The sequence below is a fragment of the Paenibacillus sp. alder61 genome (assembly GCF_020179875.1).
Lineage (GTDB): Bacteria > Bacillota > Bacilli > Paenibacillales > Paenibacillaceae > Fontibacillus > Fontibacillus faecis.
Genome location: NZ_JAIUDG010000009.1, coordinates 1 through 115,343 on the forward strand (window position 1 = coordinate 1; position 115,343 = coordinate 115,343).

The 115,343-nt window shown below is 54.9% G+C and carries 89 protein-coding genes, 10 tRNA genes and 2 rRNA genes (1 of these 101 running past the window's edge); 83 read left to right on the forward strand and 18 right to left on the reverse strand.

All coding sequences use genetic code 11. The annotated features are described in order from the left end of the window. From LBW89_RS10850 to yajC, 20 genes are all read left to right on the forward strand, one after another. Positions 1 to 125: ribosomal RNA gene (locus LBW89_RS10850) — 23S ribosomal RNA — on the forward strand; the annotation flags it as partial. Positions 126 to 310: 185 nt separating this feature from the next. After that, positions 311 to 427: ribosomal RNA gene (gene rrf / locus LBW89_RS10855) — 5S ribosomal RNA — on the forward strand. Positions 428 to 437: 10 nt separating this feature from the next. Next, a tRNA-Asn gene (locus tag LBW89_RS10860) sits at positions 438 to 513 on the forward strand. A gap of 6 nt (positions 514 to 519) precedes the next feature. Further along, positions 520 to 594, forward strand: a tRNA-Glu gene (locus tag LBW89_RS10865). Between the two features lie 31 nt (positions 595 to 625). Further along, positions 626 to 701 (forward strand) — tRNA-Val (locus LBW89_RS10870). Between the two features lie 16 nt (positions 702 to 717). Next, a tRNA-Met gene (locus LBW89_RS10875) sits at positions 718 to 791 on the forward strand. Positions 792 to 822: 31 nt separating this feature from the next. After that, positions 823 to 899 (forward strand) — tRNA-Asp (locus LBW89_RS10880). 26 nt (positions 900 to 925) lie between these two features. Beyond that, positions 926 to 1,001: transfer RNA gene (locus LBW89_RS10885), tRNA-Lys, on the forward strand. An 18-nt stretch (positions 1,002 to 1,019) separates the two neighbouring features. Next, positions 1,020 to 1,094, forward strand: a tRNA-Gly gene (locus LBW89_RS10890). A 6-nt stretch (positions 1,095 to 1,100) separates the two neighbouring features. Continuing rightward, positions 1,101 to 1,177, forward strand: a tRNA-Arg gene (locus LBW89_RS10895). 12 nt (positions 1,178 to 1,189) lie between these two features. Next, a tRNA-Leu gene (locus LBW89_RS10900) sits at positions 1,190 to 1,269 on the forward strand. Positions 1,270 to 1,274: 5 nt separating this feature from the next. After that, positions 1,275 to 1,348 (forward strand) — tRNA-Pro (locus LBW89_RS10905). A gap of 722 nt (positions 1,349 to 2,070) precedes the next feature. After that, positions 2,071 to 2,757: a BofC C-terminal domain-containing protein gene (locus LBW89_RS27705; RefSeq protein ID WP_225039179.1), complete on the forward strand. Its 687-nt coding sequence runs from the start codon at positions 2,071 to 2,073 to the stop codon at positions 2,755 to 2,757. Between the two features lie 241 nt (positions 2,758 to 2,998). Then, positions 2,999 to 3,502, forward strand: coding sequence for a crossover junction endodeoxyribonuclease RuvC (ruvC, locus tag LBW89_RS10915; protein ID WP_148451251.1), 504 nt, complete (start codon positions 2,999 to 3,001; stop codon positions 3,500 to 3,502). Further along, positions 3,499 to 4,116 (forward strand): Holliday junction branch migration protein RuvA, encoded by a 618-nt coding sequence (gene ruvA, locus LBW89_RS10920; protein ID WP_148451252.1) that lies wholly within the window; start codon positions 3,499 to 3,501, stop codon positions 4,114 to 4,116. Before ruvC ends, ruvA begins: the two co-directional genes overlap by 4 nt. A 30-nt stretch (positions 4,117 to 4,146) precedes the next feature. After that, complete coding sequence (ruvB, locus tag LBW89_RS10925) at positions 4,147 to 5,154, forward strand: Holliday junction branch migration DNA helicase RuvB (protein WP_148451253.1); 1,008 nt, start codon at positions 4,147 to 4,149, stop codon at positions 5,152 to 5,154. A gap of 64 nt (positions 5,155 to 5,218) precedes the next feature. Further along, positions 5,219 to 7,315, forward strand: coding sequence for a SpoIID/LytB domain-containing protein (locus LBW89_RS10930; protein WP_148451254.1), 2,097 nt, complete (start codon positions 5,219 to 5,221; stop codon positions 7,313 to 7,315). A 7-nt stretch (positions 7,316 to 7,322) separates the two neighbouring features. Continuing rightward, complete coding sequence (gene queA / locus LBW89_RS10935) at positions 7,323 to 8,354, forward strand: tRNA preQ1(34) S-adenosylmethionine ribosyltransferase-isomerase QueA (protein ID WP_148451255.1); 1,032 nt, start codon at positions 7,323 to 7,325, stop codon at positions 8,352 to 8,354. 23 nt (positions 8,355 to 8,377) lie between these two features. Next, positions 8,378 to 9,517, forward strand: a complete 1,140-nt coding sequence (tgt, locus tag LBW89_RS10940) for a tRNA guanosine(34) transglycosylase Tgt (protein ID WP_148451256.1) — start codon at positions 8,378 to 8,380, stop codon at positions 9,515 to 9,517. Between the two features lie 36 nt (positions 9,518 to 9,553). Then, the gene (yajC, locus tag LBW89_RS10945) at positions 9,554 to 9,871 is read left to right on the forward strand and encodes a preprotein translocase subunit YajC (protein WP_148451257.1); all 318 of its coding nucleotides are present in this window, start codon (positions 9,554 to 9,556) and stop codon (positions 9,869 to 9,871) included. Between the two features lie 63 nt (positions 9,872 to 9,934). Here yajC and LBW89_RS10950 read toward each other — a convergent pair whose 3' ends face one another. Continuing rightward, positions 9,935 to 10,747, reverse strand: coding sequence for a phosphatase PAP2 family protein (locus tag LBW89_RS10950; RefSeq protein WP_148451258.1), 813 nt, complete (start codon positions 10,745 to 10,747; stop codon positions 9,935 to 9,937). A 77-nt stretch (positions 10,748 to 10,824) separates the two neighbouring features. Then, positions 10,825 to 11,217 (reverse strand): TIGR04086 family membrane protein, encoded by a 393-nt coding sequence (locus LBW89_RS10955; RefSeq protein WP_148451259.1) that lies wholly within the window; start codon positions 11,215 to 11,217, stop codon positions 10,825 to 10,827. Between the two features lie 168 nt (positions 11,218 to 11,385). Here LBW89_RS10955 and LBW89_RS10960 point away from each other — a divergent pair, with 168 nt between their 5' ends. After that, entirely contained in the window at positions 11,386 to 12,120 is a 735-nt protein-coding gene (locus LBW89_RS10960) for a DUF421 domain-containing protein (protein ID WP_148451260.1), read from the forward strand. Between the two features lie 5 nt (positions 12,121 to 12,125). Here the strand turns inward: LBW89_RS10960 and spoVB are convergent, their stop codons facing one another. Then, positions 12,126 to 13,724: a stage V sporulation protein B gene (gene spoVB / locus LBW89_RS10965; RefSeq protein ID WP_148451261.1), complete on the reverse strand. Its 1,599-nt coding sequence runs from the start codon at positions 13,722 to 13,724 to the stop codon at positions 12,126 to 12,128. A 175-nt stretch (positions 13,725 to 13,899) separates the two neighbouring features. Between spoVB and LBW89_RS10970 the strand changes: the two genes are divergently transcribed. From LBW89_RS10970 to LBW89_RS10995, 6 genes are all read left to right on the forward strand, one after another. After that, a complete protein-coding gene (locus tag LBW89_RS10970; RefSeq protein WP_148451262.1) occupies positions 13,900 to 14,154 on the forward strand; it encodes a post-transcriptional regulator in 255 nt (84 codons plus the stop codon). A gap of 130 nt (positions 14,155 to 14,284) precedes the next feature. Next, positions 14,285 to 15,538, forward strand: coding sequence for a protein translocase subunit SecD (gene secD / locus LBW89_RS10975; RefSeq protein WP_148451263.1), 1,254 nt, complete (start codon positions 14,285 to 14,287; stop codon positions 15,536 to 15,538). Further along, the gene (secF, locus tag LBW89_RS10980; protein ID WP_148451264.1) at positions 15,528 to 16,418 is read left to right on the forward strand and encodes a protein translocase subunit SecF; all 891 of its coding nucleotides are present in this window, start codon (positions 15,528 to 15,530) and stop codon (positions 16,416 to 16,418) included. The genes secD and secF overlap by 11 nt, the downstream gene beginning before the upstream one ends. Positions 16,419 to 16,515: 97 nt before the next feature. Beyond that, positions 16,516 to 17,472: a cation diffusion facilitator family transporter gene (locus tag LBW89_RS10985; protein WP_148451265.1), complete on the forward strand. Its 957-nt coding sequence runs from the start codon at positions 16,516 to 16,518 to the stop codon at positions 17,470 to 17,472. Positions 17,473 to 17,502: 30 nt separating this feature from the next. Next, positions 17,503 to 19,908, forward strand: coding sequence for a single-stranded-DNA-specific exonuclease RecJ (gene recJ, locus LBW89_RS10990; protein WP_225039180.1), 2,406 nt, complete (start codon positions 17,503 to 17,505; stop codon positions 19,906 to 19,908). 47 nt (positions 19,909 to 19,955) lie between these two features. Next, a complete protein-coding gene (locus tag LBW89_RS10995) occupies positions 19,956 to 20,474 on the forward strand; it encodes an adenine phosphoribosyltransferase (RefSeq protein ID WP_148451267.1) in 519 nt (172 codons plus the stop codon). 120 nt (positions 20,475 to 20,594) lie between these two features. On the opposite strand, the gene uraA is transcribed toward LBW89_RS10995, so the two are convergent. Next, complete coding sequence (gene uraA / locus LBW89_RS11000; RefSeq protein WP_148451268.1) at positions 20,595 to 21,890, reverse strand: uracil permease; 1,296 nt, start codon at positions 21,888 to 21,890, stop codon at positions 20,595 to 20,597. A 301-nt stretch (positions 21,891 to 22,191) separates the two neighbouring features. Here uraA and LBW89_RS11005 point away from each other — a divergent pair, with 301 nt between their 5' ends. From LBW89_RS11005 to LBW89_RS11050, 10 genes are all read left to right on the forward strand, one after another. Beyond that, positions 22,192 to 24,366 carry a RelA/SpoT family protein gene (locus LBW89_RS11005; RefSeq protein WP_148451269.1) on the forward strand — a complete coding sequence of 725 codons (2,175 nt, stop codon included), beginning with the start codon at positions 22,192 to 22,194 and terminating at the stop codon, positions 24,364 to 24,366. Between the two features lie 40 nt (positions 24,367 to 24,406). Further along, a complete protein-coding gene (gene dtd, locus LBW89_RS11010) occupies positions 24,407 to 24,865 on the forward strand; it encodes a D-aminoacyl-tRNA deacylase (protein ID WP_148451270.1) in 459 nt (152 codons plus the stop codon). A gap of 85 nt (positions 24,866 to 24,950) precedes the next feature. Beyond that, on the forward strand, positions 24,951 to 25,115 hold the full coding sequence (locus LBW89_RS11015) for a hypothetical protein (RefSeq protein WP_170287061.1): 165 nt from the start codon (positions 24,951 to 24,953) through the stop codon (positions 25,113 to 25,115). A 168-nt stretch (positions 25,116 to 25,283) separates the two neighbouring features. Further along, complete coding sequence (locus LBW89_RS11020) at positions 25,284 to 25,790, forward strand: type 1 glutamine amidotransferase domain-containing protein (protein WP_148451271.1); 507 nt, start codon at positions 25,284 to 25,286, stop codon at positions 25,788 to 25,790. Between the two features lie 78 nt (positions 25,791 to 25,868). Further along, positions 25,869 to 26,330 (forward strand): hypothetical protein, encoded by a 462-nt coding sequence (locus LBW89_RS11025; protein ID WP_148451272.1) that lies wholly within the window; start codon positions 25,869 to 25,871, stop codon positions 26,328 to 26,330. Positions 26,331 to 26,948: 618 nt separating this feature from the next. After that, positions 26,949 to 28,196: a histidine--tRNA ligase gene (gene hisS / locus LBW89_RS11030; protein WP_148451273.1), complete on the forward strand. Its 1,248-nt coding sequence runs from the start codon at positions 26,949 to 26,951 to the stop codon at positions 28,194 to 28,196. Positions 28,197 to 28,276: 80 nt separating this feature from the next. Further along, a complete protein-coding gene (aspS, locus tag LBW89_RS11035) occupies positions 28,277 to 30,055 on the forward strand; it encodes an aspartate--tRNA ligase (protein WP_148451274.1) in 1,779 nt (592 codons plus the stop codon). Between the two features lie 47 nt (positions 30,056 to 30,102). Beyond that, a complete protein-coding gene (locus LBW89_RS11040; protein WP_148451275.1) occupies positions 30,103 to 30,855 on the forward strand; it encodes a ThiF family adenylyltransferase in 753 nt (250 codons plus the stop codon). After that, positions 30,852 to 31,517, forward strand: coding sequence for a YdeI/OmpD-associated family protein (locus LBW89_RS11045; RefSeq protein WP_148451276.1), 666 nt, complete (start codon positions 30,852 to 30,854; stop codon positions 31,515 to 31,517). The genes LBW89_RS11040 and LBW89_RS11045 overlap by 4 nt, the downstream gene beginning before the upstream one ends. Before the next feature lie 903 nt (positions 31,518 to 32,420). Further along, complete coding sequence (locus tag LBW89_RS11050) at positions 32,421 to 34,562, forward strand: HelD family protein (RefSeq protein ID WP_225039181.1); 2,142 nt, start codon at positions 32,421 to 32,423, stop codon at positions 34,560 to 34,562. 56 nt (positions 34,563 to 34,618) lie between these two features. On the opposite strand, the gene LBW89_RS11055 is transcribed toward LBW89_RS11050, so the two are convergent. Together LBW89_RS11055 and LBW89_RS11060 are read right to left on the reverse strand one after the other, a co-directional pair. Further along, complete coding sequence (locus LBW89_RS11055) at positions 34,619 to 35,344, reverse strand: HNH endonuclease (protein ID WP_225039182.1); 726 nt, start codon at positions 35,342 to 35,344, stop codon at positions 34,619 to 34,621. Positions 35,345 to 35,484: 140 nt separating this feature from the next. After that, positions 35,485 to 35,784, reverse strand: a complete 300-nt coding sequence (locus LBW89_RS11060) for a CD3324 family protein (RefSeq protein ID WP_148451279.1) — start codon at positions 35,782 to 35,784, stop codon at positions 35,485 to 35,487. 386 nt (positions 35,785 to 36,170) lie between these two features. Here LBW89_RS11060 and LBW89_RS11065 point away from each other — a divergent pair, with 386 nt between their 5' ends. Continuing rightward, complete coding sequence (locus LBW89_RS11065) at positions 36,171 to 37,481, forward strand: replication-associated recombination protein A (RefSeq protein WP_148451280.1); 1,311 nt, start codon at positions 36,171 to 36,173, stop codon at positions 37,479 to 37,481. A 106-nt stretch (positions 37,482 to 37,587) separates the two neighbouring features. Here LBW89_RS11065 and mnmA read toward each other — a convergent pair whose 3' ends face one another. Further along, the gene (gene mnmA, locus LBW89_RS11070; RefSeq protein WP_213508784.1) at positions 37,588 to 38,721 is read right to left on the reverse strand and encodes a tRNA 2-thiouridine(34) synthase MnmA; all 1,134 of its coding nucleotides are present in this window, start codon (positions 38,719 to 38,721) and stop codon (positions 37,588 to 37,590) included. A gap of 292 nt (positions 38,722 to 39,013) precedes the next feature. Between mnmA and cymR the strand changes: the two genes are divergently transcribed. After that, positions 39,014 to 39,433 (forward strand): cysteine metabolism transcriptional regulator CymR, encoded by a 420-nt coding sequence (gene cymR / locus LBW89_RS11075; protein ID WP_148451282.1) that lies wholly within the window; start codon positions 39,014 to 39,016, stop codon positions 39,431 to 39,433. A gap of 726 nt (positions 39,434 to 40,159) precedes the next feature. Here cymR and LBW89_RS11080 read toward each other — a convergent pair. Then, the gene (locus LBW89_RS11080) at positions 40,160 to 40,471 is read right to left on the reverse strand and encodes an SHOCT domain-containing protein (protein ID WP_225039183.1); all 312 of its coding nucleotides are present in this window, start codon (positions 40,469 to 40,471) and stop codon (positions 40,160 to 40,162) included. Between LBW89_RS11080 and LBW89_RS11085 the strand changes: the two genes are divergently transcribed. The 20 genes from LBW89_RS11085 to LBW89_RS11180 all read left to right on the forward strand — a co-directional run bounded on the left by LBW89_RS11085 (position 40,410) and on the right by LBW89_RS11180 (position 64,097). After that, positions 40,410 to 41,291 carry a glycosyltransferase family 2 protein gene (locus LBW89_RS11085; protein ID WP_318249353.1) on the forward strand — a complete coding sequence of 294 codons (882 nt, stop codon included), beginning with the start codon at positions 40,410 to 40,412 and terminating at the stop codon, positions 41,289 to 41,291. The two genes, LBW89_RS11080 and LBW89_RS11085, sit on opposite strands and share 62 nt — an antisense overlap. Before the next feature lie 167 nt (positions 41,292 to 41,458). After that, positions 41,459 to 42,610 (forward strand): cysteine desulfurase family protein, encoded by a 1,152-nt coding sequence (locus LBW89_RS11090; protein ID WP_148451285.1) that lies wholly within the window; start codon positions 41,459 to 41,461, stop codon positions 42,608 to 42,610. A gap of 88 nt (positions 42,611 to 42,698) precedes the next feature. Further along, positions 42,699 to 43,220: a PRC-barrel domain-containing protein gene (locus LBW89_RS11095; protein WP_148451286.1), complete on the forward strand. Its 522-nt coding sequence runs from the start codon at positions 42,699 to 42,701 to the stop codon at positions 43,218 to 43,220. Between the two features lie 14 nt (positions 43,221 to 43,234). After that, the gene (locus tag LBW89_RS11100) at positions 43,235 to 43,441 is read left to right on the forward strand and encodes a hypothetical protein (RefSeq protein WP_148452582.1); all 207 of its coding nucleotides are present in this window, start codon (positions 43,235 to 43,237) and stop codon (positions 43,439 to 43,441) included. A 243-nt stretch (positions 43,442 to 43,684) separates the two neighbouring features. After that, complete coding sequence (locus LBW89_RS11105) at positions 43,685 to 45,121, forward strand: PTS mannitol transporter subunit IICB (RefSeq protein ID WP_148452584.1); 1,437 nt, start codon at positions 43,685 to 43,687, stop codon at positions 45,119 to 45,121. A gap of 89 nt (positions 45,122 to 45,210) precedes the next feature. Beyond that, entirely contained in the window at positions 45,211 to 47,298 is a 2,088-nt protein-coding gene (locus LBW89_RS11110) for a BglG family transcription antiterminator (protein ID WP_318249354.1), read from the forward strand. A 27-nt stretch (positions 47,299 to 47,325) separates the two neighbouring features. Next, complete coding sequence (locus LBW89_RS11115) at positions 47,326 to 47,760, forward strand: PTS sugar transporter subunit IIA (protein ID WP_225039186.1); 435 nt, start codon at positions 47,326 to 47,328, stop codon at positions 47,758 to 47,760. Next, entirely contained in the window at positions 47,760 to 48,917 is a 1,158-nt protein-coding gene (locus LBW89_RS11120) for a mannitol-1-phosphate 5-dehydrogenase (protein WP_225039203.1), read from the forward strand. The genes LBW89_RS11115 and LBW89_RS11120 overlap by 1 nt, the downstream gene beginning before the upstream one ends. 156 nt (positions 48,918 to 49,073) lie before the next feature. Then, complete coding sequence (locus tag LBW89_RS11125; protein WP_148451289.1) at positions 49,074 to 50,141, forward strand: AI-2E family transporter; 1,068 nt, start codon at positions 49,074 to 49,076, stop codon at positions 50,139 to 50,141. A 431-nt stretch (positions 50,142 to 50,572) separates the two neighbouring features. After that, on the forward strand, positions 50,573 to 53,197 hold the full coding sequence (alaS, locus tag LBW89_RS11130; RefSeq protein WP_225039187.1) for an alanine--tRNA ligase: 2,625 nt from the start codon (positions 50,573 to 50,575) through the stop codon (positions 53,195 to 53,197). 133 nt (positions 53,198 to 53,330) lie between these two features. Further along, positions 53,331 to 53,591, forward strand: a complete 261-nt coding sequence (locus LBW89_RS11135; RefSeq protein WP_148451291.1) for an IreB family regulatory phosphoprotein — start codon at positions 53,331 to 53,333, stop codon at positions 53,589 to 53,591. Between the two features lie 8 nt (positions 53,592 to 53,599). Further along, positions 53,600 to 54,016 (forward strand): Holliday junction resolvase RuvX, encoded by a 417-nt coding sequence (gene ruvX, locus LBW89_RS11140; protein WP_148451292.1) that lies wholly within the window; start codon positions 53,600 to 53,602, stop codon positions 54,014 to 54,016. 12 nt (positions 54,017 to 54,028) lie between these two features. Continuing rightward, complete coding sequence (locus LBW89_RS11145) at positions 54,029 to 54,346, forward strand: DUF1292 domain-containing protein (protein WP_148451293.1); 318 nt, start codon at positions 54,029 to 54,031, stop codon at positions 54,344 to 54,346. After that, the gene (locus tag LBW89_RS11150) at positions 54,333 to 54,641 is read left to right on the forward strand and encodes a DUF1292 domain-containing protein (protein ID WP_263639130.1); all 309 of its coding nucleotides are present in this window, start codon (positions 54,333 to 54,335) and stop codon (positions 54,639 to 54,641) included. Before LBW89_RS11145 ends, LBW89_RS11150 begins: the two co-directional genes overlap by 14 nt. Before the next feature lie 132 nt (positions 54,642 to 54,773). After that, entirely contained in the window at positions 54,774 to 55,802 is a 1,029-nt protein-coding gene (gene mltG / locus LBW89_RS11155) for an endolytic transglycosylase MltG (protein ID WP_225039204.1), read from the forward strand. A gap of 15 nt (positions 55,803 to 55,817) precedes the next feature. After that, entirely contained in the window at positions 55,818 to 56,750 is a 933-nt protein-coding gene (locus LBW89_RS11160) for a peptidase U32 family protein (RefSeq protein WP_225039188.1), read from the forward strand. Positions 56,751 to 56,798: 48 nt separating this feature from the next. Then, positions 56,799 to 58,133 (forward strand): peptidase U32 family protein, encoded by a 1,335-nt coding sequence (locus LBW89_RS11165; RefSeq protein ID WP_225039189.1) that lies wholly within the window; start codon positions 56,799 to 56,801, stop codon positions 58,131 to 58,133. Between the two features lie 276 nt (positions 58,134 to 58,409). Next, a complete protein-coding gene (locus LBW89_RS11170) occupies positions 58,410 to 60,572 on the forward strand; it encodes a methyl-accepting chemotaxis protein (RefSeq protein WP_225039190.1) in 2,163 nt (720 codons plus the stop codon). 171 nt (positions 60,573 to 60,743) lie between these two features. Beyond that, on the forward strand, positions 60,744 to 62,582 hold the full coding sequence (locus LBW89_RS11175; RefSeq protein ID WP_225039191.1) for a peptidoglycan D,D-transpeptidase FtsI family protein: 1,839 nt from the start codon (positions 60,744 to 60,746) through the stop codon (positions 62,580 to 62,582). Positions 62,583 to 62,669: 87 nt separating this feature from the next. Beyond that, complete coding sequence (locus tag LBW89_RS11180) at positions 62,670 to 64,097, forward strand: polysaccharide deacetylase family protein (RefSeq protein WP_225039192.1); 1,428 nt, start codon at positions 62,670 to 62,672, stop codon at positions 64,095 to 64,097. Positions 64,098 to 64,189: 92 nt separating this feature from the next. Here LBW89_RS11180 and ilvD read toward each other — a convergent pair whose 3' ends face one another. The 3 genes from ilvD to LBW89_RS11195 form a co-directional block, all read right to left on the reverse strand. Next, entirely contained in the window at positions 64,190 to 65,875 is a 1,686-nt protein-coding gene (gene ilvD, locus LBW89_RS11185) for a dihydroxy-acid dehydratase (protein WP_148451300.1), read from the reverse strand. 178 nt (positions 65,876 to 66,053) lie between these two features. Then, on the reverse strand, positions 66,054 to 66,314 hold the full coding sequence (locus LBW89_RS11190) for a KGG domain-containing protein (protein ID WP_148451301.1): 261 nt from the start codon (positions 66,312 to 66,314) through the stop codon (positions 66,054 to 66,056). Between the two features lie 145 nt (positions 66,315 to 66,459). Beyond that, the gene (locus tag LBW89_RS11195; protein WP_225039193.1) at positions 66,460 to 67,515 is read right to left on the reverse strand and encodes an acyltransferase family protein; all 1,056 of its coding nucleotides are present in this window, start codon (positions 67,513 to 67,515) and stop codon (positions 66,460 to 66,462) included. Between the two features lie 307 nt (positions 67,516 to 67,822). On the opposite strand from LBW89_RS11195, the gene LBW89_RS11200 reads away from it, so the two are divergent. The 3 genes from LBW89_RS11200 to mgrA all read left to right on the forward strand — a co-directional run bounded on the left by LBW89_RS11200 (position 67,823) and on the right by mgrA (position 71,477). Further along, the gene (locus LBW89_RS11200; RefSeq protein WP_148451302.1) at positions 67,823 to 68,587 is read left to right on the forward strand and encodes an HAD family hydrolase; all 765 of its coding nucleotides are present in this window, start codon (positions 67,823 to 67,825) and stop codon (positions 68,585 to 68,587) included. 88 nt (positions 68,588 to 68,675) lie between these two features. Further along, positions 68,676 to 69,434, forward strand: coding sequence for an NAD-dependent protein deacylase (locus LBW89_RS11205; protein WP_148451303.1), 759 nt, complete (start codon positions 68,676 to 68,678; stop codon positions 69,432 to 69,434). A 1,038-nt stretch (positions 69,435 to 70,472) separates the two neighbouring features. After that, entirely contained in the window at positions 70,473 to 71,477 is a 1,005-nt protein-coding gene (gene mgrA / locus LBW89_RS11210) for an L-glyceraldehyde 3-phosphate reductase (RefSeq protein WP_148451304.1), read from the forward strand. 164 nt (positions 71,478 to 71,641) lie between these two features. Here mgrA and LBW89_RS11215 read toward each other — a convergent pair whose 3' ends face one another. After that, positions 71,642 to 72,523: an AraC family transcriptional regulator gene (locus LBW89_RS11215; RefSeq protein WP_148451305.1), complete on the reverse strand. Its 882-nt coding sequence runs from the start codon at positions 72,521 to 72,523 to the stop codon at positions 71,642 to 71,644. A 129-nt stretch (positions 72,524 to 72,652) separates the two neighbouring features. On the opposite strand from LBW89_RS11215, the gene LBW89_RS11220 reads away from it, so the two are divergent. The 12 genes from LBW89_RS11220 (at position 72,653) to LBW89_RS11275 (ending at position 88,463) form a co-directional block, all read left to right on the forward strand. Next, positions 72,653 to 73,831 (forward strand): galactokinase, encoded by a 1,179-nt coding sequence (locus tag LBW89_RS11220; protein WP_148451306.1) that lies wholly within the window; start codon positions 72,653 to 72,655, stop codon positions 73,829 to 73,831. Position 73,832: 1 nt separating this feature from the next. After that, the gene (galE, locus tag LBW89_RS11225) at positions 73,833 to 74,822 is read left to right on the forward strand and encodes a UDP-glucose 4-epimerase GalE (RefSeq protein WP_148451307.1); all 990 of its coding nucleotides are present in this window, start codon (positions 73,833 to 73,835) and stop codon (positions 74,820 to 74,822) included. A gap of 28 nt (positions 74,823 to 74,850) precedes the next feature. Then, positions 74,851 to 76,413 carry a UDP-glucose--hexose-1-phosphate uridylyltransferase gene (locus tag LBW89_RS11230; protein WP_148452590.1) on the forward strand — a complete coding sequence of 521 codons (1,563 nt, stop codon included), beginning with the start codon at positions 74,851 to 74,853 and terminating at the stop codon, positions 76,411 to 76,413. Between the two features lie 126 nt (positions 76,414 to 76,539). Beyond that, on the forward strand, positions 76,540 to 77,652 hold the full coding sequence (locus tag LBW89_RS11235) for a mechanosensitive ion channel family protein (RefSeq protein WP_225039194.1): 1,113 nt from the start codon (positions 76,540 to 76,542) through the stop codon (positions 77,650 to 77,652). Positions 77,653 to 77,738: 86 nt separating this feature from the next. Continuing rightward, on the forward strand, positions 77,739 to 78,902 hold the full coding sequence (locus tag LBW89_RS11240) for an iron-containing alcohol dehydrogenase (protein WP_148451308.1): 1,164 nt from the start codon (positions 77,739 to 77,741) through the stop codon (positions 78,900 to 78,902). A gap of 149 nt (positions 78,903 to 79,051) precedes the next feature. Beyond that, complete coding sequence (locus LBW89_RS11245) at positions 79,052 to 79,612, forward strand: protease (RefSeq protein WP_148451309.1); 561 nt, start codon at positions 79,052 to 79,054, stop codon at positions 79,610 to 79,612. Next, a complete protein-coding gene (locus tag LBW89_RS11250) occupies positions 79,605 to 81,164 on the forward strand; it encodes a flotillin family protein (RefSeq protein ID WP_148452594.1) in 1,560 nt (519 codons plus the stop codon). Before LBW89_RS11245 ends, LBW89_RS11250 begins: the two co-directional genes overlap by 8 nt. A gap of 326 nt (positions 81,165 to 81,490) precedes the next feature. Next, positions 81,491 to 82,336, forward strand: a complete 846-nt coding sequence (gene glcT, locus LBW89_RS11255; protein WP_148451310.1) for a glucose PTS transporter transcription antiterminator GlcT — start codon at positions 81,491 to 81,493, stop codon at positions 82,334 to 82,336. Between the two features lie 232 nt (positions 82,337 to 82,568). Beyond that, the gene (gene ptsG / locus LBW89_RS11260; RefSeq protein ID WP_148451311.1) at positions 82,569 to 84,647 is read left to right on the forward strand and encodes a glucose-specific PTS transporter subunit IIBC; all 2,079 of its coding nucleotides are present in this window, start codon (positions 82,569 to 82,571) and stop codon (positions 84,645 to 84,647) included. A gap of 90 nt (positions 84,648 to 84,737) precedes the next feature. Next, positions 84,738 to 85,013 (forward strand): HPr family phosphocarrier protein, encoded by a 276-nt coding sequence (locus LBW89_RS11265; protein ID WP_148451312.1) that lies wholly within the window; start codon positions 84,738 to 84,740, stop codon positions 85,011 to 85,013. Next, entirely contained in the window at positions 85,006 to 86,718 is a 1,713-nt protein-coding gene (gene ptsP, locus LBW89_RS11270) for a phosphoenolpyruvate--protein phosphotransferase (protein ID WP_148451313.1), read from the forward strand. Before LBW89_RS11265 ends, ptsP begins: the two co-directional genes overlap by 8 nt. A gap of 197 nt (positions 86,719 to 86,915) precedes the next feature. Beyond that, a complete protein-coding gene (locus LBW89_RS11275) occupies positions 86,916 to 88,463 on the forward strand; it encodes a Ppx/GppA phosphatase family protein (RefSeq protein WP_148451314.1) in 1,548 nt (515 codons plus the stop codon). Here LBW89_RS11275 and ppk1 read toward each other — a convergent pair. Then, positions 88,423 to 90,534 carry a polyphosphate kinase 1 gene (ppk1, locus tag LBW89_RS11280; RefSeq protein ID WP_148451315.1) on the reverse strand — a complete coding sequence of 704 codons (2,112 nt, stop codon included), beginning with the start codon at positions 90,532 to 90,534 and terminating at the stop codon, positions 88,423 to 88,425. The two genes, LBW89_RS11275 and ppk1, sit on opposite strands and share 41 nt — an antisense overlap. Positions 90,535 to 91,102: 568 nt before the next feature. On the opposite strand from ppk1, the gene LBW89_RS11285 reads away from it, so the two are divergent. The 3 genes from LBW89_RS11285 to LBW89_RS11295 all read left to right on the forward strand — a co-directional run bounded on the left by LBW89_RS11285 (position 91,103) and on the right by LBW89_RS11295 (position 93,112). Next, complete coding sequence (locus LBW89_RS11285) at positions 91,103 to 91,723, forward strand: 50S ribosomal protein L25 (RefSeq protein WP_148451316.1); 621 nt, start codon at positions 91,103 to 91,105, stop codon at positions 91,721 to 91,723. A gap of 220 nt (positions 91,724 to 91,943) precedes the next feature. Next, a complete protein-coding gene (locus LBW89_RS11290) occupies positions 91,944 to 92,660 on the forward strand; it encodes a DsbA family protein (protein WP_148451317.1) in 717 nt (238 codons plus the stop codon). Positions 92,661 to 92,677: 17 nt separating this feature from the next. Then, on the forward strand, positions 92,678 to 93,112 hold the full coding sequence (locus tag LBW89_RS11295) for a disulfide oxidoreductase (protein ID WP_148451318.1): 435 nt from the start codon (positions 92,678 to 92,680) through the stop codon (positions 93,110 to 93,112). 65 nt (positions 93,113 to 93,177) lie between these two features. Here LBW89_RS11295 and LBW89_RS11300 read toward each other — a convergent pair whose 3' ends face one another. The 3 genes from LBW89_RS11300 to LBW89_RS11310 are packed head-to-tail and all read right to left on the reverse strand — an operon-like array spanning position 93,178 to position 97,669. Then, complete coding sequence (locus LBW89_RS11300; RefSeq protein WP_148451319.1) at positions 93,178 to 93,825, reverse strand: DUF1266 domain-containing protein; 648 nt, start codon at positions 93,823 to 93,825, stop codon at positions 93,178 to 93,180. Then, positions 93,816 to 95,969 (reverse strand): J domain-containing protein, encoded by a 2,154-nt coding sequence (locus tag LBW89_RS11305; protein ID WP_148451320.1) that lies wholly within the window; start codon positions 95,967 to 95,969, stop codon positions 93,816 to 93,818. Before LBW89_RS11305 ends, LBW89_RS11300 begins: the two co-directional genes overlap by 10 nt. Continuing rightward, positions 95,969 to 97,669 carry a molecular chaperone HscC gene (locus LBW89_RS11310; RefSeq protein ID WP_148451321.1) on the reverse strand — a complete coding sequence of 567 codons (1,701 nt, stop codon included), beginning with the start codon at positions 97,667 to 97,669 and terminating at the stop codon, positions 95,969 to 95,971. The genes LBW89_RS11305 and LBW89_RS11310 overlap by 1 nt, the downstream gene beginning before the upstream one ends. Before the next feature lie 182 nt (positions 97,670 to 97,851). On the opposite strand from LBW89_RS11310, the gene LBW89_RS11315 reads away from it, so the two are divergent. Next, positions 97,852 to 98,754, forward strand: coding sequence for a hypothetical protein (locus tag LBW89_RS11315; protein WP_148451322.1), 903 nt, complete (start codon positions 97,852 to 97,854; stop codon positions 98,752 to 98,754). An 87-nt stretch (positions 98,755 to 98,841) separates the two neighbouring features. Continuing rightward, entirely contained in the window at positions 98,842 to 99,408 is a 567-nt protein-coding gene (locus tag LBW89_RS11320) for a spore coat protein (protein WP_148451323.1), read from the forward strand. 61 nt (positions 99,409 to 99,469) lie between these two features. Here the strand turns inward: LBW89_RS11320 and LBW89_RS11325 are convergent, their stop codons facing one another. Continuing rightward, the gene (locus LBW89_RS11325; protein ID WP_148451324.1) at positions 99,470 to 100,348 is read right to left on the reverse strand and encodes a helix-turn-helix transcriptional regulator; all 879 of its coding nucleotides are present in this window, start codon (positions 100,346 to 100,348) and stop codon (positions 99,470 to 99,472) included. A 132-nt stretch (positions 100,349 to 100,480) separates the two neighbouring features. Between LBW89_RS11325 and LBW89_RS11330 the strand changes: the two genes are divergently transcribed. Next, positions 100,481 to 102,454, forward strand: coding sequence for a glycoside hydrolase family 127 protein (locus tag LBW89_RS11330; RefSeq protein ID WP_148451325.1), 1,974 nt, complete (start codon positions 100,481 to 100,483; stop codon positions 102,452 to 102,454). A gap of 527 nt (positions 102,455 to 102,981) precedes the next feature. On the opposite strand, the gene LBW89_RS11335 is transcribed toward LBW89_RS11330, so the two are convergent. After that, entirely contained in the window at positions 102,982 to 104,256 is a 1,275-nt protein-coding gene (locus LBW89_RS11335) for an MFS transporter (protein ID WP_148451326.1), read from the reverse strand. A 297-nt stretch (positions 104,257 to 104,553) separates the two neighbouring features. Between LBW89_RS11335 and LBW89_RS11340 the strand changes: the two genes are divergently transcribed. From LBW89_RS11340 to LBW89_RS11350, 3 genes are all read left to right on the forward strand, one after another. Further along, positions 104,554 to 112,077, forward strand: coding sequence for a WIAG-tail domain (locus LBW89_RS11340; protein ID WP_148451327.1), 7,524 nt, complete (start codon positions 104,554 to 104,556; stop codon positions 112,075 to 112,077). A gap of 274 nt (positions 112,078 to 112,351) precedes the next feature. Beyond that, positions 112,352 to 114,811, forward strand: a complete 2,460-nt coding sequence (locus tag LBW89_RS27710) for a transglutaminase-like domain-containing protein (RefSeq protein WP_148451328.1) — start codon at positions 112,352 to 112,354, stop codon at positions 114,809 to 114,811. 85 nt (positions 114,812 to 114,896) lie between these two features. Next, positions 114,897 to 115,343: the 5' portion of a 3'-5' exoribonuclease YhaM family protein gene (locus tag LBW89_RS11350; protein ID WP_148451329.1), read on the forward strand. Its footprint extends 516 nt past the window's final position; 447 of the gene's 963 nt are visible here — the first part of the coding sequence; the start codon lies at positions 114,897 to 114,899; its stop codon lies off the right edge, out of view.

The following is a 115,343-nucleotide window of genomic DNA, read 5'->3' on the forward strand; positions in this document are numbered from 1 at the left end:
CCCCCCTCAAGATGAGATTTCCCAACTAGTAAGACCCCTTGAAGACGACGAGGTTGATAGGCCTGAGGTGGAAGTGCAGCAATGTATGGAGCTGACAGGTACTAATCGGTCGAGGGCTTATCCAAAAACAACTCCAAAAAGTGGCGTCAGGCTGAACAAGCCGATCCGAGCACTTGCGGAGACTAAAACGCAGATTCGTTTCGTATCCAGTTTTCAGGTGATCAAACATCTGAATGAAGCTGCAAGTCCTTTCTAAAGGCTGATATTTTCTCGCAGCGATTTCGAGGAGCGGATGCTCCGAAAAATCATGTTTGGTGGCGATGGCGGAGGGGTTCCACGCGTACCCATCCCGAACACGACCGTTAAGCCCTCCAGCGCCGATGGTACTTGGACCGAAGGGTCCTGGGAGAGTAGGACGCCGCCAAGCGAACTTTTATTCCCTGATAGCTCAGTTGGTAGAGCACTCGACTGTTAATCGAGTTGTCACAGGTTCGAGTCCTGTTCGGGGAGCCATTTTATGGCCCGTTGGTCAAGGGGTTAAGACACCTCCCTTTCACGGAGGTAACAGGGGTTCGAATCCCCTACGGGTCACCATTTCTTTACCTTATTTGTATCCCAGTAGCACGGAGGCTTAGCTCAGCTGGGAGAGCATCTGCCTTACAAGCAGAGGGTCGGGGGTTCGATCCCCTCAGCCTCCACCATAATTTCTTTGACTGACGCGGGGTGGAGCAGCCCGGTAGCTCGTCGGGCTCATAACCCGAAGGCCGCAGGTTCAAATCCTGCCCCCGCAATTATCCCTTCATTGGGATGCCTAACTAGTGTGGAGCCGTGGTGTAGAGGCCTAACATGCCTGCCTGTCACGCAGGAGACCGCGGGTTCGAATCCCGTCGGCTCCGCCATTTACATCTTTAGATTTCGCTTATGCGAGCCATTAGCTCAGTTGGTAGAGCACCTGACTTTTAATCAGGGTGTCGAAGGTTCGAGTCCTTCATGGCTCACCAGTTTTATTTTTTATCTTTGCGGACGTGGCTCAGCGGTAGAGCATCGCCTTGCCAAGGCGAGGGTCGCGGGTTCGATTCCCGTCGTCCGCTCCATAATACGCGCCCTTAGCTCAGCTGGATAGAGCGTTTGACTACGAATCAAAAGGTCAGGAGTTCGAATCTCTTAGGGCGCGCCATTTTCTTTATAAGCCGGTGTGGCGGAATTGGCAGACGCGCGCGACTCAAAATCGTGAGGGAAACCGTGGGGGTTCGAGTCCCTTCACCGGCATATATCGGGACGTAGCTCAGCTTGGTAGAGCACCTGGTTTGGGACCAGGGGGTCGCATGTTCGAATCGTGTCGTCCCGATTCAAAAACAGTCATCTTCCGGATGGCTGTTTTTTTATTTGGGGCTTTAGCCGGTTGAGCTCGCGAAGCGTGCGCAGCAAAAACCACTTGCTATGCGGGTGATGTAGTGATCTTTACAGTAAAAAAAACGCCTGATGGGTTCGTGATATTAGGAGTGTTCAATGTTCAAGCTACTGTGTATAACGAAAGGAAGAGGTGGTTTAATGGCCAATGGAAGTGATATGTCACATCCAAAGAGGCGCCTAGTGTGCTTCCAAGCTTCCGACTCCAAAAAGATGCAAATCTGCAGGTATTTAAGCCGATCCTCGAGGGGAAAACGAAAAAAGATGCAAATCTGCAGGAATGTCTAGCGAGTTTAGAGAAACGAGCCGGTTTCGTCGAAAATTCCTGCAGATTTGCAGGAATTTTGAAATTTTTGGCCCCAAACAAGAAAAAAACCTGCACATATGCAGGAATTCTATATTATCGAGGTTGTCTGAAGGGGTACCAGTAATAATCGCACCCCTTCAGGGGTAGTCAAAAGCTGCAGCGGTATAGTAGCTTGAACGTAGTGAAAGCAAGCGCCTTTAGACGCGAGCCGGTAATAAGGCTTATAGCCTTAGAGCAAACCACCCGTTCACACGGGGGGGATTGCAAATATCGAGCCGAGTGACGGAAGTCGGTATATTTCAAGAATCACGAGGTCAAAATATACAATAAAACTCCGATAGAAGGGGATCCTCGTGAATAAATTTCATCCTGTAAAGTGGCTAGAGAAACGTTGGAGAGCCTGGAGGCGTACGATTCTTACCTTCTGTGCTTGCGGTATCGTTGCCTTTATGGCATGGCTCGGCTTGCCGCTTTCCGAACAGATGGAGCGCTTGATGACGGAAGAGCCGCTGGCCTTGGAAACCTTCGGCAGCTGGTATGCCCCGGACGGTGGGCAAGATACCGAACGCTGGCTCGAAGATTTAAGGGGAACGAAGCAACTCCGGATTGTTCATTTGAACCAAAATTACACCTGCGGACAAGAAAGCTCGGTTCTGGGGTTGATGCGGCCCGAGGAGATCGAGACGCTGGCCAAACAGCACCCGGAATGGAGCGGACGTTTGGCCCCCGGCGGCGACGTATGGTTTGACGAACAAGTGCAAGGCATGTCGGATATATGCGAACGCGACGGTTATGTAGGTATTGATAAGAAAGGATACCTTAGCCTTTTTGAAGGACCACCGAAAGAAGAAAAAGTCATCCGAACCTTTTTTCAGTTGGACGTGGAGACCATGGAAAGCGCCCTGCCTACCGAAGTCTTGGAGCAGTTACAAAACGGAATTCGCATCCGGGATATCGAGGAGTACAACAGCGTTTTATCCACCTTTAGCGACTATGCGGTGGAAGCATCCGAAGGAGCCATGAAGCCAGCCGGTGATTAGGGTAAGGACGCAGCCGATTGCGGTTAAAGTAGTAAAGAATTCAGGGACGTTGCGAAGCAGCGTCTCTTTTTTGTTGTACGAGTCCCCTTTGAATTTATATAAAGTTTTTCCTCAACCCCTTCAAACTTTTGTTATAATGAAGTGAATACATATGTTCGCTTTACCGGACATATCCCCGAGGGACTTGTCTTACACAATCCATCGGAGATTCGAATCGAGCAGGTTAGGGAGAGATTGGATTTTGCGCATATTGGGAATTGACCCCGGAATCGCGATTGTCGGTTTCGGTTTTATCGATAAGCAGGGAAGCAAGCTGGTGCCCGTCCAGTACGGCTGCATCCAGACAGAGGCCCATACGCCGGAGGAAGAGCGGCTGCTGCATGTGTATGAGGGCATGGTACAGCTGATCGACAAGTACAAGCCCGATGCGGTCGCTTTAGAGAAGCTGTTTTTTAATCGGAATGTAACTACGGCGATGTCGGTTGGACAAGCTCGGGGCGTGATGGTACTGGCGGCGGTGCAAAAAGGTTTGCCGGTTTCGGAATACACTCCGATGCAAGTTAAACAGGCGATCGTCGGATACGGAAAGGCGGAGAAGCGCCAGGTTCAGGAGATGACGAGAATGTTCCTGAAGCTCCAGGCCATTCCAAAACCGGATGACGTAGCCGATGCGCTTGCCGTGGCTATCTGCCATGCCCATTCCAGCACGCTAAATTCCAAGATAAATGAGGTATTGCGGTCATGATTGATTTTTTACGGGGCCAGGTTGCCCATCTTGAAAGTGAATATATCGTACTCGATGTACAAGGAATCGGTTACCGGGTCTTCTGTCCGAATCCGTATGCCTTTGCCGCCAAAAATCAAGAGATCATCACCGTTTACACGCATCATCACGTCCGTGAGGACGCCATCCTGCTGTTTGGCTTCCCGTCCAGGGAAGAACAACGCTTATTCCGTAAGCTTATTGAAGTGTCGGGGATCGGTCCCAAAGTGGCTTTGGGGATTTTAAGCGGAGGAAATCCGGATACCGTGGTTGCGGCGATTCATCAAGAGAATATTTCGTTTTTGACGAAGCTTCCGGGCATCGGCAAGAAGACGGCTCAGCGGATGATCTTGGACCTCAAGGACAAGCTGGAAGGCATGGGTGGTACCGCCTCGCTGTTTGACCCGGTACCGGCCGCCGTCGTGTCTGTGGAGGGGGTTCCGGGGTGGCCGGAAGCCCGGGAAGGATTAAAGGCGCTGGGATATACCGACGCCGAGCTGGATCGCGTGTGGAATACGTTAAAAGATCAGGTGCATGTGGATGAAGCTGTCGATTCGGTAATGAAAAAGGCCCTCAAGCTGCTGTACGCGGGTTGATCATAGGCTGAAGGAAAGAGGTGCTGACAGATGGAAGACCGAATCATTTCGGCGAATCTGATGATGGAAGACCAAGCCGTGGAGCTGAGCCTTCGCCCTCGCTATTTGGCGGAATATATCGGGCAGGAACGGATCAAGGAAAATCTGAAAATTTATATCGAAGCGGCCAAGATGCGCAAGGAAGCTTTGGATCATGTGCTTCTTTACGGACCGCCGGGATTGGGGAAAACGACGCTCGCGAATATTATCGCCAATGAACTGGGGGTCAATCTGCGGACGACTTCGGGACCGGCGATCGAGCGCCCTGGTGATCTGGCCGCCTTGCTGACGAATTTGCAGGAAGGCGATGTTCTTTTTATCGATGAAATCCACCGCCTGCATCGAACCGTCGAGGAAGTGCTCTATCCGGCTATGGAGGACTTTGCGCTGGATATTATGATCGGCAAGGGGCCAAGCGCGCGCTCTGTCCGACTGGACCTGCCGCCATTTACCCTGGTAGGCGCAACAACCCGCGCCGGACTGTTGTCCGCGCCGCTACGCGACCGGTTTGGCGTAGTGAGCCGCCTGGAGTTCTATACCCGGGATGAACTCAGCTTTATTGTGTCCCGGGGCGCCGACATCCTGGGGATCCCGATCCTGGGGAATGCCTCCGACGAAATTGCGCTCCGCTCGCGGGGAACGCCGCGGATTGCCAACCGTCTGCTGAAGCGGGTAAGGGATTACGCGCAAGTCCGCGGCGACGGCATGATTACGCCGGAAATTGCCAAAGAAGCGCTGGAAATGCTGCAGGTGGATCCGATGGGACTGGATCTCATCGACCATAAGATGCTTCGAGCCATGATCATGAGCTTCCGCGGCGGACCGGTCGGCCTGGATACGATCGCGGCGACCATCGGCGAAGAGAGCCAAACGATTGAGGATGTGTACGAACCGTATCTGCTGCAGATCGGTTATTTGCAGCGGACACCGCGCGGCCGGATGGTCACGCCGGCGGCTTATGCCCACTTGGGCCTGCCTTTGCCGGAACCGCCCAAATAAGGGGGGCTTCCCAGTTCAATCTTCGCAATGGGACAGCAACAGCAACTTGGAGGAGGAGTGCGACATGATGAACAAAACGCCGGGAACGTCCCGGAGACCTTGGGGAAAAGGTCTGTTAGCCGGGCTTTTGCTGGCCGGAGCTCTTCACCTTCCCGCTTCCGCGGATAGCGGGACAGGCGCGAATGTGAGGGTCGCTATGTTCTTGGACTTCGGGGGCACATACAAGTCGGTCGTCCCGGCGGTGACTTTGAAAGCGGAATCCGCTTGGGGAGCCGGGCCGGGGACGGCAGGCGACAACTGGATACAGCTGTCTGCCGGAGAATCCGCCCGCTTCAGCGTTTCCGGATATAAGGTAAAGGTCATGGAGAGCACGGACTGGAATGCGATTGCGGCTGCGATAAAAAAACTGCAAGGAACCGCCGATAAGCCGGTCGCAATACTACAGAAGCAAAGCGGAGGCAACCGCTATCTGATATACACCGGCCCTTACGCAAGCGCGGCGGAAGCCCAGAAAGCCGCGGACCGTACCGCATCTGCCCTTTCCGCCTCGCTCAAAGGCCAAAAGCCTTCCGTGCGCGGCGTTCATTATGCTTCCGCAGGCAATTTCGCCAGCAAGGCGGAAGCGGAAGCGGTGCGCGCTTCCCTGGAGGTGCCGAACGCGGAAGCGTTTGTGGTTCTTACCGGGCCACAGCAATACAGCGTCTGGGCAGGGGGCGCGGCGAACGAGGCCGATCTGGCGGAGTTGAAAGGACAACTGGCCCAGACGGCGCCCCAGCTTTCCTGGACGACGGCAAACACGAGCCAGCCCGCTCTGCTTGTCCATAGCGACGTTACGCTGAACCTGGCGGCGCCCTCGCCGATGGAGCATTTTGAACTTAGCGGAACCGATGCGGCTCTGCGGGTTTGGGATGCGGAGGATTCCTTGATCCAAGTCGTGGAACGATCCAACCGCAAGTACCGCGGTGACTTTGAAATTAGCCGGTACAACGGCCAATTGGCCCTGGTCAACGAAGTCCCGCTTGAGCAATATTTGTACTCCGTCGTGGCCGCCGAGGTTCCTACTTCCTGGCCCAAGGAATCCCTGAAGGCGCAGGCGGTGGCCGCCCGGAGTTACGCGATGTACAACGCCTCCAGCAACCGTTTTAAAGTTGCCGGTTTGGTCGACACGACCTTAAGCCAGGTGTATAACGGAGCGGAAAAGGAAGCGGATAGCGTAAAACAGGCGGTGGACAGCACGGCTGGCGAAGTCCTTATGGCGAACGGCAAAGTGATCGAGGGGATTTTCTCCTCCAACAGCGGCGGGGCCACAGCGGATTCTTCGGAAGTCTGGAACAGCATTGACCCGGTTTTCTCCTATGTGCAGAGCAAGGAGGATCAGGCGGCGCAGGCCGGTTTGAAATCCTGGTACTATGTCATTTTGCCGAACGGAAAGACAGGCTATGTCCGGGAAGACCAGGTTGAATTGACGGGAGCCTCGACGGCGGCCGGACTAAAAAAGCTGACCGCGAAGACCAATTCGGTGATGGTCAGACCGCTGCCGTTGGTTCAATCGGGAGTGGATGCCGTCGCCGCAATCAATGCCGGCGACCAGGCGATCGTGCTGGACAAACAGGTCGAATCCAACGCCTATGCCTGGATTCGGGGCCCCTTCAACTCGGAGCAATTGGAGAAAGCGTTGAAAGGGAAGACGAGCACGCCGGTACCTTCGCCCATCACCAGTCTTGAGGTCACTCAAAGAGGGCCGTCCGGCCGCGCCATCGAGGTCAAAGCCAACGGCCAAGTTATTGACGTCAAATATCCCGATGCTTTACGGTCGGCGTTGAACGGCCTGCCGAGCACCCTGTTTGATATTGTGCCTACCGGGCGTTATACTGTACAAGGTGCGGATGGCGTTGCCGCCAGCAAAGCGGTTTCGGACGGCACTCAAATCTTAGCCGCTTCCGGCTCCAAAAACTTGTCCGGAGGGAACCTCGTTGTGATGGACGGCAAAGGTGCGGCCCGCGTGGTGGATGAGTCCCGGTCGTTCTTGTTTATCGGCAAAGGAAATGGCCACGGACTTGGATTATCCCAATGGGGGGCCAAAGGAATGGCCGATGCAGGGTATGATTATCGGAAAATCTTGCAACACTACTATCAAAATGCGACTATTGTCAAGGAATGAAGCCAATATGAATGTAGATCTGTACGATTTTGAATTACTGGAAGAATTGATTGCCCAGACACCGCTGGCGGAACGTACCGCCTCCCGGCTGCTGGCTTTGAATAAACGCGACGGAAGCATCAGGCATCACTCCGCTTTCTCGGAGATCTTGGAATATTTACAGCCGGGCGATACCCTGGTCCTGAATGACACCCGTGTCATTCCCGCCCGGTTATTCGGGGTCAAGGAGGATACCGGGGCCAAAGCGGAGGTTCTCCTGCTGAAAAATCTGGGAGAAGATCGTTGGGAAGCCTTGGTCAAACCCGGGAAAAAGCTGAGAACCGGAGCGGTCATTCGGTTCGGCGAAGAATTGCAGGCGACGATCGAACAAGAAGGCGAGATGGGCGGTCGCGTGCTGCGTTTTTCTTACCAGGGGATCTTTAACGAAATTCTCGACCGCTTGGGGCAGATGCCGCTCCCGCCTTATATCAAGGAGAAGCTGGATGATCGGGAAAGATATCAGACGGTTTACTCGAAGCATGAAGGTTCGGCGGCGGCCCCGACGGCAGGGCTTCATTTTACGGAGGAACTGCTGGATGAGATTCGGAATAAAGGGGTCGATATTGCTTTTGTGACGCTGCATGTCGGCCTGGGAACATTTCGGCCGATGTCGGTCGACCGTGTCGAAGAGCATGTGATGCATGAGGAGTATTACGTTTTACCCCAAGAAACCGCGGATCTCTTGAACGCGACGAAGGCGAGAGGCGGCCGGATCATCGCTGTCGGAACGACTTCCGCACGGACGCTGGAAACGGTGGCGCAGAAATGCGGGGGCGGTCCGGTGGTCGAAAGCAGCGGTTGGACCGGAATCTTTATTTATCCGGGTTATTCATTTGGACTGGTTGATGCGCTGATTACAAATTTTCATCTTCCAAAGTCCACGCTGGTTATGCTGGTCAGCGCCTTAGCGGGCCGGGAGACGATTTTGCGGGCTTACCGGGAAGCGGTTGAGCACAGATATCGGTTCTTCAGTTTTGGAGACGCGATGTTTATTTACTAATGCTACAAGAGGATGGATGATAAATGGCAGCAGCGATTACTTATGAGCATATTAAAACCTGCAAGCAATCGGGAGCGAGGCTTGGGCGTGTGCATACCCCCCACGGCAGTTTCGATACCCCCGTCTTTATGCCTGTCGGAACGCAGGCCACCGTCAAGACGATGAGCCCGGAAGAGCTTAAGGAGATGGATGCGCGAATTATTTTAAGCAACACGTATCACTTGTTCCTTCGTCCCGGGCATGAAATCATTCGTGAAGCGGGCGGGCTGCATAAATTCATGAACTGGGATCGCGCCATCCTGACGGACAGTGGCGGATTTCAGGTGTTTTCCCTGAGTGAAATGCGCAAAATTACGGAGGAAGGCGTTCATTTTCGTTCGCACCTTAATGGAGACAAATTGTTTCTTTCCCCCGAGGTAGCCATGGAAATCCAGAACGCGCTGGGTTCCGATATTATGATGGCCTTCGATGAATGCCCGCCCTATCCGGCGGACTACGAGTATGTGAAGAAATCCCTGGAGCGGACAAGCCGCTGGGCCGAACGCTGCCTGAAGAGCCATGCCCGTCCGCATGACCAAGGGCTGTTTGCCATTGTTCAGGGCGGCATGCATGAAGACTTGCGCAAGCAAAGCGCCAAGGATTTGACTTCCCTTGATTTTCCGGGGTATGCTATTGGTGGACTGAGTGTGGGTGAACCGAAGCATCTGATGTACGAAGTGTTGGATTATACGGTACCTTTGCTGCCGACGGACAAGCCCCGTTACTTGATGGGGGTCGGATCTCCGGATGCGCTGATTGAAGGTGCGATTCGGGGCGTCGATATGTTTGACTGCGTATTGCCGACACGGATTGCCCGCAACGGCACCACGATGACGAGCCAGGGAAGACTGGTCGTCCGAAACGCTCAGTATGCCAAAGACTTCGGACCACTGGACCCGGAATGCGATTGCTACACCTGCCGGAATTATTCCCGCGCTTATCTTCGTCATTTGATCAAAGCCGACGAAACGTTCGGACTCCGGCTGACTACATATCATAATCTGCATTTCCTGATCAAGCTGATGGACAATGTCCGCCAGGCGATCATGGATGACAGATTGCTGGACTTCCGGGATGAGTTTTTCGAAAAGTACGGTCTTTTTGGCAATGAAAAAGGTTTTTAAACAATTCGGATATGCCATGAAAGGGGGAAAAATGGGATGTTCCAACAATTTTACGCGGCAACGTCAACGGCCGGAGCACCGGGAACAGGGGGACTGCTTTCGTTTATCCTGCCGCTCGTTATTATGTTTGCCGTGTTCTACTTCTTGCTGATCCGTCCTCAGAAGAAAAAACAGCAAACCCGCAATACGATGCTTAACGCGCTCCAAAAAGGGGATAAGATCGTGACGATCGGCGGCCTGCACGGGACGATTGTTGAATTGACAGACGATACGGTTGTCATTCGCGTCAACGATGTGACCAAAATGACGTTTGACCGCAATGCCATCAGCCACCGGGTGGATGAAAAGGCCTAAGCGCGTACGGGATCAAATCAAAAAAGAACCTGAAGTTTATAACTTCAGGCTCTTTTTTTTGACCTAGGAAGATAACGAATCCGGGCTTCGGTCGAGGGAACAGGCCCATTTTATGCCCAGCCCGGAAGCCAAAGTGGCCAGAAGCAATCCGCCGATCATATCCGTAAACCAGTGAATGCCCAAATAAAAAATGGAAAAAACAATCACCGCTGCGCTTCCCGTAGCCGCGATCGCCCAGCTCCGGTTTCCCGAACGGATCGCCAGGATGGCCATGGAAACCGAAATCGATGTATGCAGGCTGGGAAAGCAGTTGTTGATACCCGACAACGGACGGTACAGCTCGTTGAATTTCGGAAAAGCCTCCAACATGTAAAACGAAGCCCCCGATGGCGGGTAGGACCATACTTCGTTGACCGGAAACAGCGCGTAAAAGGGGAGGGCGACCAGATAATTCAGCATCACCGTACAGCAAGTGGCATATACGAAGAGCCGCCGGCCGTCTCCCGCATAGATAAACAGCGAGGCTAAAATAAGCGCTTGAAATACGACCAGGTAAAAGAAGGATACGACCAAAGTCACTCCCTGGGCATGAAAAAGCTGCTGAAAAAAGGCAACGAAGTGGCCCTCCAGTTGGAACACCCAGGGCGTAAAATCGGCGGAATAGCTGTAATTTTGTTCCCAGGTCAATTCCAGACTGTTTAGGAGCAGCACGCCCACCATCAGCGCCACCACGAGAAGCATTCTTCGGGATTTGACCAACAAGCTTAACAAAGCGGATACCGCGGCCCATAAAGAACGGGTGCAGCATAGCGTGACAAAAAGAAGAAATACCGCCGCCGTTAGCCAGGAAATTGTAGACATTGAATGAAACTGCACGACCAAGCCCCCTACTAGATAACATCATCACCTATGAAAGATTACCATAGCAGAGAGACGGGAAGTTTGCAGTTCCGTTACTTTTTAGCAAAGTTTACGCCAAAAACCCCGCCGACCGCACCCAGGAACAGCGAAGGGATGAGCAGTGCAAACTCCCGCACGCCCAGGGCATTGTCCAATGCCAAAAAACTGACAAGGAGCAACAGCAGCCCGTACAGCACACCTGTGAGGGAGCCTTGGTACAATCCTTTTTGCCTGGCTTTTTTTCCGGAAACCACCCCTCCGGCGACCAGGGAAATACCGTGTACCAGATAGGTATACAAAGTGAGATCCTCTTCTTCCAAAATTCCCGATTGCAACAGCAACGATAAAATTAGGGCACCGATCATCATCCACAAAAAAGCGTGCCATAACCCGGACAAGGTAGGGTGAGAAAGGCGGAAGGCGAATATACGGCGAATGAGATGCATGGCAAGACCTCCATTCGATATTGATAACCCATTTTATGGCCAAGCCGGGCCCGTTATGACTGGCCGTCCAAAAAATCAGGAATATATTGTTTGGCATGTAAGCGGGAAGCAAAAGCCAGAATACAAGTACGCCCCATACTTTGGTGTAATGACGGGAGGGAACAGGCTATGGCCGGGCATTGGACACATCTGGTACTTGTCGTTTCTCGGACGCTGCTGATGTATGTATTGGTTTTCGGAGTGATGCGGATTATGGGCAAAAGAGAAATCGGTCAGCTGTCCATTTTTGATCTGGTCATTTCGATTATGATCGCGGAGATTGCGGTCTTCGCTCTGGAGGATCTGAAACGCCCTCTATTTGAAGGAATCGCACCAATGATTACGCTGCTGCTCATCCAAATCAGCATCGCCTTCCTTTCCCTGAAATTCCGCAAGGTTCGGCTTTGGTTCGACGGCGAGCCGAGCGTCATTATTCGCAACGGGGATATCAATCAAAAAGAAATGAGGAGGCAGCGCTACAATCTGGACGATTTATTGATGCAGCTGCGTTCCCAAAATATAGACAGCGTGGCCGATGTGGAGTTTGCCGTGCTGGAAACGAGCGGCAAGCTCAGCGTGCTGCCGAAGGATAAAACACAGGCTGGCGAACAGCCCACAAAAGAGGGGAAGAGCAAGGAATCGGAATTCCCGTCACTCGTCCCCAAAGTAAAATACGAAGCTCTACCCCTGCCGCTGATTTTGGACGGAAAAGTGGACGATCACAATTTGAAACGAATCGGCAAAACCCGGTTCTGGTTGAAAAATCAAATTCAGGCCAAGGGAATCACCGATTTCAAGGATGTTTTTTTCTGTTCGATCGATCACAGGGGCAGATTTTACATCAACCGAAAGAAAGAGGATTAGAACATTTAGGCCTTGAACCATCTCCGGAATAAGGGGAGACGCTTCAAGTCGTGTAAATCCACGAGTCCCAACAACCCGGATAAGATGAGGTATAGGATGCCGGAAAGCGAAACGGATGCCAGAAATTGAACTCCTTCGCCGCCGCCCATGGGAACTTCGTGATAGAGATAGGAGGCGGCCCCGGCCATGATGATCATCGCGCAAACGACTTTGGCCAGATCGAGCAGCGGCAGCCGGTAATTTAACGCTTTGGCGACGCTTTGGCCATGAAGCAAAGTGACGATCACAAAGTTGACGATGATGGCCAGAATGGCTCCATAGATGCCCAGCGTCGGGTTGGATGCGAGATAAAAAATGAGAATGATCTTAACGATCGCCCCGATCAGCGTGTTGACGAGAGCCCGCCCCGGCTTATCCAGAGCTTGAAGCGTGGCCTGCAGCGGGGTCTGAACGTAGAGGAGCAGGGCAAAAGGGGCCATTATTTTCAACATGCCCGCAATTTCTCCGTTATTGTAAACCAATTCGCAAAGCGGCCCGGCCAAAACATACATAATCGCGGCAAAAGGGGCTCCGGTGACGAGCGCAAGCCGGATGGATTGATGCAGCCGCAAATGAATCGTCCGATGATCCCCCCGGGCTTGCGCTTCGGCCAAGGAAGGAACCAGGGACACCGCCAGGGCGGAGGTCAAGGCTCCCGGCAGCAGGAGCAGGGGAATAACCATGCCCTGCAGCGCTCCATATTGGGCGGTGGCCACCGCGGTAGCGATTCCGGCAATGGCAAGACTCTGTGCGGTGGTAATGGACTCCAGCAAATAGGATAACGATCCGACCAATCGACCGCCGGTAACCGGGATGGCGATACGCAAAATTTTGCGGAGCGTTGCGGAAAAAGTCTTGTACTTCTCCCCGATTCCGGAGGAAGGTTCGGAAGCTTCAAGAGAACCAGAGGAACCGTTCGTGCCCGGTTCCCGCCGTTTTAGGCGGCGATACTGCCATAGCAGAACCGCCATCCCGGCAATTTCGCCGACAACGACGCCCAGCATGGCGCCGGCGGCGGCATATTCAACGCCCATCGGCAGCAGCAGAAAGGAAAACCACAGGACGCAGATGATCCGGGCTACGGTTTCCAGAATGGAAGATACGGCTGAAGGGATCATGTCCTGCTTCCCTTGAAAATAGCCGCGGAATACGGACGAAACGGCTACGATGACGATCATCGGGCTCATGGCCAGGAAGGTCTGGTAAACCCGCGGATCCGTCAAAATGTAGCGCGTGACTAAAGGAGCCAAAGCGACGCACAAGACCGTAAAGAACAACCCGGCTCCGGTCGCGAAAATCAGGCTTGTACGCAGGATGGCTTTGGAGCGTTCGGGGGTGCCGGCCGATTCCGCCTCGGCCACCAGCTTCGCGACAGCAAGGGGGATTCCACCGGCGATCAGCGTGACGATCACGAGAAAGAACGGGTAACCGAGCTGGTAGAGCCCGACGCCCTCGGCTCCGATCACCCTGGGCAGCAATATTCGCGGTATAAACCCGAGTATGCGGTTGACTATACTAGCGGCCAGCAGTATCATCGTGCCCTGGATAAAGGTCTGTTTATTCAAATGGATTCCCTCTCTCCTTATTAAGCGATCTTGCGGTGGATGCAAGACCCGCGGTTGTTAATAACCATATGCCGGTCCTGTCCCACTTCATGACTTGTCTTTTTTGGTCTTTATGCAGGAATCCAAAAATTAAGGTAGAATGTAATAAGACGGGGAGATGGAAGGAGGCATCACGATGGCTGAAGATGAAATGAGCGAGAAGCAGTTGAACGAAGCGATCGAAAGCCTTTGCGTCAGCAAAGCGGAGGAATTTCGGTTAATCGGCTATGAACAGGTCACCGGCCGGGACATCTGGGAGTGCGTCAGCCAGAAATACGAGAAAGAAGGCTTCCCTCCATTGTATCAGTTAGTGAATGATATCCTTTCTTTGAAAGCGACCCAGTTTATGAACTATTTGACGATTTCCGCATTTCGTGGATCCCGTTTCTGATGAAAGGGGTCTTTTTTGTGATGGAATTTTAACCACTGTTTAAAAACCGACAAAATTTGATAAATTGACGCTCATTTCCGGCATGGCTATAATAGGACTATTGAGAACTGAAAGGGGAAGTAAGCACGGGATGAAAAGAATCTTCGCATTCGTAACCGTCGTGGTTGTGATTTCCGGCATTATGGCCTGGTCAACCCCCGGACTGCTGAAAAGTGTGCATCTCGGACTGGATCTGAAGGGCGGGTTCGAGATTTTGTATGAAGCTTCGCCGATGGAAGGCGGGGAAAAGGTATCCAGACAATCGCTGTTAAAAACCGCCCAGAGCCTGGAAGACCGGGCCAATAAGCTGGGAACCAGCGAACCTGAAGTAACGACGGAAGGGACGAACCGCATTCGTCTTAAACTGGCGGGTGTGACCGATGAGGCCGAGGTTCGCAAGCTGATGAAGGAGCCGGCTTCTCTTACGTTCCGGAGCAAGGATGGAACGGAAAAATCGGAGAACGAATACAACAAGATCGAAATGGTCGGGACGGATTTTGTGGAGAACGCGGCCAAGCTGGAGCTCGGTTCCATGAACGAGCCGATCGTTGCTATCAAAGTCAAGGACAAGAAGAAATTTGCCGAGATTACGGAGCGTTTACTCGGTAAGCCGCTCGCGATTTACATGAACGATAAGATGATTTCCGACCCTATCGTACAAAACGTGCTATCGGATGGTACCGCCACAATCACCGTGGGCGGGGACCGCAAGAAAGCCGAGGAACTTCGCGATGTCATCAACCTTGGCGCGTTGCCGCTGAAGCTGACCGAGAAATATACGCAAAGCGTCGGCGCTACGCTGGGCAAGCAATCCCTCGATAAGACGATTGAAGCCGGATTGATTGCTTCCGCTTTTATTTTGCTATTTATGGTGGGGATGTACCGGGTTCCCGGTCTGATCGCCGCCTTCACGCTGATCGTTCACACGTGGCTGTTAATTCTAGTCTTTGTCTGGGCGGATTTCACGCTCACCCTGCCGGGGATTGCGGCACTAATACTCGGGGTCGGCATGGCGGTTGACGCCAACATTATTACCAACGAACGGATTCACGAAGAAATGAAGAACGGAAAGAGCGTCATGTCCGCTGTCAAAGCCGGGGACAAGCATTCCTTCCGAACCGTTATGGACTCTCAACTTACAACGGTAATCGTTGCGGCCGTCATGTACTGGTTCGGTACCGGCGCGGTTAAAGGCTTTGCGCTGGTCCTGATCGTAGAGATCGTACTGAGTATCGCTACGAATATCTATCTCTCCCGCTTCCTGTTGAACCTGCTGTTAAAAGCCGGTAAACTGTTGAAGCCGAAGTACTTCGGTGTAAAGGAGAGTGAAATTCGTGAGCTTTAAAAACTTGAACTACGTGCATCTTAGTAAATATTTTTATATATTCTCGATTGCTCTGACCCTGGCCGGTATTATTTGCTTGTCCGTATTCGGGCTGAATTACAGCGTCGACTTCCGGGCCGGCTCCAACGTGGACATCACGCTGAGCAAGGGAATCACCGCGGAGCAAGTCCAGCCGATTCTGGACAAGCTGAAGATCGCGGATGAAGCGAGCATAAGCCCTGGTGAGGAACGGATGAACATCCGGTTTACCCAGGTTTTGAATGAGGATCAGGAAATGAAATTGAAGGGGGAAATTTCGAAACTCGATGAAAAAGCCTCCTTCGAAGTGAATACGGTAGATCCGGAAATGGCCAAGGAATTGGCGCGCAACGCGATTTATGCCGTCCTGATCTCCTGTCTGGGCATTATCGTTTATGTCAGCATCCGTTTTGAATGGAGATTTGCCGTAGCGGCGATTATCTCCCTGCTGCATGACGCGTTTATGGTGGTTGCGGTGTTCTCGATTTTCCGCTTGGAAGTCGATTTGACCTTTATCATCGCCGTTTTGACGATTATCGGCTATTCGATCAATGATACGATCGTTATCTTTGACCGGATCCGCGAGAACCTGCGTTTCAGCAAGCTGAAAAACCGCCAGGACCTGATCGAGCTGGTCAACCGAAGCGTTTCGCAGACCATTATGCGTTCGATTTACACCGCCTTGACGGTATTTGTGGCCGCCTTCTTCCTGTTCCTTCTCGGTGGAGAATCGATCCGCATGTTCTCGTTGGCGATGGTTATCGGGCTGTTGTTCGGGGCCTACTCCTCGATCTTTATCGCAAGCCCGTTGTGGTTCGTTTTGAAGAGCAAGCAGAAAAACAAGCCGGCCAAAGCGTCCTAAGAGGCCACTTTGCCTTTTGTTCGGTATGATAGAGCCGCGTCGAATGATGACGCGGCTTTCCCGCTCTATACGTAAAAAGTGTCTCAGGAGGATTCATATGTCACGCGAACAAGCCGTTCCAGCCAATTCCGCAGTATGGCTCGGTATCGCTAATCATATTGTTTTAGCTGTATTTAAGGGTACCGTCGGATTGCTCTTCGACAGCAAGGCGCTGCTGGCCGGAGGGCTGCATTCCGCCGCGGACGGAGCCGCCCTGGTTTGCGGGAAACTCAAGCTCCCAAGACAAACCAAAAGAAACGGGGAATTCCGGCAGTCCGGTGCCGGCAAAGCGGGAGAGCCGCTGCTGGCCATTTTTCTGTCCGTGTTCTTGCTGATGGGCAGCCTGCAAATGGGCATTTCCTCCATCGGCGAAATTTCCCAGGGGGAGATAGCTCCTCCCGGTGCTTTAGCCGGCGTGGCCATTGTGATCTCGATTGCGCTGCAGGAAGCATTGTTTCAATACCAGTACCGTCAACTTCGAAGATCCAAAAGCGAACAGCTGCAGACGCTGGTCGAATCGCACAGACATTCGCTGTACGCCTCGGTCGCCGTTTTGATCGGTGTGTTTGGGGCGATGACCGGCCAGGAGATGGAAGTGCCGCTGCTGCTGTATCTCGACCCGGTCGCCTCGCTGCTCGTATCCGTTATGGTGCTGTGGCGGGTGTATCGCATGATTCTCGGAACCGTTTACGGCTCCCTGATCTCGGACACCCAGGAAGAGGACGCTTCCCTGTTCATTGAAACGGTTCAGCGGGTCCATGGTGTCATCACGGTGGATGAGTTAAAAGCCAAGGAGAACGGTCACTATGTGACGGTTACCGCAAGAATTAGCGTGAATCCGCGAATTACGGTGCTCGAAGCCAATGAGATCGCGACGCGGGCCAAGGTACTGCTGATGACGCGGTTTTCGCATATCAGCGAAGTGAGCATTCAGGTGCTGCCGTATGATCCCGGCTATCCGTATAAAAGCAACTTCGAAGGCCCCAGCGATGATCTGCCGACTCTGCTTCAGTAGGGACGGGTTTTGGAAAGAAGGTGTTTGGTTTTGATTCAACCGAAATATCAATGGAAGACGCTCCCCTGCGACCAGGCCGCCGCGGCGGAGTTGGAGCGGAGGCTGAAACTCCCGCCGCTGGTGGCTTCACTTCTGGTGACCCGGGGATTGGTCAATCCGGAGGAAGCCGCAGCGTTCCTGGCCGGGAGCATGGAAGATTTGCATGATCCGTTTTTGCTGAGCGGAATGAGGGAGGCGGTCCCACGGATCCGCCAAGCGTTGGAGAACCGGGAACGTATATTGATTTACGGCGACTATGACGCCGACGGGGTTTCGTCGACAGCCTTGATGATTTGTTTAATGAGGCATGTAGGGGCCGACTTCGAATATTACATCCCCCACCGTTCCAAAGAAGGGTATGGACTACATATTCCGCCTTTGCAGCAGGCCCGGGAACGCGGAGTGACGCTGGTACTCACGGTGGACACGGGGATCAGCGCTGTCGACCAGATCGCTTTTGCCAAGGAGGCCGGGATGGACGTGATCGTCACCGATCACCATGAGCCGCCGTCCCGTCTTCCGGAAGCTTACGCCCTTATAAACCCTAAACTTCCTTACTGTTCTTATCCCTTTAAAGGACTCGCCGGGGTAGGCGTCGCTTACAAATTAGCCACGGCTCTTCTCGGAGAAGAAGTGCCCGCATCCTGGACGGAACTAGCCGCCTTGGGCACCATTGCGGATTTAATGCCGCTTACGGGCGAGAACCGGGCGATCGTCCGCTCCGGCCTGAGGTCCATGGCCAATTCGCCTTTCCCCGGGATGACCGCGCTGTTAAAAACCGCGGGCTGGAAGTCGGGGGAAGTGTCGGCCATGAACGTGGCCTTCGGGTTGGCGCCGCGCGTCAACGCCAGCGGACGAATGAGTCACGCGGACCGCGCGGTGAAGCTGCTCGTTACCGAAATGGCGGAAGAAGCGGAAGCGGCGGCTCTTGAACTTGACATCCTGAACAAAGAGCGCCAGGAACTGGTGGAGCAAATCGTTCAGGAAGCCCTGCTCGGCCTGGAAGCTAAGGCGGCGGCGGGAAAGCTGCCGGACGTGATTGTCGTGGCCGGGGAAGGTTGGAACGTCGGCGTCGTGGGCATCGTCGCTTCCAAAATCCTGGAGAGATACTACCGGCCGACCCTAGTCCTTGGCATCCACCCCGAGACGGGGGAATGCAAAGGCTCGGCCCGTTCGATTCCAGGTTTCGATATTTACGAGGCCTTAACGGAATGCGCCGATCTTCTGGATCATTTCGGCGGGCATCCGTCCGCTGCCGGAATGTCGCTTTCCCGCGAGCATCTGGCCGAATTTGAGCGGCGGTTGAACGAATTCGCCGCAGGGGTCTTGCTGCCGGAGCACTTTGTGCCGACCATGGTGAACGACCTGGAGTGCTCGCTGTCGGAAATCAGCCTGCGGGCCATAGAGCAGATGGAAGCCCTGGCTCCCTTCGGCATGGGAAATCCCTGTCCGCGTTTGTTGATCCGTGGAGCGAAGCTGGTGGAATGCAAGCCGATCGGCAAGGACGGCAAACATTTGCGGCTTACGGTCGCCCAGAACAACACTACGATGGAAGCCGTAGCTTTCGGAAAAGGCGAGCTGGCGATCATGCTCGCCGAGGAAGCGGAGCTCGATATCGTAGCGGAGGCGGGAATCAATGAATGGAACGGCTCGCGAAAACCGCAATTGCTGATTCAGGATATCGCCGTGTCCCATTTGCAGGTGCATGATTTCCGGGGCTTTGCCAACCCGACAGCCAAACTGAACGAACTGACCGGCGATCTCTTGAAATGCCCGGGATTCCGTACGGAATCGGTGGCGGCGCTGCTCAACCCGGACTCCGAAATTTTGGATCATCCGGAATTGAATCCGGCCTCGCTTTGGGTATATGATAGGAGAGTCGGCGCCGTATCGGCGAATGCCGATGATCCCGAAACGGGAGCCGCGGTAATAACGACGCTCTTCATTCTGGAGCTGCCGAAAACCCCCGTGGAATGGAACCGCATACTGGCCTCATTCGGCGCGTTGGAAAGGGTTTATCTGCTTCATCCGAAAATCCCTGTCCAAGAGCTGCTGGAGCCGCCGAACCGGGATCAGTTCAAGCAGGTTTATGCGCTGCTCCGAAGCTATGCCGCCGAAGGGCAGTCCGAAGACAAGCTGATTTCGGCCATGATGGCACGGACGCGGTTGTCCAGACGCATGCTGACCCTGACGATGGATGTTTTTGAAGAACTCGGCTTTATTGCGCGGTCTTCGGGAATAGTAACCGTGATGCCATCCCCGTCCAAACGACCGCTGGAGTCGTCCGTACGGTACAGGGATTTGGGGCTCCTCGCAGAGACGGAGCAGATGCTGCTTCGGGCGAAGGTTTCCCAGATTTCCGAATGGCTGCGAACCCGGATTCAAGGAGCTTCATAGCTATATATACTTAAATAGCGTCTATGCATACTTAGGAGGAGATTGTATTGGATTTTAAAGATTATATCCGGGTAATTCCCGATTTCCCGCAGCCGGGGATCAGCTTCAAGGACATTACGACCTTGCTGAATGACGGCGAGAAATATCGCCTGGCGATCGAAGAACTCAAGAGCCGGGTATCCCACCTGAAGATCGACCTGATCGCCGGGCCGGAAGCCCGCGGCTTTGTCGTCGGCGCTCCGCTCGCTTATGCGCTGGGGGTTGGCTTCGTCCCGATTCGCAAAAGCGGCAAACTGCCTTATGAAACAATCGAGGTCGGCTACGACCTGGAATACGGCAAGGACAAGCTGGCGATGCATACGGACGCGGTTAAGCCGGGGCAGAATGTCCTCATTGCCGACGATCTTCTGGCCACCGGCGGTACGATCTCGACTTCGGTCGACCTGGTTCGCAAACTGGGAGGCAACGTAGTCGGCACCGCCTTCCTGATCGAGCTTGGCGACTTGAACGGCCGGGCCAAGCTGCCGGGGATCGACGTCTTTTCCCTGGTTCATTACGATTTCTGACGATGGAACTGAGCGATAAGGAATACGTCCATTAACGGACATTTATATTCTAAAAAAATAGAGCTATGCTCCCGAATCGTTTGATTCGGAAAGCATAGCTCTTTTGTGTTTGAGCCATCGTTAATGGGCCGCTTCGTCCTTGTCGTTGGACCAGCCCAGAACTTGAATCAGCTTGAAGAAGAGGCTGAGCAGGATACCGACAATCGTGGCGAGGGCCATCCCCTTCAATTCCACTTTACCCATCACCAGTTTGGTGCCGCTGAGGCCAACGACCAGTACAACGGTGGCGAGCAGCATGTTCGTGGGCTTGGAGAAATCGACTCTCTGCTCCACAAAAATCCGCAGCCCCGATGCGGCGATAACGCCGAACAGCAGCAAGGAGACGCCGCCCATCACCGCGGGAGGAATATTGGCGATAATGGCCGAGAACTTGCCCGAGAACGAAAGCAGAATGGCAAAAACCGCCGCTCCGCCCACGACAAATATGGAGTAGACTTTGGTCAGCGCCATGACCCCGATGTTTTCGCCATAGGTCGTGTTGGGAGTCGAACCGACGAAGCCGGACAGAATCGTCGACAAGCCGTTACCGAAGAGCGAGCGATGCAGGCCGGGATCCTTGGATAAATCCTTGCCTACGATATTGCTCGTTACAAGCAAATGGCCGATATGTTCCACGATCACGACCAGGGCGACGGGAACGATAGTGATAATCACCGAGGGATCCCACTGCGGGGTAGTCATCGTCGGAAGTGTAAACCACTTCGCTTGGGCGATCGCCGCCGTGTTCACCTGACCCATAAAAAAGGCGGTCACGTAACCGACCACAATTCCGATCAGGATATGGATAATTTTTGGGAATCCGCGGAACAGAACGGCGCCGAGCACCGTTACGGCCAGGGTGATCAGGGAGAGCAGGATCGTCGAGGGGTCGGGCGTCCAAGGCTTCGTCAGATCGCTGGAGATCCATCCGGCCATACCTGCGGCAACCGGGATCAATTCCAGCCCGATCAGGGCCACGATTGCGCCCATGGCCGCCGGAGGGAACACGACATCGATCCAGCCGGTTCCCGCATATTTGGCGACCAAGCCCACCACGATGAAGATCAAACCGGTGATAATGAATGCGCCCAGCGCAAGCGCGTACCCATTGCCCGCGTCGGCGTGGGAAATCAGCACGCTCTGAACAGGGGAGATGAACGCAAAGCTCGACCCCAGGTAAGCGGGGATTTTTCCTTTACAGATTAAAATGTAAAGCAGCGTACCGATCCCGTTCATCAACAGGATCATGCCCGGGTCGACGCCGAACAAATTCGGCACCAGCACGGTGCTGCCGAACATCGCAAACAGATGCTGCAGGCTCAGCAGGACGCCGGGGGCGAAGGGAACTTTTTCATTCACTTGAATTTCACGTTGCAAACGGGGTCACTCCTCTATTTTTCCGCTTATTGAAAACCATCCTTAATAGATTATAGAGATTGATGACATTTTTCAACAGAAAAATTCACCCTCGGCGGGATTCCTTTACAGATTCTCCTAAAGCGTAACGTTGCATACTTCGAGTTCGAGCGGCTTATTGGCATCGGATACCATGGGTCAAGAGTTGACGGAAGGGGACACAGGAGTCATAATTATAGGAAATCAAAAATGGGGGAAAAATGTCCTCTTACATGCAGTTATCCCGTTTATTTTCATATAGAAAGGACTCGAGCAGGATTCAATGGGCATAGAGCGATTACTTGAAAAGGCGTCCGCCTATATTAAAGAACCCGATTTGGAGCGCATCCGGGAAGCCTATGATTTCGCGGATCAGGCCCATCACGGACAAGTGCGGAAATCCGGCGAACCTTATATTCTGCACCCCTTGGCGGTGGCGGAAATTGTCGTTAGCATGCAAATGGACATTTTGTCCATCATTGCGGCGCTTCTTCACGATGTCGTGGAAGACACTACGGTTTCCCTTAAGGAAATCGAGGAGCACTTCGGCAAGGACTGCGCCCTGCTCGTGGACGGATTGACGAAGCTGGAACGCATCAAGTTCCGGTCCAAGGAAGAGCAGCAAAATGAAAACTACCGGAAAATGTTCATCGCCATGGCACAGGATATCCGGGTGATCGTCATTAAGCTGGCCGACCGTCTCCATAACATGCGCACGCTGAAATACCAATCCGAAGAAAGTCAGCGCCGCATCGCCTATGAAACGCTGGAGATCTTTTGTCCGATTGCGAACCGGCTCGGGATTTCGGCGATCAAGTGGGAAATGGAAGATATCGCGCTGAGATACTTGAATCCGCAGCAGTACTACCGGATCGCTAATTTAATGCGCAAAAAAAGGGCGGAACGCGAGGAATACATCGAAAGCGTCATTTCGCGGATTGCCGAAAAGCTGGATGAGATGGGCGTGGAAGCCGATTTATCCGGCCGTCCCAAGCACATTTACAGCGTCTACAAGAAGATGACGACGAAGAACAAGCAGTTCAACGAAATATACGATCTGCTGGCGATTCGGATTATCGTTGACAATATTAAAGATTGTTATGCGACCCTGGGAATTATCCATACCTTATGGAAACCGATGCCGGGGCGTTTTAAGGATTATATCGCGATGCCCAAGGCCAATATGTATCAGTCGCTCCATACGACGGTCGTCGGACCGAACGGCGAGCCGACGGAAGTGCAGATCCGCACTTGGGAGATGCATCGAACGGCGGAATACGGGATCGCGGCGCACTGGGCCTATAAGGAAGGGCCCGAAACCGGAGGGCCGGAGAAGAAAATGACCTTCTTCAACGAAATTCTGGAGCTTCAACACGAAGCCAAGGATGCGTCCGAATTCGTGGAGTCGTTGAAGATGGACTTCTTCACGGATCTGGTTTTCGTGTTTACGCCATCCGGCGAAGTCATCGAGCTTCCGTCGGGTTCCGTTCCTCTGGACTTCGCTTATCGGATTCATACCGAGGTCGGCAACCGGACGATCGGCGCGAAGGTCAACGGACGGATCGTGCCGCTGGACCACCGGCTGAAGACCGGAGATATCGTTGAAATTTTAACATCGAAGCATTCGTACGGGCCGAGTCAGGACTGGCTCAAGATCGCCCAGTCCTCCCACGCGCGCAGCAAAATCAAACAGTGGTTCAAGAAAGAGAAGCGCGAGGAGAATGTCGAGAAGGGACGCGAAGCGATCGAGCGCGAACTGAAGCGTGCGGGAATTGAACCGTCCGCCTGGATGTCGGACGACAAGATGATGGAGGCCTGCAAGAAATTTGCTTTTAACGATGTGGACGATATGCTGTCGGCCGTCGGATTCGGCGGAATCACGGCCGCGCAGATCGTGACCAAGCTTACCGAGAAGCTCCGCAAAGAGCAGGAGGATAGCCATTCGATCGAACTGACTTCCGAAGTGAAGGAAGTGAAAGCCGCCGAGGAACGGAAGCCCCGCCCAACCAACGGGGTGGTCGTCAAAGGAATCGACAACCTGCTTGTACGGTTTGCCAGATGCTGCAACCCGGTGCCGGGCGACGACATCGTCGGCTATATTACCCGCGGACGCGGCGTTTCCGTGCATCGCAGCGATTGTCCGAATATCCCGGGCGGTAACGACGGGGAAGAAGCGGCCCGCGTCATCGAGGTGGAGTGGGAGCACGCCATCGAGGCCAACTACAGCGTGGACATTGAGATTACGGGCCATGATCGCCGGAATTTCCTTAATGAGGTGCTGCAGGCGGTCTCCGAAAGCAAGACGAACATCTCGGCGGTCTCCGGACGCTCGGACAAAAACAAAATGGCCTTGGTGCATATGACGATTTTGATCCGGAATACCGATCATTTGCAGTCGGTCGTGGAAAAAATCAAGCGCGTGAAAGATGTTTACACCGTGCATCGCATCATGCAGTAACGCCAAGAACACACTTTTTATTTTGAGGAGTCAACAAGCAATGAGGATCGTAGTTCAGCGCTGCAAACGGGCCAAGGTTACGGTTGCCGGCGAAACCGTAGGTTCGATCGGACCCGGGTTGATGCTGCTCGTCGGGGTAACCCACGAGGACACGGAGAAGGACGCCGCTTACCTGGCGGAGAAAATCGCCGGCCTGCGCATTTTCGAAGATGGCGACGGGAAGATGAATCTTAGCGTATTGGACGTGGAGGGTGCCATTTTGTCGGTATCCCAATTCACGCTATACGGAGATAGCCGAAAAGGGAAACGGCCGAGCTTTGTGGCTGCGGCTCGTCCGGAAACGGCGGCTCCCCTGTATGACCGGTTTAACGAGCTCTTGCGTCAAAAAGGGCTTGTCGTCGAAACCGGCCGGTTCGGGGCGGATATGGACGTGGAACTGACCAACTGGGGGCCGGTCACCCTGATTCTTGAGCATCCCGCGCCTGCGGACGGACGGTAACGGGGTTAGGGGATAGATCGGCAACCTATTGGACAACCTTAAGATGGCAGTGAAATTCTCCCTCTAAAGGAGTCCGATCCAACCGATGCGCCAATCCATGAAATCCAGGGTCTGGCAGAGTCTGCCGCTCATGCCCGCGGGACACCGCGGCGAAGCCTGGACGGCGATGCGCCTGGCCGAAGAAGAACAACTTCATCACGTCCGTCAGATCAAGCCTTCCGGCGAGTTTATTCCCAGACCCGGAAGCTGACAAGGAAATGCCCCGGAACCCTCCGGGGCATTTTGTTTTTTCGCCGGGAATTTCCTTGGATTTATCCTTTGACTCTTTCCGGAAGCGCGGGCGATCTTTGTTCCTGTTATAATCTCCGTTCGTTCGGGTAATAACAAAGCAAAAGAACTTTCGGGAGGGAATGGAGAAATGAGCAAGGTAGCGTTTTTGCTGGCAAACCAGTTTGAAGATTCGGAAATGCAGGTACCGTATGAAGAAGTGAAAAAGGCCGGCCACCAAGCCGACATCATCGGACTAAAGGCCGGCAAGACCCTGAAAGGCAAGCAGGGGAAGGCGGAATATACGGCGGAGAAGGCCATATCCGAGGTGAGCGCCGAGGATTACGACGCCGTCGTCATACCGGGAGGCTCCTCTCCGGAAAACCTGCGGCTCAATGCCGACATCAAGAAATTTGTGACTCAGGCCAACGCCTCGGGCAAACCGATCGCGGCGATTTGCCACGGTCCGCAGATTCTGATCAGCGCCGGATTGCTTAAAGGAAGAATCGTTACCTGCTATCCGCCGCTGCAGGATGATATGATTAACGCCGGGGCGGAGTTCCGCGACGAGGAAGTCATTGTGGACGGCAATTTTGTCACATCGCGGACGCCGAAGGACGAGCCGGCGTTCGTCCGGGAGCTGTTAAAGAAGCTGTAACCGGTCATCCTGGAGCGGTTGACATACATGAATGGTCGGGGCGGCAAATCCAATTGCGGTTCTAAAGGAGAGATCGACATGTCCAAACATATTCAGGCTTACTTTAAGACGGAAGACCAGGCGGAGGGAGCAAGGACCAGCTTGCTTCCCTATGAAACGGAACAAGTCGAGGTCGGATCGCTGGATCGGACGATCGGCCGAAACAGCAATATTCTCGTTCCGCTGCTCCCCCTTAACGGATCCGGGGTGAATACCGGCGGAACCTACGGATCGGTCGGCGTGCCGGGCACCGTATCCGCGCAGGGTGTCGTCCCCGTCGTGGCCATGACGGACCGTACCGACGATAACGAGACAGCGGGCGGGGAACGGACGCAAGCGGAGGCTGCCGAACCGGATCCCGTGGTGGATGTGGCCCATGCGGACGATGGGGATTACGAGGATCTGAAGGTTGTGTTAACCGCGAAGGTCAGGGATTCCGATTACGACGCTATCGTTAGAAAACTTCGCATGCAAGGCGCCTATGTGGAGCATTTGGATTAGATTGTGTTGGTTTCATCCGGAAACAACAGCGGAAGATCTTTGTAATGTAACTGTAATATTCGGTTCATGTTCCTTTAACAAAGCCTGTTTATAATAACAGCATGACCCCCTTTTAATATATTTACCTTTTGGACCTGTGCCCCGTTGGTGCAGGTTTTTTTCTTTGGATTGGGCTTGACTTTGTTACTGCAATTCCTTAAAATCAGGAAATATACAGTTTCAAACCGATTTGATGACGGGACAAAGTACTTCAACCCCACACCCGCAGAGAGGAATCCCTGCCCGTAAGGCCGCAATGTTCGAGAAGCGGCCCCGCAGGCCAGGCTGGAAGGATTCCGGTGATGATTGAACGAAAGACTTCCCCGAGAACTGACGGCGAAAATGCGCGAAGTCCATAGGACTTGAGGCAGAGTAGACGTACGGCGCAGGCGGGCGTTAACCGCTTTTGAGCGGATCTTTGGCGGCGAAATGCGGCGCCGGAATCCGGAATGTGGGTGGCACCACGGGTGAATGGGTAACCAATCTCTCGTCCCTGTTTGTGATGAACAGGAGCGGGAGTTTTTTTATTTCCAAAACTTCGCAAACCAAACAGAATCAAGAGAGATGGAGGATGGGATTATGGCGTTTCAGAAACCGACGGGCACACAGGATTTGCTCCCGGGCACGGTGGAAAAGTGGCAATGGATCGAAGACAAAGCCCGCGATCTTTGCCGCCGTTTCAATTACCGGGAAATCCGGACGCCGATGTTCGAGCAAACCTCGCTATTTGAACGGGGAGTCGGCGAAACGACGGATATCGTGGAGAAGGAGATGTACACGTTTCAGGATAAAGGGGAGCGCTGGATGACTCTGCGTCCGGAAGGCACGGCCGGCGTGGTACGCTCTTATGTGGAGAATAAATTGTACGGCGAACCGGACGTGACGAAATTGTATTATATCGGGCCGATGTTCCGCTATGAGCGTCCGCAGGCGGGCCGCCAGCGCCAATTCCACCAGTTCGGCGTCGAAGCCTTCGGCGCGACGGACCCGGCGATCGACGCGGAGGTCGTGGCTCTGGGCTTTCAGTATTGCCGGGAGCTGGGATTGAAAGAGGTGAAGGTGGAGATCAACTCGGTAGGAAATCCGGCCAGTCGGGCCGCTTATCGCGAGAAGCTGCTGGCGTTTCTGACACCGATGAAGGACACGCTCTGTAAGGATTGCCAATCGCGGATGGAGCGAAATCCGCTGCGCGTGCTGGATTGCAAAGTCGACCAGGATAAATTCGGAGGGGCCCCGTCGATCCTGGACAGCCTGGATGAGGAATGCACCGCTCACTTCGCCAAGGTTCAGGAACTGCTGACCGCGATGGAAGTGGATTATGTCATCAATCACCGGCTTGTCCGCGGCCTGGATTATTACACGCACACCGCGTTCGAATATAAAGCGCAAGGGATCGGAGCGATCGATACGATCGGCGGGGGAGGCCGGTATAACGGCCTCGTCGCCGACGTCGGCGGGCCGGACCAGCCGGGAATCGGCATGGCGCTTGGACTCGAGCGGATCGCGCTGATCTTGGAGAAACAGGGGATCGGCCCGGACGCGGTCAAGCCGCTGGATGTTTACCTGGTATCGCTTGGCGAAGCGGCGGACAAGGAGATCACGACGCAGTTGTTCAAGCTGCGGCAGGCCGGCTTCTCGGGCGAACGGGACTATTTGGGACGCAAAATGAAAGCCCAAATGAAGTCCGCCGACCGGATGCAGGCCCGGTATACGGCCATTCTGGGCGACGATGAACTGGAGCGCGGCGAAATTGCCCTGAAATCGATGGAAACGGGCGAACAAAACACTGTAAAGCTGGCGGAGTGGATCGACTTGCTGCGGAAGTAAACGAAGGAGCAAGCGAAGGATCTTCTACGTTGGAAATTTTTATTATAGCACCATATTAAAAGTGAAGGAGTCATACCTGTATGAAACGTACGCATCAATGCGGATCCCTGACGACCGCAAATATCGGAGAAACCGTTACCCTGAACGGCTGGGTCCAAACCCGCCGCGACCTTGGAGGCGTCTTGTTTATCGACCTGCGCGACCGCAGCGGGATCGTTCAAATCGTCTTTAATCCGGCTTACTCCGGAGAAGCGCTGCAAACGGCGGATAAAGTCCGCACCGAATATGTGCTGGCCGTCCGCGGCGAAGTTGTAAAACGGGATGCGGAGACCGTCAACCCGAATCTGCCGACCGGCGAAGTTGAAGTCCGCGTAACGGAAATCGACGTGCTGAACTCGGCCAAAACGCCACCTTTCTTCATCGAAGACGGGATTGAGGTCGATGAGGCTTTGCGCCTGAAATACCGTTATCTGGACCTGCGCCGTCCGGAAATGCAGAAGACGCTCTGGCTGCGTTCCAAAGCGGCCAAAGTGTTCCGCGATTTCCTCGACGGCGAAGGCTTTATCGAGGTGGAAACGCCGATTTTGACGAAAAGCTCGCCGGAAGGCGCCCGGGACTATCTGGTGCCGAGCCGTGTGCACCCCGGCGAATTCTTCGCCCTGCCGCAATCCCCGCAATTGTATAAGCAATTGCTCATGGTCAGCGGCGTGGAACGTTATTACCAGATCGCCCGCTGTTTCCGGGACGAGGATTTGCGGGCCGACCGCCAGCCGGAATTTACGCAAGTCGACATCGAGACGTCGTTCCTTAGTCAGGACGAGCTTCTGGACATGATAGAAAAACTGGTGGCCCGCCTGTTCAAGGAAACCAAGGGCTTGGACATCGAAACGCCGTTCCAGCGGCTGAGCTATGCCGACGCGATCGGCAAATACGGTTCCGACAAACCGGATTTGCGCTTCGGGCTGGAACTGGTGAACGTCAGCGATCTGGTCGCCACCAGCGGGGTCAAAGTGTTCGCTTCCGTCATTGAAAAGGGCGGCGAAGTCAAAGTATTGAACGCCAAGGGCTGCGGAACTTGGAGCCGGAAGGAAATCGACGACCTCGGCCCGTTTGCCGCCCGCTACGGCGCGAAAGGCCTGGCGTGGATTCAGGTGAAAGAAGGGGAATTCCGCGGTCCGATCGTCAAGTTCTTCACCGAGCAGGAAATCGAGGCGCTGAAGGAGCGCACGGGCGCGGAAGAAGGCGACCTGCTTCTCTTCTCGGCGGATAACAAGAAGGTCGTGGCCGACGTTCTGGGCGCGCTTCGGCTGAAGATCGGACGTCAGCTCGGATTGATCGACGACAGCGTCTACAAATTCGCATGGGTCGTCGACTTCCCGCTGCTCGGCTGGGACGAAGAGCAGAAGCGTTATGTGGCGGAGCACCATCCGTTCACCCGTCCGCGCGAAGAGGATCTTCCGCTCTTCGATACCGATCCTGGACAAATCCTGGCCCAAGCGTATGACCTTGTCCTGAACGGCTACGAAGTCGGCGGCGGTTCCATGCGGATCTATAAACGCGAGGTGCAGGAGAAAATGTTCAATGCCATCGGTTTATCGCCGGAAGAGGCCCAAGATAAGTTCGGTTATCTGCTGGACGCCTTTGAATACGGTACGCCTCCACACGGCGGTTTCGCCTTCGGCTTCGACCGTCTGGTGATGCTGCTGGCCGGCCGCTCCAACCTGCGCGAAACGATCGCTTTCCCGAAAACGCAAAGCGCTGCCGATCCTTTGATGAATGCTCCGTCCGAAGTCAAATCGGCTCAGTTGGAAGATCTGCATATCAAGGTGGCCAAAAAGCCGGCTGAAGAGAAGAAGTAAGTTCGGAATAAATCGAAGCCAAACCTGGATAGGAGGTTAGCCTACACATGCTTCATCAATTTTCACGAACAGAGCTGGCCATCGGCGCCGAGGGTCTGGATATCCTGAAGAAGAGTACGGTGGCCGTCCTCGGCGTCGGCGGCGTCGGCGCCATGGCGGTCGAGGGGCTGGCCCGGACCGGGATCGGCCGGATCATCATGATCGACAAAGACGTAGTCGACGTCACCAACATTAACCGCCAGATCCATGCCTTGACGACCACGATCGGCCAGAAAAAAGCGGATCTGATGTGCGAACGGGTTAAGCTGATCAATCCCGAGTGCGAGACGATCGCTTTGAACATGTTTTACACGGAAGAGACGTATGAAGAGTTGTTTAAATACGACATCGATTACGTGCTTGACGCGTCGGATACGATCATGTACAAAATCCATCTGATCAAGGAATGCCGGAAACGCAAAATTCCGATCTTGTCGAGCATGGGTGCGGCCAACAAAATGGACCCGACGAAATTTCAGGTCGCCGATATTTCCAAAACCCATATGGATCCGATGGCGCGGGTGATCCGCACCAAGCTGCGGGAAGACGGCATCAAGAAGGGCGTCAAAGTCGTGTTCTCCACGGAACAGCCGGTGAAACCCCGCGCGGACGTCACCGAAAAGATCGCCCCGGCCGGAGCGAAAATTCGCAAAGCGAAGCAGCCGCCGGCGAGCAACTCGTTTGTACCGCCGGTCGTCGGCTTGATCATGGTCAGCGTGGCCGTACGCGAGCTGTTGGAGGCCGGAGGAGTACGCGTATGATTCCGGAGCTGATCAAGAAGCTGCGGCTTCCCGAGAGCGGCCGTGCGCTGGTGCTGAACGCGCCGGAGGGATATGTGGAGCAGTTGGGCTTAAGCCCGGCGCATACCGTTTTGGACGAAAGCCTGGCCGGAAGCTACGACTACGTACAGATGTTTTTTCGTTCGATCCGGGACGTGGAGGAAGAGGCTCCGGCTGCGCTGCGTGCCATCAAGCCGGACGGGCTGTTGTGGCTTTGCTATCCGAAGGGAGGCGCCAAGGCGGGAACCGATCTGACCCGGGACAAAGGTTGGGAGACCGTCAAAGCCTCCGGGTACGACGGCATCGCGCTGGTGTCGCTGGACGCGGTATGGTCCGCGATGCGGTTTCGGCCGGCGGAGCTGGTAAAGCTGAGGCCGACCTCCACCCGGCGGACGGCCGGGGCGGAAGGGGCCAAGGCGAAGCGCGCTCCGGCGGCGCCGGTCGAGACGCCGGAGGATTTGATGGCGGCGCTCGGGAAGGAGCCGCGGGCCGCGAAGTTTTTTGACGAGCTGGCGCCGTCTCACCGGAAAGCGTATATCGAGTGGATCACGGCCGCCAAGCGAGCGGAAACGCGGGAGAACCGGGTCGCCCAAACGATAGAGAAGCTGAAGCTGGGCTTGAAACGTCCTTCGGACAAAGCATGACGTTAAAAATGCATAAGCGGACGCAGATTAGCGCAGGTTTGATGGGAACATCGAACCTGCGCTTTTTTGTGCGAACGGGCTAGCTGCCGGGTGTCTCCCGTCAGGCAACCTTGATAACATCGAATGCCTGCATATCTGCATGTTTTTTTGTTGTTCGGAACAAAAAAATGTAAATCCCAGCAATTCTGCTGGAATTTTTAACGAAACCTGCTCGTTTCTCTAAAATCGCTATAAATACCCACTAGCGTTGCATTAACCCGAAGGGTCTAATGGCCGTAATCGCCTCCCTTTGAAGCCGGGCGAGAGGATAACGGTCATTTAAGGCGCTATTTTGTCGAAATCGTCCTCTCCGTGTGAAATAGAGGTTTTTTGGGGCCTTATTTTAGAGAAGTCGGGCAAAAACCGGATTTTTGGGTTCGCACCAGGGAAATAAGGCCTTTTTTGACCGCTATTTTTCCCGAAAACGCATATTGGGTCGAAATAACGGCCCAAAACCCCGCTATCATAACAGGCGGCAAGAAAGATTGCGGATCGGCAGCACCATGTTAGTTTTAATGCAACGCCAGTGATAAATGCTTGCAGATTTGCATCTTTTTGGAGTTGGAGTGTTTAGGTACGCGCTGGAGTCTTGATAATCATGGGCTAAAAATACGAATCTGGATGTCTGTGGGCATGAGGCTACGTGCTTATCGAGAGTCTCACTCCAAATCGGAGTTGAAGCAGCATATTTTCATTTTCCCTACGATGTCTGATGGGGCACTACTAGCTTTGGCAGACAGATTCGCTTTTTTCCGTCCTCACATGCTATAATATAAATCCTTTTGACTTCGGAGCAGGACAGCCAGAGCCACACCGAATCGGCCGGAGCGCAGACGGAATACTAAACCTTAGGAGGTAACTGAAATGGAACAGTTTCAAAGTGCCTATCAAGAAGAAAAAGAACGGCTGGACCGGACGCTGGACGAGGTGGAAGCCAGGCTTCGGGAGCTCCGCAGCATCCCCGTGTATACGGGCCATGATTTTACGGAGCAAATTTTGGAATCGGGCCGGGAAGCCCAGCGGCAGCAGTTGGAAAAATCCGTCCGCGAGCCTTACTTCGGCCGCCTGGATTTTGAGGAACGGGGGAAGGAGGCGTCCCCTCTGTACATCGGCAAAGTGGGGGTGGCTGACGCCGACGGAAGAAAGCCGCTGATCATCGATTGGCGCGCTCCGGTGGCCAGCCTGTTTTACTCGTTTACCGGCGGGGACTCGGCGGCTTATGAGGCGCCCGAAGGGTTGATCGAGGGGCTTGTGTATTTGAAGCGGAATATCGTCATCCGCAAGGGCATTCTGGAGCGGGTCGTGGACACGTTCAACAAGGACAGCGAGGGCCCGGCCGTATCCGACGAGTTCCTGGTGTACCGCCTCGGCGAAAACAAAGACAACCGGCTGCGTGACATCGTTTCCACGATTCAAGCGGAGCAGGATCTGATCATCCGGGCGGCCAAAAACACCGCTCTCATTATCCAGGGCGTGGCCGGAAGCGGAAAAACGACGGTGGCGCTGCACCGGCTCGCTTTTTTGCTGTATCAGTACAAGGAGCAAATCAAGGCGGAGCGGATGGTTATTTTTGCACCGAACCATATGTTTATCGACTATATTTCAGAGGTATTGCCCGAGCTGGGGGTTGGAGACATCCAGCAGAGCACCTTCGGCGACTGGGCGGCCCGGGTCCTCGGACTGGAAGAGGCGCCGACCGACGGCGCGGATACGCTGACCCGCTGGTTTGACCGCGGAGAGCCTAACGGGGAGCGGCCGGACGATGAAGCCCTTCCCGGCAGGTACAAGGGAGCGCTCGCCTTCCAAGCGGTTCTAGACCGCTATCTGGAGCGGATCGAGAGCGGCTGTGTACCCGATGGGGATTTTGAGCCCTGGGACGGAAACCGGCTGCCCCGGGAAACGATCCTGCAATGGTTTGAGGGCGAATACAAGCATTATCCGGCAGCCCGCCGCAAAGAACGGGTGTTGGCCCGGATTCACCGTTGGATCGAGATGGAGCTGAAGAAATCGCCTTCCCCAACCGCGCTAAAAGAACGCAAGAAAAAAGCGCAGCAGCGGGAAAAGGCTTATGCCAAAAAGTGGCCGGAGCTCGAGGCGGCGGCGCTGTACAAAAACTTGTTTTTAACGTTTGGCGGGAAAAAAGGGGACGGCTCGGACGGGGAGATCGTTTCGGCCATACCGGCGGGAATCTATAAAGAAACGAGGGATTATCTGAAAAAGGGGCAGGTCAAAGACGAGGATTTGGCGGCCATGCTTTACTTGCATTCCCGAATTCAGGAAATCGAGGGGAACCTGACCTTCGACCACATCGTTATCGACGAGGCCCAGGATTTCAGTCCGTTCCAAGTCGCGGTATTGGATCGGTTCGTTAAAGGGCATTCCTTCACGATTCTCGGCGATCTGTCGCAGGGCATCCATTACTACAAAGGGGTCCGGACTTGGGAGGAGATGCAGGCCTTGTTCGCTCCCCAGGAGACCGCTTATTTCGCGCTGACCCGAAGCTACCGGTCGACGATGGAGATCATCGAATTCGCCAATGAGATTTTGAAAAAGGGAGTAGGCACCGACCTGTTGGCGGTTCCGGTATTCCGCAGCGGAGAGCCGGTGAAATTGAAGCCGGCGGTTGGCGAGGAGCGCCTCGCGGCCATCTCGGAAGCCCTGGATCATGTGCTGTCCGGCACGAACCGTACGGTGGCGCTGCTGACCCGCACGATGTCCGAGGCGGAGGAACTGCATCGCGATCTGACGGAACAGGGGCGGGACGTTCATTTGATCGACGGGGACCAGCGGCAGTATGCCGGAGGAATCTCCGTGCTGCCGGTCTACTTGTCCAAAGGCCTGGAGTTCGACGCCGTCCTCGTAACGGATGTGGACCGGTCGCGTTACGGCCCGCAGGATGCCCGGCTGCTGTACGTCGGCTGCACGCGGGCATTGCATGAGCTGTGGCTGATGCACGGCGATCAACTGCCGGAGTATGTTCCGGAACCAGTGTCAGCCGATGTTTAAGCCGCAGGGATAGACCGCGACCGCGGGGAACGTCGGGGACAGGCGAAGAGCCGGGTTCAGCGACCGTCGATAAAGTCTTCCAGGTTGCGATCGGCCTTGCTCTGATTGCATTCGCTGCAGGCGCAGACGCAGTTCATCGGCGTCGTATGTCCGCCCTTGGCTTTCGGCAAAAGGTGGTCGATCGTATCCCCATAGGCGCCGCAGAAAAAACAAGTATACCGGTCCCGGGTCAAAATGTAGCGGCGGAAAGCCTTGTTGCTATACAAGCGGCGGATCGTATGGCGGTTGACGACAACGGCGGCGTGTTCCTTCACCAGGGTAACCGCAAGCTCAAGGTCGACTTCTTGGTTCCAACGGCTGCCTTTGTCGGTCCGGCCGCGCATCCAGATTTTCCCCTCGCGGTTAGGGCGCAGCACCGAGGGATCCGGGCCCGGGGCCGAAACGGGGGGAGCGGGTAGAGCGCGCTTCATCAGGGGACGGATTGCCGTCCCTTCGGTCGGAGTATCCGCCATCTTCCCCCTGGGCGCAGCCGCAACCGCGGCCGCTTTGAGCTCGATCGGCCGGGGGACGGGCTGCTCCAGCCGTTTCAAATCGGCGCGGCAGCTTCGGCAGGTGCCCCGGCGGGCTCCCTTGGCGGAGCGTTTCCCGGTACGCCGCAGGAAATGGGAGACCGGCTTGGTTTCGCCGCAGCGGGCGCAGCGTTTGGTATGTTTGGGAAGCGCCCCGTTGTTCGTTTCGGGGGCTTCGGCTAGTTCGTCCGGGTTATTCGGGCCGGTCCGCATAGGAGTTCACCTCGTTCGCAAGTGCATCATAAAATTCGTTATAAGTATATTATACCTTCCTGCGGCCTTAAGTCCTAAACATACCTTTATTTTTGCGCAAATCAAATAGGCCGTCCCGGCATAATCCGGGCGGCCTATCTCTATTCGGTAACCGCTGCGGTCTCCCTCAGGGAAATCCGCATTTTGCAAATGATCTTGCGGATGCTTTCGTCGGACAGAAAAAATCGCTCCGCCAGATCGCTGACGGTATGCCCCGAATGATATAAGCGATAGATTTCTTCATTTCTTTTGGCCATCGATTTGCGGGTTCCGCTGAGCTCCCCCCATAATGCCCGGGAACGTTCCGGCTTGGGGATATAGAGCAGTTCGCCTTGGATATAATTCTGAAGTTCTTTCAGCAGCCTAGGGGGAAGCACATCCTTCCCGTTTTTGTAGTTCACGATCATGATCCTCCTTGATCCTGGGTATGGAAGTTTGGCGGACAAAATGAGTTTGCATGGTCGTAAATCCCCCTTTCGGCGTAAAATTTGGTTTGCCCTGATTTTGGCAATGCTTGCGTCTATCTTAACACACTTGGTTTCAAACGGAAATAAGAGGGGCTATACAGCCCCCCTCGCATGAGCTTCCGCGTTATGCGGAAGCCACCTCACTCACTGAAATCACTTCGATCAGCCCCCTTTCCAGTGATTCGTCGGCCCGACATCTATATTAACTCATATTCGGGGAGGGGAAGAAAGCGAAAGAACGTTTATAAATGTTTTTTACCGTTCATGTGCTAGAATGAGTATGGTGTAGTCGATAACAAAAGATCCGAGGAAGTGAGTTTATGGATTTATTCTCTTATTCCCGGGAAAGCGATCCGTCGGGACGGCTGCTGGCCGACCGGATGCGGCCGACAACCCTGGACGAATATATCGGGCAGGAGCATATCGTCGGACCGGGGAAGCTGCTGCGTCGCGCCATTGAGGCCGACCAGGTTTCTTCGATTCTGCTGTACGGCCCTCCGGGCTGCGGCAAAACGACGCTGGCCCATATTATTTCCCACCACACCCAGGCCGAATTTGTACGGCTCAATGCGGTCGACGCTTCCGTGAAAGATGTCCGGGAGGTCATCGAGAAGGCGCAGAACGATAAGGCGTTCTACGGCACGAAAACGATCCTGTTCCTGGATGAAGTCCATCGCTTCAACAGTTCGCGGCAGGACGCCCTCCTTCCCGCGGTGGAGAGGGGGACGATTATCTTTATCGGCGCGACGACCGAGAATCCGTTCCACTATGTGAACGGGGCCTTGTTAAGCCGCTCGACGCTCTTCCAGCTGGAGCCGCTGACGAAGGAGCATTCGCTCATCGCCATGCGCCGGGCGCTGGACGATGCGGAGAAAGGTCTCGGCTTCATGAAGCTCGAGACCGATGAAGCGGCGCTCCGGCATATCGCTGAGATGGCCAACGGCGATATCCGCCGGGCCCTCAACGCGCTGGAGCTCGCCGCCATGACGACGCCGCCCCGGGGGGACGGCACCGTCCATATCACGCTCGAGGTGGCGGAGGAGTCGATTCGCCGCCCGCTGGTCAAGGCGGACGAGTCGACGCAGTACGATGTCCTCTCCGCGTTCCACAAAAGCATCCGCGGCTCCAGTGACGCCGCGTTGTTCTGGTTTCTCTACGCCGTCGAGAAACTGGGGATGGACCCGATGACGTTCATCCGGCGGCTGATCGCCGCCAGCAGCGAGGACATCGGGCTCGCAAATCCGCAGGCCATGGTGCAGGCGGTCAGCGCCCTGGAGGCTTACCGCCACAACGGGTGGCCCGAGGCCAAACTGAACATCGCCCAAGCGATCCTGTTCGCGGTCGAGAGCCCGAAATCGAACGGCGTGGTGGCGGCCATTGGCAATGCGATGGCGGCCATCGAAGAGGTCAGGAGCGCGGAAGTGCCGCTGCACCTGCGGGACGGCCATTACAAAGGGGCGGTCAAACTGGGGCACACCGGCTACAAGTACCCGCACGACTATCCCGGCCACTATGTAAAGCAGGACTACCTGCCGGCCAACCTCGCGGGCCGCTCATTTTACCATGCGACGGAGCAGGGAAACGAGAGCAAGATCCGGCATAATCAAGAGCTCCGGCGCAGAGGGGAATAGGGTACGGGTTCCGTTCTCTTGAGACCAGACCAGGACTTACAAAAAATCCCCGCCCTCCAGGCTGTGTGCAGCCGGAAGGCGGGGATTTTATCGGAAAGCGGTCGGATTAACGGTGACGGCCGAGCTCCGGCACGGGCAGCTTCTCGGGCGCTTCGATAATGCCGCCGCCCAGGCACACTTCGCCATCGTAAAAGACGACGGCTTGTCCGGGGGTAATCGCCTTTTGCGGCTCATCGAACTGAACGAACAGCGTTCCGTCCTCCCGCGCGGTTACCGTTACCCCTTGGTCGGGCTGACGATAGCGGAATTTGGCCGTGCACTTGAAAGGCCCCTGAGGCAGTTGATCCTGCCCGGCGATCCAGTTCACGCCCGACGCGGTCAGCCCGGTCGAATAGAGGCTCGGATGCTGGTCGCCCTGAACGACGTACAGGATGTTCCGTTCCAGGTCTTTCTCGGCGACGAACCAGGGTTCGCCGGTACCCGAACCGCCTATGCCGAGGCCTTGCCGCTGGCCGAGCGTATAGTACATCAAACCGTCGTGCCGGCCCTTGATCTCGCCGGAGACGATATCGACCATATCGCCGGATTTGGCCGGCAGATAATGGCTCAAGAACTCGCGGAAATTCCGCTCGCCGATGAAGCAGACCCCGGTGCTGTCTTTTTTCTTCGCGGTATAAAGTCCGGCCTCTTCGGCAAGGCGCCGTACCTCCGGCTTCGGCAGATGACCGATCGGGAACATCGCTTTGGAGAGCTGCTCCTGGTTCAGCGCGTTCAAAAAGTACGTTTGGTCCTTGTTGTTGTCGACGCCGCGCAGCAACTTGTACACGCCCGCTTCTTCCACGACGCGCGCATAATGCCCGGTGGCCACGTAATCGGCGCCGAGATCCAGCGCTTTGTTCAAAAATTCGCCGAACTTGATTTCCCGGTTGCACATAACGTCCGGATTTGGCGTGCGCCCGCGCTTATATTCATCAAGAAAATAGGCAAATACTTTATCGTAGTATTCTTTTTCAAAATTGACGGTATAGTACGGGATATCAATCTGTTCGCAGACGCGGCGCACATCTTCGGCATCCGCCTCGGCCGTGCAATAACCGAATTCGTCGGTATCGTCCCAGTTCTTCATAAATATGCCGATAACATCGTACCCTTGCTGCTTTAACAGCAGGGCGGTTACCGAGGAATCGACGCCACCGGACATGCCGACAACGACGCGGGTTTCGTGATTGGGTTTGCTCATCTTTTTTCACTCCTTTAGGCCCCTGGGGCCATATTGTTATTTTACCATAGATCCGAAAAACGGATACGGGGCTTGTCCTGATCGGGTATGGCATCCGCCGTTGGAACCGATTTGAAAAGGTTAAATTCCGGACATAAAATACAGGATTCCGGTCGGATTTGTTTTCCAAAAAGAGGCGGGATATGTTACGATAAACAAAGATTAATGATAGGAATAGACAGCAATATCTATCCTTAATTGATCAAAGTTCAATTATATAAAGATTATTTGAAAATTGAAAGAGGTGGCTTCTTTGAAGATTTCCACGAAAGGACGCTATGGCCTGACGATCATGATGGAGTTGGCCGCTAAATTCGGTGAAGGACCGACCTCCCTCAAGAGCATTGCGGAGAAGAACCAGCTGTCCGAGCATTATCTGGAGCAACTGATCGCCCCGCTGCGCAATGCCGGTTTGGTCAAGAGCGTTCGCGGCGCGTACGGCGGGTACATTTTGTCCCGCGAGGCCAGCGAAATTACGGCAGGCGACATCATTCGCGTGCTGGAAGGGCCGATTTCTCCGGTGGATTTTACGGAGGAAGACGATCCCGCGAAACGGGATTTGTGGCTGCGAATTCGCGACAGTATCGCCGAAGTGCTGGATTCCACAACCTTGGAGAATCTGATCTCCTTTGAAGAGAAGGGCGCGAAGGAGAACTACATGTTCTACATCTAACAGGGATTAGAAATCCCGTCTATTCAAAGAGATTGAAAATTGCTTGACAAAAATTGTAATCCGCACCTTGCCGCAATTGGTTATTGATGACTCGTTCAAAGTCATCCCCGAGTTGTTGTTGGCATTTTTGGATGACGTCAAGATAAATAAGAGTTGTTGTCTAGTGCCCCATCAGCCGTCGTAGTGGGAGTTTTTAAGACTCTTCACCTCGGCGTAGCGGGCTTAATTATGCATGCCCCCACCACAATTTCTCTAGGCCTTCGCTGTAGCTGCAATAGCGGCGTTTTGGGCCGTTATTTCGGCCAAATTCGCTTTCGCGGGTAAAATAGCGGCCAAAAGGGGCCTTATTACTCTGGTTCGGGTCCCAAAATCAGGTTTCGGCCCGCTTTTCCCAAAAATAAGGCCCCAAAGGACCTCTATTTCACACGGAAAGGACGATTTCGACAAAATAGCGCCTCAAATAGCCCTTATTTCCCCGTCCGGCTCAAAGGGAGGCTGTTACAGCCGTTAGTTCCCTCGGGTTAATGCAGCGCTAGTGGGTTTTGACACGATTTTTCCTAAAATAGAGCCTTAAAAAAGCCGCTATTTCCAAGCACTGAGCTGAATTCGACAAAATCAGGGCGTAAAAATGTCTGATGGGGCACTAGGCATAACCGGAACAATTGAGAAAAAGCGAGAACAATGAATTAAGCCCACTGGCCTAATAATGGCTGTGGGCTTTCATGCTCATACTTGAGACAAGATCTCTTTCTTTTTGAGTTCAAATTCCTCTTCGCTGATGATTCCTTGCTCCTTTAGTTTTGCCAGTTTTTCTAGTTTTGTAAAGGCGTCTTCACTGGTTGGGGCGGCTTGTGCGACCGATACTGCCGGATGACCTTGGAGAAATTTCTTAAGGATTTTCGGGCAGGGAAGTCCAATCGGGACAAGCATGCCTCTCATAAGGTATAGCAAGCGCTTTGAAATGGAGGTGGAGGCAGTGCCACGGGCATCTATAATCATGCCGGTGTATAACAATGCGGCATTCGTCCAGGAAGCCATTCACAGCATGCTGGTTCAAACTTATAAGGACTTTGAGCTGATCGTCATCGACGACGGGTCTACGGACGGTTCGGCCGAGCTTATCGAACAATTTACGGATCCGCGAATCCGGAAAATCCTGCATCCTCAAAATCGGGGGGTTGTTGCGGTTCTTAATGAAGGGTTAGAGATGGCAACAGGGGAATACATCGTCCGTATGGACGGTGACGATATTTCCACACCGAACCGCCTGGACATTCAAATCTCTTTTATGGATCAGAATCCCGCCATTGGCTTGAGTGCAGGAGCGTTCACTAGTTCCATAGGCGGAAGAGCCAAAATTAATCCGCCTTCCCATGAGGAAATCAAAACATGGCTCTTGTTTCATTGCTGTATTGCCCATCCTACAGTCATTATGCGCAACAGCATCGTTCACCAGTTGGGGGTTCGGTACGACAGCAATTATCCCCATGCCGAGGACTATGAGTTGTGGAACCGGCTGGCGTTTCAGACGAAATTGGCGAATCTGCCGGTTAACATGCTGTATTATCGTATACATGGCGGACAAGTGTCTCATAGGCATCGGGCGATCCAGGACGATTCGGCCCGGAGAGTCCGGCAAAGACAGTTTTCGCGCTTGGGTTTACACCTTTCGGACGAAGAAAACCGAATTATGCTCGATTTTATACACTTCAATATTAATCCGGCGGATTATCCCGGTTATTTTCGGGCCGTTGGCTTCGCTCGCTGGCTGCTTGAACAAAACGCGAAGCATCGGGTTTACGATCAGGAGATGCTGAATATGGCGTTATCCCGTTGCATTTCCCATCTGCCGTATTAAACGACGATCACCTCCTCCGCGGTTCCCGGAGGAGGTTTTTGTTGCGGGCTCCGAAATGGGCAACACTCACGCTAATAGGCAGTAGTTTTTTTGACTAAAATAATATAGAATAAAACACGCTTAAACGACTGCCTAATTTTATATGATCAAAGGTGGCTTGCCATACTATGAAAACCATATATTTGGACCACGCGGCTTCCACGCCCGTTCATCCGGAAGTGGCGGAGGCGATGGTCACCGTCATGCGCGAGCAATACGGGAACGCTTCGAGCATCCATGCCTACGGCCGCGCCGCCAAGAGACTCGTGAACGGGTCGCGGGACCGGCTGGCCGCTCTGGTCGGCTGCCGTCCGGACGAGCTCGTGTTTACGAGCGGAGGAACGGAGAGCGATAATCTGGCTCTGTTCGGCGCGGCGGAAGCGCGGAAGGATCGCGGCCGTCATATTATTACGACGGCGATCGAGCATCATGCGGTTTTGCATGCCTGCGGGCGTTTGGAGAAGCAGGGCTATGAGGTTACATATCTGCCGGTCGACCGCCAGGGTCAAGTACATCCGGAGCAGGTTCGGGAAGCGATCCGTCCCGATACGATTCTCATCAGCGTGATGTATGCCAATAATGAGGTCGGCACGATTCAGCCGATCGAGGAGATAGGCGCACTGGCTGCGGAGAAGGGCATCGTCTTTCATGTGGACGCCGTTCAGGCTTTAGGAGCGCTGGAAATCCGGCTCGGGGAGTTGCCGGTCGACTTGATGAGCTTTTCCGCGCATAAAATCAACGGACCGCAAGGAGTAGGGGCGCTTTATGTCAGCCGGGAACTGGTGATCGAACCGATTCTTTTCGGAGGCCTGCAGGAGCGAAAACGCCGGGCCGGCACGGAGAATATGGCCGGGATCGCCGGATTCGCCAAGGCCGCCGAGCTGGCGGCGCAGCAACTTCCCGGACGCGCGGCACGGGATGAAGAGCTCCGCCGGATTTTCCTCGATGCGCTGGAGACAGAGGTCGGGGCGGGGCGATTCCATGTGAACGGACACCCTACCCGGCGGCTCGCCCATATCGTCAACGTCAGCTTTCCGGAATGCGACACGGAGACGATGCTGATGAATCTGGATATGGAGGGCATCGCGGTGGCCAGCGGGTCGGCGTGCTCTTCGGGATCGCTGGAGCCCTCGCACGTACTGGAAGCGATGAATTTGCCGATAAATTTTTTGAACTCGGCGATTCGATTTAGCTTTGGTTTGGGTAATACTACTGAAGAAATGAAACTTACCGCCGAAAAAGTTGGAACCATCCTGAACCGTCTTCGTAAAAGAAGATAATGGGCGTCTTTTGTAGTTTTTTCGGAGGGAGGTCAGTTTCGGAGAGTTCTTGCAGCAAGAGATTGCCACAGTAGGAGGAGCCGTGCTCATGAAACTTCAAGAGATGGTAGGCTTGGCCGTATTCGATGTGGAAGACGGCAAACAGATCGGGAAAGTTCTCGATTTCCTGCTGGATGATGACTGGAGAATCACCGGCATTCAGCTGGAGGGGAAAGCGATGTTCACCTCCACGGTGAAGGTGGTGCTCTGGGAAGATATTGTAGCGTACGGTGAAGATGCCGTGATGATACGCAATCAACAGGCGATCCGCAAATGGGATGCCGAGAATATACAGCTTACCTTTTCCACGGGTAACGGCAAATTGAAAGAACTTCCGCTCCTCACCGAGGACGGGATTTTGATAGGTCATGTGACAGATGTTTATTTTGACCAAGAAATGGGAAATACAATTACAGGAATAGAAGTCAGCGACGGGTTTATCTCGGATCTGATGGAAGGGCGAAAAGTGCTGCCTTTTACCCCCGGCATGACCAAGGGCGAAAACGCGATCATGGTCCCTCCAAACAGTGAGCAGCGGTTGGAGAAGGCGATGAATTCTGTTAATGGATAGGTGATGTGTAGATGATGAAGTGTCCAAACTGCAGTTCCAAGGATATCGGCAAGATCGGCTCCCATCAGTTTTATTGCTGGGGGTGCTTTATCGAATTAACGGTAAATGGCGAGAAAATGTCGGTTTACCAAGTGGAAGAAGACGGAACCCTCAGTTCTTTGGATGATTTGTTTTTTGGAGAAGAGGTTTCTCAAGATCTTCCCCAAATCCATCTGTCCTAGCAGCACGTAGATAACTTAAAATCATCATAGTAGAAAGCTCTCTCCTCCCAGAGGAGAGGGCTTTTTTGCGTTTTCCGGAAACCCGGCGGATTGAGATTTTAAATGTTGTCAACATTAATCATGACGGAATCGGGTTTTGATTTGATTGAGTGTGAAAGCGTTGTGAATTAGGATGAAATTAAGCAAGCGGTGCACAAACACCGCTGCTATGAAGACAGTTCAACAAAAGGAGGCATCCTCGTGATGGGTATAGAAACGAATCAAAAAACCGGAGGGGCAAGGGTTAAAGTGCAGCAGGTCGGGCGGCTGCTCAGCGGAATGGTTATGCCTAACATCGGCGCGTTCATCGCCTGGGGCCTGATTACCGCATTGTTCATTCCAACGGGCTGGATTCCGAATGAGAAGCTGGCCGCGCTCGTGGGGCCGATGATTAATTTTCTTCTGCCTCTGCTGATCGGGTATACCGGAGGACAAATGATCCACGGAAAAAGAGGCGCCGTCATCGGGGCGATTATGACGCTCGGCGTCGTGGTGGGTTCGGACATTCCGATGTTCCTCGGCGCGATGATTGTCGGTCCGCTGGCCGCGTGGATATTGAAACAATTCGACAAATTGGTGGAAGGCAAAATTAAATCCGGCTTTGAAATGCTGGTCAACAACTTCTCGCTGGGAATTATCGGCGCCATCCTCGCCATCGGTGCTTATACGGGGATCGGTCCGGTTATTCAGGCGATCAGCAAGACGTTATCGGCGGGGGTTGACGTTCTGATCAATCTGCATCTGCTGCCGCTGGTCAACATTATTATCGAGCCGGCTAAAGTTTTATTCCTGAACAATGCCATAAACCATGGCATTCTAAGCCCGATCGCTGCGGAGGAATCCGCAAGGTTGGGGAAATCGCTGATCTTTATGCTGGAATCGAACCCGGGGCCGGGCCTTGGCATTTTGCTTGCTTACTGGCTTGTGGGCCGCGGTTCGGCCAAACAATCCGCTCCGGGCGCGGTCGTCATTCATTTCCTGGGCGGGATTCATGAAATTTATTTCCCGTACATTTTGATGAAACCTATCTTGATTTTGGCTGCGATCGGCGGCGGGGTAACCGGAACGTTTACGTTCCAACTGCTTAACGCGGGACTTGTGGGCTCCCCATCCCCGGGAAGTATCTTCGCCTATATCGCCATGGCGCCGAAAGGCGGTCTGGTGCCGGTTCTTGCCGGCGTGGTCACCGCGACCGTCGTTTCCTTCCTGCTCGCCGCTTTACTGCTGAAGACAGGCAAACAGAATGAGGAAGAATTGGATCTTGAGCAGGCGACGGAAAAAATGCGGGAAATGAAAGCGGCAGGCAATGTCCCCGCGGCCGCTCAAGCCGCGTTGGAGCAGGAGGCCGCCAACCGCAAAGACAACGTGAACAAAATTGTGTTCTCTTGCGATGCCGGTATGGGCTCGAGCGCGATGGGCGCTTCCATCCTGCGCAAAAAGATGCAGCAAGCCGGTATTCAAGTGACCGTTGTGAACTCGGCGGTCAGCGAAATCCCGGCGGATGCGGACATCGTCATCACGCAGAAACAGCTGACGGAGCGTGCGAAGGCGAACAAGCCGGACGCCGAGCATATTTCGATCGACAACTTCCTGAAGAGTCCGAAATATGACGAACTGGTGGAGCGCCTGAAAGGGGAGTAAACCGGCAACAACTTATGTTTGGACCATGACGCTGGAGATGACATTCTCCGGCGTTTTATCTCAAATTCACATTCAAGCGAGGGATGAATATGGGGAAATTTACCGCCAGGCAGCGCCAGATTCTCATGTTCCTCCTTGGCAGGAAGAACGGGGTCACCGCGGCGGAGATCGCCGCCGAAACCTCGGTTAGCGTCCGGACGGTACACCGGGAACTGGACGATATGGACCGGAGTCTGGCGGGGTTTGGCATTCTGCTTCTCCGCAAATCCGGCACCGGGATCGCTCTTCGCGCTCTGGACGGCGGCCCGCCCGAAGAAGAGCAATTGGCGAAAGTCCGTGAGGAGCTGCTGTCGGGAAAACCGGCGGACTATTCGGGCGATGAACGGAAAATCATGCTGCTGTGCGATTTGCTCGAAACGGAGGAGCCGATCAAGATGTTCGCTTTGGCCCACAGCTTAAAGGTGACCGTGGCGACGGTGAGCCATGACCTGGATGAGCTCGAGAGCGAATTGAACAAACTGGGCTTGCAACTCGTACGGCGGCGGGGATACGGGGTTGAGATTCAGGGGGCCGAGATCCAAAAGCGGGCCGCCATCGTTCATGCGGCCTCCAATGAACTAACCTACTCGGACCTGGTGGGAGCCCCGGCCATCCATGAGAACGCGGGGGCCCGACGCCTGTTGGAACTGATCGGCAAATCCGATCTGCTTACGGTGGCGGAATGCTTTTGGGACATGAATTGGCCATGGACCGAAGAGCTGAGCGAAGGGGCTTATACCGGGCTGCTGACCGCCTTGTCCGTAACGGTGAATCGGCTTCGCCGCGGGAAGACGGTCACGGTAGCGGAATTTCAATCCGGGGCCCGGGAAGAACTGGAGCAGAGCTTACTGAATCAAGCCGGGGATTTGGCAAGGCATCTCGAGAAAACCTTCGCCATCTCGGTAACCGGAGAAGAAACGGCATATATCGCCAGCCTGTTCCAGCGGGCCAGGGAAGATTCTCCCGAACTCGCTCATCTCGATCTCGAGGTCGTCGACATCATCGAGAGGCTGATCGATTTAATCGTGGAGCGGACCGGGATTCCTTATCAAGAGGACCGTTCACTTAGGAGCGGGCTGCTGGAGCATATCCGGCCCGCGTTGAAAAGAATCCGGGAAGGGGGGCGCATACGAAATCCTCTGCTTTCCGCCATCCGGAAGGATTATGAGGAACTGTTCGCCACCGTTCGGGAAGCTGTCGACGAACTTGCGGGGGATCTGCAGGTACCCGACGAGGAGATCGGTTTTCTGGTTATGCATTTCGGAGCCTCGGCGGAACGGCTTCACCAGCCGGGCCGGAACCTGCGGGCGATCCTGGTATGCTCCAGCGGGCTAAGCTCTTCGAGGCTGCTCGCTACCCGTTTGGCCAAGGAAATGCCGCAAATTCAGGTGCTGGGGAACGCCTCCTGGTATGATGCGGCCCGGCTGCAGGAGGAAAACTACGATCTGCTGATTTCCACGATCGACCTGCCGCTTCCCGGCGACCGGTACGTTCGGCTTAGCCCTCTGTTGACGCGGGAAGACCGCGAACGCCTACTTTCCCACATCCAGCAATGGACCCTTCAAAAGAGAAGGCCTCCGGAAACCGGCGAGCTGCTTCAAAAGGAAGGCGCGATGGCCCGGCTCGGGACGCTCAACGCCACGCTTAGCGAAATTCACTCGCTGCTTCAGGGCTTCGGTCTATATGAACTGAACAATGAAGGAGCCGGGCTCGGGGAAATCGTTACGGAGGCGCTGGAGCTGGTGAACGGTGCGGAATCCGCATCCGGGGGAAAGCTGATCGCCGATATCCCCGCGGTCGCCGAGCGGCTGCTCGAACGCGAACGTTTGGCCACCCAGATGATCCCCGGGACCGCTCTCGCTTTGTTTCATACAAGAAGCCCGTATATCCGGGCGCGCGCGCTTTCGCTGTTCCGGTTGAAGTCGCCGTTGGCCCTGGATTCGGAGGGAGAGGCCAAAGTCATTTTGCTGATGCTGGCCCCGCAGGAGCTTTCCAAGGAAAGCCTGGAGGTGCTCAGTGAAATCAGCGCTCTGCTGCTGAACTCGCAGCTTGTGTCCCTGCTTGAATCGGGGACGGATGCGGAGATCCGCAATTATTTGGCCGCGGAACTGCTTAGCTTTTTTGAGAACAATGGATGATTTCATAACGAAAAAGGAGAGAGAACAATGAGCATACTGTCGACAGATAAAATTGTACTCCACGCTGCCGCTAAAGATAAATACGAGGCGATTCGACTGGCCGGCGAACTGCTGGTGCAAGCGGGACACGTCACGGCGGATTATGTGGAAAAAATGATAGAACGGGAAAATATTGTCTCCACCTATATGGGGGCCGGTTTGGCCATTCCCCACGGGACGAAAGAGGCAAAATCGATGGTATTATCGACCGGCCTGTCTATCATCCGCTTTCCGGAAGGCGTCGATTTCGGCGGCGACGAGCCGGCGTTCGTCGTCATCGGGATCGCCGGAGCCGGAGGGGAGCACATGGAGATTTTGACCCAGGTCGCGATGATCTTCTCCGACGATGACAGCATCGACCGCGTGATGAACGCCGCCACCAAGGAAGAAATTATGGAATTGTTCGGAGGCGAATTGGCATGATGAAAGCCGTCCATTTTGGCGCTGGAAACATCGGAAGAGGCTTCATCGGGCTGCTTTTGTCGCAGGCGGGATATGAGGTGGTATTTGCGGACGTCAACGAACAGGTCGTCGCCGCGTTAAAAGAGCGCGGGGAGTATTCCGTCGTCCTGGCCGGAGAGCGGCGGGAAACGACCGTGGTTCGGGGAGTGACGGCGTTGAACAGCAACGCGGACAATGAAGCGCTGGTCCGGGCGGTGGCGGAAGCCGATCTGGTGACCACGGCCGTCGGGGTTTCCGTGCTGAAGCATATCGCCGGCACGGTTGCCGAAGGTATAGCCTTGCGGCTGCAGCATTCCGACGCCAAGCCGCTGCATGTCATCGCCTGCGAGAACGCGATCGGCGCCAGCTCGCAGTTGAAGGAGCTGGTCTATAGCCGGCTCGACGAGGAAAACCGGATGCGTGCGGACCGGAGCGTCGCGTTTCCGGATGCGGCGGTGGACCGGATTGTGCCTCAGCAGAGCCACAAAGATATTTTGAAGGTTGTCGTAGAGCCCTTCTTCGAGTGGGTCGTCGAGGCCTCGGCCATGCTGCCGGGCTATCGCCCCATCGGCGGAGTCAAGTATGTGGACCGGCTTCTGCCGTATATCGAACGCAAATTGTTCACGGTCAATACGGGCCATTGCTCGGCCGCCTATATGGGCTACCTTCAGGAGTACGACACGATTCAGGCGGCGATGAACGATGGGGAAGTCGCCGGCCATGTGGCCTCGGTTCTGAAGGAGACGGGAGCGGTGCTCGTAAAGGAGCATGGCTTTGACGCGGAAGAGCACAAGGCTTACATCGCCAAAATCCTGGAGCGTTTCCGCAACCCCGCCCTGACGGACGAAGTTTCGCGGGTGGGGCGTTCGCCGATCCGCAAGCTGTCGCCGGGCGACCGGTTGGCGCGGCCGGCGATGAAGGCCTTCGAGCAAGGCCTGGAATACCGCTATTTGGCGCGGACCATGGCGGCGGCCTTGCTGTTCCGGGCGGGCGACGATCCGGAGGCGGCGGAATTGCAGACCGCGCTTCAAACCTCGGGTCCGTCGGAAACGATCGCCAAGTATACCGGAATTGCCCCGGATCATCCGGTTCATCGTGAAATTATGGAGCAGTTTGAACTGCTGCAAAATTGGGCGTAATTTCCGTCCCGACTCATTGGAATGCGAGTCGCCGCCTCTCCCGGTTTTGGGATTTGTCCAAAAACGCGGACGGGCGGCGATTATTTTTACCATCCCCCGCATATACTTTCATCATAGCTGGTCCGACTCCGAATGGCGGGAGGGGGTTACTGTGAAGTGGAGCCGTTCACCAAAAGCAAAGTGTTCCGTTATGCCGTCTGGGTGCTGTTGGGGCTGGTCATCCTTTATTTTGTATGGCTGCTCCGTCCTATGTTTACCGTGGTTTATGGATTTCTGAAAGCCATACTCTCCCCGTTTATCATCGCCATGATCATCTCCTATGTCCTGAATCCCGTCGTCAGACTGCTGGGCGGACGGAAGGTGCCGAGAACGGTCGCGGTGTTGTTGATCTACGCGGTATTTTTGACCAGTCTGTCCGTGATCTTAATGAACGTCATCCCGATGTTTGTCGAGCAATTGGAGGAACTGGGGGAACATTTGCCCGAGCTGACGCTGCATACCCAGCAGTTGATGAACCGTTGGGATAACACGCTTGTGCCGGGGAGTATCCGGATGGGGATGAACAACTGGTTTTTTCAATTCGAACAGCGGCTGGCGACGGCGATCTCGAGTTTTCTGAACAATATCGGAACTACGATCAGCGTCGTGTTTAACGCGTTCATCGTACCGTTTCTTATTTTTTACATGCTGAAGGATTTTGAAAATTTTGAACGGATCATCCTGAAGTATTTGCCGAGATCGCGGAGGAAATCCATCGTGTCCCTGTTAAAAGAAATCGATGAAGCGCTCGGGAATTACGTCCGTGGACAACTGTTGGTTTGCGTGATCATCGGCGTGCTTGCTTACATCGGATACGTCATCATCGGCATGCCCTTTGCGCTCCTGCTCGCCGGGGTGGTCGCCGTCTGCAATATTATCCCTTACCTCGGCCCGTTCCTTGGAGCCGCCCCCGCCCTGGTGATGGCTACGACCATCTCCTGGAAAATGGTGCTCATGGTGCTGCTGGTAAACATGATTTGCCAAATGATCGAAAGCAACGTCATTTCGCCTCAGGTCGTGGGACGAAGCCTGCATTTGCATCCGATGCTGATCATTTTCGCCCTGCTGGTCGGGGGGGAAATCGGCGGCATTCCGGGGTTGGTGCTGGCGGTTCCTTTCTTTGCGGTGGGCAAGGTGGTCATTCAGCATTTCTACGCATATTACGTTAGAAGAAAGACCGTATAAGCTTAGGAATATCCTTGATTGACAGCCTGTTTAACGCCTTATATACTATTACTGATTGTTGGAATCGAAAAAAACGTTGACGAAATAAAGTATGTCCGTGCCCGATTTTCCCAGAGAAGGTGTTCCTTCGTTTCTCGGCGGCCAGCAGGCCGGTTTGAAGCGATTGGCTGAAAGAACCCGATAATCCCCGGACAGAAACGCTGATTTCCGAGTGCGAGGCCTAAAGCTCGCCGGGGGGTTCCCGTTACCGGACCGACAAAGGCGATCGCCTCTTTGCTGAAATGATCTTCGGATCAGAACGAAGGGAAGGGCGATAACCAGGGTGGTACCGCGAGACAATCGTCCCTGATCTTCAGGGGCGTTTTTCTATTTTTCGGGAGCTTTAAAGGCATGCAAGGTAAACATAAAATCAAAACGAGGAGGAAATATAAATGAAAGCAAGTGAAATTCGCTCCAAGTGGTTGGAGTTTTTCGCCAGCAAGGGGCATAAAATCGAGCCGAGCGCTTCGCTCGTGCCGCATAACGATCCGTCCCTGCTCTGGATCAACGCCGGAATGGCGCCTTTAAAGGCCTATTTTGACGGTCGGGTGAAGCCGGAGAATCCGCGGATCGCCAACTCGCAAAAATGCATCCGCACCAACGACATCGAGAATGTCGGAAAGACGCGGCGCCACCATACGTTTTTCGAGATGCTCGGCAACTTCTCCATCGGCGATTATTTCAAGGAGGAGACCATTACCTGGGCCTGGGAATTTCTGACCGGCAAGGAGTGGATCGGTTTTGATCCGGAACGGCTGTCCGTGACAGTGTACCCGGAAGACGAGGAAGCGTACAAGCTGTGGAATGAAAAGATCGGCATTCCCGCCGAGCGCATCATTAAGCTGGAGGATAACTTCTGGGATATCGGCGAAGGCCCATGCGGTCCGTGTACTGAAATTTTCTATGACCGCGGCGAGGCGTACGGCGATCTGTCCGATCCGGAGTGCTATCCGGGCGGAGAAAACGAACGGTTCCTCGAAGTATGGAATCTGGTATTCTCGCAGTTCAACCATAACAAGGACGGCAGCTACACGCCGCTTCCGAACAAAAACATCGATACGGGCGCGGGCCTGGAACGTTTTGCTTCGATCCTGCAAAACGTGAATTCCAACTTTGACACCGATCTGTTCCAGCCGATTATCGCCAAGACGGCCGCCCTGGCTAAGGCAACCTATGGCACGAACGAAGAAACGGACGTCGCTTTAAAAGTGATTGCCGACCATATCCGTACGGTCACTTTTGCCGTCTCCGACGGAGTCCTTCCTTCCAACGAGGGGCGCGGCTACGTTATCCGCCGTTTGCTGCGGCGCGCTGTGCGTTACGGCAAATTGATCGGCTTGGATAAGCCGTTCATGTTCCAGCTCGTGGAGACCGTGGGCGAGATTATGGGTTCGTACTACGGCGATATCGTGACGAAACGCGAATTTATCGAAAAGGTCATCCACTCCGAGGAAGAGCGGTTCCATGAAACGCTGACGGACGGACTGGCTATCCTGGCCGAAATGAGCTCGGAAGCCAAAGCGGCCGGACGGACCCAGATCAGTGGACCGGACGCTTTCAAATTGTACGACACCTATGGGTTCCCGCTGGATTTGACGGAAGATTTTGCGGCGGAGCACGGGCTCACCGTGGATCGGGAAGGCTTTGAGGCGGCGATGGAAGAGCAGCGCGAGCGCGCCCGTTCCGCTCGGAACGACAGCGGCAGCATGAAGGTGCAGGGCGGAGTCCTTTCCGATTTTACGACTAAAACGGATTTCGTTGGATATAATGAGCTTGAAGTTACAACCGAAATCGTCGCTCTGATCTCGGAGGATCAATTTGTCGAGGTGCTGCGCGCCGGCGAATCGGGACAGGTGATTCTGGCCCGCACGCCATTTTACGCGGAAAGCGGCGGTCAGGTGAGCGACCGGGGGACGATCTCCGGCGAATCGGGAACCGCGGCGGTGCAGGGGCTGTTCAAGGCGCCTCATGGACAGCATGTCCATCAGGTGAGCGTCACCTCCGGCGAGCTTCGGAGCGGCGCGAAGGTAAAGGCGGAAGTAAACCGGGAAATGCGCCGGGATATCGTGAAAAACCATACGGCGACCCACTTGCTGCACAAGGCGCTCAAAGAAACGCTGGGCGAGCATGTCAATCAAGCCGGGTCCCTGGTCGAACCGCAGCGGCTGCGCTTTGACTTCTCGCATCTGGGCAGCATTTCGCCGGAAGAATTGGCCGAAATCGAGCGCCGCGTCAATGAGCAGATCTGGAACGCCCTCGATGTCGTCATCGAACTGAAACCGATCGATGAGGCGAAGGCGATGGGGGCTATGGCGCTGTTCGGCGAGAAATACGGCGATATCGTCCGCGTCGTTCAAGTCGGCGAATACAGCCTGGAGCTGTGCGGCGGCTGCCATGTCAACAACACGGCGGAAATCGGCCTCTTCAAGCTGGTGAGCGAGAGCGGGATCGGGTCCGGCGTGCGGCGCATCGAGGCCGTAACCGGCCGCGGAGCGTACCTCTTTATGGATGGCCAGCTTGATCTATTGAAACAAGCCGCCGGCCTGTTAAAAGCCAATCTGGGCGACGTGCCTAAGCGTATCGACGCTTTATACGCGCAGCTTAAGGAGCTCAGCCGCGAGAACGAATCGCTGCAGGGCAAGCTCAGCGCCATCGAAGCCGGCGAGCTGACGGACAACGTAGTCTCCGTCGGCGCGACGAAGCTTCTCTCCGCCAAGGTTCAAGCCGGAAGCATGGACGCGCTGCGCGGGCTGGCTGACGAGTTGAAGGCGAAGCTGCCAGATGCGGTGATCGTTCTGGGTGCGGCGATGGACGACAAAGTGAATTTCGTCGTGGTTGTTCCGCAGGAAGAAGTGAAGCGGGGGCTTCACGCCGGAAAGCTGGTCAAGGAAGTCGCCGCCGTATGCGGCGGAGGCGGAGGCGGGCGCCCCGATATGGCGCAGGCCGGCGGGAAGGACGTTTCCAAGCTGGACGAAGCCTTGAAATTGCCGGAGCAATGGATTTCCGCGCAGGCCTAAAATTGTTGCTTTTCTCAAAATCTAAAGCGGGATTATCCAAAATTTCCTTATGGGGCCCATGATATGGTATAGTAAATACAGGAAGAACATCAGCCGGACAAATGGCGCCGGTCTGAAGAAGCGAGGTGTCATCATGGACTCCATGGATAAAACCGTTAAGTTTAACGTTGCCGGCGACGAACAGGAAGCGTCGGCGAAGGAAATTCTTCTTGCGGTTTATGAGGCGCTGCAAGAGAAGGATTATAATCCGATTAACCAGATGGTCGGTTATTTATTGTCGGGAGACCCGGCCTATATTCCGCGCCACAACAACGCAAGAAGCCTGATCCGCAAGAAAGAGCGCGATGAGCTGATCGAAGAGCTGGTCAGATATTATCTTGCAGGCCATCGTTAGGAGATTGCATGAAAATTTTAGGGTTGGATTACGGGGATCGGCGGATCGGCGTCGCGGTGAGCGACGCCTTTGGCTGGACCGCCCAGGGCCTTACGGTTATTGAACGCCGGCGTGAAGGCGGCGAACTTGACCGGATCGCCGAACTGGTATCCGAGCATGAAGTCGAGGAAGTCGTTGTCGGGCTTCCGAAGAACATGAACGGCAGTGTGGGACCCCGAGGTGAAATATGCATGGCCTTTGCCGAGGAACTGAAGACACGTCTTCAGATTCCCGTTCATTTATGGGATGAGCGTTTAACTACGGTATCCGCGCAGCGCACGCTGATCGAAGCGGATGTCAGCAGGAAGAAGCGCAAAGGGGTCGTCGACAAGATGGCCGCAAGTTTGATTCTGCAAAATTATTTGGACTCGAAGAGTCAAAGGTGAGGGTGATCACACATGTCTAAAGATCGTATCGGCCATGAAGAAGAACCGGAAATTATTTATATCCCCGACGAAGAGGGCAATGAAGAAGAATTCGAAGTCATCATGAAATTCGAAGTCGACGGTTCGGACGCGAAGTATATGATGGTCGTTCCTCTGGATTCCGCCGAACAAGGAGAGGACGAGAGCGAAGAAGTATACGCATTCCGTTACGAGGAAGACGGGGATGACCTGAAGCTGTACACGATCGAAAGCGATGAAGAATGGGAAATCGTCGAGGAAACCTTCAATACGCTGATCGATGAGTTTGACGGGGAGGATGACCGTGACTGAGTTTTCCGCAGATCAGGTTGTTTGGTCCACGCGTGTTCAAGACGCCTTCGGTCCATTAGTCGAATTGGAAGACGAAGAGGGCAAAGTATCCTATTACAACGTTGAGAAGGAATTTCAAATCGCCGGCTCTACGTATGTGGTCCTTCGCCTTGAGAACGGCGGAGCCGACGACGAACCCGAAATTTTGAAACTGGTCGCTGCCCCGGACGGTTCGCTGGAACTCGTTACCATCGACGATGACGAGGAATGGGAGAACGTATCGGAGCTGTACGATGAATTGACCTTCCCGGAATAGACCGGGGAGGTCGGATTGTGTTACTATAGATCGGAACCAAGAAAGGGCGGGATAACCGCTCTTTTTGAATTGTTCTCATATTTACGGAAACGAATAGGGGTTGAGTGATTGAAGAAGGGGTTAAAATGGCTGATGTCTCTCCTTGTCCTGGCGATGGTTGCCGTCGCGGCGGGAGGAGTTTATATCTATAACGGAATGCAGCCGGTGAAACCGTCTGACAAAGCCGTCAAGCTGACGATCGCACCCGGGACCGGTACGGGCGGAATTGCGGATCTGCTGGAGGATCAGGGACTGATCAAAAATTCCTTCCTCTTTCTTTCCTATTTGAAATGGAAATCCGAAGGCAGCCGTTTTCAGGCGGGGACTTATGAGCTGACGCCGGGCATGACTTACGACGAAATCATCGCCAAGCTCAATCGGGGAGACGTAGTGGCGGAAGAGATGATCCGATTTACGATTCCGGAAGGCTTTACCGTCGAGCAAATGGCGGACAGACTGGCCGAGCAGGGGATCGCGGACAAAGAAGCTTTCCTGAGCTTGGCGAAGACGCCGGCGGGGATTCATAACGCTTTGTTAGCGGATCTTTCGGAGGGAAGTGAGCTGAATTACAAGCTTGAGGGCTATCTGTTTCCCGAAACGTACGAGCTGAAGAAAGGCAGTACGGAAGCGGATATCGTGCAGCGGATGTTTGAAGAAACGGAAAACCGCCTCGACCAAATTCCGAATTTCCGCGAGAAGCTGACCCAACGGGGAGTCGATTTAAATGAGCTGATGACGGTGGCATCGCTGGTGGAACGCGAAGTCGTCGTCGACTCCGAACGAGCCCTTGTGGCCGGCGTGATCTATAACCGGTTGGCCAAGGGGATGAAGCTGGAAATCGATGCGACGGTGCAGTATTTGCTCGGAAAACCGAAGGAAAGACTCCTGCACTCCGATTTGCGGAGCGTAGATAGCCCTTATAATACTTATTTATACGAAGGGCTGCCCCCGGGCCCGATTGCGGCTCCCAGCCTGAAATCGATCGAGGCCGCCTTGGAGCCGAAAGCATCCGAGTATTTGTTTTATGTGACCAAAAAGGACGGCAGCGGAGAGCATCTGTTTGCCAAAACGTATAAAGAGCATCTGAAGAACATCGAGAAAAGCAAGGCTACGGCCAAATAACTGGGGTGGATAATCATGAGTTACAAACCGGAACTGCTCGTTCCCGCAGGTTCATTAGCGGAGATCGGGGCCTATCTTGAGGCAGGGGCGGACGCCGTCTTAATCGGCGAGACCCGATACGGCATGCGCTTGCCCGGGGATATCCGGGCTGATGAGGTCGCTGAGGCGGTCCAGCTTGGCCATAAACACGGTGCCAAGGTTTACGTCAGCGTCAACAAACTGCTGCATAACGACCAACTGGAGGAACTGCGCGATTATGTCAAGGCGCTTGGCGAGGCCGGCGTGGACGCCATTCAGTTCGGCGATCCCGCAGTGCTTCAAGCGGTACGTGAGCTTGCCCCGCAAATCGCATTGCACTGGAACGCCGAAATGACCTCGACGAACTATTCGACCGCGAACTACTGGGGGAGCAAAGGCGCTACCCGCGCCGTACTGGCCCGCGAGCTGAACATGGACGAAATTACGGAAATGCAGCCCCACCTGCAGGTCGAGGCGGAGGTACAGGTTCACGGCATGACGAATATCTACCATTCCAAACGCCGGCTGGTCCAGAGCTATATGATGCATCAGGGACGACCGGTAGAGGGCGGCGATCTGGGGAAAGAGCGAGGGTTGTTCCTCATCGAGGCGGAACGGAAAGAAGAGAAATTTCCGATTTACGAGGATGACAACGGCACGCATATTATGAGCTCGGACGATATATGTATTTTGGAAGACCTGCATGTATTGCTGGCGGCCGGTGTGGCGAGTTTCAAAATCGAAACGCTGCTCAAAAGCCCGGCGTACAACAAAGTGGTCATTCAAGCTTACCGCAAGGCGATCGATGCGTACATCGCGGACCCTGACCAATATGAAATGGACGAGGCCTGGATCGAGAGCATCCGCCGGGTCCAAGATCCGGAGCGGGAATTGTCTTTTGGCTTTTTCTACAAAGAACAGGTTTATTGATCATTCGCATGCATCGCCATGCATAATCACGCAAAGAGGTGAACGAAGATGCAAACCGCGGAGAAACATATCCGGAAATACACGGGAAAACGTTACCGTTTGGAGAAGCCCGAGCTGCTTGCGCCGGCAGGCAATCTCGAGAAACTGAAATTCGCGATACATTATGGGGCGGATGCCGTGTATATCGGAGGACAGAAATATGGCCTTCGTTCCAATGCCGATAATTTCAGCTTTGAGGAAATGCGCGAAGGGGTCGAATTTGCCAAAAAATACGGTGCCAAAGTGTTCGTGGCAACCAATATTTATGCGCATAACGAGGATTTGGCGGGGATTGAGGAGTATCTGCGCAACCTGTATGACGCGGGGATTTCCGCCGTTATCGTCGCCGATCCGATCATCGTGGATACGGCCCGGCGGGCGGTTCCCGGCTTGGAGGTGCATCTCAGCACCCAGCAATCGACGGTGAATTGGCAGGCCGTCAAGTTCTGGAAGGAAGAAGGCCTCCCGCGCGTCGTTCTCGGCCGCGAAACGAGCCTGGAAGAGATTGAGGAGATTAAGAAGCACGTCGATATTGAAATTGAAGCTTTCATTCACGGGGCGATGTGTTCTTCTTATTCGGGACGCTGCGTTCTGTCGAATCATTTTACCGACCGGGATTCGAACCGGGGCGGCTGTTGCCAATCCTGCCGCTGGAAATACGACCTGTTCGAAGATGGACGTCCGGACGAAGCATGGATTTCCGAAGAGGAAGCGATGGGAGATCCCGTGCTGCATCAGTTCCAGCTTGGGGTAAACCAGCTGCCGCTATTCGATGAGCAGGACAACGCCTTCACGATGGGGTCGAAGGATCTATGCATGATCGAACATATCCCCGATCTGATCGACGTCGGTGTGGACAGCTTCAAGATCGAAGGGCGGATGAAATCGATCCACTACGTGGCCACGGTCGTTAACGTTTATCGCCAGGCGATCGATGCCTACATGGACGATCCGGAAAATTACGTATTGAAGCCGGAGTGGGTCGAGGAGATCAACAAGGCGGCGAATCGTCCGCTCAATACCGGGTTTTTCTATGATACTCCCGATCACGAGGACCATATTTACGAGCCGGAGGAGAAGGCCGCGCCTTACGATTTTGCCGGCCTGGTTATGGATTATGACGCGGACACCGGCATGGCCGTCATCCAGCAGCGCAATCACTTTAAGCCCGGCCAGGAAGTGGAATTCTTCGGCCCGGGCGGCACGTTCTTTAAGCAGACCGTTACCGCGATTTGGGACGAAGACGGCAATGAATTGGACGCGGCCCGGCATCCGCTGCAAAAAGTGAAAATTAAGGTGGATCAGCCGGTTTCCTATTTCGATATGATGCGTAAAAAGAAATAAATGGGTGTAAATTCTACGAAAGCCTGGGGAGTTGAAGAACTCTCCGGCTTTTTTTTGTCTTGTCCGAATTAGGCCAAAAGTCCCTTTTTTAAGATTCGCCTTCATTTTTCTCATTAAAATTTAAATTCATGGCCGGATTATGCCGATATTAAAGAGGAGATGCTTGCTTGCCGTCGAATGATGTAAGTGACGCGAAATGTTAAGTAGACGTAAAAAGTAAGACCACAAGCCTAGGTTTGTGGGTGCAACAACTAATCTAAGCGGTGGGTGATGGAAATGGGTCTGGTTCCGAAGAAAGAGAACCGAGAAAGCAACAACAAGGAATCAAGAAAGAAGGGCTATGAGGACATCAGGAGCACCTTCAAGAAAGCCTTTGGGGGGGAAACCTGGTCGGCCTTGGGAAGCAAACTGCCGAAACAACTGAACCCGAGCAAATCGGTAGGCGTCCGTTTATTCCTTATCTTCTTTATTGCGATTATGTTCTTCGTCCTGACGATCGGTATAATCTCTTATCAGATGGCGAAAGGAACGATTCAGGAGAACGCCAAAAGCTCCAATCTGCAGACGATCGTTCAAACTTCGCAGAAATTGGACGTTGTTCTTGGCAAGTATGAAGAAAATCTGCAGCAAATGTTCCTGGATGATGAAATGCAGAAAGCGATTACGGAAGCTTCGCTGTCCAACATCACGGATTACGATCGCTTTACGGTCATGAACAAATTAAGAACCCGGTTAAACGGCATCACGTTTTCCACGAAAGGAATTGTTGCCGTTTACATGATGTCGGCGGACAACATGATTGAGGATGTCAGCTCGGGCAGCGCGGATTCCGCATTTCTTCAGGCGGCCCGGAAGGAGCCGTGGTTTGCGGAAGCGGCCAAGGGACCTAGCGTGCAATGGCTGAATGTTCCGGAGAAGAGCGGAGGGACGCAGGTGTTCCGGCTCGTCCGTTCGGTGCAAAGCGTCAACAGCATGAAGCGTTTTGTTCTGGTCGCAGACATCAATCTGGAAGTACTCAACGGCTATTTGAAAGAAATCAGCCTCGGGAAAAATTCGGAAATTCAAATGTTGACCTCCGACAATGTCGTGGTCGGCTCTTCCGCGGGAGGCGATGAAGGCAAGCCGACGGGAATCAATTTAACAAAAGCGGGAGACAAGAAAACCGGCAGCATCATTACGAAAAATGCAAGCGGACAAGACGTTCTGGCCGTCTTTAATTCCCAAGCTTCAACGGGATGGAAACTGGTAGGTACGGTGAGTACCGCTGAACTGACCAAGGATGCGCGCGGGATTTTGCTTGTGACTTACATATCGGCAGCTGTAGTTGCGATTATCACGATTCTGCTCGCGATGTGGATGGTTCGCATGATCGCTTATCCGCTCGCCAAGCTGAAGAACCTGATGGAAGAAGGCGCAAGAGGCAATCTGAATGTTCGGATGCAGTTGAATACGAAAGATGAAATCGGCCAATTGACGACCAGCTTTAACGTCATGATGGAGCAAATTACCAGCCTCGTGAAACAGACGAACCAGTCGGCTAGGGATGTGTTGGATACGGCTACCGAACTCACCCAGGCCTCCAACAAAACGGCGATTTCGGCCAAAGAGATCGCCGTGGCAACGGAGGAAATCGCCAACGGTGCGACGAGCCTGGCCAATGAGGCGGAGCGCGGCAACACGCTGACCGAGAACATTACGCGCCAAATGGAACTGGTTATTTCCGCCAACAAGGAAATGGAACAATCCGCCCACCAAGTGGAAAGATCGAGCCAGCAGGGGACAGGCTATCTGAACGGCTTGCTGGATAAGACGAATATGACCGTAGAGATGATAAATGCGTTGACGGCCAAGGTGGATGCGTTGAAAGCAAGTACGTCTTCCGTGTTGAAAGTGCTAGATGTCATGCAGAACATTACGCAGCAAACCAACATTTTGTCCTTGAACGCCACGATTGAAGCCGCTCGCGCGGGGGCCGCAGGGCGCGGTTTCATGGTCGTCGCCGATGAAATTCGTCAGTTGGCGGACCAATCCCGTCAATCGATTACGATGGTTGGCCAAATTACCGACAATATTCAGAAGGAAATGAACGAAACGGTTAAAGCGCTGTCGGAGGCAAGTCCTTTATTCCAGGAACAAATCAATTCGGTCAAAGAAACGAGCCAGATTTTCGTATCCGTTCAAGAGCAGATGGAAGGCTTTATCCGCCATTTGGATACGGTAACGACATCGATCGACGAGTTGAACGAATCCCAGACTGTGCTGTCCGAAGCGATGGGCAACGTCAGCGCCGTCGCTCAGGAATCTTCCGCGACTTCCGAGCAGGTGGCTTCGCTCAGCAGTGAACAGCAAACGGTTGGAGAGCAGTTAGTCCAGTTGTCGAATAAGCTGGAGAATGTATCCAATGGTTTGAAGGATTCGCTGTCCAAGTTTACCGTATAATAGATATAAGCGGAACGCAGAATTAGCGGGTTGTCAGGACATGTTTGTCTTGGCGGCCCTTTTTTTTGCGGAGACTGATGATTAGTTAAAGATGCGGCGTTTTCACCTCTCTCCGGGTTGAAGGGACTTTTCCCAGGAAATAATGGGAGAGTGGAATGGAGGCTGGCGAACATGTCATTATCCGTAAAGAAACGCATATTTTATATTCTAATGCTTTACGCAGGAATCTTTGTGCTTTTTGCCGTTCGGGTGGCTTGGATTCAGTGTACGGCAGCATTTGTCCCGGTAACGAAGGCGGGGAAAACGATGAATGAGTTAGCGGTGCGACAGCGCGAGGAGGGCGTTGAATTGGATAGCGGCAGGGGGCACTTCGCCGATCGAAACGGGAAGCTCCTTACCGGGGAGATACGCTGGAAACCGACATTGTTTCCCTTATCCGAGTTGCCTCCAAGGAAGTCTGTGGGGGAACTGGCCGGTCTTCTCGGCACCGATATGAAGCATTTGAGCGAATTGTGGATGGGACTGCAGAAACCATATATTTGGCCGGCCGCACAAGTCGGAGGAGGAAAGCCAGCGCGGCCCGAATCGCTGACGTGGCCCGTCGTCAAAGGATTTGAGCTTCTTCCTTATCTTGAGCGCCATGCCGGGGGACGAAACGGGAGACAGTGGCTGGGCTTTACGGGCCAGCGCCCCGATGAAGTACGGAAGCTGGCGGCCGCAAATCCGTCGAAGCGTCAGCTTCCTTTAAATTTGCAATTAGGGGCTTCGGGATTGGAAAAAACATTGGACCGGTTTTTACGAGGAGACGGGGAAACCCGGGTTTATTATACTGTGGATGGCCGAAAACGGGCCATGGACGGGATCGGAACAAGAGCGGTAAGCTCAGGGAACCGCTATTTCCCGGTTCAAGTGAACACCACGGTCGATTTGGATATTCAGCGGCGTCTGGAAAAGCTGACGGAGGACATGAAAATCCGCGAGGGCGCGGTCGTGGTTCTGGACGCTGAGCAAGGCGATGTGATTTCAATGGTATCCCGGCCGTTTTTTGATCCAACCCATGTGGATATCCAAAGCGGGGACTGGAGCAACCGTGCCGTCAAGGCGGCGGTTCCGGGATCCATCTTTAAAACGGTGGTCGCGGCCGCCGCTTTGGAGAAAGGGGTGACCCATCCCGGAGAAAGGTTCCATTGTTCAGGGCATTACGGCAAATACGGATTGGCTTGCTGGAAAAAAGACGGGCATGGTTCCCTTACATTGGAAGAGGGATTTGCCCGGTCCTGCAACGTTGTTTTTGCGACTTTGGGGGAACGACTGACCGCGTCCGATCTGGAGAGAACCGCCGCCGCTTTGGGGCTGAACAGGAGGATCGGCTGGAATGCCCAAGCGTTTATGGGCGGAGAAGCACTATGGCAGATCGACCAGGAGGAGAAGGGCGCCGTGTTCGGGGCTGCCGGAACAATAGACGGCGGGGTGCTGGCGCAAACGGCGCTGGGCCAGCGGGATGTTCTGATGACCCCGCTGCAAGCCGCAAATTTGGTCGTTACTCTGCTGCATGACGGGCAAGTCACCTCTCCGCGGCTGGTCAGTTCGATACAATACAAAGACGGTACGATTCTGGCCGATTTCCCGGTTCACCGTTTTGCTCGTCGGGAAGCGAGCATCTCGGCTAAAACCGCCAGAACTCTGCTAGCTTGGATGCGTTTGTCGGTCACCGACGACCACGGTACGGGGCGCTCACTGCTTCAGGCCGCTTGGCCCCTGGCCGGTAAATCGGGAACCGCGGAAACAGGAAAAGGGAGGGGCAGCCGAAACCATCAATGGTTTATCGGATACGGCCCAAAGGACCGCCCCAGGTATGCCGTAGCCGTGCTTGTACAGAACCGCCCCACCGGCTCTCCGCATCAGGCTGCCGCTCTTTTTCGCAGAGTGATGGATCTGCTAGCCGCACAGGACGAATCCGTGGCCGGATCAGAGGGACATTCGACCACTTTTCCAAAAAAATGGCCCTAATTCTGTGGAGGGTGTGATAAAATAGTGGGGATGCTATGTTTTAGTGCATGACAAAGTCAATGATCATAGAAAAGTGGGGAAAAGCACATGGAGACTTTGCTGCTGTGGTTATTTTATATCTCATCGCTTTATGCGTTTATACCCGGCCTGATCACCAGGCTCTTCGGGTTTCGGGTTTTCCGGCGGGGGCTTAGCGACAGCAGGTTCGCCCTCACCTTCGATGACGGTCCCGACCCGGTCTATACTCCTCAATTGCTTGATTTGCTGAAACGGTATGATGCCAAGGCGACTTTCTTCGTTGTGGGCTCCAATGCCGAGAAGAACGTCGATCTCATTAAAAGAATGCATGAAGAAGGCCATTTGATTGGGATTCACAATTACATCCATAAAACCAATTGGCTGATGCGACCGGCCACCGTCAAGAGGCATATCCAGAAAACGAGCGGTATCATTCAGGCCGTTACGGGTGTTAAGTCCATTTACTATCGCCCGCCTTGGGGGATCGTGAACCTGTTCGATTTCGCCAAACGCGGCGACACCCAGATCGTTCTCTGGTCGGCGATGTTCAGCGATTGGCGGGTGCGGATCGGAGCGGACAAATTGACCCAACGGATGATGAAGAAACTGCGGGGCGGCGAGGTATTTCTGCTCCATGACTGCGGTTCGACATTAGGGGCAAACCGGGGAGCCCCTGGGGAAATGCTGATCGCCCTGGAGCGGGTCTTGACGGAGGCGGACCGGAAGGGTCTGAAAAGCGTGCGGATCGACGATTTGATCCATATCACCGAAACCGCCAAACTTGAAAAAAAGGGCGGTCCTGCTCCGGTTGATGGAGACAAGGCCGCCAGAAGCGGGGCCAAGCCGGCTTCACGCTCCAAAAAAATAGTGGTCTCGTTGTGGCTGCTTTGGGAAAAGGTGTTTCACCAACTGTTCCACTTACAATCCACCAATGAGGAGAATCCCCTTCTGCATTTCCGGATTCGGCCGTATCACGGGGAACCGGTTGAAATGAACGGGGGCGTCAAATTGAAGAGCGGAGACCGGATTATGGAACTGCACTTTGACAATAAGAGGCTTTATGAATTCGGCTCCCGTTCGAAATCGCCGGTCCAGCTCGCAATCAAAATGGTTCGCGGCATGGAGAAGGAACTGCCGAAGTTGGCGGATCATATCGCCAATCATCCGGATTTGCATGATGTCAAGGCATTGTATGGCGTCAGCATGATCAACAAGGGACCGGAGCAGTTCGGGTTTACGGTTACCGATCTCCCCAAAGGCTGGTTCGCCAGCTCGTCGCGGCTTTATCTCAAGTTTTTGATGAGGGTCGTCCATCCCGAGGGTGGGGCCAGATTGAAGCAGTCGGCCGAACATTTGGTTCCGAAGCTCATCGTGATGCCTATCGATCATTTGGTCAGCCACTATATGCAGGATGATTCCAAACGAAAAATGAACGGCAATCCGGAGGTTGTTCCGGAAGAAGAACCGGTATTGAACGCCAGCGTGTCTTGCCCTTAAGGTCTTATCGCACTAATATGCCAAACATCTACAAAAAAAGCGCCCGCAGGAATTTCCTGCGGGCGCATGTTCTTTATAATGAATCGTCTGATTTAGATTTTCATAACACCGCCGGAGCTGGCGTTGGTCACGAGCTTGGAGTAACGGGCCAAGTACCCGGTCTTCACTTTCGGCTCGAAGCCCTTCCAGTTGGCGCGGCGGCGGGCAAGTTCTTCTTCGTCGACATGGAGCTCGATCTTCCGGTTGTTCAAATCGAGTTCGATGATATCTCCATCCTCGACAAAAGCGATCGGTCCGCCTTCGGCAGCCTCCGGTGAAATATGGCCGATACTGATACCGCGGGAAGCCCCCGAGAAACGGCCGTCCGTGATGAGGCCGACTTTGGCGCCCAGGCCCATTCCGACGATCTGGGAGGTAGGGGCCAGCATTTCCGGCATCCCCGGTCCGCCCTTAGGTCCTTCATAGCGGATAACGACCACGCAACCTTCCTTCACTTTGCCGTTCGCGATGCCTTCCAGCGCTTGCTCCTGGGAGTCGAAGCAGATGGCCGGGCCTTTATGATAGCCGCCAACCGAAGGATCGACCGCTCCGACTTTGATGACGGAACCTTCCGGAGCCAAGTTGCCGTACAGAATAGCCAGACCGCCTTTCTCCGAATGCGGATTGTCGATCGGGCGGATGACGTTATGATCCAGGATTTCGGCACCCGCCACGTTCTCGGCAATGGTCTTCCCGGTTACCGTGATCCGGTCTCCGTAAATGGCGCCAGGTTTCTTCAACAGTTCGTTGAGCACGGCGCTTACGCCGCCGGCCCGGTGAACGTCCTCGATGAAAAGATCGGAAGCCGGTGCCAGCTTCGCGATGTGCGGCACCCGGTTGGCCACTTCGTTGATCCGCTCCAGCGGATAGTCAATGCCGGCTTCCTGCGCGAGCGCGAGTGTGTGAAGCACGGTATTGGTGGAGCCGCCCATCGCCATATCGAGCGCGAAGGCATTGTCGATCGACTCCTGCGTCACGATATCGCGTGGTTTAAGGTCGAGCTTGATCAGCTCCATCAACTGGCGCGCGGATTGTCTGACGAATTCCTTACGCTCTTCGGCTACGGCAAGAATCGTTCCGTTGCCCGGAAGAGCGAGGCCCAGCGCTTCGGCGAGGCAGTTCATGGAGTTCGCCGTGAACATGCCGGAGCAGGACCCGCAGGTCGGACAGCCGTATTGCTCAAGCTCGAGCAGATCGTCATCGCTGATCTGTCCGGCCTGGTGAGCGCCGACGCCTTCGAATACCGAGGTGAGCGAAAGCTTGCGTCCCTTGCTGTCGACCCCGGCTTTCATCGGCCCGCCGCTGACGAAGACGGTCGGAATGTTGACGCGGAGCGCACCCATCATCATTCCCGGCGTAATTTTATCGCAGTTCGGAATGCAGACCATGCCGTCGAACCAGTGCGCGGAAACGACGGTTTCCAGCGAATCGGCGATAATTTCCCGGCTCGGCAGGGAATAACGCATCCCGATATGGCCCATGGCGATCCCGTCGTCCACCCCGATCGTGTTGAATTCAAAAGGTACGCCGCCGGCTTCGCGGATCGCTTCCTTCACGATTTTGCCGAATTCCTGCAGATGGACATGGCCCGGAACGATATCGATATAAGAGTTGCAGACCGCGATGAACGGTTTGCCGAAATCTTCGTCCTTCACCCCTGCCGCCCGCAGCAAGCTGCGGTGAGGAGCGCGGTCGAAGCCCTTTTTAATCATGTCTGAACGCATTTTCTTTGCTGTCATGATGTTGGATCCCCCCACGTTTGAAATAATATAATAAAAAAAGATTTTGGAACTTTACACCGCTAAAGGTTTTCTTTAAAGTCTACCATATATAACCCGGTTTTTCTACCAACCAGAAAAAAGAAACCCCGGCGAGTACCGGGGCTTCCGTGGGAAGAAACGGCGGATGGCCGCTTCGTTATTTATTGCTATTATTGCGAGCTTCGCCGCCTTTGCGGCCGATTTCGCGGTAAAATTCCTTGTCGTGTTTTTCGGAAGTGGCTTCGCCGCCCTTTTGACCGATTTCTTGATAGAATTCACGGTCATGATTTCGGGAAGTGGCTTCGCCGCCTTTTTGACCGATCTCCTGATAGAATTCCTTACCGTGGTTTTTGGCGGTAGCTTGCCCCCCCAAACGGCCTGCTTCTTCACGGCTCATTTTTCTTTTCTCCTGTGCCATGCCAATCACTCCTTAGGTCGTTTTGATGTGGTGCTTCGTAACAGTTATTTACCACCGCAAGCTAGCTTGAAACCAGATTTAACATAAAAAAGAAAAAAAGGACTGATTTGGTCCTTTTTAACCACCATTCTCCATACTCCTCTAATCACTGGTGTTTGCCGACAGCCCTCAGGCCGCCGAAGGCTTTACGCTCCAAATTTAGTACCCATTGAACCGGAGGTTCAATCGCGAATGAGGTCCATTTTCGGATCAACGGCTGGCTGAGCAGAAGGGTCAGCCCGATGGCGGCCAAGATGACGGCCACTCCGGCAACGGCGCCCTCCAGCCGACCGTACAACGGCGATGCCGCAGCGATGCGGATGAGAAGGCCGTGAAGCAGAAAGACGTACAGCGTCCGGCGGCCGTAATCCGTCAGCGGACTCTCGCGCTTCGGCACTAAAGAGAGGAATACCGTACCGGCGGCCAGTTGCAGACCATACAAGGCCAGCCGATACAGGCCCGCATACCATTCTTCATGTTGAAGCTGCATATAAGTCATGTTCCCGTAGAGCCAGCCCGGGACCAGACGGTTTCCGCCGATGAGGATCACCGCGAACAGGCCGATGGACAGGGCGATTCCGGCCAGCCGCACATTGCGGGTGAGTTTCTTGTTCAAGGCTTCAAAGGAGAAATGGTAGCCTGCGATGAAAAACGGCAAAAAGACGAAGGTTCGCGAAACACTCAGCCAGGTGCCGTCCAGCGGCAGATAGCCGACCAGCAGCCCGAGGGTAACGGCCGCAGCGATCTGTTGACGCGGTGACCATTTGCGCATCGCCAGCAGCAGAAGCCGCCAACCCAGATGGCTGGCCAGAAACCAGAGCAGCAAATAGGGCGCAAAAAAGGAATGGTGGATGTCCGGGACATGAAAGACGGTCCGATCCAGCACCGAGTATAAGGATTGGAAGATGACGTACTGCAAGCCGATCTGCACCATGATTTTACGGCCGGCGGTTCCGGTCAGGTTGGACTTGGCAAAATACCCCGTCACAAAAACGAACAAGGGTATATGAAAGGTGAAGATCCATAAATACAGGACATGAAGTCCCTCCATTCGCGTAATCATCGGTTCAATGGCATTGCCGACAAAAACGCAGACGATGAGCAGAAAGCGCAAATTGAGAAAAAACGTCTCCCCTCTGGATTGGAGCTGATGTGCCGACATACGCAATCTCCTTCCTGCTGGTGTCAATCTGGTCGATCTATTAGAAGCGGCTAAACAACGAGAACACAAAAATTAAAAATTTAAAATAATGATTCCATAAATAAAATACGATGAATGACCTTAAATGCTTGTGATAATAATCACATTTGACAGCGCTGTCATCCATTGCTTTTGTGACCATCCGATGAAAACTCGGAGGCGGGAGACTTTGTCACCCGAACGTCGTCGGAGTACAATGTTTTTATAAGTTATCAAGGTTTAGTTCGTTTTTTGGGAAACTACTTGAAAAAAGACAGGGGGAGCTCCGTTGCCTGCGATCCGCATTCACGACCAAACGGTTCCTTGCCGGGGAATTCTGTTCGATAAGGATGGGACCTTGCTCGATTTCCTGCAGCTATGGGGGAATTGGGCGCAAACGCTAACCGAACTGCTCGTCGCCCATCTCGGGGTGCTCGGGGCGGAGCTGTCCGTTCCGAAACCGCGTTTGATCGGGCTGCAATACAACGCCGAGGGGCAGGTTATCGGATATGACAAGACCGGCCCGCTCGCGATGGGAACGGAGGAGGAGATGACGGCGCTGCTCGCCTGGCAGTTGTATGCGGCCGGCGTGCCGTGGAATGAAGCGCTGGTTCAGGTGAGGCAATTCAGCGTATCCGCGATGGTGGAGGTGGAGAAACACAGAAGCGCCCAGCCGATGCCCGGATTGAACGACTTTTTGAACTCGTGCGAACGAGCGGGCCTGCGGCTCGGCGTTGTCACGTCGGACACGACCTCCGAGGCGTTGAAGCATCTGGACTGGCTCGGCTTCCGCGACCGGTTCCAAAGCGTGGTCGGCCGGGACCGGGTAGCGAAGGGAAAGCCGGATCCGGAGATGGCTTTTCTCGCGATGCGGGAACTTGGAATCGCGCCGGAGGAATGCATCGTCATCGGAGACAGCAATGCCGATATGACGATGGGCAAGCAAGCCGGCGCCGCGCTTACCATCGGCATCGCGCCGGACGGCGGAGGCCCGGATTATTTGCTGGATGCCGATCGCATCATCTCCAGCTACCGCAGCCTGGAGGCGTATTGACGGCGGGGTTACGAACTTCTGTTACGGAGTTACCAGTAGTGCTGGTTATGGGACGGATTAGTAGGAAGAGCAAGGAGGAGAAGAACGAATGAAAGAAGAATCGCAAGCCAAAATCGCCATGTTAGCGGAATGGATCGCAGAGAGCGACAATATCGTCTTTTTCGGCGGGGCCGGGGTTTCTACCGAGAGTGGCATTCCGGATTTCCGCTCGGCGGCCGGAATCTATCAAATGGAGAAGGAATCGCCGTATTCCCCGGAGGAAATTTTGAGCCGTCCGTTTTTTAACCGGCATCCGGAAGTGTTTTTTGATTTTTATAAATCAAAAATGATCCACCGGGACGCGCAGCCCAACCAGGCTCATCTTTTTCTGGCGAATCTGGAGGCGGAAGGCAGACTAAAAGCCGTGGTCACACAAAATATCGACGGGCTCCATCAATCGGCCGGAAGCCGCCGCGTCCTTGAGCTGCACGGGTCCATTCACCGCAACTTCTGCATGGACTGCGGTAAGTTCCACTCGCTGGATGAAGTCATGGCCAGCCCGTCCGTCGTTCCCGCGTGTTCCGCTTGCGGCGGCATTGTTAAACCCGATGTCGTTCTGTACGGGGAAAACCTGAATGACCGGGTGATTACCGAAACGGTCCAAGCGCTGGCGGAGGCGGACTTGCTGCTGATCGGCGGCACCTCGCTGACCGTATACCCGGCCGCTTCGCTGATCGGCTATTTCGGGGGCCGCCGGATCGTGCTGCTCAACGCTTCGGCTACTTCATACGATGATCGTGCGGATTTGTTGATCGCCGAGCCGATCGGCGCCGTGATGGGGCGGGTCGCGGATCTGCTCGAGCGCTAGGCTTCCTCTGACGCCTAGCCGCCCGGCTGCCAACGCAGTGGGGGAATGGGAACTCACCGCTATCGCGCAGCTCTGCCATGCTCTGCGCTATGGCGCAGCTCTTCCGTGCTCCGCGCTATGGCGAAGCTCTTCTGTGCTCTGCGCTATGGCGAAGCTCTTCTGTGCTCTGCGCTAGCCTGTCTCGCCCTGCGCTAACCAGTCCGGTCCTGTCCGGGCTCAGGCCAAATTTCTAACGGAAACTATAGCCGCTATTTCGTCCAATCGGGCCTAATGAGAAATCTAACGGACGCAGTAGCTGCTATTTCAGCAAAATGGGGTCATTTTGGCGGGGAAGAGTCCAAATAGGCGCTACTAGTTCCGTTAGAATTCCAATAAGGTGAATATTCGCGAAATAGCCGCTATTATTTCCGTTAGCGCGGGACAGGCTTCGAAAGGGCAGGGCACAGCGAAAAAGTTTCATCGAAAAGGTTCTCGCCAGCTTTAGCTGTAAAGTCATCGCGCAGCTCTTCCGTGTTCTCCGCTATCGCGCAGTTCTGCCATGCTCTGCGCTATGGCGAAGCTCTTCTGTGCTCTGCGCTAGCCTGTCTCGCCCCGGCCAGTTCTGTCCGGTCCTGTCCGGGCTCAGGCCAAATTTCTAACGGAAACTATAGCCGCTATTTCGTCCAATCTGTCCTAATGAGAAATCTAACGGACGCAGTAGCTGCTATTTCAGCAAAATGGGGTCATTTTGGCGGGGAAGAGTCCAAATAGGCGCTACTAGTTCCGTTAGAATTCCAATAAGGCGAATATTCGCGAAATAGCCGCTATTATTTCCGTTAGCGCGGGGATCAGGCTTCGAAAGGGCAGGGCACAGCGAAAAAGTTTCATCGTAAAAGTTATCGCGCAGCTTTGCTGTAAAAGTCATCGCGCAGCTCTGCCATGCTCTACCGGCTGCGCCGAAAAGGATAAGCTGCGAGAAAACGGTTTCTTGCCAAAGCGGAAGGAACGAGCTATGATGTTTTTCAAAGAGAAACTCACTTCGGGAAGGATGGGAATAGCATGGTTTATACGGCAAGCGACGATCGTTATGAATCTATGAAATATAACCGGGTAGGCCGCTCGGGTCTGAAACTGCCGGCCATTTCGCTGGGGCTGTGGCATAACTTCGGCGGCGTCAATTCGTTTGAGAACGGCCGGGAAATGCTGCGCCGCGCATTTGATCTGGGCATCACGCATTTTGACCTCGCGAATAATTACGGGCCTCCTCCAGGATCTGCCGAGGAGATGTTCGGCCAGATGTTGAAGAAGGACTTCGCTCCTTACCGGGACGAACTGGTGATTTCGACGAAAGCGGGTTACTACATGTGGCCGGGGCCTTACGGTGAATGGGGTTCCCGCAAATATTTGATCTCCAGCCTGGATCAGAGCCTGAAACGGATGGGACTGGATTATGTGGATATTTTCTATTCCCACAGACCGGATCCGGAGACTCCGCTGGAGGAGACCATGATGGCGCTGGATCAGATCGTGCGGTCGGGGAAAGCGCTGTACGTCGGTATTTCCAGTTATTCGGCCGAGCAGACCGCGGAAGCGTGCCGCATTCTGAAAGAATTGGGCACACCGCTGTTAATCCACCAGCCGAGCTACTCGATGCTGGAGCGCTGGATCGAGAACGGACTCCAGGATGTGCTGGATGAGAACGGCGTCGGCAGCATCGCCTTCTGTCCGTTGGCTCAAGGGCTGCTGACGAACAAATATCTGAACGGCATTCCGGAGGACTCCCGGGCGAAGAGCTCCACGGGCTTCCTCAAGGAAGAGCAGATCACGCCGGAAACGCTGCGCAAAGTAAGGGCATTGAATCAAATGGCCGCGGCCCGCGGGCAAAGTCTTGCGCAATTTGCCCTCGCTTGGGTGCTTCGCGGAGGCCGGGTCACTTCCGCCCTGATCGGGGCCAGCCGGGTGGGCCAAATCGAGGAGAACGTTCAGGCGTTGAACAAGCTGGACTTTACCGAGGAAGAGCTGTCCCGGATCGAGACGATTCTGAATACGAACGGGGATCATTAATTGAGGGCGTAGGGCCGAGATTCGATTCGCTCGGTTCACTCGATCTCTTCGAACACGCGATCTACTCGATCTACTCGATCTCTTCGATTCACTCGGTCCACCCGATCCCTTCGGTCCACCCGGTCGAAATTAAGCTACGGGAGCACCCCCATCCTCCAGCCGGTTTACGGAGAGGTGGGGGTGATTTTGTTGTGCGGCCCGCCGGGGGCGTTCTTCCTGTACTCGCTCGGTGATTCCCCGTGAAAACGCCGGAATTGGCGGGAAAAATACAGCGCGTCCGCCATGCCCACGGAGGCGGCGATTTGCTCGATCGACAGCTCGGGGCGTTCGCGGAGCAACTGCCGGGATTTGTCGATCCGCAGCTTCAGCAAATAGGTCACGGGAGACAGCCCGGTTTCCTTCTTGAATATGCGGGACAAATAGGCGCGGTTATATCCTAAACTTGCGCACATCTGCTCGATCGACATGGGGTGCGCGTATTGGCTGGACATATAATGAATCATTTGCTTGACGATGCGCTGGACCCCGGTTTCGCCCGCCGGAAGACCGGATTCCAGCACGAGTTTCTCCTCCGCTTCGGCCATGATCAAATACAGGCAGCCGAGCGAGGCGAGATGGGAGCTCGGCTTCTTGCTGCGGAACGCCTGCAGCACGGATTCCAGCAGCAGCGGAATCCGGCTCGCCTCGCCCGAGCGGAAGACCGGAAGCTTGGGGGTAAAGCCTGCGCGCGCGATCAGCGATTGCGCTTTTTCGCCGGAAAAGGCGATCCAACGGTAGCCCCAGGGATCGTCATTATCCGAGGCGTAGCTTACCAACTGGTCGGGCTGGATGAGAAAGCAGTCGCCCTGGCTGAGATCGTAGTGGGCGAATTCCGTCCGGAAGCTCCCTTTTCCGCGTTCGACAAAATGCAGAAGATAATAATCGTATACCTTGGGGCCCAGGCGGTGCTCGGCCATCGTCTGGCTTTCGCCGGCAAAAAGCACATAGAGGCCATGCATTTCGCTCGTTTCCGGGTTGGCCGCGGCACTGTAAGTTTTCTCGGGCATCGAAACACTCCTCTCGGCTCAGGTCACATATGTCCATATTATTCTCGCATAGTTGCATTATCAAAAACAAGCGTTTTCTTTATACTAGGTACAAGAAGTTAAGATTCCATGAAGATGGGGTGCAGGCGAATGAAAAAGCAGGAAATGGAACAATTGTTTATATCGCGTTGCGGAGGGAGCGACGAGGGTGTACGTATCTTTAACGCGCCCGGACGCGTCAACCTGATCGGCGAGCATATCGATTATAACGGAGGCTATGTGCTCCCGGCCGCCCTGGAGTTCGGAACGACGCTGGCCGTCCGGAAGAGAGCCGACCAAAAAGTGACATTTGCATCAAGTAATTTGCCTTATACGGCGGAAATCGGACTGGACGATCTGGGCAAAGAGAAAACCGGCGAATGGGTGGATTATCCGATCGGGGTGATCGTGGAACTCGGCAAGAAGGGAATTCGTTTAACGAGCGGCTATGACTTATTCTTCCACGGGGAAATCCCTAACGGCGCCGGCTTGTCTTCCTCGGCCTCGATCGAGGTGGTGACCGCATACGCGCTGTTGTCCATGGAAGGCCAACCGACGGATAAGGTGGAGATCGCCGTGCTGTCCCAAAAAGCGGAAAACCAGTACGTGGGGGTTAACAGCGGCATTATGGACCAATTCGCCGTTTCGAACGGCGCGCGGGATCATGCGATCCTGCTGATGTGCGACACGCTCGAATATAAGCTGGTTCCGTTCCGGACCGGAGCTTACAAGCTGATTATCGGCAATACGAACAAACGAAGAGGGCTGGTGGATTCCGCTTATAACGAGCGTCGTGAACAATGCGATGCCGCCTTGCGCATCGTCCAGCAGGAGGAGCCGGAAATTCAGTATCTCGCTCATTTGAAGCCGGAACGCTTCGAAGAGCTTCGCGACAGTTTCGCGGACGAAGTGTTGTTGAAACGGGCGAAGCATGTCGTGGAGGAGAACGCCCGCGTATTGCAATCGGTGGACGCGCTCAGCGCCAACGACCTGACGGCATTCGGCAAGCTGATGAACGATTCCCATGACTCGCTTCGCGATCTTTACGAAGTAAGCTGCGAAGAGCTGGACGTGATGGTGGAAGAAGCCCGGAAAATCGAAGGCACCTTAGGCTCGCGGATGACGGGGGCAGGCTTCGGGGGATGTACGGTTTCCCTGGTGCATGAGGATGCGGTGGAGCGGTTTGTTCAGGAAGTCGGAGCGGCTTATCTGGAGCGTACGGGTCTTAAAGGCGATTTCTATGTATGCGGCGTCGGCAACGGCGTTCATGAGATGAAGGGAGAGGTTTAATATGGCGATCCTGGTAACGGGCGGAGCGGGATATATCGGTTCTCATACGGTGGCGGAGCTGCTGGATCAAGGCAAAGAGGTTGTGGTGATCGACAACCTGCTGACCGGCCATAAGGAGGCGCTGCTCGGCGGAAAATTTTACGAGGGCGACCTGCGCGACAAAGCGCTGCTTGCCAAGCTGTTTGCGGAGAACGACATCGAAGCGGTCATTCATTTTGCCGCCAGTTCCCTGGTCGGGGAAAGCATGAAAGACCCGGTAAAATATTTCGATAACAACGTTTACGGAACCTTGTGTCTGCTCGAAGCGATGGACCAGGCCGGCGTGCGCAGCATCGTGTTCTCGTCGACGGCGGCGACGTATGGCGAGCCGGACAAGGTGCCGATCGAAGAGACCGATGCGACCCACCCGGCCAATGTTTACGGGGAAACGAAGCTGACGATGGAACGGATGATGGCCTGGTTTGACCAGGTTCTGGGCATCAAATACGTGTCCCTGCGTTATTTCAATGCCGCCGGCGCGCACGAAAGCGGCAAGATCGGCGAGGATCACCGGCCGGAAAGCCACTTGATCCCGTTGATTCTGCAAACCGCGCTGGGACAGCGTCCATCCATCCAGGTGTTCGGCGACGACTACAATACGCCGGACGGAACCTGCGTCCGCGATTATATCCACGTGAGCGATTTGGCGGATGCGCATCTTCGCGCGGTCGATCACCTGATGAAGGGCGGCGACAGCGAGGTTTTCAATCTGGGGAACGGTCAAGGCTTCTCGGTCAAAGAGGTCATCGCCAAGGTCAAGGAAGTGACCGGCCGCGATTTCCCGGTGGTCGTCAGCCCGCGTCGCGAGGGAGATCCCGCCGTGCTGATCGCCTCCTCGGACAAGGCCAGATCGGTGCTCGGCTGGCAGCCGAAGCGCAACAAGCTCGATGATATTATCCGCAGCGCCTGGGAATGGCATCTACATCACCCCGACGGCTACGGCGACAAATAAGGAGTGAGGAACTGTGGAAGCTGAAGTGATGCAAAGACAGGATGCGCAATATGCGATCGAACGGCTGATCCACTATGCCCTGGAGCAAGGCATGATCGACTGGTACGATCTGGACTATTCTCGGAACCGGCTGCTGGAGCTGTTCGGCTTCGACGAACCTTTCGCCGGGAAAATCGAGGAAGAGCCGCTTGCGGGGCCGCAGGAGCCGCTTAACAAGCTGATCGATTACGGTCTTGCCATCGGTCTGATCCCCGAGGACAGCGATACCTACCGAGATTTGCTGGACGCCCGCATCATGGGCCTGTTGATGCCGCGCCCTTCGGAGACGATTGCGCAGTTCCGTCAAACGGCGGAGAGCCGGGGCATTCAAGCGGCCACGGACGAGTTTTACAAATTGTCGGTAACGAGCAATTATATCCGGATGGATCGCGTGGCGCAAAATATTTACTGGACTCAGCCCACCGGCTTCGGCGATATGGAGATTACGATCAATCTGTCCAAACCGGAGAAAAATCCGAAGGAAATCGCCATGGCCAAGCTGCTTCCGCCGCCGGTTTATCCGAAATGCCAGCTGTGCCGGGAGAACGTCGGCTATGCGGGACGGCTCAACCATCCGGCCCGGCAGAACCTGCGGGTGATTCCGCTCGAGCTGAACGGCGAGCCGTGGCTGTTCCAATATTCGCCGTACGTGTATTATAACGAGCACTGTATCGTCTTCCATCACGATCACGTACCGATGAAGCTCACCAAGGAGACGTTCAAACGGCTGCTTGATTTCACGGGGCGTTTCCCGCATTATTTCATCGGTTCGAATGCGGATCTGCCGATCGTCGGCGGCTCGATTCTGACGCATGACCATTTCCAGGGCGGCCGGCACACGTTCCCGCTGGAGAAGGCTCCGATCGTGGCTTCGTTCCGCCATCCGGGCTTTGCCGGCGTAACGGCGAGCCTGGTCCATTGGCCGATGTCGGTGCTGCGGTTGAGCGCAGAGGATCCGGCCGTGCTGCTGGAGGCGGCGGACGACCTGTACGAGAAATGGAAGGCGTATAGCGATCCGGCGGCGGATATTCTCGCCTTCAGTGAAAGCGACGGTTCCCGGGTTCCGCACAATACCGTCACGCCGATCGTCCGCCGCAGTGCGGACGGCGGCTACGAGATGGATATCGTGCTGCGCAACAACCGAACGAACGAGGAACACCCGGAAGGGATATTCCACCCTCATCGGGAGATGCACCATATCAAGAAAGAGAACATCGGCTTGATTGAGGTGATGGGACTGGCGATTTTGCCGGGACGCCTGAAACAGGAACTGGCCGATATCGCCGGGATCTTGAGCGGGGATAACGAAATTCGGGAGCGGGCGTTTTCCACAGATGGAGTCGATCCGCTATCCGTGCACGCTTCTTGGATCGGCGAGCTGATCGAACGCCATGGGACGAAACTCGAACCGGAACAAGCGGAAGCGTTGCTGCGGGAAGAGGTCGGCGGCAAGTTTGCGGAAATTTTGGGCCATGCCGGCGTGTTCAAGGTGAGCGAAGAAGGCCGGGAAGCTTTCCGTCGCTTTATCCGGTCGGCGGGCTACCTGGAATAGGTGTACATGGTCGGTTATAATCGCGGACTGCAAAGGATGGTTTGCCTTTGCAGTCCGCTTTTTTCATTCCCACTGATGGAAGACGTCCCTGTGCGGTATGCTATAATAATGATTTAGCCAAAGGGGGTGCGTTCAATTATTGAGAGTATGGAATGGCTGTTTTCGGGGCCGTCCGAAGGCGTAAAATGGCGGGACATTTTGATTTCGTTCGGCATTTTGGCGGGGACTTTGTTTCTGGCCAAGCCGTTAAGCCGGGCTCTTTTCTATCTGGTCGAACGCCGATTTCATCCCGAGGAGAGCCATATCGACTGGTCGAAATCGTTTCGGAAACCCGTTCAATTTATTCTGCTGATCACGGGAACTTATATCGCCGCCTATTATCTGATGCACGGTCATCCCGCCTTGATGTATTGGATTAACCGGTCATTCCGATCCCTCGGGATTATCGCCGCGGGTTGGGGGCTTTACAGGGTCTCGGCTTCCTCCTCGGTGTTGCTGGAGGGCATGAGCCGTAAAATCGGTCTTGACGAGTCCAGCATGCTGATTCCTTTTTTGTCCAAAGTGGTCCGGTTTGTCGTCATACTGCTTATCATTATCGCGGTTGGGACGGAGTGGGGCTTTAACATCAACGGGCTGGCCGCCGGCCTGGGATTGGGAAGCCTTGCCGTCGCTTTGGCGGCCAAGGAAACGCTCGGCAATATATTGGGCGGGATCGTTATTATAGCGGAAAAGCCGTTTTCGCGCGGGGACTGGATCATGACGCCGACGGTGGAAGGAATTGTGGAAGACATTACCTTCCGCAGTTCCAGAATACGGACGTTCGCCGATTCGCTGGTCACGGTGCCTAACGCAACGCTGGCGGATCAGCCGATTACGAATTGGAGCAGGATGGGCAAACGCAGGGTGACCTTTACGTTGAACGCAGCGCTGGAGTCGGACCGCACCGGCCTGGAGAACGCTGTAAAGCGACTGGAAGACATGCTGAGAAGCGATCCCGACATTGATCCTCAGATGATTATGGTCAGGTTCACCGAATTTCGGGAAAGCAGTCTTGGCATTTTCTTTTATTATTTCACCAAGTCCACGGTATGGGCCGAGCATCTGGCGGTACGGCAGCGGATAAATCTGGCGATCCTGCGGATTTTGGAAGAAGAAGGAGTACGTCTCGCCTATCCGACCCAGCGCATATTCACGGCCGAAGAGGAGAAGCAGGCCGTATTTACATACGGCGAATCTTGATCCAAGCGTTTGTTTTAACGCCTGAAACGGCAGTATAATCAGAGTGTTATGCTGCATTTAAATTCAAACTAGGAGGGCGTCGAAACATGGAGCGTTTTCAATTTCATAATCCGACCAAGCTGATCTTCGGCAAGGACCAATTGCCTGCCTTGAAGGAGGAAGTCCCGCGTTACGGCCGTAAGGTTTTGCTTGTCTACGGGGGCGGAAGCATCAAGCGGAGCGGTCTCTATGACAGAGTGATGGCGCTGCTTCAGGAAATCGGTGCGGAAGTGACCGAGCTTTCGGGGGTGGAGCCGAATCCGCGTCTGTCCACGGTGCATCGCGGCGTGGAGCTGTGCAAGAGCAAGGGAATCGAATTGGTGCTGGCCGTGGGCGGCGGAAGTGTGCTGGACTGCTCGAAGGCGATTGCGGTAGGCGCGAAATATGACGGCGACATGTGGGATTTTGCGGAGCGAAAAGCCGCACCTCAGGCTGCGCTGCCATTGGGAACGGTGCTGACGATGGCGGCGACCGGTTCGGAAATGAACGGAAGTTCGGTCATCTCCAACGAAGCGACCCAGGAAAAGCTCGGTTGGGGCAGCAAACTCGCTTATCCCGCTTTTTCGATTCTGGAGCCGGAAAACACGGTAACGCTGCCGAAGGATCAGACCGTCTACGGCATGGTGGATATTATGTCTCATGTGTTTGAACATTACTTTCACAAAGAGACGAATACTCCGGTGCAAGACGGCTTCTGCGAGACGATTCTTCGCACGGTGATCGAAACGGCTCCGAAGCTGATCGCCGATCTGGAAAATACCGAACATCGCGCAACGATTCTGTACTGCGGCACGATGGCGCTGAACGGCGTACTTAACATGGGACTGTCCGGGGATTGGGCGACCCACAATATCGAGCACGCGGTGTCCGCGGTTTACGATATCCCGCATGGCGGCGGGTTGGCTATTCTGTTCCCGAACTGGATGAAGCATGTGATGCATCACGACCTTGCCCGCTTCAAACGGCTGGCGATCAACGTGTTCGATGTGGATCCGGCGGGAAAAAGCGATCAGGCCATCGCCGAAGAAGGTATCGACCGGCTTCGCGCGTTCTGGAATTCCATCGGGGCGCCGAGCCGGCTTGCCGACTATTCCATCGATGACAGTAAGCTGGAACTGATGGCCGACAAAGCGGTCCGCTTCGGACCGTTCGGTAATTTTGCCCGCCTTGAAAAACAGGATGTACTGGAGATTTACAAACGGTCTCTGTAGCTGGAATAAACCTTTTAGCGCCTCTCTTGGATTTCCAAGGGAGGCGTTTTTCTGTAAAAGGAAGGAAAAAAACTGCAACATTGTCGAATATAAAACGTAACCACATACATAGGGATTTGAGTTATAGCTGAACAAAAGGGGGGGATGAATTGGAGGTTTTGTTCTGGAGCTGTTTTGTAGGCGGTGCGCTCTTCGCCTTAATCAGTACAATCCTGGGCGATTTGGTCGGAAGCTGGCTGGAAGGGATGTTTGACGCCTTCTCCGCGGATTTTCTGAAACCGGTGGTTACGGCTTCGGCGGTCACGACCTTCGGCGGCGCGGGGATTCTGCTCGACCGCTACACGGGAATGGGGAATGCCGGGGTTATAATTATGGCTGTTCTCATCGCAATCGCCTTATCCGCACTGATTTACTTCGCCTACGTGAAACCGATGGAAAACAGCGAAAACTCAATCGGCTACTCTCATACCGAACTTCCCGGCAAGCTGGGGGAGGTCACCGTGCCGATCCCGTCCAAGGGGTACGGCGAGATTATGGTGAAGTTCGTTTCCGGCAATACGCTGCATACGGCGGCAAGTTGGGACCACCGCGATATCCCCGCGGGAACCCTGGTGGTTGTTGTCGATGCGAAGGACGGCGTCGTCCACGTATCGGAGTTCGAAGAACACAATCTAACACGAGGAGATGATGTGATTGGAAAACATGCCTGATTTTTTGTTGATCCCCGGAATTGTGATTGCCGTCATAATTATTCTTGGCCTGGCCTTCTGGGCTCGTTACAAAACGGTCAGTCCGGATGAGGCTATGATCGTGACCGGTTCCTTTTTGGGGAACAAGAATATTTCCGAGGATGAGTCCGGCAGGAAAATCAAAATCGTACGCGGCGGCGGGGCGTTCATCTGGCCGATTTTTCAAAAGGCCGAGTTTATGTCGCTCCTGTCCCACAAGCTCGATGTAATGACGCCCGAGGTCTATACGGAGCAAGGGGTTCCGGTGTCCGCGGACGGCGTCGCCATCATTAAAGTCGGCAGTTCCGTGGAGGATGTCGCCACCGCGGCCGAACAGTTTATGGGTAAGCCGATTGAATCTTTGAAGGGCGAAGCCCAGGAAGTCCTCGAAGGACATCTTCGCTCCATTCTCGGCTCCATGACGGTGGAGGAAGTGTACCGGAACCGGGATAAATTCGCCCAGGAGGTTCAGGGCGTAGCGGCGAGAGATTTGAAGAAGATGGGCCTGCAAATCGTTTCGTTCACGATCAAGGATGTGCGGGATAAGCACGGATATCTGGAAGCGCTCGGGAAGCCGCGAATTGCCGCGGTTAAGCGAGATGCCGAGATCGCCGAGGCGGAAGCGATGCGGGATGCCCGCATTCAGAAGGCCCTGGCTGAGGAGTCGGGCCAGAAGGCGGAACTGCTGCGGGACACGAATATCGCAGAGGCTTCAAAGGAGAAAGAGCTGAAGGTGGCTTCGTTTAAAAAGGAACAGGACACCGCCAAGGCGGAAGCCGATCAGGCTTATCACATTCAGGAAGCCCGGGCGAAGCAGACGATGGTCGAGGAGCAGATGAAGGTCGAATTGGTCCGGAAGGAGCGCGAAATCGATCTCCAGGACAAGGAAATCGTCGTGCGTCAAAAGCAATATGACGCTGAAGTGAAGAAGAAGGCGGACGCCGACCGCTATGCCGTAGAGCAGGCCGCCGAAGCGGAAAAGGCGCGGAAGATGCGGGAAGCGGACGCGCTCCAATACTCCATCGAGACGCAGGCCAAAGCTTCCGCGGAGCAAAAGCGCCTCGAGGGCTTGGCGATCGCCGATGCGGAGCGCGCGAAAGGGACGGCGGACGCCGAGATTATCCGGCTCCGCGGTCTGGCCGAGGCGGAAGCCAAGGAGAAGCTGGCGGAGGCGTTCCAAAAATTCGGCGAAGCGGCCATTTTGGACATCGTGGTCAAAATGCTGCCTGAGCTCGCCGGCAAAATCGCCGCACCGATTTCCACGATCGATAAACTTACGGTCGTCGATACCGGTAAGGGCGAAGGTGCCGCCCGGGTCAGCAACTATGTTACCGAGCTGATGGCGACCGCGCCGGAAATGCTGAAGAGCGTGTCCGGCATCGAGCTGGATCGGTTGATTCAAAGTTTGACCCAGGGCAAGGCGGTTCCGGCGGCTGCTAGCGCCGCCGCCAAAGCCCAAGCCCCGGCCGCGGCCCCGGCGGGCAAATCCTCCGTTCTGTTGGAGAGCGCGGCGGCATCGCAAGAGACCCCTTAACCGGCAGAAAACGGTCTGGTAAGGAGGCTGTTTTGGTAAGGAGGACGATTTTAAACAATGCGCGAGTTGCGAGCGAAGTGACGCTTGCAGCCCGCGCTTTTTTTGCTAACGAGTCAAATTCAGGCCAACGGAAGAAAAATCATGTTTCATACTTCACCCGTTTTAAGTTACAATGTTACATGCTGACCCGGCGGATGGCCTCCGCCGCGTGGACGCATCCGGCACTCGCAGCCCTATAAAGTCTGGCACGGTGAAGAGCCGTCGATTATAATAGGCGTAATAAGCATTCCGGAATACAAACGATGCAAGGAAAATGAGGTGCAATCGTGAGCAGCATACAAGTGGCCAAAGCGCTGAACAATAACGTCATTATTGCCCATCATCCCGAACATGGCGAAGTGGTCGTGATCGGTAAAGGCATAGGGTTTAACCGGAAGACGGGGGACGCGATCCCTCTGGAAGCGGTAGAGAAGATGTTTATTTTGACCAGCCGGTACGAGCAGGAGCAATACAAACAGCTTGTTCCACACGTCGATGAGCAGTTGATCGAAATTATCGGCGAAATTGTTACGTATATTTCCAGGAAGACCCAAACGGAGCTGAACGAGCATATACATATTGCCCTTACGGATCACCTTGCTTTTGCTATCAAAAGAGCGGAGCAAGACCTGGCGTTCCACAACCCTTTTCTCTATGAAACAAAGGAAATCTATCCGGTGGAATACGAGCTGGCGGAATATGCGATTCGTTTGATTCATCAGAATCTGGGGGTCGATTTGGGCGAGGACGAGATCGGTTTTGTAGCGCTTCATATCAATAGCGCGATGACCAACCGTCATATCAGCGAAGTACGCGGACACACCCAGTTGATCGCCGACCTGGTGGATGTCGTGGAATCCGAGCTGAAGTTTACGATTTTGAGGAACACGCTGGATTATTCCCGGCTGCTGACGCATTTGCGTTTCGCCATCGAACGGATTCGCCGGGGAGAGCAGGTCGGTGAGGTCGAGAAACTCGACGGTCTGCTCAAACAGGAGTATCCGGTACTGTACGGGGTGGCCGAGAAACTGACCCTGATGATGGAACAAAGGCTGAATCAGCCGGTTTACCGGGCCGAAGTGAGCTATCTGACCATGCATTTGCACCGGGTGGCCCCTCCCCATATTAAATAATGGGTTGCATGACCGAATAGGGTCTGCTATAATTCTTTGCGGTAAACAACAACATACTTCATGACAACGTGTTACTGATTCGATCAGGCATGAGTTGATAAAAGTTTTTTTGATTGTATCGCCGGATTGCGGGGTATTATAACCGTGATTACGGTAATTGCGATTAATTAACTTTCATTGGCTCATGCTTTTTTGTTGTCTGAACCTTTAAGAATGAGGTGGGAGGTTACTTATGTTCAAGAAGTTTTTCGGCGTTTTACAGCGTGTCGGTAAGGCGCTTATGCTCCCTGTGGCCCTGCTTCCTGCCGCGGGACTGCTTCTTGGGATCGGCAACATGCTGGTAAGTCCGGAGTTTCTGGAACATGTTCCGGTCTTGGAAAATCCGACGGTACACGCTATTGCCACGGTCATGATGAACGCGGGCCAAATCGTCTTTACCAATCTCGCGCTTCTGTTTGCGGTCGGGGTAGCGGTCGGCTTGGCCGGCGGAGAAGGCGTCGCGGGCTTGGCCGCCATCATTGGTTACCTCGTCATGAACGTGACGATGGGAACCGTGATCGGCGTTGTTCCGTCCATGATCGGAACCAATCCGGCTTACGCGAATGTGCTGGGAATTCCGACGCTGGCCACGGGCGTGTTCGGCGGGATTATCGTCGGGGTTTTGGCCGCCAGCATGTACAACCGGTTCTTTAAAATCGAACTGCCTTCTTATTTAGGCTTTTTCGCCGGTAAGCGCTTTGTGCCGATCATGACCGCGGCGACATCCGTCCTGCTCGGGCTGCTGATGGTGGTCATATGGCCGCCGATCCAATCGGGACTAAACTCGGCGTCCCATTTCATGCTTGAGCAAAACCGCACGCTGTCGGCGTTCATTTTCGGGATTGTGGAGCGTGCGCTCATTCCGTTCGGTCTGCACCATATCTTTTATTCGCCGTTCTGGTTCGAGTTTGGAGAATACGTGAACAAAGCGGGCCAACTCGTTCGCGGCGACCAACAAATCTTCATGGCGCAGCTCCGTGACGGCGTTGACTTTACGGCCGGTACGTTCATGACCGGTAAATTCCCGTTCATGATGTTTGGTCTGCCGGCGGCCGCACTGGCGATCTATCACGAAGCCAAGCCCGAGCACAAAAAGTATGTGGCCGGGATCATGGGCTCCGCAGCCCTGACTTCGTTCCTCACCGGGATTACCGAGCCGCTGGAATTCTCGTTCCTGTTTGTGGCTCCCGTCCTGTTCGCGGTACACTGCGTATTTGCGGGCCTGTCCTTCATGGTGATGCAAATCCTCGGCGTGAAAATCGGGATGACGTTCTCCGGCGGGTTGATCGACTATTTGATCTTTGGCGTCATTCCGGGTCGGACTCCTTGGTGGTATGTGATCATCGTCGGTCTGATTCTCGCCGTGATCTACTACTTCGGTTTCCGCTTTGTCATCCGGAAGTTTAACTTGAAGACGCCGGGACGGGAAGAAGCGGCGCCGGAAGGCGAAGGAGAAGCCGGAAAAGGTCCGGCGGTGAAGCAGGACGAGCTTCCGCATAACATTTTGGCGGCGCTCGGAGGCGGAAGCAACATCGCCCACCTGGATGCCTGCATTACCCGCCTGCGGGTAGAGGTGAAGGATAAGGCCGATGTCGACAAGGATCGGCTGAAAAAATTGGGCGCTTCGGGCGTGCTCGAGGTCGGCAACAACATTCAGGCGATATTCGGGACCCGATCCGATACCATTAAATCGCAGATTGCGGACATCATGAGCGGCCGGACGCCGGCGATTTCAACGAAGCCGGATGTCGCCGCGGAGGCCGCGCCAAAAGCGGCCGAAGTCGAGCAGCAAGCCGCCAAGGACGGCGATGCGATCATCAATGAGGATATCGTGATGCCGGTAAACGGGGAACTGCTGGATATAACCCAGGTGCCGGACCCCGTGTTCTCCGAAAAGATGACGGGCGACGGTTTCGCCGTGCTTCCGGCGGACGGCAACATCTGTTCACCGGTATACGGCAAAGTGTTTAACGTATTCCCAAGCAAGCACGCGATCGGCATCATGTCCGACGGCGGTAAAGAAGTGCTCGTTCACATTGGAGTCAATACGGTGAAACTCAAAGGGCAGGGCTTCAAGGTGCTTGTCAATGAGGGCGATCTGGTCGCGGCCGGTCAGCCGATTATGGAGGTCGATCTCGCTTATGTGAAAGAGCATGCGCCTTCCATCATTTCGCCGATTATTTTCTCGAATCTTCCCGAAGGAGCCGCGGTTACTTTGAAGAAAAGCGGTGCCCTGAAAAAAGGCGAAGGCGATATTATCGACATCCGCTAATTTGACAATTTGCCGAGGAAATTGGATTTTGGTACTACAGATCCCTTACAATAAGGGTGAATTCATAATAAGAAAGCGAGTGTATTCAACATGGAAAAAAGATTCAGAATTACTGACGAAGACGGTATCCACGCTCGTCCGGCAACGGCATTGGTCAACACGGCTAATAAATTCAAAGACGCGGAAGCTTTTGCTGAAGCTAACGGTAAAAAAGTGACGTTAAAATCGATCCTGGGCGTTCTTTCCCTCGGTTTGGAAAAAGGCGATAACATCACTTTAATCGTGGAAGGCGACAGTGCCGCGGAAGCTCTTCAAGCGCTCACGGATGTGATGGTTAACGAAGGGTTAGGCGAAATTGATGCTTAAGATCGACGGCATCGCCGCATCCGCGGGAATCGCGATCGCTGCCGCTTTTAAGCTGGAGCATCCCGATTATACGGTGAAGCGCAAAAACGCTGAGGATCCGGCCGCAGAGCTTGCTCGTTTGGAGCAGGCTCTGGCCACTTCCCAGCAGGAGCTCGAAGCGATTAAAGAGCGCACGCTGCAGGAGCTTGGCGCCAAAAAGGCGGAAATTTTCGAATCCCATCTGTTAATTCTGAACGACCCGGAGCTGCTTACGCCGGTGCGCGATAAAATCGCCGAGGAGAAAGTTTCGGCGGAATACGCGCTGGACGAAACAGCCAAACAGTTCATCAGCATGTTTGAAAACATGAAGAGCGCGTATTTGCAAGAACGCGCCGCCGATATGCGCGACGTGACGAAACGCGTGCTCACCCATCTGCTGGGATTGAAATACGTCAATCCCGCGGAGATCGGCGAAGAAGTGATCGTCATCGCCGAGGATTTGACCCCGTCGGATACGGCCCAACTGAACCGGAAGTATGTAAAGGGCTTTACGACGAACATCGGGGGCAGAACCTCCCACTCGGCCATCATGGCCCGTTCTTTGGAAATTCCGGCCGTCGTCGGAACGAAGGACGTTTTGTCCCGGGTGGAAGCCGGGGATACCGTGATTGTCGACGGTTTGGGCGGGACGGTTATCGTCAACCCTGCGCCTGAAGTGCTGGAGGAGTATAAGGTCAAGCGCGACCAATATCTCCGGCAAATCGAGGAGTGGAAGAAGCTTCGCGAGGTTCCGACCGTGTCCAAGGACGGCGTCCATGTGGAACTGGCCGCCAATATCGGGACACCGAACGATGTCGCCGGGGTACTGGAGAACGGTGGCGAAGGCGTCGGTCTGTACCGGACCGAGTTTTTGTACATGGGCCGAACCGAACTGCCGTCCGAGGACGTCCAGTTCAATGCCTACAAGACGGTGCTGGAGAAGATGGAAGGCAAACCGGTCGTCGTCCGCACCCTGGACATCGGCGGCGATAAGGAGCTGCCTTATCTGGATCTTCCCAAGGAAATGAATCCGTTCCTGGGCTTCCGGGCGGTTCGTCTGTGCCTGGACCGCAAGGATATTTTCCGCACTCAGCTGCGGGCCCTGCTGCGCGCCAGCACTTACGGCAATTTGCGGATCATGTTCCCGATGATCGCCACGCTGGACGAATTCCGTCAGGCGAAGGCGCTGCTTCTGGAAGAAAAGCAAAAGCTGGTATCGGAAGGCGTTGCCGTATCCGACGAAATCCAATTGGGGATCATGGTGGAAATTCCATCGACGGCTGTTCTCGCCGACCAGTTTGCCAAAGAAGTGGATTTCTTCAGCATCGGAACCAACGACCTGATTCAGTACACGATGGCGGCCGACCGGATGAACGAACGGGTATCCTATCTGTATCAGCCTTACAATCCGGCGATTCTCCGTCTGGTCAAAATGGTAATCGACGCGGCGCACAGAGAAGGACGCTGGGCCGGGATGTGCGGCGAAATGGCCGGGGATGCCACGGCGATCCCGCTGCTGCTCGGACTTGGGCTTGACGAATTCAGCATGAGCGCGACCTCGATTCTGCCTGCCCGTTCGCAAATTGCGAAGCTTTCCAAGGCGGAGATGAAATCTTTGGCCGAGCAGGCTCTGCAAATGCAAACCGCGGAGCAAGTCGTCGAACTGGTACGCGGTATCGGCGAATAATCATCGATTTTATTTGCATCTTTTCCAACATTTTTGTGGGTTTCCTACTTAACCGGCGCCTGAGGGTGCCGGTTTTTTTTGCGCTTCGGTTTATTTTTTCGCTTATTTGGGATAAAGTGAGGGTAAAACTTACTGTGTAAGGCACGGGCTGGTTTGAACTTAAAACTTAAAAAGAGATAACAGGAGCTAATCTACTCATGACGAACAACTTAGCGAGGACGGGGATTATCGACATCGGTTCCAACTCCATCCGTCTGGCGATTTACGAAGCTACGCCGGAAGGGGCTTACCGGCTGGTTAACGAGAACAAGGAATCCGCCCGGCTTAGCGGAAAAATCAACCGCGAAGGCATCTTGGAAGAGCATGCCATTCTCGGGATTGTTCCCGTCTTGTCCCAGTTTCGCGAAATCTGCGAGGTATACGGCTGCCGGACCGTACGCGTGGCCGCCACGGCGGCGATCCGGAACGCCGCCAACAGCGTGCGCATTGCGGAGCGCCTAAAAGCGGAAACCGGACTTGAGATTGAAATCTTAACCGGGGAACAAGAGGCGTACTTCGGATTTATCGGCGTGGCCGCCGGGATGGAGACGAAGGACGGATTCATTATCGATATCGGCGGCGGAAGCACCGAAATTACTTTGTTTCGCGATCGCCAGTTGCAGCACAGCGTGTCGCTGCCCATCGGAGCGGTGAACGCGCAATTGAAATACGGAGGCCCGGACCCTTGGGGGCAAGCCGATACGGCCAGGCTGCAGCAGGAAATCGAGCGGCTGCTGTCCGAGCATAAGTGGCTTGCGGAACACCCGGGACTTGAACTGATCGGCCTTGGCGGCACCATCCGGACGCTCGGCAAACTGGATCAGCGCAGGCGGAAGTACCCGGTCCGGCTGGCGCACCACTATCGGCTGGATGCCGAAAGCCTGGCGTATTACGCCGATCTGCTGCCTTACCTGCCGCTGGAGAAACGCAAGGCGCTCGACGGGCTGCCCAAATCCCGGGCCGATATTATCGTACCCGGGATGATCCTGCTGCAGACCGTCTTCCGCCATACCGGCGCGGCTTGCTGCGTTGTGAGCGGGACCGGGCTGCGCGAGGGCCTGCTGATGGATACGCTCGGCATCGGGGTGCCCGAGCCGGCGGAGGTGCTGGCCCGGCAGGCCTACGGCCTGCTCGCTTTCCATGCCGGGGCGCCGCTCGGCCATTTCCGGCAGGTCAGCCGGTTTGCCGAGCGGCTGAGCGCCGTCATGGAAGCGGGAGGACCCGCGCCGGAGAAGGCGGCGGAGACGCGCCGGCTGCTGTTCGCCTCTTCGATGCTCTACAAAATCGGCGGAGCGATCCGCTATCACCAGTACGACAAACATACGTCATACTGGCTGCTTCACGCGCCGCTGGGCGCCCTGAGCCATCGGGAAGCGGTGCTGTGCGCGGCGATCGTCGACTGCGCGGCGGGAGGCGGAAAGAAAGGAATCGATGGCGAACTGGAACGGCTTCTGGAGGAGGGCGACCCGGAGCGGATTCGCGAACTCGGTTCGCTGCTCGAGATCGCGATCGCGCTGGATGCCAGCGAAACGCAGAGCGTGGAGATCAAGGAAGCCCGGCTGCAGGACGGAGCATTACTGCTCCGCTTAAAATGCCGCAGCCGGGCTTATCTGGAAACGAGCCGGCTCGAGGGCGCGGCCAAAAGCTTTAAGAAGGCCTGGAAGCTCAGGTTGGAGTGGGAGTTGATTCCTTCTTCCACTTGCTGATATCCAGGGCGTCGAACTGGCTCCGGCGAGGCGGATGCGCGCGGACGGCGGGGACATACTTGCCGTTCTGAACAAGCTGCTTCGCCTTGACGTTGTCGGCCAGGGAAAGCATCAGCACCTGCATGAGCGTTGTGCGGGTTTCATCATTGAGAACCGGGCACATCAGCTCCAGCCTGCGCGTCAGATTGCGGGTCATCCAATCCGCACTCGACAACCAGACCTCCGGTTTGCCGCCGTTTTCGAAATAATAGATCCGCGAATGCTCGAGAAACCGGTCCACAATGCTGACGACCCGAATCCGTTCGCTTAAGCCCTCGATTCCCGGACGGAGGCAGCAGACGCCGCGGACGATCAAATCGATATTGACGCCCGACCGGGAGGCTTCATACAATTCGTCGATCATCTCCTGATTGGACAAGGAATTCATCTTCGCGATAATCCGCGCCGGCCTTCCCGCGGCCGCATGCTCCGCCTCGCGGCGGATCAGCGAGAACAGGCGGTCCTTCATTCCCGTGGGCGCCAGCGTAAACGCCTTCCAGTGGTCGGCCTCCGAATAGCCGGTAATCAGATTAAACAGCTGCGAGGCATCCTCGCCGATTGCGGGATCCGCCGTAAACAATCCGATATCCGTATACAGTTTCGCGGTGATATCGTTGTAGTTGCCGGTTCCTACATGTACATACCTTGTCAGGTCCCGCCCTTCCTGGCGGACGACAAGCAGGATTTTGGCGTGGGTTTTCAGGCCCACCAGGCCGTATACGACGTGGCAGCCCGCTTTTTCCAGCGTCCGGGCCCAGGCGATATTCCGCTCCTCGTCAAACCGCGCCTTCAACTCTACGACGACGGTGACTTGCTTCCCTGCCTCGGCCGCGCGGGCCAGCGCCTGAATGAGCGGGGAATTGCCGCTGACGCGGTACAGCGTCATTTTGATCGCCATGACCGCCGGGTCTTCCGAAGCCTGGGTGATAAAGTCGGTGACGGCCTCAAAGCTTTCATAGGGATGGTACACCAGGACATCCCGTTGTTTTAATACCTCGAAATAATCCTCGCTCATCTCGAACTCTCGGGGATAGACCGGCTCGATCTGCGGATACCGGAGCTTCGGATACCCTTTGACCGCGGACGGGAGCTTGCCGAGAAAGCCGAGGTCCAGCGGTCCGTCGATTTGAAAAATCGCGTCGGTGATTTCAAATTCCTCCCGCAGCACTTCCAGCGCGTAAGGATGAATCCCCTTCTGGATTTCAAGCCGGACGGGCGCCCCCCAGCGGCGTTTGCGGAGCTCTTTTTCGATTTCCTCGAGCAGATCCTCGGCCCCTTCCTCATCCAAAGCCAAATCGGCGTTCCGGGTCACCCGGAACTGATGGACGGCCAGCGGGGTATACCCGCTGAACAGCGTGTGAATATGGTGCTGAATGACCTCTTCGATCAGGATAAAAGATTGCTTTTTGCTGTTGGAATGATGCGGCAGAGGGATAATCCGCGACAGGTTGGACGGGATTTGCACGATTGCAAAATAAGGCTCCCGTTCTTCTTCCTCCAGGCCCTGCGCCGGCAGGGGGTCCCTCGCCAAAACGACCGCCAAATACACGAATCCGGTATGAACCAGCGGGAACGGGCGGCTCTGATCCACGGCCATCGGCGTCAGCACCGGAAATATAATGTCGTGATAGTAGGTCTCCATCGACTTCCGTTGGGTGGAGTTCAATTCCTCGTATTTGAGGAATTGAATGTGTTCCTTGGCGAGCTGGCGGGTTAAATCCCGGAAGGTTCGGTACTGCTCGCCAACCATAGCCGAAACCCGGGTAATCAAGCGTTTATACAACCCGGCCGGCGTATAGCCCGTGAAGTCGGTTTTGGTGTAACCCGCCCGGATTTGATCCTGAATGCCCGCCACGCGAACGCTCATAAACTCGTCGAGATTGCTGGACACGATCGAGAGAAATTTGGCTCTTTCCAACAAAGGCGTGTCCGGATCCTTCGCTTCCAGCAGAACCCGACGGTTGAATTCAACCCAGCTCAAGTCCCGGTTCAAATAGCGGGACCCTTTATTTTTATTTTCAGCAAGCGCCATTCCTGCATGACCTCCATTTGCCTGAAAACTCTCTTTTCTTAATAGAAACAATTAATGTTAGTTGAACTATTGATTTGCATAATAGACAGCGGCGTAAAGGTGGGTTACTTTCACACGCTTGACCTGCAGCTAAATGTTTGATTCGAATTAAAGGGAATTCTTCCCGTTAATTTGGTGTGTACACAGCTGCAGAGGGAAATTAGCTGGAAAACCTCCCGTTAATTCGCCTGAAATTGCGTATATCGGCAATAGGGCCGCGAAATAGATGGAGTTTTTCCAGTTAAATCCGGTCGAGGGGCCAAGAACGATACATTAACGGGAAATTTTCCCGTTAATATGCAGACTCCGACGGCGGGACTTTATATCTATAGTTTTATTTTACTATGCCGGCAGGAAACGAAATGCCTCATTATGTAAACGCAGTGTAAAAATTATAACTCTATGTAAAAATTCCTCCCGATTTTTGCGCTTTTTCTTGTTAAATTCAGCAAGAAAGAGGGTAATAGATATTTATAGCATTTATTGGCGTACGCGCCACTGTAACTTTTCTAGAGAGGATGATGCATGTATGGCAACGAATCATCAGACACATCGTTTGGATGCTGCGCGAAGAGAGACGTTTACCCGGGCATCCCTACGTCAGTTAAGGGACAGCGGCCGAATTCCCGCGGTCATCTATGGAGCGAACACGGAGCCGCTGCCGCTTCACGTGGATTTCAAGGAGCTGGCCAAAATCTCCAGGACCGGACGGGCGGAGGTGTTCGAGTTAAAGCTGGACAGCGGGGAAACCTACCCGGTTCTGATCAAGGAAATCCAGCAGCGCGCGGGTAAAGTGGTACATGTCGATTTTCAACAAGTCTCCAAAAACAAACCGATCCGCGTCAAAGTCCCGTTGAATCTAACCGGAACGGCTCAAGGGACGAAGGTAGGCGGCGTCCTGCAGATGCAGTCGACGGAGCTGGAAGTGGAAGGGCTGCCGGATGATCTGCCGGCCGAAATCGACGTGGATATCTCGCATTTGGGCACCGGCGACAAGCTGACGGCCGCGGACGTGACCTTGCCGGCGGGAGTTACGCTGGTCGGAGCGGAAGAAGAATTGCTGGCTTCGATTGTGCTGCCGCGGGTGGCGGAAGCGGATCTGACGTCGCCGGATGCGGCCGAAGAGACGGAGCCGGCGGACGAGAAATAAACGGGTATCGGACCTGGTTGTCAGGGCGGCGCGGTCTTCATGGCTGCGCCGTTTTTTTGCGTCTTCCTTCATCCGCCGAAACATGGACAGGCGAAATCACCGTTGGTTTTGAACCCCACACCCCTAACTCTCTCAAACTTGACGAATCTGTCATTTGTAACTAGAATGGTTGCATGATCTAGGAGTTATACTATTTTATTAGAAGAAAGAAGGGGTTTGGGTGCCACCGAAAAAGACAGGAAATGCCATGACGCAGCGAAAAGCGGAAGCGGAGAGGCAGGCGCAGCAGCAGCGGCGGAGACGGGTGATTTGGTTCTCCACCGTGGGGGTTCTGCTCGTATTGATTATCGTTGTGCTGTCCTTGGATCCGAAGCCGAAGGCGAAGGTTGCTTCGTTCGACTACGAGAATCTGCCGATGCTCGGCCAAAGCGACGCGCCGGTGAAAGTGGTGGAATTCGGGGATTTCAAATGCCCGACCTGCAAAATGGCCAACGAAACGATCAAGACGCAGCTGGTCAGCGACTATATAGATCAAGGAAAGGCCGCTTTTTACTTTATGAACCTTCCTTTTATTGGTAAAGACTCGATGACGGCGGCCCTCGCGGTACAATCCGTCTACCACCAGAACAAGGACGCCTACTGGCCTTATTTCGACGCCATCTTCAGCAAGCAAGGCGACGAACGCACGGAGTGGGCCACGGTCGATTTCCTGGTCGGATTGGCGGAGGAACTTAAGCTTGAAGTGGACTACGAGCAGCTCCGCAAAGATATCGAGAACAAAACCTATCAAAAAGAAGTGGACAAACAGTACGCCAAGGGGGATGCCTTGGGGGTCGACAGCACGCCTACCTTCTTTATTAACGGACAGGAGTTTGCCGGAAATGTCGGCAGCTATGACGAGTTTAAGAAAGCCATCGAGGAAGCGATCGGCGAGTAATGGGGAGGAATCGGCGGATGCGTTCTTTTTTCAGGAATTACGGCATTTATCTCGCTTGGCTGGTCTCGCTGGTGGCTACCGCGGGCAGTTTGTATCTAAGCGAAGTGCTGCACTATGAACCGTGCCGGTTATGCTGGTTTCAGCGGATCTTTATGTACCCGCAGGTGATCATTCTGGGGATTGCCGCCTACCGGAACGACCGTTCGGCCGTCATTTATGCCATTCCTCTCAGCGTTATCGGCGGTTCCATTTCGCTATATCACTACGCGGAGCAAAAGATCCCGGCGCTGTCCAGGCTGCTTCCGTGCAAAGTAGGGATTCCCTGCAATTTCGACTATTTGAACTGGTGGGGATTCGTGACGATTCCGTTTATGGCGTTAATCGCCTTTATTTTGATCATCGTATGTCTCTCCGCCGCCCGCAAGGGTACCGCGGATCAGCCGGAAGCTTAACAACAAGCGGCGCCCTTTGTCCGTCATGGACCGGAAGGGCGCCGCTTTGTCGTTGGCGGGCGAAATTAGGCATTTAATTCGTTCCAATGAAGTGAACGCGGCGAGTTCTGTTCATCCGCCTGCTGCCGCAGAAACGCATAGTGCCTGCCGCCCAACTCGCTGATGCGTTCAGGCTGGGCGAGGACAAAGTAAATCCCGGCGATGCAGGCCTGAAAATATTCGTGCCAGCTGCGGTATTTGGCGTACGCGATTTTGAAGAGCTTGTCGCGGAATACGTCGGCTTCGCCCCGGATTTGGAAACCGACTTTGGATGCCGAAACAAACAGGGTCAGATACAGTGCATAGTCAAAGGCGGCGATGCCCGAAAAGGTGAGGGTCTCCATATACGGACCGGCGTGAATCATCCGGTTCTTGAGCGGATCGGTTTCCGGCAGGCTGCGAATATAGGCACGGCGCGTGCTCTCCGGCAGACCGGAAAGGGTGTGCGCCGCCCGATTGAAGTCCTCCCGGTATCCCGTATACAGGAGCCACTTCAGCTTTTCCGTACAACGGTAGGATTCATCGGCGCCCCAAAAATCGAGCCAATCATGATGAAAATAACGGGAGGATCTCGCAAAATGGCGGAAGTTTCCGATCCCCGCATCATGAAACGGATCGGATATAAACAGGGGAGCGGTCATTTTCTCGATGAGGGCACGTTTTTTTAAAACCATATTCTTCGCCTCACACTTCTTCCGTATTCGAGGTATCCGAGGATCAGGCTGCGTAGTCCGATAATTACGCAAATCGCGATCGCCATCATGCAATGCCAGATGCTGTCCGCCCCCCTCGGATTCCGGATTTCAATAACCCGGGGGATCCAATCCGGCCCAAGCTCCTGGTCTTCCGCCGTGAACCAGCTCAGCACCCCGGAAATAGCCGCCCCGGCGCTTCCCCAACTCAGAGGCTCCGCGTATTCCCGCGAACCGGAGGCTTCTCTGATCAGGACTTCCGCCAGGGAGTCTCGCAATTTCCCCGGACCGAGCGTATCGATATACCCCGCCACCTTAACTGTCCTTTCTTCATTCTCGCTCAAAAGAGGCTTCGAGACCACGGCGAGTTGTTTTCCTTCGAAATTCGCCTGGTATACCCGAGCATCCGCCGATCCGTATTTCTCGGGATTAAGAAAAGCGTAATTCGCGTCCTGGTAGGCGACGACTTCCTCATCCCTCAAGGTTAGGAATGTATATTTTCCCAACTCAAGATCCCGCAGATCGGTCAGTTCCAGAGAGACCAAGGTGCCGGACTCCATGTCCTCCAATTGATGAAGGCTGGATACAGGAACGGGTGCCCCGGTGACGCTATCGGATTTGGAATATATAAAAAGCCCAACAATAAGCAGCAAGCAGACGAGGACCACCAAAGCATGGTTTCTGATTTTCCGGTTTTGAGTCCAGGCTGTTTTCCGCGGCTCGGGCCGTTTTTTGGCGGCGGGGGGTTGACTGGCGAACGCGGCGGCTTGTCCGTACAGCGCTTCATAGGTATGCAGCGCTTCTCCCTCTCGGCCCAGATGCATCAGCGATTGAGCCAGCAGCAGCTTGCTTCCCGTATGTCCCGGCCAACGGGCAAGAATGAACCTGCATATATCCTCGGCTTCGGCGAACCGACCGCTAAAGAATAAGGTGCGGGCTTTTTGAACATAGCCGTCGGATTCCTCCGGCGCCAATTCGATCCGGCGCTCAAACCGGGCCAGGGCGTGACGATCCTCGCCTACCCGAAGTTCGTATTCCCCAAGCAGAAGGAGCAGATCGGGATCGTCCGGGAAAAGGGCGTACGCTTGCTGGAGCGCTCTTCCCGCGGTTTCCAACCGATTCTCGGCCAAGGCTTGTTGTCCCTTATCGCGGTAATCCAGATACAGATCCATGTTGAGAATTTCGGCCGACAACAGCGGCTCGTATCGGAGTCCGGGGGTTCGCAGCTGCCTGATATAATAGGCCGTAAAAGAAGGGTCCTGAGAAGGCTCGAATCCGTTCGTCGCATCCCCCTCGTTCAGCATCTCTTCGAGGCCGAACGAGGCCTCCAGGAGCTCCCAAATTTCCGTCGGAAGGAACCGCCGCTCAGCCAAGAACGCCGGCAGTTGAACGGCGATTTCCCGCTTAAACCTCATATTCCACATCACATCGGAATTCAACAGTTCAAGCCATTCCCCTCTGGAAATGCGCGCAGGAAAATAATCGTAAATTTCCGCCGCCCGCTGCATAAATTCGGCCACGGTATGGCAGTTCCGAATATAGGGAAGCCGGTCTTCGTTCTCGATTTCCGGAAACGCCCGGTCTCTTAAGCCGCCGCCTTGTTCCTGCTCGTTCACCGTATCCAGAGGAAGCGGAGGGAGCGGAAGCCTGGGCGGAGGAACCAGGACGGACCCTCCCGGTTCTTCCGGATCTTGGTCGCTGTCCGGGGGAAAGAAGGTCCGGCGGTTCCAGCCTGTCGTTTCCCGCTCGGACGGATCATCCGCAGGGATCAGCGGCGGTATGCGGACGGGTGGGACCAGCGGGCTTTTTCCGGGTTCTTCTTCGGTATGTACATCGGGTTCGTAAACCACGCGGAGGAGTTTCGGACCCCCCTTCTCAGGGGGGGCCTCCGCAGGGATTCCGGCAAACCCTCCGTTTGCCGGCTCGCCGCTAAACTCGGATTCGCTTTTGGCGGCGGATTCCTTTCTTTTGGCATAGGCTAATGCCGCATCGAAGGCTTCCCGCAGCGCTTGATAGCCAGCGGGGTCATCTTCCGGGTGGTGAAGTTTCAACTGAGCGGCGTATGCGCGTTTGATGGCTTTTACGTCCGTGGTCGGGCTAATTTTCAGCCACTTCCAAAAGCTCATTAAAACTCCGTCCACCTTTCAAGCGAATCCAGCTTCTGCTTGAACAGGGCGGCTTGTTTCTTGATCTCTTGCTCGTTTTGGGAGGCGAGTACGCGTTCGAATTCAAGGATAAGGTCAGCGATATATTCCCGTCTTTCATGAAGGGCTTCTTCGTATAGCCGTTCCCCTCGCGCCAGCAGCAGGCGGTTTTCGCTGCGGTCGCGGGGGTGGATTTTCAAATGCTTCAGTTCCTCAAGCCGGGCCTGGATTTGTTCCGGGGAATATTGGCCCGGATTCTTCTCGATGATCATCGTTTTCTTCTCGCCGGTTTTGACCGTGGTGACCTCGACCTCCAGCACGCCGTTAATATCGTAGGTGTAGCGAAGATCGATGCTTTGCTCACCGGCCGGAGCCATCGGAATTTGAATGGTCAGATCGCCCAGGTGCACATTGTTTTCGACCCGCCGGCTTTCCCCTTGATAAATGCCGACGGTAATCGCGGACTGGTTATCATGAACGGTATAAAGGCGATCCACTTTGCTGACCGGAATCGGAGTGTTCCGTTCAATAATCGGAAGAAAATAGCCGTCTTCGATCCGGCCGCCGTCAAACCGCTTAATAATGTCCGTGCCCAGCGTGAACGGGCAGACATCGGTCAAGATCATCTCCTGCAAGCTGGCGTCGCGGTCTTTCAGCGCGACCTGAATCGCCGCGCCCAAAGCGACAGCTTCGTCGGGATTGATATTGGAGTAAGGCAGGCGGCCGAACATTTTGCTAACTACGGACTTAATTATCGGCATCCGGGTGGCTCCCCCGATGAGGATGACCGCGTCCAAATCTTTCGGCGCCAGCGAAGCGTCGCGCAAGGCCCGTTCTATCGGATTGCGCAGCCGAAGCAGAAGCTGGCCCGCCAGCTGTTCGTACTGGTTCCGGTCGAGGGTCAGCCGGTAGGTCTTGTCCCCTTCGGTAAAGACCATCTCGCCGGTATTGCCGTTGCCCAGGGCGATTTTGCATGTTTCCGCCTGTTTAAACAGGGCCGACCGGGCTTTGCCCGACAAATTCACAAAGTCGATGCCCTGATTCTCCACAAAGTAGGATAACAGAATGTCGGTGAAATCCTCGCCGCCCAAATAATTGTCTCCGGCGATGGATTGGACCTGCATGACGCCTTCGAACAATTCGAGAATCGATACGTCAAATGTGCCTCCGCCCAGGTCAAACACAAGGAACCGGGTATCCGCCTCCTGCTGATGAAGTCCGTAGGAAACCGCAGCGGCGGTAGGTTCGCTGATCAGACGCTCCACGTGAAGACCGGCCAGCGCCGCGGCCCGGAGCGTCGCTTTGCGCTGAGTGTCGTTGAAATAAGCCGGAACGCTGATGACGGCCTCTTCGATCTCTTCATTTAAATAGGCTTCGGCGTCCGCCTTCAAAGACCGGAGTATAAAGGAAGACAGGTCTTCGGGAGAAAAAGAATATTTGCCGATCTGGTACTGCTTGTCCGTCCCCATGTAGCGCTTAAAGGTCGAAGCGGTCAAGTGCGGATGCGTGATGCTTCTCTCCTTGGCGATCTGCCCTACCAGAATTTCGTCGTTGTCGTCCAAGCTGACGACGGATGGCGTAAGATGGGAACCCAACGAATTGGGAATGATCACCGGACCGTTTTCGGTCCAATGGGCCACCAAGCTGTTGGAGGTTCCGAGGTCGATTCCGATTTTTGCCATAATGTACCTCGCTTCACTGATAAGTTTTCATTTTAATTATCGGTCTGAAAGTAAGAAATTGTAACGATACTCTCCTCGCGCATTTCTCATTATAAACTGTTACACAAGTGGTGAACATTTCCAAGGGGCGATTTGAAACATTTCCATTGATTTTTCGTTCAGTATTTATGGAGGTGTTACTATTGATCAGACATAAGAAATGGCTCATTTCCGCCCTAGTGGCCGTACTCGCACTTTCGCTGGCCGCCTGCAGCGGAAAGAACAACGCCCCGGAGAAGACCGCTCCGCCCGCGAATCAAGCCGACACAGACCATGCGGAACCAAATCGGAACGACTCGGAGACATCAATGGAAGCGAAGCAGGGAAAAGGGGTCTGGGTTGGCCTGATCGACAATCATTCCGCCGAAATCCAGGTGGATGGGAGCCCGGAAGCCTTCCAATTGAATCAGGATGTACAGGAACTGGCCGCCGGATTAAAGCCGGAGGAGTCCGTCGAATTTGAATATGTGGAGGAAAAGGTTGAGGGAGACGATTCCCTGATCCAGAAGACGATCACCAAACTGGCCAAAACGGGCGGGGAAAATCCGTCCAAGTCCGGCTCCGCCGGGCAAGCCTCCGCGGGGGATTTGCCGGCCGAGCGCACCATTGAGGTCGAACTTGAGGGCATGAAGGAGGGACGAACCGCCAAGCTGGTTGAAGGCAGTGACTATGCCTTATACGCTTTTGACGGCTTTACCTTCGATGCTAAGGAGAACAAGTTAAAGATGGATTACGACAACGATTATTTCGTCGAAATCGTCAAGCTGCCGTCCGATTACAGCCTGGACCAAATTACGGCGGAGGCCAAACAAGAAATGGCCGAAACCGGCAAGGTCGAAGAGCGGAAAGGCGAACAAATCCATGCTTCCATGCGGGACGCGTCGCTGTTTCTGGTTGCCGGCGGCGAGAAGGTAACCAAGGAGTACATCCTTAAAGAAGTGGACGGCCAAGGGTATGTGTTCAAAATAAACATGCCGCACGGCGAAGCTTCGGAGGGCTTTGGCCCGCTGGCCTTCGCTTCGCTGAATACGATTGTGAACCGGTAGGGCTTTTCTAAGAATATTTCGTCAAGGGGTTGGGACACTATACGAGGATGAAGCTATCCTAATCCCAGGACGAAAGGAAGAAAACCATTGCTTCTAGGCGCTCATGAAGCCCATGAACTCAACGAACTCCTGCTCGGCTGCACCAATTCCATCCAAAGTATGGCCTTGTTTCTAAACCAGGCGCAGGATCCGGAACTTCGGGAGATGATTTCCCGCCATTACGCCGTCCATGTTCAGGATTACAATATGAAAGTGGAGTTTGCGACGAACCGGCACGGTTCCCGGGACCAACTGAACGTACCGCAATTGACGATGACACCGGGCATGCCTACCCCCGGAACTTACACCCCGGTCCAGCCTCAAGTCAAGTTGACGGGCCTGGACGACAGGGGGATTGCGACTTCGTACCTGTTGACCCTGAAGCGGAGCGGACGGGAGTATGCCTGGTCCGCCTTCGAATGCTCGACGGTTCAATTGAGAGTCTTTCTGGAGGACGCGTTCCGGATGTGTTCTCATCAGGCTTATGAGGTATGGAACTATATGGTTCGTAAAGGCTGGTACATGATGGCCACGGCTCCGGACCAAACTTTGCAGACCATGGGCCAAATGTATCGCGAGGTGCCTTATCACGAGCCGATGAGTGTGTATCGTTAACAGACGGTTTATGCCGCAAAAACGGCCCGTTCTTTCCAAGTGAAAGGGCGGGCCGTTTTTTTTATTGGGAGTACTGTTTGCGGAACTTTTGCGGTGAACAGCCGTTCTTAATCGTAAACCGGTTGGAGAAATAAGGAGCATGCCGGAACCCGACATACTTGGCGATTTCGGACACCGGCCATTCGGTTTTCAGCAGCAGCAGTTTGGCCTGCTCCAAACGGTAGTGCAGCAAATATTCATGCGGGGTCATGCCGTAAACCTGCTTTAGGCACCGCGTTATGTAGTTATAGTGAAAATGAAGGGCTTCGGACAAGGTTTCGCCGGTAATTTCGGAACGATAGTGGTTTTTGATATACGCCTCCGTCTGTTCGGCCACAGTGACGACGGGAGAGGCATACTGCTCCAGTTGGCGTAAGTCCATCATGCGGACCAGTTCGTCGAACGTCTGTTGACCGGACCAATAAGCGCTCGATTGACGCTCGGTCGTATAGGCAAGCAGCTTGTCCATTAAGCGGTAGGTTTGAGCGGGATAAGGCAGATGCCAGTGCTTCGGGAGCTGAATGGAATAAGGCGCCGTCCCGTAGATCCGGATATGCTCCTCAGGCTGATAGAGAGCCGGCAAGCTTCCCGCGGCCGATTCCTGCCAGGGACATACGGTTTGGAAATGAAGCCAGTAGAAGGAGCAGCGGTCTTCGCAAGGTTTGAACCCGTAATGGTAGCGGTCCGGCAGCAGCAGCAGCGTTTCCCCCGGCCCCAGCTCCCAGCGTTTCTCTTCCTCCCCAATAAACAGGGTCCCTTGCTCCACCAAAAGCAGGTCGAATACGCCGAGATTTTTCCGGTTCGGATGCTGGTCTCCAGCGGCGTAGACCGTATGACCGCATTCCAGAAAATAGGGAGCGGGCGGGGCCGGAATATGAACGATATCGGCGGCTTTGATCATCGGGTCTCTCCTCCTTGGTTTGTGTGAAATATTATAAACAACAGGTTGGAAGCGCTTATATTATTTATTAAATATATAAGCTAGAATGAAATCTGTCAGTATGATTTTTCGATAAAAGGAGGAGTCTCCAAGATGGTCAAAAGCGCGAATACGGCTTACGCGGCTCGAGTGCCGCTGCATCAGGTGCACATTCAGGATGAATTTTGGAGTTACTATATTAATCTGGTACGGGATGTCGTGGTCCCCTATCAGTGGGACGCCTTGAACGACCGGGTCAACAGTGCGGAACCGAGCGGAGCCGTACGGAATTTTAAAATAGCGGCGGGGCTGGAGCAGGGCGATTTTTATGGGATGGTCTTTCAGGACAGCGATATCGCCAAATGGCTGGAAGCGGTAGCTTATTTGCTGGAATCGAAACCCGATCCGGCATTGGAGGACATCGCCGACGGTTTGATCGATATCATCGCGATGGCTCAACAGGAGGACGGCTATCTCAACACCTATTTCACGATCAAGGAGCCGGGGCAGCGCTGGACCAACCTGGCGGAGTGCCATGAGCTGTACTGTGCCGGTCATATGATCGAAGCGGGCGTAGCTTACTACCGGGCCACCGGAAAAAGAAAGCTGCTCGACGTCGTCAGCCGCTTCGCCGATCATATCGACAGCGTGTTCGGCACCGATCCGGGGAAGCTGGCGGGGTACGACGGCCACCAGGAGATCGAGCTCGCTTTGATCAAGCTGTATCAGGCGACGGGGAATGAGCGCTATCTGCGGCTCGGCCGTTATTTTGTGGATCAGCGGGGACAGAAGCCGAGCTTCTATGCCATTCAGCTGGAGGAGCGCGGAGGCAAGACCCACTGGCCGGGCAATGTGGCGCTGGATTTGGAATACAGCCAGTCCCATGTCCCGGTGCGGGAACAGGATAAAGCGATCGGGCACGCCGTCCGCCTGCTCTACATGCTGACCGGCATGGCCGATGTCGCCGCCGAAACGGGTGACGACAGCCTGTTTGCCGCGTGCCGGCGCCTGTGGGACAACATCGTCACCCGGCAGATGTACATCACGGGCGGCGTGGGCTCCATGCCGCAGGGCGAAGCCTTCTCCTTCGACTACGATTTGCCGAACGATACGGTCTATGCGGAGACCTGCGCCTCTATCGGCCTGATCTTTTTCGCCCAACGGATGCTGCGGATCTCGCCGGAAGCGCCGTTTGCCGACGTGATGGAACGCGCCTTGTACAATACGGTGGTTGGGGGCATGTCCCGGGACGGGAAGCACTTCTTCTACGTCAACCCGCTGGAAGTGGACCCTAAAGCGTGCGGAGGGGCCAACCGCAAGTACGACCATATCAAACCGGTACGCCAGGAATGGTTCGGGTGCGCCTGCTGCCCTCCGAATGTCGCCCGCTTGTTGGCCTCCTTGGGCGAGTATATTTATACCGTGCACGAAGGCACCCTATATACTCATCTTTATATCGGCGGCGAGGCGCAGTTGGAAGTAGGCGGCGGTAAAGTGAAGTTGAAGCAGGCGTCGAATTATCCGTGGGACGGCAAGATTCGGCTGGAAGTAGAGCCGGATGGGGCAGCGGGATCGTTCGCGCTGGCGTTGCGGATTCCGGGCTGGTGCAAGCGCGCGTCGCTCAAACTCAACGGTTCGGCCTATCCGCTGAACGATCAAACCGTCGTAAACGGGTATGTGCGGATCGAGCGGGAATGGGCGGCCGGCGATGTTGTGGAGCTGGATCTGGAAATGCCGGTGCAGCGGATTTACAGCCATCCGCTGGTCCGCGCGAACGCCGGAAAAGTCGCGCTGCAAAGAGGCCCGCTCGTCTACTGCCTCGAGGAGGCCGACAACGGCGCCAACCTGCACGAGATCGTGCTGCCTCGCGAGGCGGAGCTTACGGCGGTTCGGGAGGAACAGCTTCTCGGCGGCGTGGTCACCGTTCGGTCCGAGGCCGAGAAGCTTCGCGAAGAGGATTGGACGAACGGGCTCTACAGCCCGGAAGCCGTCCCAGGGACGAAGCCGCACCCGGTGAAGTTCATCCCGTACTACGCCTGGGCCAACCGGGGCGAAGGCGAAATGACCGTGTGGGTCAGAGAGCGTTAACAGAGCGAATAGGTGAAGGAAACAGGCCCGATTGCCGCCCGAGTGTGCGGCGGTCGGGCATTTTTGCGTTTTGGCGGTCGGCATGGCGGGGTGTGGATGCTGAACGAGCGGTAGCCTGAGACCTTTTGACAGCCGGACGGGAGGATAAGGGCTTTTTGAGGCGTTATTTTGTCGAATTTGTCCCTTCGGTGAGAAATAGCGGTCATTTGGGGCCTTATTTTAGGGAAAAGCGGGCCGAAACCTGATTTTTGGACCCGTATCAGTGAAATAAGGTCCTTTTTGGCCGCTATTTTTCCCTAAAACGCAAATTGGGTCGAAATAACGGCCCAAAACGCCGCTATTATAGCCGGCGGCAAGAGAGATTGCGAATAGGCGGCACCAGGTCAGGTTTCATGCAACGCCAGTGCCCAAAAGGCACCTACCTATCGCAGAGGGCGGCTAGGGGAATTTCAAGGCGTCGGATTTGGTCCGCCCGGCCGAGGCGAAATGTCCGATTGAGGCAATATAGAGAGTGGTCAGTCTACAGACTATTGTAATCCCCGCAAGCGGGTCCGCAGCAATACCAGCAGTACGACGAGATTCCAAACGGCGCAGCCTAGAAAAACGACCGCCGAGCCGTACCAGGCAATGATCCATCCGGAAGCATACACGGCAATCGGCATGCCGACCCGGAACAAAGTGCCGGTAATGCCCGCGATCCGGCCCATTAACGGAGCCGGGGTTTGCTCCTGCCGAAAGGAGTAAACGCAGACACTGTGGACGGTCGAGCCCAGCCCGGTCAAAAACAAGGCGATTAAGAATACCGGCAGTCCGTCGGTAAGGAATAACAGCAGATAACCTGCGCCGCTGATAAGGATGGACGCGGCGTACAGTTTGCCGAGACCGAGGCGCAGGCGCATTTTTCCCATGAAGAGACTGGCCGCAAGTCCCCCCACTCCGGCTGCCGACAGGACGACGGCCAACCCCGAGGAAGACAGCTTCAATTCATCTTTGGCGAAAAAAATCACGGTCGTGTTGACCACGGTCGAGCTGCAATTCAGAAAGATGACGAAGACGGTCATCATCCACAGTGGGGTGTTACTTTTGAAGGCGGTCCAGCCTTCCGTAAACGCCTTGGCCAAGCTGGGCCGCGTTCCGCCATCGGCATGCTTCTCTTCCAGGCGGAGCCGGGTGAACAGAAGCATGCACAAGCCGTAACAGCCCGCGGTGATCAGCAGCCCGTCGGAAATGTCCGGCAGCAGCAGGATCATGGCCGACAACGCCGGCCCCATGATGCCGACGAGCGTTTCGGCAAAGGATAATTTGGCGTTTGCCGAGGTAAGCCGGTGCGTAGGTACGGTCAGCTTGGTCAGGCTGGTCTGGGCGTTGAAGTAACCGTAATTGAACGTCATCAGCAAAAAGCCGATCGTGTAATACAGCGGCAGCACATGGGTGCCCGAGCGGAAAAACAGAACGAATCCGATCAGAAGCAACGCCTGAAGACCGATCATCCAGAGTACCCAGCGCTTTTTGTCGACACGGTCCACCAGTACGCCGATGAACAACGCGAAGAAGAAATTCGGCAGCAATTCGGCGGTTTTCATACTGGACATCGCCACGGAGGAATGCGTGATGTCATACATCATCAACGGTAATATGATTTCATACAGCTTACTGCCGAATGACAAAAGCAGCACGCTGCAAAGAATCACGAGAAAAGGGCGGCTGGACTCTAGCCTGTTGGATACGTTTAGCGAGGACGAAGTGTGGCCTAGCGATTCGGCCGGCTCAGTTTGTAAAGCGGGATTAAAGTCGTTATTCATGCGGCTACCTCCAACAATCAAATCAATTAAACTTGTTCCATTGTAGCTCCCGGGACCGGCGAGAAAAATGGAAGGTTTGGCGCGTTGGATTTCCACTTTTACCGAAGATGAATTGTAAAGCGATCGGAGGGGGAGTGAAAGCGATGGATAGATCCGCGTGTAAAGCTGCTGATCTTCGCGGTTCTGTCACCTTTGCGATTACGCCGAATGGACGTTTCTTTTTTTCTTACGGGTGGGCGTGAGTTGCTGTGACAAGGGCCCAGTCTTCCGCATATGATGCCTAAGACGATCATCATTGTGGCAAAGGGGAGGACGGCTCTGAAAAAGCGAATCAAAACCACGAGAACCGGTAGCAGAGCGAGAAAGTCGCTCTATTTCGTAGATAACCCGGATATTGACGAGTTAATGATGTTGGAGGAAACCGAGGTCAGAAAGGAGGAAGTTACGAACGAGCCAACGCGGGAGATGAAAATTCACCAAACGATCTACGCTCCTCCGCAACCTCCGGTGAAGGAGGTTTTTGTAGAGGAACAAGCGTCAAAGGGTAATTCCGACAAAGAAGCGGATTTTTTGACTGAGGAGCGGGAAGAGCAATTGGAAGTCATATTAGCTGAAAAAAAAGCTACGGCTTCCTCAAAAGGAATTATCTATACGGATGATATCACGGAATACGCCGTAACCGGAGACAAAATCGCGCCCTATACGATCGACGCCACCAAGCTGAAATTCGGTACGGTCGGTTCGGCATGGATTGCCGATTATTCGGTGCTCGGCAGCAAAATCGCCGACGGTGCGGTCAGCGGGTCCAAAATAGCGCCTTTGGCCATCCGCGGCGATCATTTGGTTGACGGAGCGGTGGAAGGACGGAACATCCGTGACCGTTCCATCAGCGGCAGCAAATTGGAAGACGGAAGCGTCACTGTAGATAAGCTGGCCGACGGGATCATTAATGGCAATAAACTGGCGGACGGCTCCATAGAGAGCCGCCACTTAAGCGAATGGATCGTCACGACCGATCTGCTTCAGGACCAGGCGGTGACCTCCGAAAAAATCTGCAGCGGTTCCGTCAAATCCATCCATCTGGAGAACGGAGCGGTCGACAATTCGAAACTGGGCGATTTCTCCGTGACGTCTTCCAAGCTCCGCGACGGGGCTGTGACGGGTGACAAGTTGCAGGCAGGCTCCATAGAAAGCCGCCATTTGGCCGAGAACGCCATTACGGTTCAACATCTGGCTCCGGGCATGATCGGCCGCGAACATTTGGGGCCTTCAAGCGTGGGGGCCGAGCAGCTAAGCGAAGACAGCGTCAAATCCGGACATTTGGCGGACCGGAGCATTGAAGCCCGGCATCTATCCCCGGGGGCGGTGCACGCCGAACATCTTCAGCCGGGCAGCATCGGGGAGCGGCAAATCGGCAAAGGCGAGATTCATGGAAGACATTTGGCCGACAAAAGCATCCAGTCCACGAAACTGGCGGATCAATCCATAGGAACGTCGCAATTGGTGGATCAGGCGGTAACCTCTTCCAAAATAACGGATCAGAGCATTCTGCCGAGCAAAATCGCCGATGAAGCCGTGCAGACCCGACATCTCGCCAAGTCCGCCGTTCACGGCCCGCAGCTTGCTCCCGAGTCGGTAACGACGCTCCATTTGACTCCCGGTTCGGTAAACGGGGAAAAAGTCGCCTTCGAAGCGATACAGGGCTGGCATTTGGCGGCCGGAACCGTAACGGGAGATAAAATAGCGCCAGCCGCGATTTCCGAAGGGCTGCTCGCCGCCGATTCGGTGACCGGACGGCATTTGCAGACGGGCAGCATAACCGGCGCCAAACTAACGGACGGCGCCATTACCGAGAGCAAGCTGGCCGACGGCTCGGTCAGCAGCCGGGCGATCGGCCAGGAACAGGTAACTTCCGGGCATATCCGGTCGGAGGCCATCCATAGATCGCATCTGGCGGATCGCAGCATTGACGGAAGCGCGCTTCAGGAAGGGAGCATTCGGGAAGAGCATCTTGGAGACGGGACGATATTTTCCCGGCATTTGCAGGACTTCGCGGTGACTTCCTTAAAGCTTTCTCCCGAAAGCGTAACGACCGACAAGCTGAACGACCTGGCCGTGACGGCTCCCAAATTGGCCGACGGGAGCATCACCGCTTCAAAAATCGCTTCCGGGGCTTTGGAATCACGGCACTTGTCACCGGGTGCGGTGCAGGCCGAAAGTTTGGCCGACGCTGTTGTGAAAGTTAGGCACTTGGACGCCAACGCCGTGGGATCGGGGCAGATTCAACCGGCGGCGGTTCAGGAGTTTCATTTGGCCGAGGCTTCCATTTCCGAACGGGTGCTGCAAAATGAGTCCGTCACCGCAGCCAAATTGGCGGCGGGATCGGTTCGCCCCGAGCATTTGGAAGAAAGCAGCGTTTCTGGCGCTCACCTGGCGACCGGTGCGGTGGAATCCCGTCATATCGGAAACGGGGAGATCACCAAGGAACATTTGTCCGAGGGGCTGAAGCAGGAAGGGGTTCTGCCGGAGAACGGCATCGGCGGGGCGGATCTCCAGCCGTCTTCCATTCAACGAGCCCATCTGCAGAAGGGGATTGTCGACGGGGAAGTCCTCCAGGAACAGGCGGTGGGTCCGGCCCATCTTCGTCCCGATACCGTGCAAAGCCACCACTTGGCGGAGGCGGCTATCCTTGGGGAGCATCTCGCCGAGGGCGCGGTGAATGCGCGTCATGTGGCCGACGGAAGCATCGATGGCCGCTTGCTTGGAGAACAGGTCGTGACCGGCCGGCATCTGCAAACCCATGCCGTCGCTATCGACCATTTGGCCCCCGAGCTGCAGGAGAACGGTCTGCTCCCCGTTGGCGGGATCGGCAGCGACGATCTTCAGGCCGGCTCGATTCGCAAATCCCATTTGCAAAAGGGCAGTGTGGACGGGACGATTTTGCAAAATGAATCCGTGGGCGCGCTGCATTTGAAATTGCAGGCGGTGCAGTGCTATCACATTATGGATGAAGCGGTGCAAAGCCAGCATGTGTCGTCGGGAAACATCCATTCCCACCACTTGGCGAAAGGGATTATCGATGCCGTTCATATCGCCGAAGATGCGGTGCAATCGGGGCATATCGGTGAGAACGCGGTTTCGTTCCGGCAATTATCGGCCGAATTACAGCGGGACGGTCTGCTGCCTGCATCGGGAATCGGCGGAGAGCAAATCCAAGCGGGCTCGATCGGTCCGCATCATCTCCAGCCGGGGACGGTGAACGCCGAGACGCTTGGAGCCGGAGCGGTAGGCCCGTACCACCTGCAAGCCGATGCCGTTTACGGGCATCATCTGACGGCGGGCTCGGTCCAGGAACATCATATCGGGAATGGTGCGGTGCATCGTCAGCACCTGTCGGCGGAACTGGTTGAAGCGGGCCATTTGGCCGACGAAGCGGTGCAATCGCGGCATATCTCTCCCGGCAGCGTGGAAACCTGGCAGTTGTCGGCGGAATTGCAGCGGGACGGTCTGCTGCCGCAGGCGGGGATCGGCGGAGAACAATTGCAAGCGGGCTCGATCGGTCCGCATCATCTCCAACCGGGAGCGGTAACCTCCGCGACGCTCGGTGCCGAGGCGGTAGGTCCGGACCATCTGCAAGCCAATGCCGTTTACGGCCATCATCTGTCGGCAGGCTCGGTGCGTGAACAGCAGCTCGGGAACGGCGCCGTCCAGCGTCAACACCTGTCGGCGGAAGCGGTTGAAGCGGGCCATCTGGCCGACGAAGCGGTACAAACGCGGCATATTTCTCCCGGCAGCGTGGAAACCCGGCATTTATCGGCCGAACTGCAGCGGGACGGTCTACTGCCGTCGTCAGGGATCGGAGGAGACCAACTGCAAGCGGGATTGATCAGCCCGCACCATCTTCAACCCGGAGCGGTAACTTCGGTGACGATCGGTGTCGAGGCTGTGGGCCCGGACCACCTGCAAGCCAACGCCGTGTACGGCCGTCATTTGACGGCGGGCTCCGTGCAGGAGCAGCACATCGGGGACGGTGCGGTGCAGCGTAAGCATCTGTCGGCGGAATCGGTGGACTCCGGCCATCTGGCGGATGAAGCGGTGCAGACGCGGCACATCGCTCCAAACAGCGTGGAGTCATGGCAGTTGTCGGCGGAATTGCAGCGGGACGGCTTGCTGCCGCAGGAGGGCATCGGCGGAGAGCAAATCCAAGCGGGCTCGATCGGTTCGCATCATCTCGAGCCGGGAGCTGTCAACGCGGAACTGCTTGGTGCCAAAGCGGTAGGTCCGGACCACCTGCAAGCCAACGCTATATATAGCCGCCATTTGACGGCCGGATCAATCGGTTCGCATCATCTCCAACCAGGAGCTGTCAACGCGGAGTTGCTTGGTGCCGAGTCGGTAGGCCCGGACCACCTGCAAGCTAACGCCGTGTACGGCCGCCATTTGACGGCGGGCTCCGTGCAGGAGCAGCATATCGGGGACGGTGCGGTGCAGCGCCAGCATCTGTCGGCCGAATCGGTGGACTCCGGCCACCTGGCGGATGAAGCGGTGCAGACGCGGCACATCGCTCCAAACAGCGTGGAGTCCTGGCAGTTGTCGGCCGAGTTGCAGCGTGACGGCTTGCTGCCGCAGGAGGGAATCGACGGAGAGCAATTGAAGGCGGGCTCGATCGGCTCGCATCATCTCCAGCCGGGAGTTGTCAACGCGGAGTTGCTTGGTGCCGAGTCGGTAGGCCCGGACCACCTGCAGAGAAGCGCCGTGTACGGCCGCCATCTGACGGCGGGCTCCGTGCAGGAGCAGCATATCGGGGACGGTGCGGTGCAGCGTAAGCATCTGTCGGCTGAATCGGTGGACTCCGGCCATCTGGCGGATGAAGCTGTTCAGACGCGGCACATCGCTCCAAACAGCGTGGAGTCCTGGCAGTTGTCGGCGGAATTGCAGCGGGACGGTCTGCTGCCGCAGGAGGGAATCGGCGGGGAGCAAATCCAAGCGGGTTCGATCGGTTCGCATCATCTTCAGCCGGGAGCGTTGAATGCGGAGCTGCTTGGTAACGAGTCGGTAGGCTCGGACCACCTGCAATCCAACGCTGTGAATGGGCGTCATCTGTCGATGGGCTCGGTGCAGGAACACCATATCGGGGACGGCGCGGTGCAGCGCCAGCATCTGTCGGCGGAATCGGTAGACTCCGGCCATCTGGCGGATGAAGCGGTGCAGACGCGGCACATTGCTCCAAACAGTGTGGAGTCCTGGCAGTTGTCCGCCGAATTGCAGCGAGACGGCTTGCTGCCGCAGGAGGGAATCGACGGAGAGCAATTGAAGGCGGGCTCGATCGGTCCGCATCATCTCCAGCCGGGAGCTGTCAACGCGAAGTTGCTTGGTGCCGAGTCGGTAGGCCCGGACCACCTGCAAGCCAACGCCGTGTACAGCCGCCATTTGACGGCGGGCTTGGTGCAGGAGCAGCATATCGGGAATGGTGCGGTGCAGCGTAAGCACCTGTCGGCGGAAGCAGTGGACTCCGGTCATCTGGCGGATGAAGCGGTGCAGACGCGGCACATCGCTCCAAACAGTGTGGAGTCCTGGCATCTGTCGGCCGAATTGCAGCGGGACGGCTTGCTGCCACAGGATGGAATCGGCGGAGAGCAATTGAAGGCGGGCTCGATCGGCTCGCACCATCTCCAGCCGGGAGTTGTCAACGCGGAGTTGCTTGGTGCCGAGTCGGTAGGCCCGGACCACCTGCAAACCAACGCCGTTTATAGCCGTCATTTGACGGCAGGCTCGATCGGTTCGCATCATCTCCAGCCGGGAGCCGTCAATGCCGAGTTGCTTGGTGCCGAGTCGGTAGGCCCGGACCACCTGCAAGCTAACGCCGTGAACAGCCGTCATCTGTCGATGGGCTCGGTACGGGAGCAGCATATCGGGAACGGCGCGGTGCGGCGTCAGCACCTGTCGGCGGAATCAGTGGACTCCGGTCATCTGGCGGATGAAGCTGTTCAGACGCGGCACATTGCTCCAAACAGTGTGGAATCATGGCAGCTGTCCGCCGAATTGCAGCGGGACGGTCTGCTGCCGCAGGAGGGAATCGGCGGAGAGCAGCTACAGGCGGGCTCGATCGGCTCGCATCATCTCCAGCCGGGAGCCGTCAATGCCGAGTTGCTTGATGCCGGGTCGGTAGGTCCGGACCACCTGCAAGCCAACGCCGTATATAGCCGTCATTTGACGGCCGGATCAATCGGCTCGCATCATCTCCAGCCGGGAGCCGTCAATGCCGAGTTGCTTGATGCCGAGTCGGTAGGTCCGGACCACCTGCAAGCCAACGCCGTATATAGCCGCCATTTGACGGCCGGATCAATCGGCTCGCATCATCTCCAGCCGGGAACTGTCAACGCGGAGTTGCTTGGTGCCGAGGCTGTAGGCCCGGACCACCTGCAAGCCAACGCCGTGAACAGCCGCCATTTGACGGCGGGCTCCGTGCAGGAGCAGCATATCGGGAACGGTGCGGTGCAGCGTAAGCACCTGTCGGCTGAATCAGTGGACTCCGGTCATCTGGCGGATGAAGCTGTACAGACGCGGCACATCGCTCCAAACAGCGTGGAATCATGGCAGTTGTCCGCCGAGTTGCAGCGTGACGGTCTGCTGCCTCAGGAGGGAATCGGCGGAGAGCAGCTGAAGGAGGGCTCGATCGGCTCGCATCATCTCCAGCCGGGAGCCGTCAATGCGGAGTTGCTTGGTGCCGGGGCTGTAGGCCAGGACCACCTGCAAGCTAATGCCGTGAACAGCCGTCATCTGTCGATAGGCTCCGTGCGGGAGCAGCATATCGGGAACGGTGCGGTGCAGCGTCAACACCTGTCGGCGGAATCGGTGGACTCTGGCCATCTGGCCGAAGAATCGGTTCAGACGCGGCACATTGCTCCAAACAGCGTGGAGTCATGGCAGTTGTCCGCCGAATTGCAGCGTGATGGTCTGCTGCCGCAGGATGGAATTGGCGGGGAGCAATTGAAGGAGGGCTCGATCGGCTCGCATCATTTCCAGCCGGGAGCTGTCAATAGCGAGACGCTTGGCGAAGACGCGGTAGGATCGATCCATTTACAGAGAAACGCCGTATACAGCCGCCATTTGACGGCGGGCTCGGTGCAGGAGCAGCATATCGGGGACGGTGCGGTACAGCGACAACACTTGTCGGCGGAATCGGTGGACTCCGGCCATCTGGCGGAAGAATCGGTACAGACGCGGCACATCGCTCCAAACAGTGTGGAGTCATGGCAGCTATCGGCCGAATTGCAGCGGGACGGCTTGCTGCCGCAGGAGGGGCTAAGCGGTGGAGATTTACAACCCGGCTCGATCGGGAGCGGTCATTTACAGGCTGGGGCAGTGACGACCGAAAAGCTTGCTTCCGATGCTGTAGGCAATAGCCATCTTCAAGCCAATGCCGTAGACAGCCGGCACCTCTCAGAGGGAGCCGTCCTTGAAGAGCACCTGGGCGAGGCGTCGGTCGGCGCGGGGAAAATTCAGCCCGGCGCGGTCCGGCCCGAGCATTTGAGCTTTACTCCCGTTCAAGCCCCTTCCGGGCATCCGACACTTCAGCAGTTCGGCATGTGTCCGTTCTTGCTTTCCAGAAACGAGACTTCCGCCGATGTTACCGTCATGTTTGAGGAGCCTTATCCCAATGAACATTATGTGCTTGTCGCGATGACCAATCAACCCGCTTATTATGTCACCATAAAGGAACAGTCCCGGGAATTGGCGGTGGTGGAGATCTCGAGGTTGAAAGAAAGCCACTTTAATTACGGTTACATCACATGGATTGCAATTGGCTCATTAGATTAACACGAACAAGGAACAGGGCGGCCGCGCCGGGAACTCCGCGCGGCCGCCTTACGTTTCAAAAGAAATTAGGTCTTAAGAACCAGTCGCAAGGATGGTGGAATTGTCCCGCCTCGCTATTTAGATGCGGTCGCGGGATGAAACGGGCGGGTAACGTTCCTGTCGAATCGGATAGGAGTCTGTCGAAAACGACAAAATTAGAGCCGTTCAGATTATATACAGTATTTCCCTTTCTTTTGTATAATAACTTTATTACATATAGAGCGGGGGGAGCGACGTGCATGGGCTCGCCTGGAGAAAACTAGGGTTTGTCATTCTGTGCTGCTGGATTCTGGCCGGTTGTCAGTGGGCGGATCGAATGGCGGAGGATCTCGTAAGGGAGACCGCGGCGATCCTTCAGCCAATCAAGGAGAAAGCGAATGCCCCGGAAACCAAACCGGAACAAAGTACGCAGGAGACTAGACCCGAACCCAAAAGGAATGCCGATTCCGAAGCGGCGCCGATAACCGGAAATTTAACGGTTGCCGATTTAAAGAACAAATACAGCAGCGCCCACGCCGAGATTCGAGGGCCTGCGTCTTTGGCTCGGGTGGAACCCGACGAACACTTTTACATAACGTTCAAAACTTTCTTCGGAGAAGAGCTGCGCCCCGAAGATATCGTATCCGTACATACCGATCCGAAGGTTCTTCCCGAGAGCAGGGTCGATTACCGGGCCGAATTTGCGGAGGAAGCAAACTCCGGTTCCAGGGTCGTACTGTCCCCGTCCCTATACGGTGTTTTGACCTCAAATTATACGTATCGGGCCGGCGAAAATATGTGGGGAAACGCCCCCAAATACTATATCCGCATTAATTACGACATGAACTCGGCCAAGCCTGTTCACCTGGATTCGCCGATCGTTGTTCCCTTTACGGTGAAGTCGGCGCTGCCCGCGCCGAAGGTTGCCGCTCAGATTGACGGGGAAGGGCGATTAAAGCTGACCTGGAACCCGGTGGAAGGAGCTGAGGTCTATCATATCTACAACGATATGGCCGGTCTGGCCGGCGAAGGGAAGAAACAGCTTCCCAAAACCGGTGCCGAGGAAGGGTTTAAAGATAACTATCCGATTTTAATCGGAGTCACGACGCATACCGAATTTGATGATTTTATGATGGATGGCAAAGGAGGGTTGAGTTACTTCTCCTCCAGGGATAGGGTTTCTTCCCAAAACTTAATGGTGAGCGGAAACTATTACGTGACGGCCGTCAGAGGGAAAAGCGAATCCAACTTCAGCGAAACGGTTCAAACGTACCCGCTGCTGGAGAAGCTTCCGTCCCGATTGACCAAGGAGGCCTCGAACCGGTTGTTGGGCTTCCGGAGTCTGGACGATCTGCCGGAAAAGGTGGACGTCGAGAATGTGGATGGAAGTGTGACAAGCCGAAGAATCGTCTACGATACGGCGCGGCTGTCATCCCCGGATGAAGGAGAGGCCTCCGACCGTTTGTATTACAGAGTTTTGGGAACGGCCTTAAGAGGCTGGTTGAGCTTTTACGACCGCCCGACGGATCGGGAAATCCGGATGTTGGAGAGTCGGCAGGAAAGTGTTCCCGAAGCGGAATTGGAGGCGTTCCTTCTGGACGACGAGACGTCTTCGGAGCCTCAAATCGAAGTCAAGACTTGGAAGGAACGGTTTCCCGAGGAGAATAAAGGCACGACCGAACGCAAACGTTGGGATCGTCAGCTCGTTCCGGATCCGCCCATCCTGAAGCAAGTGAATATTCACGCGGATTCGGCCCTGGAAGAGTACCTGGCCAGATTCATGATCGACGGCCAACGAAAAATACCGCTTCGCGCTTTTCCCGAAGCCGAGGATGAGGACCAGCTCTTCGATGCGCTGAATAAAGTGTATTATCAAAACCCGATGATTCTCGGCGTCAAAAGTTACAGATACAGCTATTTCAGCGAATCCCTTATCGTGAATTACCATGATTCGCAGCGGACGATCAAGGAGAAACAAGCCGAAACGCTGAAGGCGGCAAGACTCATTTTGTCTTCTATGATCAAGGAAGGGATGACCGATGAAGACAAACGGTTGGCCATCTACGATTATTTGAACGACAATGCCGTTTACGACGACGAAGCTTACAAAAATTCGAAAGCTCACGATTTTGAATATGTCGATGATCAATTCTCCGACGCTTATACCCCCTACGGCGTTTTGGTCAAGCAGAAGGGGGTCTGCATGAGCTACGCTTATGCCTTCAAGCTGCTTGGAGATTTGGCTGGCTTGGAAAGCATCGTCGTTACCGGGACGCTGGACGATATCCCCCATGCCTGGAACAAAGTCCGCATCGGCGAGGACTGGCTGAATGTCGATGCGACAAACGGCGCCACGAATGCGGGGGTACCTTATTTTTTGTATAATGCCAGTGATCAATTGGCCGAAAAGCTGAAGTTTCATTTCGACGAGGACTATGTTTTGGACAGCGAGTTGAGCGATTACGCCGGCAAATCAAACTCCCGGGATTATTATGTCTCCCATGGCCTTGAAGCCAAAACGCTGGCGGAGTTCAAAAAGAAACTGGCCGCCGGTTTGCAGCGGGGGGACGAAGTTATTTCGCTCCGTGTCGCCTCCAATCTGGATGAAGATGACTTGATGGAGGCCGCCTCGGATACGTTTTATCAAATTTCGCCGGAACTCGCGGAGTCTGCGGATTACTACGAAATGGAGAATTATGTGGTGATTTATCCATAGTAGATGCGTCCACCCGGGAGCCAAGCATGTCATCCGCTTCTTGCCGTAGTATAATGAAACTATCATTGCTATGGAGGAATCTAGTGTGACATTGATCAGGCAACTGGGGAATCAGGATGAGTTTGTCGGGTTTTACCTGCTGAAATCGCTGGAAATCAAACAGACGAACAGCACGCCGCCCAAGGATTATCTGGATATGATGCTATGCGACGCCAGCGGGGAGCTGCCGGCCAAACTGTGGGATGCGTCCCCGACCGATAAGGAAACCTTCTTTCCGATGGGGCTCGTCAAGGTGAAAGGATTGGTACAGACCTACCGGGACAAACTGCAGGTGAAAATATTGCAAATTCGCCCGGCCAAGGCCGAAGACGGGGTGAAATTGACGGATTTTATCCGCTCCGCGCCGATTTCGTCGGAGGAGCTGGTACAGACAATCAGGAACGTCGTCAACGGGATTGCCGATGACGAAATCCGGGAAGTCGTGCGTTTTTGCGTGGGAAAGGTGGAGGAGAAACTGGAGCATGCTCCGGCG

Coding starts and splice junctions, on each gene's coding strand:
- dtd (WP_148451270.1), top strand. CDS start 24,407: ATGAGGATCGTAGTTCAGCGCTGCAAACGGGCCAAGGTTACGGTTGCC.
- LBW89_RS11330 (WP_148451325.1), top strand. CDS start 100,481: ATGGTCAAAAGCGCGAATACGGCTTACGCGGCTCGAGTGCCGCTGCAT.
- LBW89_RS11145 (WP_148451293.1), top strand. CDS start 54,029: ATGTCTAAAGATCGTATCGGCCATGAAGAAGAACCGGAAATTATTTAT.
- LBW89_RS10970 (WP_148451262.1), top strand. CDS start 13,900: ATGGCTGAAGATGAAATGAGCGAGAAGCAGTTGAACGAAGCGATCGAA.
- LBW89_RS11005 (WP_148451269.1), top strand. CDS start 22,192: ATGGGCATAGAGCGATTACTTGAAAAGGCGTCCGCCTATATTAAAGAA.
- LBW89_RS11080 (WP_225039183.1), bottom strand. CDS start 40,471: ATGGCTTCCTGGACGAATGCCGCATTGTTATACACCGGCATGATTATA.
- LBW89_RS11275 (WP_148451314.1), top strand. CDS start 86,916: ATGACGAACAACTTAGCGAGGACGGGGATTATCGACATCGGTTCCAAC.
- LBW89_RS11015 (WP_170287061.1), top strand. CDS start 24,951: ATGCGCCAATCCATGAAATCCAGGGTCTGGCAGAGTCTGCCGCTCATG.
- LBW89_RS10955 (WP_148451259.1), bottom strand. CDS start 11,217: ATGCATCTCATTCGCCGTATATTCGCCTTCCGCCTTTCTCACCCTACC.
- LBW89_RS11190 (WP_148451301.1), bottom strand. CDS start 66,314: ATGGCACAGGAGAAAAGAAAAATGAGCCGTGAAGAAGCAGGCCGTTTG.
- ruvX (WP_148451292.1), top strand. CDS start 53,600: ATGAAAATTTTAGGGTTGGATTACGGGGATCGGCGGATCGGCGTCGCG.
- LBW89_RS11040 (WP_148451275.1), top strand. CDS start 30,103: ATGCTTCATCAATTTTCACGAACAGAGCTGGCCATCGGCGCCGAGGGT.
- LBW89_RS11050 (WP_225039181.1), top strand. CDS start 32,421: ATGGAACAGTTTCAAAGTGCCTATCAAGAAGAAAAAGAACGGCTGGAC.
- LBW89_RS10960 (WP_148451260.1), top strand. CDS start 11,386: ATGGCCGGGCATTGGACACATCTGGTACTTGTCGTTTCTCGGACGCTG.
- hisS (WP_148451273.1), top strand. CDS start 26,949: ATGGCGTTTCAGAAACCGACGGGCACACAGGATTTGCTCCCGGGCACG.
- LBW89_RS11325 (WP_148451324.1), bottom strand. CDS start 100,348: ATGATCAAAGCCGCCGATATCGTTCATATTCCGGCCCCGCCCGCTCCC.
- LBW89_RS11150 (WP_263639130.1), top strand. CDS start 54,333: ATGACCGTGACTGAGTTTTCCGCAGATCAGGTTGTTTGGTCCACGCGT.
- secD (WP_148451263.1), top strand. CDS start 14,285: ATGAAAAGAATCTTCGCATTCGTAACCGTCGTGGTTGTGATTTCCGGC.
- LBW89_RS11095 (WP_148451286.1), top strand. CDS start 42,699: ATGAAACTTCAAGAGATGGTAGGCTTGGCCGTATTCGATGTGGAAGAC.
- LBW89_RS11180 (WP_225039192.1), top strand. CDS start 62,670: ATGGAGACTTTGCTGCTGTGGTTATTTTATATCTCATCGCTTTATGCG.
- queA (WP_148451255.1), top strand. CDS start 7,323: ATGAATGTAGATCTGTACGATTTTGAATTACTGGAAGAATTGATTGCC.
- LBW89_RS11215 (WP_148451305.1), bottom strand. CDS start 72,523: ATGCCCGAGAAAACTTACAGTGCCGCGGCCAACCCGGAAACGAGCGAA.
- LBW89_RS11025 (WP_148451272.1), top strand. CDS start 25,869: ATGTCCAAACATATTCAGGCTTACTTTAAGACGGAAGACCAGGCGGAG.
- galE (WP_148451307.1), top strand. CDS start 73,833: ATGGCGATCCTGGTAACGGGCGGAGCGGGATATATCGGTTCTCATACG.
- LBW89_RS11160 (WP_225039188.1), top strand. CDS start 55,818: ATGAGTTACAAACCGGAACTGCTCGTTCCCGCAGGTTCATTAGCGGAG.
- LBW89_RS11105 (WP_148452584.1), top strand. CDS start 43,685: ATGGGTATAGAAACGAATCAAAAAACCGGAGGGGCAAGGGTTAAAGTG.
- LBW89_RS11020 (WP_148451271.1), top strand. CDS start 25,284: ATGAGCAAGGTAGCGTTTTTGCTGGCAAACCAGTTTGAAGATTCGGAA.
- LBW89_RS11135 (WP_148451291.1), top strand. CDS start 53,331: ATGGACTCCATGGATAAAACCGTTAAGTTTAACGTTGCCGGCGACGAA.
- ppk1 (WP_148451315.1), bottom strand. CDS start 90,534: ATGGCGCTTGCTGAAAATAAAAATAAAGGGTCCCGCTATTTGAACCGG.
- ilvD (WP_148451300.1), bottom strand. CDS start 65,875: ATGACAGCAAAGAAAATGCGTTCAGACATGATTAAAAAGGGCTTCGAC.
- aspS (WP_148451274.1), top strand. CDS start 28,277: ATGAAACGTACGCATCAATGCGGATCCCTGACGACCGCAAATATCGGA.
- LBW89_RS11285 (WP_148451316.1), top strand. CDS start 91,103: ATGGCAACGAATCATCAGACACATCGTTTGGATGCTGCGCGAAGAGAG.
- mltG (WP_225039204.1), top strand. CDS start 54,774: ATGTCTCTCCTTGTCCTGGCGATGGTTGCCGTCGCGGCGGGAGGAGTT.
- mnmA (WP_213508784.1), bottom strand. CDS start 38,721: ATGAGCAAACCCAATCACGAAACCCGCGTCGTTGTCGGCATGTCCGGT.
- LBW89_RS11205 (WP_148451303.1), top strand. CDS start 68,676: ATGAAAGAAGAATCGCAAGCCAAAATCGCCATGTTAGCGGAATGGATC.
- LBW89_RS11055 (WP_225039182.1), bottom strand. CDS start 35,344: ATGCGGACCGGCCCGAATAACCCGGACGAACTAGCCGAAGCCCCCGAA.
- LBW89_RS11250 (WP_148452594.1), top strand. CDS start 79,605: ATGCCTGATTTTTTGTTGATCCCCGGAATTGTGATTGCCGTCATAATT.
- LBW89_RS11240 (WP_148451308.1), top strand. CDS start 77,739: ATGGAGCGTTTTCAATTTCATAATCCGACCAAGCTGATCTTCGGCAAG.
- LBW89_RS11120 (WP_225039203.1), top strand. CDS start 47,760: ATGAAAGCCGTCCATTTTGGCGCTGGAAACATCGGAAGAGGCTTCATC.
- ruvA (WP_148451252.1), top strand. CDS start 3,499: ATGATTGATTTTTTACGGGGCCAGGTTGCCCATCTTGAAAGTGAATAT.
- ptsP (WP_148451313.1), top strand. CDS start 85,006: ATGCTTAAGATCGACGGCATCGCCGCATCCGCGGGAATCGCGATCGCT.
- LBW89_RS11335 (WP_148451326.1), bottom strand. CDS start 104,256: ATGAATAACGACTTTAATCCCGCTTTACAAACTGAGCCGGCCGAATCG.
- LBW89_RS10985 (WP_148451265.1), top strand. CDS start 16,516: ATGTCACGCGAACAAGCCGTTCCAGCCAATTCCGCAGTATGGCTCGGT.
- LBW89_RS11090 (WP_148451285.1), top strand. CDS start 41,459: ATGAAAACCATATATTTGGACCACGCGGCTTCCACGCCCGTTCATCCG.
- LBW89_RS11305 (WP_148451320.1), bottom strand. CDS start 95,969: ATGAGCTTTTGGAAGTGGCTGAAAATTAGCCCGACCACGGACGTAAAA.
- LBW89_RS11100 (WP_148452582.1), top strand. CDS start 43,235: ATGAAGTGTCCAAACTGCAGTTCCAAGGATATCGGCAAGATCGGCTCC.
- LBW89_RS11230 (WP_148452590.1), top strand. CDS start 74,851: ATGCAAAGACAGGATGCGCAATATGCGATCGAACGGCTGATCCACTAT.
- LBW89_RS11110 (WP_318249354.1), top strand. CDS start 45,211: ATGGGGAAATTTACCGCCAGGCAGCGCCAGATTCTCATGTTCCTCCTT.
- LBW89_RS11165 (WP_225039189.1), top strand. CDS start 56,799: ATGCAAACCGCGGAGAAACATATCCGGAAATACACGGGAAAACGTTAC.
- yajC (WP_148451257.1), top strand. CDS start 9,554: ATGTTCCAACAATTTTACGCGGCAACGTCAACGGCCGGAGCACCGGGA.
- LBW89_RS11265 (WP_148451312.1), top strand. CDS start 84,738: ATGGAAAAAAGATTCAGAATTACTGACGAAGACGGTATCCACGCTCGT.
- alaS (WP_225039187.1), top strand. CDS start 50,573: ATGAAAGCAAGTGAAATTCGCTCCAAGTGGTTGGAGTTTTTCGCCAGC.
- LBW89_RS10930 (WP_148451254.1), top strand. CDS start 5,219: ATGATGAACAAAACGCCGGGAACGTCCCGGAGACCTTGGGGAAAAGGT.
- ptsG (WP_148451311.1), top strand. CDS start 82,569: ATGTTCAAGAAGTTTTTCGGCGTTTTACAGCGTGTCGGTAAGGCGCTT.
- LBW89_RS11220 (WP_148451306.1), top strand. CDS start 72,653: ATGAAAAAGCAGGAAATGGAACAATTGTTTATATCGCGTTGCGGAGGG.
- LBW89_RS11170 (WP_225039190.1), top strand. CDS start 58,410: ATGGGTCTGGTTCCGAAGAAAGAGAACCGAGAAAGCAACAACAAGGAA.
- LBW89_RS11195 (WP_225039193.1), bottom strand. CDS start 67,515: ATGTCGGCACATCAGCTCCAATCCAGAGGGGAGACGTTTTTTCTCAAT.
- mgrA (WP_148451304.1), top strand. CDS start 70,473: ATGGTTTATACGGCAAGCGACGATCGTTATGAATCTATGAAATATAAC.
- LBW89_RS11310 (WP_148451321.1), bottom strand. CDS start 97,669: ATGGCAAAAATCGGAATCGACCTCGGAACCTCCAACAGCTTGGTGGCC.
- LBW89_RS11045 (WP_148451276.1), top strand. CDS start 30,852: ATGATTCCGGAGCTGATCAAGAAGCTGCGGCTTCCCGAGAGCGGCCGT.
- LBW89_RS11175 (WP_225039191.1), top strand. CDS start 60,744: ATGTCATTATCCGTAAAGAAACGCATATTTTATATTCTAATGCTTTAC.
- LBW89_RS11115 (WP_225039186.1), top strand. CDS start 47,326: ATGAGCATACTGTCGACAGATAAAATTGTACTCCACGCTGCCGCTAAA.
- ruvB (WP_148451253.1), top strand. CDS start 4,147: ATGGAAGACCGAATCATTTCGGCGAATCTGATGATGGAAGACCAAGCC.
- LBW89_RS11295 (WP_148451318.1), top strand. CDS start 92,678: ATGCGTTCTTTTTTCAGGAATTACGGCATTTATCTCGCTTGGCTGGTC.
- LBW89_RS11065 (WP_148451280.1), top strand. CDS start 36,171: ATGGATTTATTCTCTTATTCCCGGGAAAGCGATCCGTCGGGACGGCTG.
- LBW89_RS11300 (WP_148451319.1), bottom strand. CDS start 93,825: ATGGTTTTAAAAAAACGTGCCCTCATCGAGAAAATGACCGCTCCCCTG.
- tgt (WP_148451256.1), top strand. CDS start 8,378: ATGGCAGCAGCGATTACTTATGAGCATATTAAAACCTGCAAGCAATCG.